Source organism: Paraburkholderia jirisanensis (assembly GCF_054782355.1).
In genome coordinates this window covers 791848-907190 of record NZ_BAAGSQ010000026.1, presented here as the reverse complement: position 1 = coordinate 907190, position 115343 = coordinate 791848, and the positions used below count along the sequence as shown (strand labels likewise).

The window sequence follows — 115343 nt, the reverse complement described above, 5'->3', positions numbered from 1 at the left end:
TTGGAGAACGCGCCAGCCTGGTTGCTGAACGCATACATGCCTTCAAACGAGAAGCCCGCGTACTTGTTGCTGGCGAATTTCACCGAGTTGCTGACGCGAATCGAGTTATCGGTATTGTCGTTGTCGTACACATGCGACAGCAGGCTGCCCGCCCAGTTGCCGTTGGCGGTAAGCGGCCCGAGCATATCGACCAGCGGATCGTATTGACGGCCGACCGTCAGCGTGCCGAACGTGGTGGATTGCACACCCACATAAGCCTGGCGCCCGAAGATGCGGCCACCGTTGTTCAGACTGCCGTTGTTCAGATTAAAACCGTTCTCGATCTGGAACACCGCCTTCAGGCCGCCGCCGAGATCTTCGGCGCCCTTCAAGCCCCAACGGTCTCCTGAATCCTGGCCGGACTCGAGCTCGATGTTGTGCTTGCCCTTCACGTTGCTGGTGTACTGGATGCCTTCGTCGATGGAGCCGTACAGCGTCACCGTGCTTTGTGCCAATGCGCCAAGCGGTGCTGCCGCCGCACCGGCGGTACCCAGCACAAACAGCGCGTGCTTCATGTTCCGCTTCATGTTGTGTTTCATATCGATCTACCCCTGTCGTTTAAAGATTTGCTAATCGGTGTTGAAGCGCCTTTAAAAGATTGCCCAGCGCATCAGGTCGGGCAAATGCTAAAGGCAACTAAATTCCGCAAATCTGAAATACAGAATTGATCGAAATCCGTTGTTTGCGACCCACGATTCACACAACCAGAACACGTCATTCGACGTACGCGCACACATCCCTCGACAAGGAATGCTGATCGATATGCTGTGTCCGCCTGTAAGGCAAACACAGCCCACGCAAGCTCACGGCCTAGACAGAGGCGATCAGTCCGCCATCGATGCGCATCACCGAGCCCGTCACATACGAAGCAGCGGCGCTAGCGAGAAACGCTACTGCGCTCGCGTACTCCGACGGTTCGCCATAACGGCCCACGGCAATGGCCGCTGTGCTTTCCGTCGAGACGGATTCGACACTTCGCCCTTCGCGCTTTGCCTTCGCTTCATCGAGAAAGCGGATGCGGTCCGTGCCGATGCGTCCCGGCACGACGACGTTCGCGGTAATGCCGTCGCGGCCTACTTCGCGCGCCAGCGTCTTCGACCAGCCGACCAGCGACATGCGCAGTGCGTTCGAAATCGCAAGGCCTGGAATCGGTGCAACCACGCCCGACGAAGCGCTCGTCACCACACGCCCCCAGCGTCGTTCTTTCATGCCGGGCAACACGCGGTCGGTCACCGCGATCACCGACAGCACCATGCTGCGGAAATGCTTCTCCCACAACTCGGCAGGCTGGCCGGATGCGGGCGTCGGCGGCGGTCCGCCGGTATTGTTGACAAGGATGTCAATGCCGCCCAGATGCTGTTCGATCTCGGCGATGCGCGCGTCGATCACGGACAGGTCGCCGAGATCCCATTGCAGCGCGAGCGTCTTCGCACCGGTGTCGCGCAACGCGGCCTGCGTGCTTTCCAGCGCACCGGCATCGATATCCGCAAGCGCCACGTTGCAGCCCTCGCGCGCGAGCGCCAACGCGATTGCCCGCCCCAGTCCCCCACCTGCGCCCATCACGAGCGCGGTCTTATTGGCTATGCCTAGATCCATCGATTCTGTCCTGAGTTGCCGGCCTTGCGCCGGATAGGTTGATAGAAGTGCATGCGCGGCTGCAATGTCAATGCACTGCAGCCCGCGCACCGCACCAAAACGAGTGATGTCGCGACTTCGAGCGCTGCCTGAAGCGCTGCGCCGCTTCAGGCGCTACCGACATCCGCATGCGCCACCTGCTGCGCATAGGCAACCGGTTTGAGCGGCACGCCACGCACCAGCGGTCTGTCGCGCCGGCAACAGGCCGCAGCGAAATCGACAAAGCGCCGCACGCGCGGCGTCATATAGCGATGCCCCGAATAAAGCATCCACAATGTGCGTTCGCTGTTCTCGAGTTCGCACGACTGCAACAGCGGCACCAGCGAACCGTCGCGCAATTGCGCATCGACCAGCGCATGGGGCAGCCGCGCGATGCCGATGCCCGCCTGGGCCGCCTGGATCAGCGCGACGAGGCTCGACGAACAGAGAATCGGCCGCAGCGGCACACGGTGCGAGCCGTATGCATCGCAGAACTCCCACGAACGCACCGTCACGTCGGAACACACCAGCACATCGTGATCCGACAGATCGGTCGGCACGCGCGGTGCACCGCGCCGTGCGAGATAGTCGGGCGACGCCACGATCACGTCGGGCAATTGCGCAAGCGGCCGGCACACCAGCGTCGAATCGCGCAGCCGCCGCTCGGCCGCAAAGCACACGTCGTAGTTGTGCACCGCCAGCTCCTGAGTCGATTCGAACACCGTCAGCTCGAAGCTCACGCGCGGCTCTTCGGCGCGGTATTGCGCGATCACCGTGCTCAGTCCTGCCGCCGCGAACGATTCATGCGCCGCCACTTTCAGCGAGCCGGCCGATTCACGCGTGGCCGAGCACACGCTCGCCTCGAGCGCATCGAGTTGCGCCAGCACTTCCTTGCAGCCTTGCCAGTATTCGAGCCCGGCATCGGTCAACAAGACTTTGCGCGTGGTGCGGTTCAGCAACTGCAGATTCAAATGCGCTTCAAGCGTCGCGACTCCGCGCGTCACCATCGCGGTGGACACGTGCAGATCCTTCGCGGCGCTCGCAAAGCTCAGCGATTCGGCGACCTTCGCGAACATGCGCATGGCAGACAGTTGGTTCATGACGAACTCGCAGCAGAGACTCGCAACAAAGAGCGGATAAAGGAAAAACGCAGACGGCTAGCCGGCCATCCAGCCACCATCGACCATCAGGTTGATGCCGGTGACGTAACTCGCGAGGCCACTGCCGAGAAACAGCGCGGCGCCCGCCACATCTTCCGGACGGCCCAGACGCGGCCACGGCGTGCGCCGGCGTGAATAATCGAGCGCATGCGGATCGTTGGCGGCACCCGGCTTGCCGGTGATGATCTTGCCCGGCGCAACCGCATTGCAGACGATCAGGTCCGGCGCATGATCGACCGCGATCTGTCGCGTCAGCTGCACGGTGCCGCCTTTGCTGACGCCGTACGGCACATCGCCGGGCGACGCGACCATGCCATGCTGCGACGAAATATTGACGATGCGCCCGCGCACTTCGTCGCTGGGTTCTTGCGTCAGCATCTGTTGCACCGCGCGCTTGCAGCCAAAGAACATGCCGGTCAGATTCACGCGCAGCACACGCTCCCACTGCGCTTCGGTCGATTCGAGCAGATTCGTGCTGGTATAGGTCGCGGCGTTGTTGACCATCACGTCGAGACGGCCGAAGCGTTCGACCGTGGCGCCAATCAACCGGTCGATGTCGGACCATTGGCCGACATCGGTGTCAAGAAAGAACGCGTCGCCGCCGGCCGCTTCGATCAATGCAAGCGTCGTCGCGCCGCCTTCGACTGGCTCGTCGCGCACGTCGGCCAACGCGACGCGCGCGCCTTCTGCTGCGTAACGCAGCGCGATCGCACGGCCAAGACCCGAACTCGCGCCGGTTACCACCGCCACCTTGTCGTCAAGCATGCCCATCTGCAAAATCTCCGATAACCTTGCCGGTCGGCGGGAATGCTGCCGACGGTTGTTGATCCCTATGCACAGGTTCGCCGCGCAAATACACTTCGGTCAGCCTGCCGCGCACCTGCATGCCGGCGAACGGCGTGTACGCTGCGCGCGAGAGCTGCCCGGCGTCGGTAAGCGACGTGTACTGCGCCGGGTCCAGCACCAGAATGTCCGCATCGCACCCAGGTGCGAGCGCGCCTTTACTGGCGCCGAGACCAAAACGCTGCGCCGGATTGGCCGCACACATGCGCACCAGGGCGGGCAAATCGATATCGCCGGTCTCGACGAAATGCAGCATCGTCGCGAGCAGCGTCTGCACGCCCGGCATGCCGCCCGGCACATCCGCAAATCGTTCGTATGACGCGGCTTTCTCAGCCTTCGTGTGCGGCGCGTGATCGGTCGCGACGATATCGATCAGCCCGTCGCGCAGCGCGGCAAGCAGCGCAACGCGATCGTGTTCCGCACGCATCGGTGGCGAGGCCTTCAGATTCGCGCCGTGCCGCGCGTAATCGTCGGCGGTGAACAGCAGGCATTGCGGCGTGGTTTCGATGCTGACGTCGGCCAGATCGCGCATGCGCCGCCACGTTGCGATGCCAAGCGCGGAGTTGGTCTGCCGCACATGCACGCGCGCTCCGGTTTCGGCTGCAGCCAGCACCGCACGCGCAATTCCGCTCGCCTCCGCAAGCGGCGGCCGGCTCGCGACAAAAGCCGCTACGTCGCGGCCAGCGGGTGCCGCATCGAGCAGCGACTGATCGCCCGGCGACACCCCAGCCAGCACGTCGAACTCGCGCAGCATGCGTAGCGCGCACACCAGTTCGCTTTGTTGCGCATGCAGGTAGTCGCCCGGCACGTCGGCGGTGAACACTTCGCACGACACCGTCCCGAGCGCCCGCATCGCCGCCAGTTCAGCGTGCTGCACCGCGCGCCGCAACGCAATCTGAAAACCGACGTCCACATGCAGACGCCCGGCTGCCAGTTGAATCTTGTCCGCGAGCGTGTCCGCACTGTCGGTCCACGGCTCGTCGGTGGGCATATCGAGCAGCGTGGTCACGCCACCCGCGGCCGCCGCACGCGTGCCGGATACGAAATCTTCCTTATGTGTAAGGCCCGGCTCACGCAAATGCACGTGCGCATCAACCAGCCCCGGCAGCAGAAAACAACCGTCGACGCGGCGCTCGACACGCGCGGCGGCTTCGGTTTGCGGCGCAAGCAGCGCCGCCACACGGCCGCCGCTCACACCGAGATCGGCGCGCAGCATACCGGTTGCGTTCACAACCGTCGCGCCACGCAGCAACAGATCGAACACTGACGTTCTCCCGTGAATAACGCGCCTACACCTGGCTCAAACCGGCCAGCCGCCCTTCCTCGTGCGTAACGACTTCGAGCAGCGCCGCGCGGCCGCCCTGCACCGTTGCGACGCAGCGTTGCAAGGCCGCACGCAATTGCGCCGGGTCTTCCACGCATTCGCCGTGACCGCCGAGCGCGCGCGCAATCGGCGCGTATTCGCCCGACATGCGGTTCGCACTGTATTTCGCGGTGGCAAGCGGCATGCTGGCCGCGTAGCCGCCAAGCACGTGATTGCGCATCACCACCGCGAGAATCGGCAGATCGCAGCGCACCGCCGTTTCGAAGTCGATACCGACCATGCCGAACGCGGCCTCGCCCATCATCGCGACCACCGTCGCATCGGGCCGCGCCAGCTTCGCGCCGAGCGCAAATCCGAGGCTGCTGCCGAGCTGCGTGGTCTTGCCCCAGCCGAGGTAGCCGCCTGGCTGCGTGACGTCGTAGAACGGGCTGAACTGATCGCGTGGATTGCCGGCATCATGCGTAACGATCGTGTGTTCGCGCTCGAGCGTCTGCATCATTTCCCACACCACGCGATACGGCGAAATCGGCGCGGTATTGGCATTGAGCAGCGGCATCCAGCGTTCGAGAAACGCCTGCCGCACCATCGCGATCTCGCTGACGAGGCCATCGCGCAGCGGCGCGCGGCGCGCCATCGCGACCGGCTCTTCGCGCACCCGTGCCAGCATCTGGCGCAGCACCGCGCGGCAATCGCCGATTACGCCAAGGCGAATCGGGTAGTCCTTGCCGAGGTCGCCTTCATCGATGCTCACTTGCAGCACCGTCTTGCCGGCGGGGATCGGCAGAATGTAGTACGAGCGCGTGAGACTGGTGCCGAGCGCGAGAATCACGTCGGCCTTCTCGATGAAGCGGTCCACGCTAGCCGGCCGCGAACGGCCCGCGGTACCCAGCGCAAATGGATGACGCTCGGAGAACGCGCTCTTCGCGTTGGGCGTGGTCATCACCGGGATGTTGACCAGTTCCGCGAACTCGGTCAGTTCGCGCGACGCACGCGCATTGAGCACGCCCTGGCCCGCGAGAATCACCGGATGCTCGGCAGCCAGCAGCGTCTCGACGATCTCGTCGATTTCGCGTGCATCGGCTTGCGGTTGCGAACGGCGTACCTCGTGAAAGCGCTGCAAGCCAGGCACGTGCGATTCGCCGAGCAGATCCACCGGCAGTTCGAGCAGCACCGGCGCAGGCGGACCATTGCGCACACGCGATATCGCGCTGTGCAGCAACTGCGGCAAATCCTCGATACGGCTGACCGATTCGCACCACTTGGTCACGTGCTGAAAATTGCGGCGCGCTTCGAAGTTCGGCGCCACCGCTTCCGAACCGCGCGGATAGCCGGTCGGCAGAAACAGGATCGGCGCGCGGTCGTTATACGCCTGCGCAATACCGCCGAACGCGCTCTCCGCGCCCGGCCCGTATTGCACGGTCACCACAGTCAGATCGTCGGGTGCGGCGCTGCGCGCGTACCCCTCGGCGAGATTCACGGCGACCCGCTGGGTACGGGCGATCACCGGCGGCACGTCGAGTTCCGCGGAAGCGTCGAACAACTCGCTGCTCGGAAACCCGATGATGTGCTTCATGCCCTGCTGTTTCAGGATTGACGCAACGGTCTGCGCACCCGTCATGGTGCGCTCCTCATATTTGACGACAGGATCGGCGTGCACTAGCTCAGATTCCCTTGCGAAAGGTTGCTTGCTGCGCGAGCCAATGCCGCGCGATATCTTCGCGGCGCATAAAGGCCGCGGCGCCGTTCGAGCGCTGTACATGGTCGAGCACGTCGCGCAAACCCGACGCCCGATTCGGCTGGCCGCTCCAGCGCGCATGAGCGGCGATCGTCAGCATCTTGCCGCCGGCTTCGTCGGCTTCGCCGATCACGTAGTCGATCGCCGCGCAGCAGTCCGCCGCGAAATCGCGCGGGTTCGAATAGCCCGGTGCGATCAGATAGCGGCTGTCGTTGAGCGTTTTCGAATACGGCACCACCAGCAGTTCGCCGCCGTCGTGCGCGACCGAATACGGAATGTCGTCGTTACACGGGTCGGAGTAGTACAGGAAGCCGCCCTCTTCGATAATCAGCTCGCGCGTATTCACGCTCGGAAACGAGCGGCAGTTCCAGCCGACTGGACGCGTGCCGAGCACTTGCTGATACAGCTCGATGGCTGCGTGCAGTTGCCGGCGCTCTTCCGCGCGGCTCATCTGCGGATAGTCGGTCCAACGCAGCCCGTGGCCGAGCAGATCGTGGCCGCGTTCGTTCATCCATGCGGCTACGTCAGGATTGCGCTGCAGCGCGACTGCACAGGCGGACACGGTAACCGGCACCTTATAGCGGTCGAACAACCGGGCAAGACGCCATACCCCCGCGCGGCTGCCGTATTCGAAATGCGTTTCGGTGCCGAGATCACGCACCGGCGCACTCGCCGGCAGGTTGTACTCACCCCAGTTATCGTTATGGCCGTCTTCAAGCCACGAATATTCGGAGCCTTCCTCGTAGACGAGCACGAGGTTGATCGCCACCTTCGCGCCGCCAGGCCACGTAACGAATGGCGGCGTACGGCCGTAGCCGATGAAATCCCGCGCGGGGCCCTGGGTCTCGCTGATATCGGTCATGAGTGTGTGCAGAAAGGTCAGATGCGGCCGGCCGCCAGCCAGTCCATGTAGTCGTGAAATGCAACGCTACCGGCGCGCGGGCGCCAGCCGGTATCGCGCTCGATCCGTGCGATGTCGTAGGCGCCCCACATGCCGGTGGCCAGATGCGGGTCTTGCACGACGTTCGCGTGCGCGGCGTCGCACACTTCGTAGCGCAGGTGCGGCTTCTTTTGCGCAGCCCAGCCGATGATGTCGCCGATGCTCACGGTCTCGCCGCTTGCGACGTTGTAGTGGCGATAGCGCAGTTGCGGCGCATCGACCAGCGCGAGAATGGCACGCGCCGCATCGACGGAATGCAGATAATCGCCGACAGGTGCGAGACTGTTCGGCCGGATCACGTCGCCGTCGAGCGCCATGCGCGCGACGCGGTGCGGCACGTGGCGGAAGTTGCGGCTCTCGGTGGCGCGGTCCATCGGGCCGTAAATCGACGACAACCGCACCGATACCGCCGACAGATTGAACAGATCGGCATAGCGGTTCACCACCATTTCGGCGGCAAACTTGGAGATGCCGTATAGCGTCAGCGGCGCGACGTAACCGTCTTCTGGCAACGGCTCGCGCGACCAGTCCGGGCCATGATGGCGATACACCGAGCCCGAACTCACGTAGATAAAACGCCGCACGCTGTCGCACTGCCGTGCCCATTCGAGCAATTGCACGGTGCCCATCAGGTTGACGTCGACGATCTTCGCCGGCATCAGTGCTTCCGGATGAACTTGTGCTTCTTCTTCGGCGCTGCCGCGTGCGATCGGCGTGACAGTCGCGCCGTGCACAACCGCGGTAATGCCAAGCCGATCCAGTTCGGCGGACCAGCCAGCCGGATCGCGCACATCGCCTTCGATAACCGTCAGGCGCTCGCGCACCGGTTCGAACCATGCACGCGCGGCGGCGTCGAGGCCGGCGCGGTCGAGAATCACTGCGCGTGCCTGCGGCTCGCGTTCGAGCCATTCACGCGCCACCACGCTCATTGCAAAGCCGGTTCCGCCGGTAATCAATAAGGTCATCGGGAGTTCCTGAAAAACGGTGAATTCAAGCTGCTTTCGTGCATCGTGCCGCTCATCTGGCTACTCACCTGGCTACATAGCCGCCATCGACCAGCAGATCCGTGCCGGTGACGAACGACGCATCGTCGCTAAGCAGAAACGCGGTGCTTGCCGCGATTTCATCGGGGCGGCCGATACGGTTGAGCAAATGTGCAGGCCCAAGTGCCGCGTCCGCCGCATCGAGCGACGGCCACGAGCGCAACAGCCGGCCGGTGCGCACCGCGCCCGGCGACAAGCTGTTCGCGCGAATGTGTGCATCCGCATGGTCGGCCGCCATCACGCGCGCCAGATGAATCAGCCCCGCCTTCGCCGCGCAATACGCCACCGAGCGCGCCGCGGCGACATGGCCAAACTGCGACGCGATCAACACGATCGAGCCGCCGCCGCTTGCGCGCATCAGTGGCACAGCGAACTTGCACATCAGGAAAGCACCGGTCAGCGACACGTCGACTTCCATGCGCCAGTGTTCAGGCGCCAGGTCCTCCACTGAACCTTCGTGCCACGGCGCCGCCGCGTTGTGCACGTAGCCGTCGAGCCTTCCGAAACGCGCCCGTACGAATTCGACCGTTGCGCGCGCAACTTCCACATCAGCGACGTCGCATCGCACTGCGCATGCCGCATCGCCAAGTTGCTGCGCGGTGCGCTCTGCGGCAGCGAGATCCAGATCAGCGCACACCACACGTGCGCCTTCCGCGATACAACGTGCCGCCATTGCCACGCCGATATCGCTCGCCGCGCCGCTGATCAGCACGACCTTGCCGTCAAGCCGCATCATCGGCGCGTTCATGCTTCGAGTACCGGCGGCAAGCCGCTTTGCTGGGGAAATGGCCGCGCGGCTGCGATAAAGCGCCCGCGACCCGGCGTCGAACGCACTTCGCCTTCGTGCCAGACGATCTCGCCGCGCGATACGGTCGTGACAGGCCAGCCGCGCACGGTCATGCCTTCGTATGGCGTGTGATCGGTCGCGTGATGCAGCATTGCGTTGGTGATCGTCACTTCACGTTGTGCGTCCCACAGCGCGAGATCGGCATCGGCGCCAATCGAAATCGCACCCTTCTGCGGATAGAGGCCATAAAGACGCGCCGGCGTCGTCGAGGTCAACTCGGCGAACTGCACCAGCGACATGCGCCCGCCGTTCACCGCCGCGGAAAACAGCAGCGGCAAACGCGTCTCGATGCCCGGCACGCCATTCGGAATGCGCGTGAACGGCGTATCCGGCCCTTCCGCGATCTTGTCCGTGTAGTGCCACGGCGAGTGATCCGACGAGAACACTTCGAGCGTGCCGTCGAGCAAACCACGCCACATCTCGGGCTGGTTTTCGCGCGGCCGCGGCGGCGGTGTGCACACGCACATCGCGCCGGTCAGATCGGGCGTATCGATATCTTCCGCGGAAAGGAACAGATACTGCGGACAGGTTTCCGCGTAGACCGGCAAACCGCGTCGCTTCGCGCGCCGGATTTCCTCGGTCGCACCAGCCGCAGAGACGTGGCAGATCAGGATCGGCGTCTCGATCACTTCGGCAAGACTGATCGCGCGAAACGTCGCTTCGCGGTCGCCGATCGCCGGATGCGCGAGCACGTGGTAGCGCAAATGCGTTTTGCGCGCCTTCAGGAAGTGCTCGGTCAGCCAGCGGATGCATGCGTCGTTCTCCGCATGCACCATCGTCAATGCGCCTTCGCGACGCGCGACGTTCAGCACTTCGAGCACTTCGTAGTCGTCGAGCTTCAGGCCTTCGTAGGTCAGATAGATCTTCACCGACGTGCAGCCTTCGGAAATCAGACGCGGCAGCTCTTCGTTCAGCAGCTGCGGCGTCGGATCGCCGACGATCAGGTGAAACGTGTAGTCGATATGCGCCTTCGGCCGCGCGCGCTCGTGATAATCGGCCACCACGTCGGCAAGCGACTGGCCGCGCATTTGCATCGCGAACGGAATCACCGTGGTGGTACCGCCGCACAATGCCGATAGCGTGCCGCTGCGGAAATCGTCGGCGGTGGCCTTGCCTTCCCATGGCTGCTGGTCCATATGGCAATGCGCATCGACGCCGCCCGGCAGCACGATGCGTTCGTGCGCGGACAGCTCTGCGCGGCCGCGCGGCAAGTTGGCCGCCAGCGCCACGATGCGTCCGTCGCGCACGCCGATGTCGATTTGCGCGGGGCCATCGGGCAGCACCACCGTACCGCCGCGCACGACCAGATCGAATGGCAGGTCGTTCATTCGCTGCGTGCTCCCGTCGTCTGAACTGAGTGGAACACCGGCCGCACCTTGCGCAGTTCGTCGAGGCTGATATGGCAGGCAATCTGATGAGTCGGCGACACCTCGCGCACCTGCGGCACGACGGTATCGCAGATGTCGCCGAGCTTGCGATGACAGCGCGATGCAAAGCGGCAGCCCGGCGGCACGTTGATCGGGCTCGGCGTTTCGCCGGTCAGTCGCACGCGTTCCTGCTTCACCGACGCATCCGGGCTATGCACCGCCGACAACAACGCTTCCGTATAGGGGTGATACGGCGGCGCGAAGATTTCCTCGGCGCGGCCTTTCTCCATCACACGGCCCAGATACATCACGACCACGTGGTCCGCGACGTGCCGCACCAGCGCCAGATCGTGGCTGATAAACAGCAGCGTGCTTTGCTGCTCTTTCTGGATCGACAGCAGCAGCGTGACGATGGCGGCCTGCACCGATACGTCGAGCGCGGAAACCGGTTCGTCGGCGACGATCAGCGAAGGATCGGTCGCGAAGGCGCGCGCAATTGCGATGCGCTGCTTCTGGCCGCCGGACAACTGCGCCGGCCGCCGCTGCGCGACTTCGGCAGGCAGGCGCACCAGTTGCAGCAATTCCTGCAGACGCTGTTCGATCTGCGCGCGGTCCTTGTAGCCGCCGAATTTCTTCAGCGCACGACGGATCGGCGAAGCCACCGCATGCGACGGATTGAGCGTGCTGTCCGGATTCTGGAACACCATCTGGATCGACTTCAGCATGTCGCGTGCGCGCTTCTTCGCGGGCATCTGCGCGAGCTCGGTGCCATCGAAGCGGATCGAGCCCGAGGTCGCCGCTTCGAGGCCCACCAGCATGCGCGCGAGGCTCGACTTGCCGCAGCCCGATTCGCCGACCAGCCCGACGATCTCGCCCTTGCCAACTTCGAACGACACTTGCTCGTTGGCTTGCACGACACGCTTCGAGCCGCCGAGCACGTATTGCTTCGACACCGAGTCGATTACCAGCGCCGCTTGCGATGCAACTGCCTGCGTTACGTCGCCGGCAGTGTCAGCACGTCCACCTTCGATGTCCTGCCAGCGCGCGCAGCGTACGTGATGCGTTTGCGCATCGGCCTGCAGCAGCGCGATCGAATGGGTGCCGCAAGTCTCGGCGCGAAAATGCGCGCAGCGCGGCCCGAACCAGCAACCTTGCGGACGCTCGTGAGGCAGCGGCAGATGGCCGGGAATCGGCGCGAGTGCGCGCGTGCCCTTTGCGCTGCCGATCGCCGGGATGCAGCCGAGCAGCCCTTGCGTGTACGGATGACGCGGCGCATTGAATAGCGTAGCCGTATCGGCCTCTTCGATCATCTCGCCCGAATACATGATGCCGACGCGGTCGCATGCGCTCGCAATCAGGCCGAGGTTGTGCGAGATGTACAGCAGGCTTGTGCCGTACTGCTTGCGCAGATCCGCGATCAGATCGAGGATCGCCGCTTCGACCGTTACGTCGAGCCCGGTGGTCGGTTCATCGAGCAACAGCAATGCGGGCCGCGCGAGCAGCGCCATCGCGATCACCACACGCTGCTGCTGGCCGCCCGACAACTGATGCGGATAACGCTTGAGCATCGCGAGCGGATCGGGCAGCCGCACGTTTTCGAGCATCGTCGCGCACATTTCGCGCGCTTCTGTACGCGATGCGTTCAGATGCCGGCGCGGCACTTCAGCGAGTTGCGCACCGATTGTCTTCACCGGGTTCAGCGCGCTCATCGGCTCCTGATAGACCATCGCCACGCGGCGGCCGCGAATTCCGCGCAACTGTGCGGCGCTCGCGCCGACCAGCTCCTCGCCTTCGAAGCGGATGCTGCCGCCGGTCACGCGGCCGGTGCCGCCCAGATAGCCCATCACCGCCATCGCGGTAGTGGTCTTGCCGCAACCCGATTCGCCGACGAGGCCATAGCTCTCGCCCGGCGCGATTTGCAGCGACACACCCGGCACCGCGACGACCGATTCGTCGCGGCCGCGGTATTCGATGCGCAGGTCGCGAATGTCCAGCAGCGGCGCGACGCCCTGCGCCTGTTGCGCAGCAGGCCTTCCCAGCAGGCCACTTTCGATGATTGCGTTCATGGCTTCCACGCCTCCCGCATGCCGTCGGCAAGCAGATTGAACCCGAGCACGAGGCTGACGATCGCGACCGACGGTGCGATCGACATCAGCGGCCATACGTTGATGACCGTCGTGGTCTCGCGCACCATGCCGCCCCAGTCGGGATTCGGCGGCGGTAGCCCGAGCCCGAGAAAACCGAGCACACCGATCGTGATGATCGTGTAGCCGATGCGCAGGCACGCATCCACCAGCAGCGGACCACGACAGTTCGGCAGCAGTTCGTACGCCATGATGTACAGCGTGCTTTCTGCGCGCAGCCGCGCGGCCGCCACATATTCCTGCTGCTTCAGATCGAGCACGAGGCCACGCACGATGCGGCCGATACCCGGCGCCGATGCAATGGTGGTGGCGATCACGATGTTGACCACCGAAGCGCCGACGTTCGCGATCAGGATCACGTACAGCACCAGCACCGGGAATGCGAGCACGAGGTCCGAAAAGCGATCGACCAGCGCTTCGACCCAGCCGCCGAAGTAGCCGGCCAGCATGCCGAGCGTGATGCCGGCCAGCATCGCGACGGCTACCGATAACGGCGCGACGAGCAGCACGGTACGCGCGCCGAAGATCAGCCGCGCGAGAATGTCGCGGCCAAGGATGTCGGTGCCGAGCCAGTGCACGGCCGAGGGCGTGGGATCGGCCATTGCCATCGCGTCCTGCGCGGTCGGCGAAGGCAACGGCAGAATCGGCGCGAGCACGGCCAGCACGATCCAGAACACGATCAGCGCAAGGCCGACCACAGCTGTGCGCGAACGGAACAGCCGGGTCCACGCGCGGCGTGGCGCGGCGGAGGTGCGTACCGCGAGCGGCACGACATTGGGGTCGACAGTCGACATGGATTTCACCTCACGCGGATGCGGGGGTTGAGCAGCATGTAGCCGAGGTCGCCGAGAAACTGCGTGACGACCGCGACGAACACGGTGATGAGCGTGGCGGCTTCGAGCGTCGCGATATCGCCGAACATGCTCGCGTCGAGCAACATGCGGCCGAAGCCCGGATACGCAAACACCATCTCGGTGACCACCACGCCGCCGATCAGATAATTCAGCTGCAGCAGCAGCACGGTGAACGGCGCGATCATCGCGTTGCGCAGCGCGTGGCCGAGCACCACCTGGCGTGGGCTCAGACCCTTCAGGATCGCGGTGCGGATATACGGCTTTTCCATCACGCCGATCATCGACACGCGGATCATGCGCGCGACATAGCCGAAGTCGTACAGCACCAGCACGGCAACCGGCAGCACCATCTGCGAAGCGATCGACCAGTGGCCGCCTTCGCTGCTGTCGAGCGGACTGGTGCCCGGAAACAGCGGCCACAGGATCACGAACAGCGTGACCAGAAACACCCCGGAGGCAAACTCCGGAATCGACGTGAAGGTGATGCAGACCACCGAGAGTATCCGGTCGAGCGCGCCGCCTTCTTTCAGCCCCGACAGGATGCCGAACAGCATCGACAGCGGCACGATCAACGCAAACGCAATGCCGGCGAGAATCGCGGTGTGGCCGAGGCGCGGCCACATCACGTCGTTCACGGGCAATTTGTAGAGCGTCGAATAGCCGAAATTGCCGAAGTATTGCGAGCCGCGCGGGTCGCTGAAATTCAGGCCGTTGGCGGGGTCTTCGAGCGGATCGGGCTGTACGCCGACCAGCACGCCGAGCCAATGTCCGTAGCGCGTCAGCAGCGGGTCGTTCGCATGCATGCGCTGCGCCAGCAGATCGACCTGCTGCTGCGTCGCGTAGGGCCCGAGCGTGCGACGTGCGACGCTGCCCGGCGTGAACTCGGACACCGCAAACACCACAAACGATGCCGCAAGCATCGTCACGATCATCAGGACCAGGCGTTTGGTGAGAAAGGAAGCCATCCTTGCTGCCTCCGGAGATGCAAGACTTCGAGGGAAGCGGCCGCCGCCTGCGCATCGGTTGTTGCGCGGCGGCTGCCGTACTGCGCGCGAGCGTCGTGCTGCGCGCGCCGCTGTTACACGCTGCTGTTACGCGGTGACCGCGTATTGATTGGCGAAGATGTACTGCGACGGGTGCACCGAAAAGCCCTTCACCTTCTTGTCCATCACGGTCGAGAAACTGCGCCAGAACGGCTGCACAATCGGGCCGTCTTCCTGCATCAGCGTTTCGATCTTCGCCATCACCACGCTGCGCTTTTTCGGATCGAGAATGCCGTTGGCCTGATCGAGCAGTGCGTCGAACTCGGGGTTCGCGTAGCCGGATTCGTTCCATGCAGCGTTCGAACGGTAGGCAAGCGCGAGCGTCATCACGCCGAGCGGGCGATGTCCCCAGCCGGTCAGGCTGAACGGCACCTTGGTCCACACTTCCCAGTACTGCGCGCTCGGCAGCGGCTTGATGTTGACCTTCACGCCGATGTCCTTGAACTGCTCGGCGAGCGCCTGCACCGTGTTCAGTTCCCAGATCGGATCGGGGCGCGTGACCATGTCGATTTCGAAGCCGTTCGGATAACCGGCCTGCGCGAGCAACTGCTTGGCCTGCGCGATATCGCGCCCGTATTTGGGCAGCGCCGCGTATTCCGGATGCACCGGCGCGACGTGATGATCTTCGGCCGGAATGCCTGCGCCGAGCAGCGACGTGGCGATAATCTTCTGCCGGTCGATCGCGAGCTTCATGGCCTTGCGCACGCGCTTGTCGCTGAGAATCTTGTGGTCGACGCGCATCCGCGCCACGCCCGTTTGCGAAGTCAGCACGCTGTACGGCTGCACGTGCGGCAGGCGCTTCATCGCATTGACCTGCACCGCGTCGGCTTCTGAGAGGCCATCGACCTGCTTCGACGCCATTGCCGAAATCGATGCGCCTGGGTTATCACCGAGATCGACGAACTCGAACGAGTCGAGATACGGCCCGGAGCCCCAGTAGTCCTTGCGCGCCTTGTACACCGCACCCTTGCCCACCGTGAACGCCGTCATCTCGAACGGACCGGTGCCGTTCGCGCCCGGGCCGAACACGCCCTTGTCGGCGGGATCGATGATGAACATCGCGTAGTGGAACAGATGCTCGGGCACGGCGATCTGCGGTGCGAAGCAATTCAGGCGTACCGTTTGATCGTCGACTTTCTCGATTGCCTTGTCCGACCATAGACGGCTTGCCATTTTCGGCTTGCCGTTCGCATCCTTCTGGCCGCTGTCGTATTCCTGCACGAGGTAGCCGGTGAACAGGCCGAGCATCGACGAACCCACCGCCGGATCGCACACGCGCTTCAGGTTCCACACCACATCGTCGGCATTCAGCGCGCGGCCGTTGTGCCACTTCACGCCCTTGCGGATATGCAGCGTCCAGGTCTTCAGATCTTCGCTGACTTCCCAGCGTTCCAGCAGATACGGACGCGTCAGGTTATCGTTGCCCGTGAAGGTCAGAAACTCGCATACCTGCCGGATCACATTCGAGCGCTCGGCGAAATCGGCCTGATGCGGGCTCTTGATTTCCATGCAGCGCATGCCGATGCGCAGGTGGCCGCCCTTGGGCATGGCGTCCGCCGCTTGCGCCTCTTCGATCAGCGGATTCGGCGCGCCGCTCAGCTTGTAGGCTGCGACAGCCGACAGGCCGAGCAGCGTCGCCGTGCGCAAAAACTGGCGGCGCGACACGGCGCCGCTTTTCAGGTCCTCGACGAGGGTCGGGATATACGGATGCTCGGAAGCTTGCGAATCCTTAGGCACTGCGTTTCTCCGTAAAATGTTCGGGCTGTCGATCAGCGTCACGTGAGAGATTAAGGCGGTTCAACTTTCAACCAAAAACACAAATGCGACATTTCAGCTACAAAAAGCGACATCGCAGATCGCAGCGGTTTTACCGTGCAAATACGCACGGCCGCACGCTTGCGTAAGAGAGAAAAAGGAATCTGTAAGTCAGCCGCGGCGCGCAGTGAGACCACCGAGCCGCACGTCGCGCGGCGTCATGCCGTAATGCGCGCGATAGATGCGTCCGAAGCGCGAAGACGACATGTAGCCGCAAATCTGCGCGACCTCGGGAATCGGCAGATCGGTTTGCAGGATCAGGTCGTGCGCGCGCGCCATACGCAGGCCCGCATAGAACGCGGAAGGCGTCTGGCCGAGATGCGCGACGAACAGCCGCTCGATCTGCCGCGTCGACAATTGCACGCGGCGCGCCAGTACCTGCAGATCGACCGGGTTCTGGATGCTCGACTCCATTTCCTTGACGATCTCGACCAACTTCGCATTGCGAATGCCAAAGCGCGTTTGCGCGGGCATACGTTGCGACGAATCGTGCTGACGAATCTCCGGATGATTGAACTGATCCGAGATCGCATCGGCGAGTTCGCGGCCTTTGCTTGCGGCGATCAGATACAGCATCATGTCTAGCGTGACGGTTCCGCCCGACGATGTAATGAATGGACCATCCACCGCGAAAATCGCATTGGTGCCGACGCTGCGCGGAAATTCTTCCTGAAACGCGGCGAGCAGTTCCCAATGCACCGCGCAGCGCCGGCCTTCGAGCAAACCGGCCTTGGCGAGCACGAACTGCCCCGCGCAAATGCCGCCCAGCACCACGCCGCGGCTGTGCATGTCGCGCAGCCAGCGGTACAGCGCGGGCTTGTACGCCTTGGTGTGGTTCAGGCCCGCTACGACGATCACCAGATCGCAGCGCGGCATATCGCTCACCGCGTGGTCGATCGGAATCGGCAAGCCGGCGCTCGAATGCACCGGCGCGCCGTCGATCGACAGAAAGCTCCATTTGTACAACGCACGGCCGGAAATCCGGTTGGCCTGCCGCAGCGGATCGAGCGCGGCGGCGAAGGTCATCATCGGAAAATCGGGTACGAGGTAGAAGGCAACCCGCAGCGGGTCCGACGAAGCCGCGATCTTTTCGAGCGCGGTGTGGGTATCTCTAAGCATCATGACGAATGCGGGCAATGTCGAACCGGGTGGCCGATAACGTAGCTGGCCGAAAATCGACTGTCCATGACTGCCCGCATAGACAGGCCCCATTACAGCGTAGTTAGTCCGAATTTGAGCGCAAGAGCCGGGGTGCCGGCGGGCCAGCGTGCTTATACACTGGCTTGCATGAAACGGGAGCGAATCATGAAAGCGGTCATTGCAGAACATCTTTCCGAAGCCGGCACAAGCGACGCATCGGGTACGCTTCACACACTGGCGGCCCGCATCGATTCGCTCGACTGGCAACGCGTGGCGAGCGAACTCGACAGCTTCGGGTGCGCCACCCTTTGCGGGCTCGTCACGCCGCAACAATGCGACGCCCTCGCCCGCCTCTATGCACGCGATGACATCTTTCGCTCGCGCGTGGTGATGGCGAGCCACGGTTTCGGCCGCGGCGAGTACAAGTATTTCGCGTACCCGTTGCCACCGCTGATCGAAGGCTTGCGCAGCGCGCTGTATCCGCATCTCGCGCCGGTGGCGAACCGCTGGAACGAGGCACTCAATCTCGACGTGCGTTTTCCGCGCCGGCATCGGGAGTTCATCGAACGCTGCCATGCTGCGGGCCAGACACGCGCGACGCCGCTGATCCTGCAATATGCGGCCGGCGACTACAACTGCCTGCATCAAGACCTGTATGGCGAACACGTGTTTCCGCTGCAGGTTGCGATCCTGCTGTCCGAGCCGGAACAGGACTTCACCGGCGGCGAGTTCGTGATGACCGAGCAGCGTCCGCGCATGCAATCGCGCGCGGAAGTGGTGCCGTTACACAAGGGCGATGCGGTCGTGTTCACCGTGAATACCCGGCCGGTGCAAGGGCAACGCGGTATCTACCGGGTGCATTTGCGGCATGGGGTGAGCCGCCTGCGCTCGGGGCGCAGACACACGCTTGGTCTGATCTTCCACGACGCGCAGTAGAACAGAGGGCTTGCAGGCGTCGCGCGATGCATTGCGTGCGCTATTGCACGATTGCACGGTGGCGGAAGGCATGGTTTGCGCAACGTGCAGAAATCCTTGGCTGCATGACGGCTGGTCACCTACTCTTTTCAAGGCACGGTGGCGCATCGATGCCGCTGAGGAAATCCATCCATGAGCAGCGAGTCAGGGCCGCCCGCCGGCCAACCCGCCGACCCCGCAGGCCGTAGCAACGACGACGCGCTCATTGAAGACCCGAGCGTGCGTCAGCATCCACGCTACCCGCAAATGTTTCCGGTGCTCAGCGAAGCCGAAATCGAGCGCGTGCGCCGCTTCGGCAGCCTGTCGCGCTACGCGACCGGCACCTTGCTTTATCGCGCAGGCAGCCAGTGCCCCGGCATGTTTCTGGTGCTGTCCGGCAAGGTGCGCATCGTCGGCCGCGATGGTCTGGGTCCTGAACGCATTCTTCACACGTATACGCAGCGCGGCGAATTCACGTCCGATGTCACGCAGTTGTCCAACAAGCCGGCAGTCGTCGACGCGCGCGTAATCGAAGATGTCGAGGCGGTACTGGTGCGGCCCGAAGGCTTGAGCCTGATGATGATCAGCGAGGCCGATCTCGGCGAGAAGATCATGCGCGCGCTGATCTTGCGACGCATGCTCGTGATCGAACGCGGCCACGGCGTGGTGCTGGTCGGCACGTCGGGCAATGCGCGGCTGCTCGCGCTGCAGAATTTCCTGCGCCGCAATGCGTTCCCGAACATGACGCTCGATGCCGCGCACGATGCCGAAGCGGTCGCGCTACTCGCGCGTCTGACGCCGCAGCCCGACGATTTTCCGCTGGTCGTGTGCCCCGACGGCACCGTGCTGCGCAATCCCGATGAAGGGCAACTCGCGTCCTGCCTCGGGCTGATCCCGGAGTTCGATCCGGCGCATGTGTATGACGTGGCGATCGTCGGCGCTGGGCCTGCAGGGCTCGCAACCGCGGTCTATGCGGCGTCTGAAGGCTTGTCGGTAGCTGCGCTCGATTGCCGCGCGCCTGGCGGCCAGGCGGGCACCAGCGCGCGCATCGAAAACTATCTCGGCTTTCCGACCGGCATCACCGGCCAGGCGCTTGCCGGCCGTGCGTTCGTGCAGGCGCAGAAGTTCGGTGCGCACATCGGCATTCCGTGCGAGGTCAAGGCCTTGTACTGCGACCGGCAGCCGCCTGCGGTCGAGCTGACCGATGGACGCCGCATCACCGCGCGCACCGTGGTGATCAGCAGCGGCGCGGAGTATCGCCGGCCCGAGGTCGCGGATCTCGCGCGTTTCGAACGTTGCGGTGTCTACTATTGGGCCACGCCGCTCGAAGCGCGGCTGTGCCGCAAGGAACCGGTGCTGCTGGTCGGCGGCGGCAATTCCGCGGGGCAAGCTGCGGTGTTTCTCGCGTCGCATGCCGAGCATGTGCACATGTTCATTCGCGGCGCGAACCTCGCGCACAGCATGTCGCACTATCTGACCGAGCGGGTCGCCGCGCTGCCGAACGTGACGGTGCATACGCGCGTCGAATTGACCGCGCTCGAGGGCGATGCGCGTCTTGAGCGGGTCTACTATCGCGGCGCGGGTGGCATCGAAGGAAGCATGACCACGCATCACCTGTTCGTGTTTATCGGCGCGGAACCGAATACGCAATGGCTGGACACGTGCAGCGTCGCATGTGACGCGAAAGGCTTTGTGCTGACGGGACCGGACGCGCCGCGCGCACAGGTCCAGCCGCTGCTGCTGCAGACGAGCGTCGATGGTGTGTTTGCAATCGGCGACGTGCGCTCGGGATCGACCAAGCGCGTCGCATCGGCAGTGGGCGAAGGGGCGGCGGTGGTGGCGGAGATTCACCGCTATCTGGGCGGGATGTGAAGCGCGGCTTGTGAAGCACGGCTTGTGAAGCACGGCTTCTGAGGCCTGGCTCCTGAATCGCAGCTTGCGGTACACAACCCGCGAAGCGTAGCGCTCTAAAACACCGCCGCTACTTCACCTTCTCCGCCGCACCCGGCAGCAAGCCCAGCACAGTCCACAGATTCTGCCCGTCCTGGCCGCTCGCCATCAGTTCCTTCAGCAACAGCGGCAGCGGCTTGGCACCCCATTCGAGCGCGCGCTGAATCATGTAAGGCACAGGGCTGTGCGGCTCGTAGCGCATCAGGTAATCGGCGATGGTCGCCAGTTGCCGGTACGCATCGTCGCGGCTTTGCGGCACGCCCGGCACCACGGGCACCGCCGGCACCATCGGCACGACCGGCAGCGCAACAGCCGCTCCCGGCGCCCCGCTGGCAGGCACGGCAGGGGCAACCGGCAACGGCGGAACATTCGGATGCATCGCGAGGCACTCCATCAGGACTAGTTCTGCATCGCCGATCGTTTTGACCAGCGTCGCGAAGCTCGGCGCTTCGTCGTCGAGCCGCGGCGTGCACCACGCATCGAGCCGCTCGATGCGCGCGCGGGCCGCGCTCAGCGCCGCGTATTGCAGTTGCATCTGCTCAGGCGAAGCAGCGCGCGCCGCTTCGTTCATCTTCGACGCGGCGCGCTCGGCGGCCTCGCGTTTCGCCGCGGGCACGTCCTGGCGCGCCCGCGCGGTCAATGCCTCGCGCTGCGCCGCACGCCATTGTGCCAACGTGCCGCGCATTTCGTCGCGGCCTTCGAACAGTTCGACACGCGCAGTCAGCAGATCCGCATAAGCATTGGCGAGCCACGCGAGCGGTGCGGCGCGATAGCCGTTGTCGCCGTCGCGCGGCAGCGGATGCAGATCGTCCCAGAAGCGCTCGCACAGTTCGGCCAGCAATTCGAAGCAGTACGGCAGCGCCTGCCAGCCATACAGATGCAGCCAGCTCTCGCCGAGCCACGCCGCCAGCGTCAGGTCCTTGCTGCGTTCGGCCAGCATGCGCCGGCAACCCGCTTCGACGACGCGCCAGTCCGCCACCTTCAGGTCGGTCTGCCAGATGCCGGTCGGCAGGCTTGCATCGTCCTCGCGGCGTGCGCTGCGAATCGTATCGAATTCGGCATCGTGCAACAGCGATACGCCGCCGCGCGCCGCACCGGGCACCGGCTGCAGCAATGCTTCGAGCGCGTAGTCCGGATTCATCCGCGCCCCACTACGCTTTGCGAAGTCGGCATCGGCCAGCTCCTGGTTCGGGTTCGGGTCGTGACGCCCGTGCCGTCGTCACGCGGTGCGGCCACCGGCAATTCGGGAATCGCCTGCGGCGTCTTCGCGGCGCCGACGAAGCCGACATGCAGATACATCCGCGCACTCTGGATCTCGCCGCTATGGTCGCGCACCGGCAGCGCGAGCATCAGGCGTGAAGGGATCGGCGGCGGGGCATTGGGCGACGGACTGGTCGAAGCGCTGACCAGTTCCGGGTCGCCCGGCATCTGGTGCGCACGCACGAGGCGCAGCAGCGACCACGCGTCGCCGGCGCTCCATGCCGCGACGTCCTGATCGCTCGACAGCGTCGGCTGCGCGGCATCGACCATCGGCCGCCACGGCGAATCCTTGGCCCAGCGCAGGCTCAGCGACACCGGCAAACCGGGTTTCCAGCGCAGCGGCGCCGTGCCCGACGCAGGATACGTCAGCTGATCGCCACCGCTGGCGAGCTTCCATTCGATCACCTGGTCAGCGCCGATCTCGTCCGCACGATCGGTGCGCCACTCGACGCTCACCTCGAAGCCCTGCAGCGTGCCGTCCGCGCCACGCGCGACCAGCGCATCGAGCCACGGCTTCGCGTGCGCGAGTTGCGCGAGAAATTGCGCGCTGTCGGGGCGGCCGCGCCCCACTGCCGCTGCCGCCGCGAAACCGCGCTGCGCATCGGTGAGCTGCTTGTCGAGCAGCGCGACGAACGCGGCGGTCTGACGCAGATCGGCAGCCGGCGCGCCGGCATCGGCGGCAAACGGAAAACGCCCGGCCAGATAACGCGCGAAGAAACTGCGGATCTGCTCGTAAGCTTGCATGCCGTCGCCCATCTGCAGCCGGAAGCACTGCTCGCGCGCCGACGACACCAGGCTCGCGCCGGCGCTCGACACAATATCGCCGGTCGACGGCACGTCGATTTGCGCGAGCGTCGCGCTACAGTTGTCGACATCGAGCTTGTCGAGCTGATCGGCGATGATCGACGGCACCGCGATCATCGCGCTGGCCGGGCTCTTCGCGCGGTATTGCGTGAGGTCCGCGCTGAGTGCGCGCCAGCGCGCCACCAGCCGCGCGTCGGCGGGCTCGAGCGGCTGCTTCTGCGCGACCAGCCAGTCGAGCGCGCTCGCCGCGGTGCTCGCAGTGTCGGCCACTGCTGCGGATTGCGCAGCCAGATAGCTTTGCAGCGCCTGTGGCGTGGCCGCGCCATAGGCGCGCAGCGAGCCGCCCGGGCTGCCGTTCCAGCCCGAAAAATCGCCGCCCACCGGACGGAACGGTGCGAGCGCCTGCAATTGCGCATCGGCGGCACGCAGCACGTCGAGCGCGGCATCGCTGACGTGCAGCGCCACACTCGTCGCCAGATCGTCGCGGCCAAGCGAATCGAACGCGGCGACCAGATCGAGTGCGCTCTTGCGCAGCGCGTCGAACTGCAAGGCCGCATCGGCGGTCGAGCCGGTGTCGCGCTGCACGCTCGGCGATTGCGGCACCGCGAGCGCCCGCACCATGCTGTGCACCGCATCGTTGCCGGCCGCTGCCAGCAGCGCCGGACGATAGATATCCGGTGCCTGCGCGAGCGGGCCGCCGACATATTGCCGGTAGGACGGCAACACCGCGAGCGCGCGTTGCACGCTGGCCGCGTCGACGCTGCGGATCGATGCGCTGCCGTCGCCCGAGGTCGCGACGAACGGTTGCGCGAGCAAGGTGCGCAGCGCATCGCGCAGTGGCGGCAAATCCGGCGCGAGCTGCAAGCCGCTCGTCGCCGACGCGCTCAGCACGCTCGGCAGATTGCCGTTGGCCAGCCAGCGCGCGGCAAACGCGTTCTGCTCGGCATCTTCGTGTGCGAGCACCGACTGCACCGGCGCCTCGCCGATCAGACGCAGATGCCGCGCGGTATCGAACAGGCCGCTCAGGCCCGGCACCAGTTCCTTGCCGCGCGAACCGGCCCAACCGTGATTGGCGGTGTCGACCTGGGTGCCAAGCGTATCGATGCGGGTGGCCAGATCGGCGAGCTCGGTATCCGCCGGCATCGCGCCAGGCGCGCGCAGATTGGTCAGCGTGGTCTGCACCTGCGCGGCGTTCAGCGTCAGCGTCGAATCCGCATAGACGCGGTCGAACCACGCATCGAACGTCTCTTCGAAGCAGGCGCTCGCCTGCTGCCGCGCCGCCAGCGCACTCTTGCCGGACAGCGAGATCACGCCGCGCACCGCCACGGTGTCGCCGATCGCATCGTTGATCTCGTCGCGGTCGCCTACATGCTCGGCGTCGAGCTGCACGCCGGCGGCCTCGCGCATCAATTGCGCGAGCAGCGCGACGTTGCCGCTGCCCGACTGCACCAGTTCGTTGAAGCGCGCGACCAGATGCTCCGCTTGCGCCGCATTGGAAACCAGCTGTGCACCCAGGATGTATTCCGGATAGTCCTGCGGCCGGGTCGAAGTCTGCTGGGCCGCAGCGGTTGCGGCATTCGTCGACGGCGTGCAGTCCATCTGCATCAGGCGCGCGGTGAAGCGATCGCGCAGCGGCGCGAACACCAGCCCGCTCAGCATGTGCCGCTCGGCATCGCGCAACTGCCGCTCGAGCATCAGATACGACAGCGGCATATACGGCGACGTGATGCGCCAGCGCGGCACCTTCATCAGCGTGTCGGCAACCGTGCCGAGCGCCTTCGCGGTGGCCGCATCGCCTTTGTCCGAATCGTGGTACGCGGTGCCGGCGACAGTCAGCGAATCGAACGCGGCGGCGAGTGCGCGCGCGTCGTTGCGCAGGTGCCACCACGACACGCCGAGCGCAACGCACCAGCATACGGCGAACACCGCCGCGACCACGGTTGCCACCCGATGCCGGCGCATGCGCAGCGCCAGCACGCGTGGAATCGGCGCGGCGAGCCCCTGGCCGGACAGCAGCACGTCATGCCACAGCCGTGCGGAAAACGCCGGTGCCGCACGCCGCCCGCGATCGGCCGCAAATCCAGTGGCCAGGTTGAAGTCGGCGCCGGCTTCCGCCGGCCGCGGCACCGGCATCGCGCCGACGCAATAGATGCCGCGCAACAGCGGTGCCGTGCCGTCGGCCGCGCCGCGCAAGGTCAGATCGATACGTTCGCGCAACGGCACACGCAGCCGGTCGAGCCGCTGCGGCAGCAGGAACAGCGCGGCATCGAGATTGCCGTCGACGGTGCCCAGTTCGGTAATCGTTTCGGCGAGCCCCGCGCGCATCGCGGCGAATGCCTCGTCGATCCACGCTTCTTCATAGAGACGCTTGGGCGCATACGGCGAAGCCCAGCCGAGTGGCGTGCTGCCCGCCGCGACGCGTTCGAGGCCGGCGGCGAGCGCGTCGAAACCATCTAGTGCATCGCAGCCGCTGATCACCACGTAAAGCGGCAGCATCAGGCCGAACTGCCGCTGCAGCGCGATCAGCTTGCGCGAAGTTTCGAGGGCCGCCGCGCTCATCTCGCGCGGCGCACCGGTTTCGTCGATCAGCGAGTCGACCGCGATCACCCACAGGATCGCGTCGAGCGGCCGGCCCGGACGGTTGCGCAACAGTGCGCGCAACAGCCGGCGCCAGGCGCCGAGTTGCCGGTCCGCAGGCGGCGCGGCCAGCGCGTCGTGCGGCTCGGCGATCATCAGCCCTTCGGCGTCGTTGTACAGCTTGCCGAACCAGCCCGGCTCGCCGACCGGCGTCAGACGCCAGCTACGCGACAGCGCGTCGAGTGCGGCCGGTTCGCCGGTGGCGAGCACGCGCGGGATCGAATAGGTGTCGCGCACGCCCATTGCGCTGTGCGCGGCGCGAATCGCCGCGCCGAATGTGCGCAGCGGCTTCTGGTCCTGATAGCGGCGGCGCCACTGGATGATTGCGAACGCAACCAGTCCGCACAGCAGCAGCGCGATCAGGCCGAGCAGAACCACGACTAGCGTCATCGCGTGCCTCCCTGAGCTGGTACCACCGTGCGCACCACCAGCGCGGCGTTGGCCGGCGCCTGTACGGTAGGCGCAGCGGGCGGGTTGGCCGGAGCGGGTTGCGGGTTGGATGGCGGAGCTGACCACGAGCCTGAGCGCGTGGTGGGCGCTGGCGCCGGTGCGGGTGTTGGAGCGATCGCCGGCGCGGGCGTGCGATCCGCCGCACCGGCACCGGCATCTCCTGCGCCCGGCGCTGCACCGGTCGTGGCGCTAGCCGCGGCCGGCGCGCGCGATGTCGCCGGCACCGGCATCACCGCGCCGGAGACGCTCGTATTGCCTGTAGACGGAGGCCGCAACTCGACGATCGCAACCGACTGAAACTGATCCAGCGCAGGGCGCACGCGCGCCACCGCAATTTCCCATAGCAGATGCGACAGGCCAAGCAGCACGCATACGCCCGCCACCAGCAGCAACACGAAACGCGCGACGTCGGGAAACATCTGCGTGAGCGGCACCACGCGGCGCGGCGCGAGCCCGCTGCGTTCAAGCGGCGCGGCAAGGCGTGCAGGCTCCGCATCGCGCTGCATCGCAAAGCCGAACAGTGCATGCCGCAACTGGTCGTGGCGCAGCGCGCCTTCTTCGCCGCGCAGACGCCCTTTGAAGCCGAGCGTCAGACACGCGAGGTACACGTTGGCGAGGTCGCGCTGCGCCGGATCGCGTTGCGCGAGCAGCGCTTCGATCGCATCGGGCAGCCGCTCGCCGGCCGCGCGCGTGCCGAAGATGCGGGTTTCCAGCGGCCGCGCATCCCACGCCGTGCTGCCGGGCCAATCGGAGAACAGCAGCAGTTCGTCCAGCAGCGCAACGAACGCATACTGTGCCGCCGCGATGTCCGCTTCGCCGGCCGCGCCGGTCCACGCCATCGCTTCGCGTGCCAGCCGGCGCGTCGCACTGGCCAGTTGCTCGGCCAGCGCATCCGCGTAAGCGGCCGGCTCGAGTGTTTCCGCGGCGCCGCGCTCGAGCGCGGCGCGCGCGTTGATCGCGTGCTCGAAAGCGCCGACGAACGCACGCATCAGCGGCGTGCGCTCGTCGCCCGGCAGCACGCTGTAGTCACTCATCGCGCGGGCGGCCGGGGTGCGCGGCGCCATCGTCGTCGCTGCTCGGCGTGAACAGCTGCACCGCCCACGGCGCGACGCCCGCCGTACCCGTGCGCACGTCGATTGCGAGCGGCTGGGTTGCGTCGAACCACGCATCTTCGAGCACCAGCGCGAACATCGCAGTGTCGTCGCCGGCGCTGTATGCGGCACGCTCTTCGCGCGCCAGACGCCGCCGCGCGAGACCGCGCATGCGCTGGCGCGCGAGCGTCGGCACATGCGCGCGCGATGCGATCACGGTCTGATCGAGCCAAACGCCGGCATCGCGCTCGCCGGCATCGGCCGGCATGCGCAGGCCGATCACCAGTTCCTGCTGCGGTGTGCCGTTGTCGAACGGCGGCCCGATCCAGAAGCCGCCCGCCTCTTCGGTAAAGTGGCGCACGCGATAGCCCTGGCGCACCGTCGACAACGCATCGTCGATCCAGTCCAGCAGCGGCTCGAACGACGCCAGCAACTCCATATAGTCGAACGGCGGGAAGCCCGGCACGCCGCGCTCAGGGCGCAGGCTCGCCAGCGAGCCCGCCATGCCGGCCAGCACCCGATGCAGATCCACCGGATGCACGGCGCGCGACATCAGCGCTGCTTCCACTTCCGGCAGGCGCATCCATAGTGCGCTCAGCTGCCGCTCGATCTGCGCCGCATCGTCGAGCTCGCCCGCGTGCCGCGCAGCGTCGAGCCGCCCAGCCAGAAACACGCACTTTTCGCGCGCGCGCAGCACCATGCGCATCACACGCTGGCCCAACGGCGCGTCCGGCCGGACTACCGGGCATGGCGCGACGTATTCGGTCAGCGCGACGCCGCCGCCTTGCTGCCTTAGACGCATCAGCGGCAAGCGGTCGTATTCGCGATCGCCGAGATCGGTCATCAGATGCAGGCGCGGCCGCCACGTCACGACGCTGGCCGGCTCGGCGCCCGCGGTCAGGTCCGGCACGTCGCTGCGCTCCTCCTGGCGGTAGCGCGTGCCGTGCTGATCGAGCTGGCCGCCGCGGTACAACGGCGGCACCGCCAGATAAACGGTGACGGTCTGCTCCGGCGAACTGAATACGTCGCGCACGTCGACCTCCAGCACCGGATCGTCGCCGCCATGGCGAATCGCGAGACCGTCGGCCAGCACCGCATCGAGCGCGGTGATGCGCACCAGCCCTTTGGCGAGACCGGCCTCTTCGTGTTCGAGCGCCAGCACGCCCCAGAAATGCTGCCGCGCCGCGCCGGCGAGCAACGCCGCATGGCCGGCCGCGTGCAGCGCCTGGGTCTGGAAATGTTGCGGCAGCAACGGCATGCCTTCGAACCAGCAGGTCGGATCAGGAAACAGGTTTCGCATATTAGTTATGCCGTTGGTCTGGCCGACTTCGCAGGGCCGCACCGCGGCCCGCCCTCGTTAGCGCCGCGCGCGTCATCGCTCGCTCTGCCGTGACATCAGTTGCAAATCCTGGTCGCCCAGTTGCAGCAACGCCTGCTGCGGCCCGCCGTCGAGCCGCACGCGGTGCGCACCGGGCGTCTGATAGCCGGCGAACACCAGCACGCCGGCCGCGCGCTGACCGTCGAACGCGAACTTGGTGTCGATGATCTGCTGGCCGGGCACCACTTCATACGACAGCACGTTCAGGTCTTTCGGATAGTCGCGCCGCAACTGGTCGCGCTGCGCGAACCACTTGGCCGAAGGCAGGCCGAGCAGCATGTCGAACAATTGAGGATTGCGCACCAGCACTGCATCAACCGGAATGGGGGTATCGAGGTTGGCCTGGGTGGCGACGCTGATCGACAGCGTATCGACGTTCACGCGCGGCAGCGACGCCGAGCAGGCGGCTAGCGCGCACAACGCGGCACACAGCGCAGTGCACCATGCCGTGCGCTGCAGCAACGGGCAACAGTGGGCCAGTGCCCCGGCACGCCGCAGGCCTGCGGATCGCAACGCGCTCATCACCTGGCTACCCCCTCTTACTGTGCGATACGATGCCGGTGGCTAGGCCGGCTTCTGTTCTATTCGTTTCTGGTTCTAATCATGGCGCGTGCGAATGTGCTAGCCGCCTATAGGTCTTGCGTCCTTGCAGCCGCGCGTAGTCTACAAGTACCGCTATGCACGACGCAATCACCGTTTGCGGCAAGCAGCCGCCAAAGGCGCTTAAGCAGCTTTGCACGCCGGCTCAAAGATGCCCTTCAAGACCCTCTAAACGCTCAAAGACCCCGGCAATACCTTTCAAAAGGAAGGGACTTGCGCGTCACATAAATTTTGTTTGAAATTCGCTGCAGACTATCGTAAAGTCTTTTCGTCAGATATTTATGCTGCCGGCGGAATTTTTCAAGTTTCTTTTTCAAATTCCTTTAACGGCAGCGCTTCCGGGGCAAACTTCGAGGTGCCGGGCAACGGGGTAACGGCTGCCCGCTCCACACCTCCACACGCGCCAACCGGTGCAGTGCCGCTGTACGACGTATATGCAATTGCAATAAACGGGCGGCTGCATGGTTGTGTGCTGCGTTCGCGCCGAGCAAGTCGGTCGCGCAAAGCCGCTGCGCAATGTCGCACTCCCGCGCAACAAAGAAAAACAGCAAAAAAAGGCGAAAGGCGCGCTAGTCGCGCATTCAAGGCAATAACAAGATTCCCGCTGAGGTGACCATGGCCGACAGTACCCAACACTGGTTCGAACGGAACCGCCCACCGCGCGTGCAGATCACGTATGACGTCGAAACCGGCAACGCCATCGAGAAGCGGGAACTGCCGCTGGTCGTCGGCATTCTGGCCGATCTGTCGGGCAACCCCGAGCAGCCGCTGCCGAAAATGACGGAGCGCCGCTTCGTCGACATCGACCGCGACAACTTCAACGAAGTGATGAAATCGATCGGCCCGCGCGCCACGCTGCAGGTCGACAACACGCTCGCGGCCGACGGCAGCAAGATCAATCTCGCGCTGAAGTTCGAGCACATCGACGACTTCGACCCGGTGAAGATCGTGCAGCAGATCGCACCGTTGAAGCAGCTGTACGACGCACGCCTGCGGCTGCGCGACCTGCTGACCAAGCTCGACGGCAACGACGAGCTAGACAAGCTGCTGCAGGAAGTGGTGCACAACACGGACGGGCTGACGGAAATCAAGGCTGCGCATCCGCAAGACAAGCCAGTGGCACAACTGCCGGCGCCGGAAGGCGAAGGCGGCGATGCACCGGCTGGCGACGCGCCTGCTGCGACCTGAAGGTCCACCTGAGCGTGCCGCGCGGCGCTAACCATGCGCCCGCTACGCTCGGCCTGCACTCCTGAACTCCGTTTAAGCTCCGCTTCCTGAGGAGACGTCCATGTCGGATATCCAAGCCGCGGCTGCGCCCGCGCAAACCGAAACCTTGAACCTGCTCGATCGCATCGTCCACGAAGGCCGCATGGCCCACGATGTCGAACAGGAACAGCACGCCCGCGAACTGCTCGCCGAATTCGCGCTACAGGTGCTCGACAAGAAAATGACGGTCAGCCGCGACACAGTCGCGATGATCAACAACTGCATCAAGAAGATCGACGAGATGATCGGCGAGCAGATGAACGCCGTGCTGCACCATCCCGATATGCAATCGCTCGAATCGTCGTGGCGCGGCCTGCACTACATGGTGCAGAACACCGAGACCAGTACGCGCCTGAAGCTGCGTCTGTTGAACGCATCGAAGAAAGACCTGCAAAACGACCTCGAAAAAGCGATCGATGTCGATACCAGCGCGCTCTTCAAGAAGATCTATGAAGAGGAATACGGCACGTTCGGCGGCTTTCCGTTCAGCCTGCTGATCGGCGATTACTACTTCACGCGCCAGAATCCGGACCTCGGCCTGCTCGAGAAACTTGCACAGGTGGCCGCGGCCGCGCACGCGCCGTTTATTTCGGCCGCCCATGCACAGCTGTTCGACATGGCCAGCTTCACCGAGCTCGGCGTGCCGCGCGACCTGTCGAAGGTATTCGAAACCATCGACATGCACCGCTGGCGCGAATTCCGCAAGAGCGAAGACTCGCGCTACGTCGCGCTCACATTGCCGCACGTGCTGATGCGCCGGCCGTACCATCCGGATAGCAACCCGGTGGAAGGCATGAACTTCGTCGAAAACGTCGACGGCACCGATCACTCGAAGTACCTGTGGGGCAATGCGGCCTACGCGCTCGGCCAGCGCATCACCAATGCGTTTGCGAAGTACAGCTGGTGCGCGGCGATTCGCGGCGTGGAAGGCGGCGGCGCAGTCGAGAAGCTGCCCGACCATATCTTCCAGACCGCAGCCGGCGACAAGGCGATGAAGTGCCCGACCGAAGTGTCGATCACCGACCGCCGCGAGAAAGAGCTGGACGCGCTCGGCTTTATCGCGCTGTGCCACAAGAAGAACGAAGGCGTTGCGGTGTTCTTCGGCGGCCAGACGGCCAACAAGCCGGTGGCCTACAACACCAACGAAGCGACCGCCAACGCACGCATCTCCGCGATGCTGCCGTACGTGCTGGCCGCGTCGCGTTTCGCGCATTACATCAAGGTGATCATGCGCGACAAGGTCGGCAGCTTCATGACGCGCGACAACGTGCGGGCGTATCTGAATACGTGGATCGCCGACTACGTGCTCGTCAACGACAACGCGCCGCAGGAAATCAAGGCGCAATACCCGCTGCGCGAAGCGCGCGTCGACGTAACGGAAGTGGCCGGCAAGCCGGGCGCCTATCGCGCCACGGTGTTCCTGCGGCCGCACTTCCAGCTCGAGGAACTGACTGCCTCGATCCGTCTCGTCGCGACGCTGCCGCCGCCGGCCGCTGCGTAAGTTCGATGCCGGCCCACGCCGGCATCGGCACCGATAACCAGAATCATGCGGTGCGGCCCGCCGGGCACGCACCGCTTTCACACGTTTCAGGAGCGCATCCATGGATTCGATCATTCTCGACCTCGGCAGCGACATCAAGGGCGAGTGCACGCTCGAGGGCTATACCGACAAGATCGAGTTGATGTCGTACAGCCATAACGTTGCGATGCAGGTCACCAACGACGTCAGCAATTCCGAACGTACGTCGGGCAAGCCGCATGTCGGCGAATTCACCGTCACGAAGTTCGTCGACGTGTCGACGCCGACGCTGAACGAATACTGCTGCGGCGGCAAGGCGATTGCGACCGCAACGGTAATCGTGGGCCGCAATGCGGCGGAAAGCGATGGCAAGATCATGCCGTTCATCACGTACACGCTGAGCAACGTGGTGCTGAGCAATGTCAGCGTATCGGGCGGCGCGGGTGGCAAGCCGGTCGAGACGCTGTCGCTGAACTTCACGAAGATCAAGTGGGAGCTGACCACGCAGAAGGACGACGGTTCGAAGGAAGGCACCGCCGCGTCGACGTGGGATATGGCTGCCAACAAGATGGTCAAGTAATCCCGCCGGACCCGACGCACGCCCATGCAGAACCCCGCGCCTCCCGTCGCGCCGATGCCGCTGTTCGAGCGGCTGGAGGACGACGCACCTTTTGTTTCGTACGAGCCGCAGGTGCGGCGCACGCTCACCGCCGACGAATTGCGCGGCTCGGTGCGCGCCGAACTGATGCGGCTTCTGAACACGCGGCGCGGCACGGCGCGCGATGGCCGGCCGCTCGACGTGCTGTATTACGGGCTGCCGGACTGGAGTGCCCGCTCCGCGGCGCGCAGCGCCGACCACGCAGCGCTCGCGCGCGATGTGGTCGAAGCGATCCGTGCGTTCGAACCGCGCCTGCAGCAGCCGCGCGCGCAGATCGAGGCCGACCCGCAGGCGCCGTGGCGTCTGCAGTTGCGCATCATGGGCAGCCTCGCCGACGGCAACGGTAACGGCACGACGCGGGTGGCCTACGTCGCACAGCTGGTGGATGGACAGCCGGTCGGAATCGTCGATGAACGACTCGCTTGACGATCTGCTGCTCGACTACTATCAGCGCGAGCTGAGCTATATGCGGCGCGCGAGCGACAGCTTCGCGCAGCGCTATCCTAAGATCGCGCGCCGGCTACAGCTGTCTGCCGGCGAATGCGCCGATCCGCACGTCGAACGCCTGCTGGAAAGTTTCGCGGTATTGACCGCGCGCATCCAGCGCACGCTCGACGACGAATACTCGGAACTCACCGACGGCCTGCTCGAACAGTTCTACCCGTATGTATCGCGGCCGCTGCCTTCGATGACGATCGTGCAGTTCGATGCCGACCCGACCCAGGGCAGCGTCGCCGAGGGTTACACGGTGCCGCGCGATACGCCGCTGCAGCATGTCACAGCCGGCGGCACGACACTGCGCTGGCGCACCTGCGCCGACGTGACGCTGTGGCCGATCGAGCTGCAGCGCGCGCATCTGCTAAGTGCCGAGGAAGCTCAGGCAGCCACCGGCGACCCGTCATTACAGGCAGCGTTGCGGCTGTCGTTGCGTTGCACCGGTCAACACACGTTCGGCGCGCTGCCGATCAAAAAGCTGCGCGTGCGGCTAGCCGGTTCGCCGGTAACGGCAGCAGCACTCTACGATCTGTTGTGCGCGCATGCATCGACGGTGTATCTGCAGGTGCCGGGCGACAAGACCCGCGCGTTGCCGGGCCGCCCCGAACCGGTCGGTTTCGGCGACACCGAAGCGATGCTGCCGCTCGAAGACGGCGTACACCCGGCTTGCCGGCTGCTGGTCGAATACTTCGCGTTCCCGGAGAAATTCTCCTTCTTCGATCTGCCGTTCGCACCGTCGCCCGACACCGGCAATCAGGTCGAGCTGCTGATCGGCCTGCGTGCCGCGCCGGGCGGCAAGCTGACGCTGCACACGCATGACTTTGCGCTCGGCTGCACCAGCGCAATCAACCTGTTTGCGCGCACCTCGGAGCCGCTGCGGCCCGACGGCACGCAGCGCGAAATGCGCCTGAGTCCTGACGCGCATCGTGAAGCAAGCAGTGAAATCTACGCGGTGCGCACCGTGCGCGCGGTGAGCGGGCGCGACGTGGTCGAAGTGCCGCCCTACTACGGCGTGCATCACGGCATGGGCTCGGCGCTGTACTGGCACGCGCGGCGTGTGACCGGCATGCATCCGTCGCGGCCGGGCAGCGACATCATGCTGACCTTCGTCGATGCGCGTTTCGATCCGGCCACGCCTGCCGCGCGCACGTTGACCGCCGAGCTGCTGTGCACCAACCGGCATCTCGCGCACGCGCTGGAACCCGGCACTGCGCTGTCGTTCGAGGCACCCGGACCGGTGGCAAACGTGCGTATCGCACACCGGCCGACACCGCAAATCGCCGCCTCGCTCGACGGCAGCTCACGCTGGCGGCTCGCGTCGCAATTCGTGTTGAACCACGCATCGCTGGTGAGCGGGCCGCAAGCGCTGCCCACGTTGCGCGAAATGCTGGAGCTGCACAATCTCGCGGCAAGCCCTTCTGCACAGCGGCAGATTGCCGGGCTGAGCGCGGTGGCCAGCGAGGCGATCGTCGCGCATGTCGGCACGGACGCATGGCGCGGCTGGCGCAACGGCCTAAAGGTCAGCGTCGAACTCGACCACGCGCATTTCGTCGGCACCAGCACGGTGATGTTTTCCGGCGTGCTCGCGCACTTCTTCTCGCTTTATGCGAGCGTCAACCGTTTCGTGCATACCGCGCTGACGCGCGATGGCAGGGAGATTCACGCATGGCGGCCGATCCAGGGCAGTCCGCTGGTTCTGTAGCGCAGCGCCTTTTCGACGCGCCGCATGCGTTCGAATTCGCGCAGGCCGTGCGTCTGTTCGAGCTGTTGCGCCGCGATGCGGTGCCGCTCGGCACCGGCCTCGATCCGCATGCCGAAGCGCTCGGCTTGAGCGGTGCACTTGCGCCGGTGTTCGCAGCCAGTGCGCTGGGGCCGCTGCGCCGCGCGCCGCGGCAGTCGCTCGCGCTCGATTTCGTGCCGCCACTCGACGACACGCCGCCTCAGCCGCAGCTGCAAGTGAACGGGTTTTCGCTCGGCGGCCCTGAGGGTCCGCTGCCCGATGCATACCAGGAGTGGCTGCAAGACCGCCTGCGCAACAAGGACACCGCGGCCGCTGCGTTTCTCGATCTGTTTCAGCACCGCCTGCTCGCGCTGCTGTATCGCGCGCAACGCAAATATCGCGTGGCCGATCCGTTCGCCGAGCCGGAGCATAGCCCCGCCGAGGTCATTTTGCGCGGCATCGCCGGGCTGCAACTGCGCGCGCGTCATCGAACCGAGCCTGAACCCGGCGTCGATGTGCGTGCGGTGCTGTCGCGCGCCGGGCTGTTCGCCAACCGGCGCCGCTCGCTGGCCGGCTTCGACGTGCTCGCCTGCCATCATTTCGGCATCCAGATCGGTACCACGCCGTTCGCGGGCGGCTGGCGCACCTTGCCTGAAGCGAGCCGCACGCGGGTCGGCAAGAACGGCCGCAATCATCTGCTGGGCGCGGGCGCGGTGGCCGGCCGGCGGATCTGGGACGAACACCGCGGCATCACGATCCGCATCGGTCCGCTGAAGCTGGCCGCATACGAAGCCTTTCTGCCAGGCGGCGCACGGCATCGCGAACTGCGCGCGCTGGCGTGCGCGTACTTCGGTGCGGATCTCTACCTGCATATCGAACTGCATCTGCTGCGCGGCGAGCAGCCGCCCGCGCGCCTGTCGAGCGCACAACCGCTGCGGCTGGGCTGGACCGCATGGTCCGGCGCGGATCCGACGCCGCCCGCGCGCGTCGCTCGCATGACGTTCGCGGGCGAGCGCGGAGCGCACGGATGACGCTCGACCTGAAGACGCTGGTCGGCAAGCTCGAACGCCCAGCGCGCGATGCGCTCGAACGGGCTGCGCAGGCCTGTTTGCGACAAACCCATTTCGACGTCGAAATCGAGCACCTGCTGCTCGAATTGCTGGATATCGAAGGCGGCGATCTCGCCGTCGTGCTGTCCCATTGCAGCCTCGAACGCGACACGCTGATCGCCGAAGCGCGTGCGGCGCTCGAGAAATTCAAGCGCGGCAATACGCGTACGCCGTCGTTTTCCGTGCACCTGGTCATGCTGCTGCAAGATGCGCTGCTGCAATCGACGGTCGTGATGCAGGATCCTGCCGTCAAGTCCGGCATGCTGCTGCTCGCACTGCTCGACAACGACACGTTGTGCGCGCAACTGTCGGCGAGCATGCCGTCGATGCTGCGCGTGTCGAGCGCGGCGTTGCGCACGCACTTCAGCACGTGGCTTGCCGCATCGTCGGAGCGCGCGGCGGCGGCCGCACCGCCTGCTTCGCGGGCGCGCCCGTCGTCCGGTGCCGCAACCGAGGTGCCGTCGGCACTCGACCAGTACACGCAGGACCTGAGCGCCGATGCGCGCACAGGCCGCATCGATCCGATCATCGGCCGCAACGCGGAAATTCGCCAGACCGTCGACATCCTGCTGCGGCGCCGGCAGAACAATCCGATTCTGGTCGGTGCGCCGGGCGTGGGTAAGACGGCGATCGTCGAAGGCCTCGCGCTGCGCATCGCGGCCGGCGACGTGCCACCGCCGCTTGCCAACGTCACGCTGCGCGTGCTCGATCTGGCCTTGCTGCAGGCAGGCGCCGGGGTCAAAGGCGAATTCGAGCAGCGCCTGAAAAGCGTGATCGACGAAGTGAAGCGCGCGCCGCAGCCGGTGATCCTGTTTATCGACGAAGCGCACACGATGATCGGCGCGGGCGGCGCCGAAGGTGGCAGCGACGTCGCAAACCTGCTGAAGCCGGCGCTCGCGCGCGGCGAACTGCGCACGATTGCCGCCACCACGTGGCTCGAATACAAGAAGTACTTCGAAAAAGACCCGGCACTGGCACGGCGCTTTCAGCTGGTGCAAGTCGAAGAGCCGGACGAACAGACCGCCGTCGCGATGCTGCGCGGCGTCGCGGCGAAGCTCGAACAGCATCACGGGGTGGCCGTGCTCGAAGCGGCGATCGTCGATGCCGTGAAGCTGTCGCACCGCTACATCTCGGGGCGCCAGCTGCCGGACAAGGCGATTGCGGTACTCGACACTGCATGCGCGCGCGTCGCACTCGCGCAGCACGACACGCCGCCGCAGCTCGAAGCCGCGCGGCATCGCGAGCATGCGGTGCGCGAAGAACTGGAGCGCCTGAAGCAGGAAATGGTGATGGGCGCCAATCATGCAGCGCGGGTCGCGACGCTCGCAGCCGAACATCAACGCAACGCGACGCTCGCGCGCGACCTCGACGCGCGCTGGCGCGACGAAGCCGCGACGGTGCGCGAGATTCTCGCGACGCGCGCCAAACTCGCCGCACTGGATCGGGCAGTGCAGAGCGCGCCCGACACCGCCCATGCACAGACCACCGACGACGGCGACGCACTCGAAGACCTCGCCGCGGAACTCGCGCGCCTCGAGAGCGGCCTCGAAGCGATTCGCGACGACGACCCGATGGTGCCCGTCTGCGTCGATTCGAAAGCTGTGGCGGCGGTGATCGCGAGCTGGACTGGCATTCCGGTCGGCAAGATGCTGGCTGACGAAGTGCACGCGGTACGTACCCTGAAGGCCCGGCTTGCGCAGCGCATCATCGGGCAGGATGCGGCGCTCGAACGGATCGTCAAGCGGATCCAGGCGTACCGTGCGGGCTTGACCGATCCGTTGAAACCGGTCGGCGTGTTTCTGCTGGTCGGACCGACCGGTGTCGGCAAGACCGAGACCGCGTATGCGCTCGCCGACGCGCTCTATGGCGGCGAGCGCAACCTGATCGCGATCAATCTCTCCGAGTATCAGGAAGCGCACAACGTGTCGCAGCTGAAAGGCGCGCCGCCGGGCTACGTCGGTTACGGCGTGGGTGGCATGCTGACCGAAGCGGTTCGGCGCCGGCCCTATAGCGTGGTGCTGCTCGACGAAATCGAAAAAGCGCATCCCGACGTGCTCGAAGCGTTCTACAACGTATTCGACAAAGGCATGATGGAAGACGGCACCGGCCTTACCGTCGATTTCCGCAACACGGTGATTCTCGCCACCAGCAATGTCGGCTCGGAACTGCTGCTGAACACGCCCGTTGCCGCGCTCGCCACGGATGCATTCGCAAAGCACCTGCGCGAAGTGCTGCTGGGCGCATTTCGCCCGGCCTTTCTCGCGCGCATGACGACGGTGCCGTACCGGATGCTCGACGATGCGATGCTGCGCGCGATCATCGAACAGAAGCTCGAACAACTTAGAACGCGCTACCACGAGTCCACCGGCAAGCAGTTCGCGTTCGACGCGCGCATCATCGATGCGGTGCTCGCGCGCTGCCGCGCGGCCGGCGCGCGCGAAATCGACAACGTGATGATGAACGAACTGGTCGGCACGCTTGCGCAATGGGCGCTCGAATGAGCCCGTGCATGAGTCTGCGCGTATGCCCCAACGCAGCCGGCGCGGCCGCGTTGGCCTGTGAATCCTGTTTTCCGCTGCGCTAGCTTTCATGTCCCGCCCGACTCCGACTGACGACACTACCCGTATCGCCCTCTCCGGCGGGCCGTTCGACGCGCTGTTTCCAGCAACATTCAGCGGCCGCGAGGCGCTCAGTTCACTTAGCGAAATCAGCTTGCGCGCGATCGGCGCTGCGCCGCCGGTCGCGCTCTCGGGTTTGACCGGCCAGCATGCAACGCTGTCGCTCGAATGGGCCAGCACGCCGCGCCTGCTCGACGCACTGTGCACGCGCGTGTCGCAATTGCCTTCGACGGTCGACGGCAGCCACTATGCGCTGGAACTGCGCCCGTGGCTGTGGCTGCTGACGCTGGCTGCGAACAACCGCATTTTCCAGGGCAAAACCACGCAGCAGATCGTCGAGGCGGTGTTCACCGGCCACAGCCAGACCGATTACTCGTTCAACCTGACGGGCAGTTACGAAACCCGCGACTACTGCGTGCAATACGCGGAAACCGATTTTGCCTTTGTCAGCCGGCTGTGCGAAGAAGAAGGCTGGTTTTACTTCTTCACGCACAGTGACGGCACGCACACGCTGACGATCGCTGACAACAACGACGCGTTCGCCACCCTCGCCGGCGCCGCCACGCTGCCCTACGCGCCCGGCCAGAGCGGTGCGCGGGAGTTGGCGCAAGTACTGTACTGCGAGATCGTCGCAGAGACGGTGACCGGCATCTTTGCGAATTCCGACTACGCGTATTTAACGCCCGCCTCGCAGCTCTACTCGCAAGCCGAGGCCGACAGCAGCGCGCCGACCGTCTATGAGTATCCGGGCCGCTATCAAACCAGTTCGGTGGGGTCGAGTGCGACCAAACGCCGTATCGACGCGTTGCGCACCGGAGCACGCCAACTGATCGGCGAAAGCAACTGCCGCGCGCTCGTGCCGGGCGGCCGTTTCACGCTGTCGGGGCACGAATCGAGCGATGCGAATATCGACTGGGTCGTGTCGAGCGTCGTGCACGATGCGAATCACGGCCAGTATCGCAACCGCTTCGAAGCCTTTCCCGCCGATACGGACTGGCGGCCGCCGCGCATCACGCCACGGCCGGCAATGCCGACGCAAACCGCGACCGTGGTCGGCAAGGCCGGCGAGGAATTGTGGACCGACCAGTATGGGCGCGTGAAAGTGCAGTTCCATTGGGACCGCGACGGCAAGAACGACGAACAAAGCTCGTGCTGGATTCGCGTGGCACAGCCTTGGGCCAGCAAGACCTTCGGCATGCAGTTCATGCCGCGCATCGGCGACGAAGTGGTGGTGACCTTTGTCGACGCAGACCCGGACCGGCCGCTGATTACCGGCAGCGTCTACAACGGCGCGAATCTGCCGCCGTATACGCTGCCCGACAACCAGACGCAGTCGGGCATCAAGACCAATTCGTCGAAAGGCGGCAACGGCTTCAACGAACTACGCTTCGAGGACAAGAAGGATAGCGAGGAAGTGTTCCTGCAGGCGCAGAAGGATCTGAACGCGAACGTGCTGAACGACACGACGTGGACCATCGGCCATGACGAAACCAGCACGATCGAGAATGCGCGCACGCACACGGTGAAAGCAGGCGACGATACGCTGGTGGTCGAGCAAGGCAATCGCAGTGCGACAGTCAAGACCGGCAACGAGACCGTCGACATCAAGGGCACGCGTACCGTGAAGGCCGGCGGCAACGAAACGCGCACGGTGGGCGGCAATCTCGACCAGACCATCACGGGCAACATGACGCTGACGGTGGACGGCAATCTGACCATCAAGGTCAGCGGCACGCTGACGCTGCAAAGCACCGGCAACCTGACCGCCAAAAGCGACGGCTCGATCACGAATCAGGCTGCCATGTCGCTGACCAATCAGGCGGGCACGTCGCTGACCAACAAGTCGGACGGCACGCTGTCGAACGAGGGGCAAAGCGTCACGAACAAAGGCGCGGTCGAGCAGACGGTGGACGGCGGCGGCATGCTGACCGTCAAGGGCGGCATCGTGAAGATCAACTGAAGTCGACGCCATGGCACAAGCGCAGCAGCAAAGAATGCAGAACGTCTCAGTCGTGCGCAGCGACGCGCGCGTCGACGGCACCACGCTCGACGGCGAATTGCACGGCACCACGCGCGTGCAGGCCGACGGCGTGGTGATCGCGGTGCTCAATTACGCGCGTGGCGTGCTGCACGGACCGGCCACGACGATGCATGCGGACGGCTCGCGCTCGGCGCAATTGAACTACGTGAACGGCAAGCTCGAGGGCAAGGCGATTTACTACTTGCCGGATGGGGCGGTGCAACGTGAAGCGCATTACGCACAGGGCTTGCTGCACGGCGAATGCAAAACATGGCTGCCGGATGGCACGTTGCTGGAACACGCGGTGTACCGGCAAGGCAAGTTGCAAGGCATGCAGCAGCGGTTTCACCCGAACCGCAAGCTGGCAGAGCGGCAAGTGTTCAATGCCGGCAAGCCGGTCGAGCCGGCGCACCGCTATGCGAGCGACGGGCGGCCGCTCGACAAGGATGGCAAGCCGATTTCGCGCTGGAAACAGTGGTGGCAGTCGGTGTCTGGGCAGGCGGATGCGGCGCCCAGTTGAAGCGGCCGGCCTTTTTAAGGCACTAGCGTGGTGACCTGCCCCGGCTGCACGACCTTGATCATGCCGCCCCACATGCACATCAACATGCCTTGCGCATCGAGAGCCGGCATCGAACCGATCAGCACGGTCGGCGCGCCGCCGGGAATCCATGGTGCGGTGGTGGCCGGCATGCAGGGCATCGGCGTGAGCACGCCGAGCGCGGCTGCCGTAGCGGAGATAACCGTGGGATTCGCCGGGCTTTGGCACATCCCGAACGGCGCGACGTTGACGATCGGGATCGAATCGGCAAGCGTTGCCGCGGGCACACCGCCAACCAGCGTGCGGTTGGTGGGCAAGACGTTCAGCGTTCCCGGTGCGGCGCCGAATGAACACTGCAGCATGGCGCCGGAGCAGACTTGTGGGCTTGACATCGAATCACGCGATCAATAGGGAAAGGGCGGACGATACGCGTACCACGTGCTCCAGGTCAGCTGCCCGGCCACATGCTCCGCTCTGCGCGATGCGATTGGCCCGGCATTGACCGGCAGGCAGCACATTATGCTGCGATTGCGCCGCGTTAGCCAGCAGCCTGCAGTCGCGACGGATCGGCCTGCAGAATCGAGTACTGACTGACCGCCGCCAAAGTCTGTCCGCCGCCCACGCCAGAAAGACTCGCATCGTTGAGCAGCCTCAGAAAATCCTTCGACCACGATCCGTTTTCCGACGTGTTGGTGTCCTTCACCAAAGCGCCCTGCTCGTATTCGCGCGTATGCGTCGACTGGCCCGCGGACTGCTGCAACGTTGCGCCGAGGAGCTTGCCGTCTTTAAAGGTGATATTTGCCACGCTCGATGCCGAATCGGCGATCTGCACGAAGTCGTAGTTCTGCGACTTCCTGTCGTTGGTGAGGGCCAAGCCCCCGCTGCCGGGAATCGCCTGGTGAAAACTCGCGTGCAACTGCGAATTCTGCTGCTGTTTGATCGATGCGCCAAGCGGACCGCCGCTGCTGATCTGGGTGCTCTGCGACACCTGATACGAAAACGCGTCGTACTCGTCCAGCCGATACGGATTGCTTTGCCTCGGCGTCTGCACGACGGAAGCCGTGAAGTCGGCGAGACCACTGAGCAGGCTGCGGTCGCTTCCGTTCATCAACGCCGCCGCGGTGCTCGCAGCGCCGGTTGCCGGCGTGATGCTGTAGTTGCTGTTCATCGCCGTAAAAGCATCGTCGAAGCTCGACATCAACGCAGTGTTGCCGTGGCCGCGTTGCTGCGCATTGTTGAACTGCTGCAGATAGCTCTTGATCGCAGCGTCCTGCTGCTGCGCCGAACCGCCGATGGTCGCCAACGTCGACATGTTGACGCTCAGGTTGATTGAGCCGTCCGGACCGCTCGACTTCAACAGGCGCTGTTGGCTGTCGGCGTGCAAATTCACCGTCTGCTTGCCGCTCGCACCCTGCACCACCGCATTGAAATCGATCGACGAAAAGTCTTTCGCATCGTATTGCAGCAGGCCGCTGATATTGAGCGTCGGCGTGTCGGACGTGAGGCCGTCGATCGCGGACTGAAACGACGTCGCAAGACCCTTCAGTGCATTGCGGTCTGCAGCGGTGAGCGTGCCGTTGGTCACGTTCACTTGCACACCCAGGCCGTCGGTGTCGCTATCCAGCGAGATTTCTACCGTGGCGCCCGATTTGGTGGTGACGTCGAGCGTGATCTGATTGGCCGCCGATTTGTGCAGTTGAGCCTGCGTGGAAGCGATGGCCGCTGCACTCTGGTTTCCGTCGGTGAGCAGCACCGATTGCGAAAAACCGGCGCCGGTGCTGCTGAGCTGTTTCAGCACAGCGGCGCCGAGTCCGTTGAACTGCTGCGCGCCGGTCAGCACCGCCATATTGCCCGCTATCCTCAGCGAGACCGGGTCGCTTGCGGTGTTCTCCCAAACCGGCTGATAGGCGGTATAGAGGGCGTACACCGGCGAAGATGCGCCGGCCGCCGCTTGCGCCAGCGTGACAGACGTGGCGGGCGTGGTCGGCGGCGCCGCCGGGCTTAGACTGGTTTTGGCGACTGGCGACGTCTTCGTCGTGTTCGTTTGATCGAGCGACGCCAACAGGTTCGCGGTATTCAGTGACGAAATGGAGGTCATCGTGGCAGTGGGCAGTGAGGAGGCACGGATTGCCGCCTTTCAGATCGACGTCTGCTCTATCGGCAGTTGTAAGCGAAACTTGAGCGCATCGCTGAAAACGCATCATCTGATGCCAGATCGGTGAAAATGATGCATCCCAGCCCCTGCCCGGAGCACTCTGCCGCCCATGGATATCGATCTCACCCGGACCTTTCTGCAGATTGTCCGCACCGGCAGCCTGGTCGCGGCTGCTTCGCAACTGAACGTCACGCAGACCGCTGTCACGGCCCGCATCAAGACCCTCGAAACACAGCTGAATTGCAGGCTATTCGTGCGCAGCAAGGCCGGCGCAACGCTGACTGCCGACGGCGAGAAATTCCTCGAATACGCGAATCGCATCATGCAATCGTGGGAAGCGGCACGACGCGAGCTGCCGGCGCTACAGCATCGGCAAATCTACCGGCTAGGCGCGGACACGAGTCTGTCGAACCCGTTGATGCTGCTGTGGAGCAATGCGCTGCGGCAGCGCCATCCGTCGTGCCCCGTGCGGGTCGAACTGGGCGACCGGGTTTCGGTGCAGCACAAGGTGCGCAGCGGCCTGCTCGATGCGGCGCTGGTGTTCGAACCCGAGTACGTCGCGGGCATGCAGATCGAGCAGGTCGTCGAGGAAAAGCTGATACATGTACGCACCGTCGATAGACCGGGCGAATATGTGTACGTGGACTGGGGTGCGGAATTCCGCAGGCAACACGATCTGGCCTTGCCCGAATATGTCGGCGCGCCGATGTACTTCGACTTCGGCCCGATCGCGCTGCAATACGTGTTGCTGTACGGCGGGCACGGCTATTTCAGGGCCCGCGTGATGAGTACCTATCTCGAGCAGCGCGTGCTGGAGCGCGTGCCCGATGCGCCTGAGTTCTCGTATCCGGTGTTCGCGGTCTACCCGCGCGCGTCGACACGGCCCGGTGTGCGGGAATCGCTCGACGCGCTGCGTCAACTCGCCACCAACGACGCCGACTGGTCGCAACGCTGGGGCTCGCACTTGCCGGCATCGAGGCCGCCGTCAGCCTGACCGGATACGCGACGCGGTCAATGCGCAGTTAAATACGCAACCGAGTACGCAGCTAAGCACGCAACCCGGCGCGCTTTAAACGAACACGCGCCACCGGGCCACGGACGACAACCAATCGATGCAGGTCCGCACGCCGAGATAAGCGACGAACACGTTCGTCACCGCGAACACGGCCGGCGCCAGGCTGACGCTTGCCGCCTCCCCCGCCAGCGCAAGCTTCAGGCACGTGACGCAGGCCGACACGATGCCGAAGCTGAAGGCCCACCACGCATAGCTGAACTTCTGCTCGGTGATCCAGCTGACGAGCCGGAAGCCGACCAGCATCTGGAACAGCGCGTAGCCGAGCAGCATCAGCAGCCATGGTTGTGGCGTCCCGGGCGCGATCACCAGCAATGCCGACGCAAGCACCACCGGCGGCGCGAACTGGATGCCGAGCGACGAGCGCTGCGCAACCGGCAACGAATCCCCATGCCACAGCCGGCCGATAATCAGCGGTTCGAGCGCGAGCCATGAAAACACGCCGATGCCGAGCAGCAGCCAGGCCCATCCGGTCGCACCGAGCGCGCCCAACGCCGCGGCACTGGTGAAGTTGCCGGCGACGGTCGGCAGATAAAGCGTCGGCACGCTATCGGTGCTCTGGCGGCCGCCTTGCCACAGCGTGCCGGTATGCCAGATCGAAAACAGCAGATGCCACGCGAGGCCAAATATTGCTATGGCCCACGCGAATGCGCGGGAATGCGGCAGCACGGCCTGGCAAATCAGCATCGTCGCGATGCCGACGAGTGCCGGCGTGCTGCCCGCTACCGGATGCCGGAATTCGTCGACCGTCTTGCCAGGTTCGCGCCACGCGTGCAGCGCATAGGACAGCAGCAAGCCGAGCCAGACCAGCAGCGCAACGCCGAGAATCGCTTCGCCAACCCACGCCGGGGTATCCCATAGCCGCGCAGCCACACGCCAGCTTTGCCCAAGACCGGAAAGGCCGAGCACGATACTGAACATCGAGGCGGGAATCCGGGCGGGAATCTCGACGGGGCGGGACATAGGCGGCTCCACTTGACGACTGGACGGCCGTCAGTGTTACATCCGCCGCTGGCGATGACCAATTCAATGTTTTGCGCAATAAGTGCAAAAATTTTGCTGCTACGATGAACGCCGTGATCCGCTAAAGCACGAGGGCCATCGCCATGTCCGATATCAGCCTTGCCGAAATCTACCGGGCCTATCTTGCCTGTCTGAACAAACAGAACTGGTCGACGCTGGATCAATTCGTCGATGCTCAGGTGAAGCACAATGGCCGCGTGCTTGGCGTTTCCGGCTACCGCGAGATGCTCGAACAGGACTTTCGCGCTATTCCGGATCTGCAGTTCAACGCGCAATTGCTGGTTTGCGAGCCACCGTTCCTCGCCAGCAGATTGCAGTTCGACTGCGCGCCGAAGGGTGACTTTCTGGGGCTTCGGGTTGACGGCAAACGGATCTCGTTTGCCGAGAACGTGTTTTATGAATTTCGCGGAGGGAAGATCTGCGAGGTGTGGTCGGTGATCGATAAGGCGGCGATCGAAGCGCAGTTGTGACGACGCCTCCGTTGCCTGACTGATCGCACTGACGCCGTGGAGTTACGCGGAAGAAATCAGCCAGGTCAGGACTATTTCTACAAGCTACCAAATAGTCTTAACGTGTGCGTAGGCCCGTATTTTTTCGTCCTTCGTCACGAGTGGAACGGCCAACTTGCGCGCGGTCGCCACAATCATGCGGTCGGCTGGGTCTTTGTGAAACTCACCTGGCAACTCAACGGACTTCACTGCGATTTCGGGATCGATCGGGACGAAGCGCACCCCCTCGATAGCCGACACCGTCGCGAGCCAACTCCCTACGTCCATCGACAGGACAAGTTTCTCACGTTCGACCAGCATTGCGATCTCCCACGCGGAGATGGCAGAAACCACCAATTCGCCGCCGGCAAGCTCGCGCTCGATAGCAGCTTTCGCTTTCTTGCTCAGCGTTGGATCGCCGGCCACCCACCACACAAGCGTGTGCGTATCCAGAACGATCACTGCGCCGCCTCCCACTCACCCTCTCCGACTGGTTCAGTCGGGTTCTCGTACCGCACTACCGAGCCGCGCAATACGTCTAGTGGATTGCGCTCGAGGCCCCGGTAAGGTCGCACTTCAAGCGCTGGCCTGCCATGATCCGTGACGATGACGCTTTCGCCTGATGCTTCGACTTGCCGGAAGAATTCAAGCGCTTTCGCCTTGAATTCGGACTTGGATACCTGGTTGCCGTGCATGATTTTGCCTATAGTCATTTGTCAATAGGCATAATTATAGCAAAAGTGAGCACCTGCACCAGTCATTTTCAGCGGAGGCCCGGGCAACCGGCCGGCGCCGCGAGAGCGGCACCGCGCCTTACGCAGGTTTCAACTGTTATTGTCCGCCTGCACGGGAATCCCCTCGATCGGACATTCCGCCGTGCCCGGCGCGCTGCGCGTGATCGCTTCTGCTTTCTTGCGCGCCGCTTCGGGGTCGTTGATCCACTCACGATAGAACCCGAACGGACAGTCCGCCACACCACGCATGCTTTCGCCGGAATTGATCGTTCCGGTATAGCCGCGATGCAGCAGCTTGTACAAATGGTTTTGCGACTGCATGTTGCGCCGCGCATCCCGTATCAGGCTCAGCGACAGTTCTGCGTATTGCACGCCCATTTCTTCTTCGCCGCATTCGCCGAGCGTGCGCCCGTCGAAACCGACAATCGCCGAATGCCCGAAATACGAATACACGCCGTCCCAACCCGTTGCGTTGGCCACCGCGACGTAGGTGTTGTTCATCCACGCCATCGTTTTCGACACCATCACCTGCTGCTCTTTGGCCGGGTACATATAGCCCTGGCAGCGCACGATCAGCTCGGCCCCCTGCATCGCGCAATCGCGCCAGATTTCCGGATAATTGCCGTCGTCGCAGATGATCAGGCTGATCTTCAGCCCCTTGGGCCCTTCCGACACATACGTGCGGTCACCCGGGTACCAGCCTTCGATCGGCGTCCACGGCATGATCTTGCGATACTTCTGCACGATCTCGCCGTGGTTGTTAATCAATATCAGCGTGTTGTACGGCACTTTGTGCGGATGTTCCTCGTGTCGCTCGCCGGTCAGCGAGAACACGCCCCACACGTTGGCCTTGCGGCACGCCGCGCTGAACACTTCGGTTTCCGCGCCCGGAATCACCGATGCGGTGTCGAACATTTCTTCGCGGTCGTACATGATGCCGTGCGTCGAATACTCCGGAAAAATCACCAGATCGAGGCCCGGCAGGCCCTGCTTCATGCCCGTCACCATGTCCGCAATCTTGCGGGCGTTGTCGAGCACTTCGGCTTTGGTATGCAGCCGCGGCATCTTGTAGTTGACCACCGCTACGCCAACGCCGTCCTTGCTGCTTGAAATGTCACCATGTCTCATTGCTGTTCCTCCAGTTTCGTTTCAGGCTGATCGATCGCCGTCCGCGCTGCACCGCGGACGGTGTCGACCTCAATGGCTGATCATCCATGGGCGCCGGCCACTCGACGGGTTCTTCAGCCCATTGGGCTGCGTGCCGCCGCTCGCACCGGCCAATGCAATGCGCGACGTGCTGCAGCAGCCGCAACCCGATGGATGGCCGCTGGTCTGGCGCGGCTCATGCGCGGCCCGTTCGTTGGTCGCATGAGCGATACGCTGCGTGCCCGCCATCAACGCAAGCGCCGGCGCACTGATCATCCGCGACACACTTGCGCCGCAGTCCGGGCAGTGCAGCGGAAGATCGCGTGCGGCAACGCTGCGCATCACGGCGAATGGCCCGCAGGCCGTGCATTCGAAGTCGTAAACCGGCATGAGTGGCTCCTTGCGTTGTCGGGCGTCGTGGTGTCTTGTCGTTGGCTAGCGATCAGGACAGCGCGAGGTCATACGAGATCGGCAAGTCCACTCCGCCGTTCACGTGTTTGATCGGACCATCGGCATTCGGGCGAATATCGAAATCGAAGATCTGCGTAGGCAGCCACAATGTCGCGCACGCATTCGGAATATCGACCACGCCGCTGATATGCCCCTGCACCGGCGCCGTACCCAGCAACGCATACGCCTGCGCGCCCGAATAGCCGAACTTCTTCAGGTACTCGATCGCGTTCAGACAGGCCTGCCGATACGCGATATGCACATCTAGGTAATGCTGCTTGCCGCTCTCGTCGACCGAAATACCCTCGAAAATCAGGTAGTCGTTGTAGTTCGGCGTGATCGGGCTCGGCTTGAACACCGGATTGCGGATGCCGTATTTCTCGACGCCGCCCTTGATCAGATTGACCCGCATATGCACCCAGCCGGCCATTTCGATCGCACCGCAGAAGGTAATTTCGCCGTCGCCCTGGCTGAAATGCAGGTCGCCGACCGACAGCCCCGCGCCATCCACGTACACCGGGAAGTACACCTTCGAGCCGCGCGACAGGTCCTTGATGTCGCAATTGCCGCCATGCTCGCGCGGCGGCACCGTGCGCGCGCCATGCGCAGCCGCTTGCGCCCTGGCGTCGCCGCTCAGCTTGCCCATATGCGCGGTAGCCGCGAACGGCGGGTTGGCGAGCGGCGGCACGCAGTCCGGCTCCGTGGCGATCAGCGCCGCTTCACGTTCGTTCCATGTTTCAAGCATCTTTGCGTCCGGCAGGCAACCGATCAGCCCCGGATGAATCAGCCCCGCGTAGTTCACGCCTGGCACGTGCCGCGAACTCGTATAAAGACCGTGGAAATCCCAGATCGATTTTTGCGCATGCGGAAAATGGTCGGTCAGAAAACCGCCGCCATTCGTCTTCGAGAAGAAGCCGTTGAAGCCCCATTGCGAATCCGGCCGCGCACCGACGTCGAGCAGATCGACCACCAGCAGGTCGCCCGGCTCCGCGCCTTTTACGCCGACCGGCCCGGACAGGAAGTGGACGATCGACAGATCGATGTCGCGCACGTCGTCGGCGCTGTTGTCATTCTTGATGAAGCCGCCGGTCCAGTCGTAGGTCTCCAGAATGAAATCGTCGCCCGGGTTGACCCAGCATGCCATCGGAATGTCCGGGTGCCAGCGGTTGTGGACGTTTTCGTTTTCGTAAGCCGACTGTTTCAGGTCGACTTTGATCAGGGTATCGGGCATCTCACTCGCTCCTCGTTTCACTCACTCGAACATGCGCGGCGACTCATGCCGCCGCACGCCACGGCCCGGCTTGCAGGCCGCTCATTGCCGCTCTTCATTGCAGCTCTTCACACCGACAGGTATTCGCGAATCCGCGCGCTGTCGCCTGCATCGCGCGTGCTCTGATGCACAAAACGCCCGCCTTCGATAACGAACAGCCGGTCGGCCACGTCGAGCGCAAAACTGAGCACCTGCTCCGAAACCAGAATCGCGATCTCACGTGTCTTGCGGATTTCGTTGAGTGCCTTCGCGATGTCCTTGATCACCGAAGGTTGAATGCCTTCAGTCGGCTCGTCGAGCAGCAGCACTTTCGGATTGGTCACCAGCGCACGCGCAATCGCCAGTTGTTGCTGCTGCCCGCCGGACAGGTTGCCGCCCTTGCGCTTGCGCATATCGAACAGCACCGGAAACAGCGCATAGATTTCGTCGGGCACCTGCTTGCTTTGCGCGTTCTCCAGCCCGGTCTGGATGTTTTCCTCGACGGTCAGCGTCGAGAAAATCTGCCGGCCCTGAGGCACGTAGCCGATGCCTTGCGCGACGCGGCGATAGCTTTCTTCGCCGGTGACGTCCACACCGCCCACTCTTACCGCCCCGCGCCGCGACGGCAAAATGCCGATCAGCGTCTTGAACAGCGTGGTCTTGCCCATGCCGTTGCGGCCCATTACGGCCACTGTTTCCTTGCTCGCCACCTTGAAGCCAATGCCGTGCAGCACTTCGCTTTGGCCATAGCTCACTACCAGATCGTCGACTTCCAGCATGTGCGCCTCCTCAATGGCCGAGATAAACGTCGATCACGCGTGGGTCGGCCTGGACTTGCGCCATCGGCCCTTCCGCGAGAATCTTGCCTTGATGCATCACGGTCACCTTGTGCGCGATGCGTTCGACGAAGGCCATGTCGTGCTCGATCACGATCATCGAGCGGTTCTGGCAGATACGGTCGAGCAGTTCCGCGGTCACCTCGCGTTCGCGCACACTCATGCCGGCAATCGGTTCGTCGAGCATCAGCAGTTCCGGCTCCTGCATCAGCAGCATGCCGATTTCGAGCCATTGCTTCTGCCCGTGCGACAACAGCCCCGCTTCGAGATCGAGCGACGCGGCAAGGCCGATTTCATCGGCGACCGTCTGCACGCGGTTCGCCACTTCCGAGTCCTGCCGGTACGCCAGTGCGCCAAACACGCTGCGTCCGCGCGGAAACGACACCTCGAGGTTCTGCGCGACGCTCAGGTTTTCGTAGATCGACGGCGTCTGGAACTTGCGGCCGATGCCTTTGCGCACGCGGCGAAATTCCGCGAGCTTCGTGATCTCCTCGTTACGAAACTTGATGCTACCGGCCGTCTCGCGCGTTTTTCCGCAGATCAGGTCGAGCAGCGTCGTCTTGCCTGCGCCGTTCGGGCCGATCACCACGCGCAGTTCGCCTCGTTCCAGATACAGGTTCAGCGAATCGATCGCCTTGAAGCCGTCGAACGACACGGTCAGGTCTTCGATCGCCAGCAAGAAATCGCTATTGCTCATCGCCCGCTCCTCCGTTATAGGCGGCGCCGCGCAGCACCCGCTGTACACGCGCGCGCACGTGCTGTTCGTAGAGTCCGGCGAGGCCATTCGGGAACGCCATCACGACGCCGATAAACATCGCGGCCATCAGGTACAGCCACAGGTTCGGAAAGCTTTCGGAGAACCACGTCTTGCCGAGATTCACCAGCACCGCGCCGTACACCGCGCCGACCAGCGACATGCGCCCGCCTACGGCTGCATAGATCACCATCTCGATCGACGGCACGATGCCGACAAACGACGGCGACATGAAGCCCACCTGCAACGTGAACATCGCGCCGCCGATTGCCGCAAGCAGCGCCGCGACGCAGAACGCAAACACCTTGAACATCGACACGTCATAGCCGGAAAAGCGCACCCGGTCTTCCTTGTCGCGCATCGCGAGCAGCAGCGTGCCGAGTTTGCTGCGCTGGATCCAGCGGCAGCCGAGCAGCGCCACCAGCAGCAGCACCGCATTGACGAAATACAGAATCAGCTTCGCCTCGTTGCTGCGGATGTCCCAGCCGAGCAGCGTGCGCAGGTCGGTCATGCCGTTCACGCCGCCGGTCAGACCTTGCTGGCCGATGATCAGCACCGACAGGATCAACGCGACCGCCTGCGTGATGATCGCGAAGTACACGCCGCCTACGCGCCGCTTGAACATCGGGTAACTGACGATCAACGCGACCACGGTCGGCACGACCAGCGCCGCCAGGATCGCGAATGGCAGCGAATGAAACGGCTTCCACCAGAACGGCAGCGACGTGATCTGGTTCCAGTCCATAAAGTCGGGAATGCCCGGCGTGGTCTGCGTTTTGGTCGCGATCGGATCGGATGCTTCGAGCTTCAGAAACATCGCCATTCCGTAGCCGCCGAGGCCAAAGAACACGCCCTGACCAAGGCTCAGCACACCGCCATAGCCCCATGCAATCACGAGGCCGATCGCGACGAACGCATAAGTCAGGTATTTGCCCATCAGGTTCAGGCGGAACGCGTCGAGCGCAAGCGGAAAGACAACGAGGATCACCAGCGCGAGCAGCACGATGCTGCCGTAGCCGGATGCCTCGATGCGCGCGACCAGTGCGCGCCAGCCGCCCGCTGCAGGTGCCGCCGGTGCATTCGCACGGGTTGCCGCCGGGGTCGCCGTGGGATTCAGGGGTTCCATGTCCAGCTCTCCGAACCGGTTGATCGAGCACATTCAAGGGGCGCCGCCAGCCGGCGCATCACGTGTTTCATACGCGCCGCACTTTCGAAGCGAAAAGTCCTTGCGGGCGCAGCATCAAGATGATCACGACTGTCAACAATGTCAGTACGCGTGCGGTGGAACCCGACAGGAAGAACTCGCTGATCGATTGCGTCTGCGCAATGCCGAACGCCGACGCGACCGTGCCGAGCAGACTCGCAGCGCCGCCGAAGGTCACCACCAGAAACGAATCGACGATATAGAGCGAGCCGCTGGTCGGCCCGGTCGAGCCGATTGCGGTGAACGCGGCGCCTGCGACACCGGCCACACCGCAGCCGATTGCGAAGGTCACGCGGTCGGTCAGCTTCGTATTGATGCCGGCGGCGTTGGCCATCGGCCGGTTCACCACCGTGGCCCGCACCCGCAAACCCCAGCGCGAGCGATACAGCGCGAGCAGCAAACCGCCGGTCATCAACAGTGCGAGGCCCATCACGAACATCCCGCTAACGGGGATATCGAGGCCCTGGGCCGGCTCCCACGAACCCATCAGCCAGTCGGGCAGCGCGGGGCTCACCTCCTTAGGGCCGAAGGTCGAGCGGAACACCTGCTGCATCCCGAGGCTCAGGCCCCACGTGGCCAGCAGCGTATCGAGCGGGCGCCGGTACAGATGCCGGATCAACGCCCATTCGGCAAGCCAGCCCGCTGCGAACGCAATGAAGAACGCCGCGATAATCGCGAAGAAAAAATACACCGGCGCGAATGCATGCCACACGTTCTGCACGAACAGCGAAAACAGGTACACCGTGTACGCGCCGATCGTCATGAATTCGCCGTGCGCCATATTGATCACGCCCATCTGGCCGAAGATCACGGCGAGCCCGAGCCCCATCAGCAGCAGCACGCTGAACAGGCTCAGGCCGGCAAACCCTTGCATCAGCGTAATGTTGAAAATATCGGTTGCCGACATCGAAGTTCTCCCAGGTTCGGCGGGTCGTTGCCCGCCGTTGCACGGCTCTCGCACGCGGCTTGAGGCCCCAGCGGGCTTACATGTAGCCCTTCGGGAACGGATCCGGCTTGATCGGAGCATCCGATTGCGCGACCACCTTGAACTGGCCGTCGGCCTGCCCTTCGCCGATCAGCGAACGGCTCCACAGGTGATGGTTCGCATCGACCTTCGCGTAGCCCTGCGGCGCGTTGTTCAGTTCGATGTTGGCCGACGCGGCCACCACCTTGTCGACGTCGAAGCTGCCCGCGCGCTCGCACGCGGCCTTCCAGATCCACGGCCCGAGATAGGCAGCCTGGGTGACGTCGCCGATCACCGCCTTCTGGCCGTACTTCGCCTTGAACGCCGCCACGAATTTCTTGTTGTTGTCGTTGGTCAGCGATTCGAAGTACTTCATCGACGAGAAGAAGCCCGCAAAATTCTCACCGCCGATGCCGAGCACTTCGTCTTCGGTCACCGACAGCGTCAGCAGGAACTGCTTCTGCGGCGTGATGCCGGCCGCCTTCAGCTGTTTGTAGAACGCGACATTCGAGCCGCCCACCACAGTGGCGAAGATGCAGTCCGGGCGCGCCAGCTTGATCTTGTTGGTCAGCGAGTTGAATTCGGTCGTGCCGAGCGGGTAGTACTCTTCGCCCACCACCTTCGCGTGCAGATGCTGCTCGATATGGCGGCGCGCGATCTTGTTCGAGGTGCGCGGCCAGATGTAATCGGAGCCGACCAGGAAGAAGGTCTTCGCCTTCTTCGTGTTCGACGCCCAGTCGAGTGCCCACAGAATCTGCTGGGTCGCTTCCTGGCCCGTGTAGAACACGTTCTTCGACTGTTCGAGCCCTTCGTAGAAGGTCGGGTAATACAACAGGCCGTTATCCTTTTCGAACACCGGCAGCACCGCCTTGCGCGAAGCAGAGGTCCAGCAGCCGAACACCGCGGCGACGTGATCGTTTTCCAGCAGCTTCTTCGACTTTTCGGCGAAGGTCGGCCAGTCGGATGCGCCGTCTTCCTGAATGATCTGGATCTTGCGGCCCAGCACGCCGCCCATCGCGTTGATCTGCTCGATCGCGAGACGCTCGGCCTGCAGCGAACCGGTTTCGGAAATCGCCATCGTGCCGGTAGCCGAATGCAGCTGGCCGACGGTCACGGTCGTATCGGTGACGGCGAGGCCCGTGGTGTTCACCTTCGCGGTCGGCGCGCCTTGCGCAAACGACACGCGCGGCAGGCCGAACGCCATCAGCGGCGCGGCAGCCAGGCCGCTCAACACACGCCGGCGCAGCGGCGAAGGTGCTTGCTGCGGGCTTGCGGTCTCGCTTGCAAGTTCGCCTGCGGCTGCGGCGGGGTCTTCGAATCGATCGTCTACGGCCATCGTTGTTCTCCTTGTCTGATCCGCGTCGCGGGAGGGAAGCGCCGCTCAGGTTCGGCGCTGCGTGGCCGCAATGTAGGAAGCCAAATTCGGTTTCGATATACGTCGATTGACGTATATCCGCCGAAAAAAATGGAACGTAACTTGCTCGATGCATCGACCTGCGCATTGACCTGCGCCTCGACCCGCGCATTGGCTGTGTTGTCGCGCACTAAACTGGCATCGAATATGGCCCAGATGCACCAGACCGCAGCGCCGCCTGCCACGACACAGCGCATCGTCAAGATCCGGCGCGATTACAACGCGTGGGTCGGCGACGAAACCCTCGAGGATTACGCGCTGCGTTTCACGCCGCGCTCGTTCAGGCGCTGGTCGGAGTTTCGCGTCGCCAACACCGCGATCGGTGCGGTGTCGTTTCTCGCGCTGGAGGCGATCGGCGGCGCGCTGGAAGTCAACTACGGCTTCACCAATGCGATCTGCGCGATCGCCGCGGTCTCGCTGCTGATCTTCCTGACCAGCCTGCCGATCAGCTATTACGCGGCGCGTTACGGCGTCGATATGGACCTGCTGACGCGCGGCGCGGGCTTCGGCTATATCGGCTCGACGCTGACGTCGCTGCTGTACGCGAGTTTCACGTTCATCTTTTTCGCGCTCGAGGCGGCGATCATGTCGCTCGCGCTGCAGCTGTACTTCCACATATCGATCGACATTGCGTATGTGATCAGTTCGCTGGCGGTGATTCCAGTGGTGATGTTCGGCATTACGCTGATCAACCGCCTGCAGAGCTGGACCCAGCCGCTGTGGCTGGTGCTGTTCGTGCTGCCGTACGCGGCGGTGCTGTGGCATAGCCCCGGCCTGCTCGTCGAGTGGACCACCTTCGCCGGCCTCGCGCCGGGCGGCCGCGAATTCAGCGTGATCGCTTTTGGGCAGGCATGCACCGTTGTGTTCGCGCTGATCGTGCAGGTCGGCGAGCAGGTCGACTATCTGCGCTTCTTGCCGCCGCTCGAAGCCCATAACCGGCGGCGCTGGTGGATCGCGCTGCTGACGGCCGGCCCTGGCTGGATCGTGCCGGGCGCACTGAAAATGCTCGGCGGCGCGTTTCTCGCGTTTGTCGCGATCCAGTACGAAATCGACGTCGGGCACGCGGCACAGCCCACGCAGATGTATCTGATCGCCTATCACCATCTGCTCGACCCGCTTGGGCTCGCCGCATGGGCGCTGCCGGCGATGACGCTGTTCGTGATCGTGTCGCAGCTGAAGATCAACGTGACCAACGCGTACGCCGGGTCGCTCGCGTGGTCGAATTTTTTCGCACGCCTCACGCACAGCCATCCTGGGCGCATCGTCTGGCTGGTGTTCAATGTGCTGATCGCGCTGCTGCTGGTCGAAATGGGCGTGTTCGAGGCGATCGGCAAGGTGCTGTCGCTGTACGCGAACATTGCGATTGCGTGGATCGGCGCGCTGTTTGCGGACCTCGTCGTCAACAAGCCGCTCGGTTATAGCCCGCGCCACATCGAGTTCAAGCGCGCGCACCTGTACGACGTGAATCCGGTCGGCGTCGGTTCGATGCTGATCGCCGCGGTGGTGGCCGCGTGCGCGCATCTCGGTATGCTCGGCGTGCTGGCGCAGGCGATGTCGTCGTATATCGCGTTCGGCGTTGCGTTCGTTTGCGCGCCGGCCATCGCGATTGCGACGCGCGGCCGCTTCTATCTGGCGCGCGAAGCGCAAGCGCCCGACGGCAACGAGACGCGCCGCTGCGTGATCTGCGAGAACGACTTCGAACCCGACGATACCGCGCATTGCCCCGCCTACGGCGGCACCATCTGCTCGCTGTGCTGCTCGCTCGACTCGCGCTGCAACGATCGCTGCAAGCCGCACGCGCGCTTCGGCTCGCAGCTTAGCGACGTCGTACAGCGGTTTTTCCCGGGCGCCACACCCGGTCCGGCCACGTTACGACTGGCACGCTATCTGAGCCTCGTCGCGGCGATGCTCGCGCTGCTCGGCCTCGTGCTTTATCTGGTGTGGTCGCAAAGTGCCCGCACGCTGGCGCCGCTCGATACGCCCGCATGGAACGAGCTCGCGCATAGCTACGTCACGATCTTTTTCGCGCTGTCGCTGATCGGCTGCATCGGTGCGTGGTGGCTGGTGCTCGAACGCGAGAACCGGCGCGTCACGCAGGAAGAATCGCAGCGCCAGGCCGAGTTGCTGATGTTCGAAATCGATGCGCACCAGAAAACCGATGCGGCGCTCAAGCGCGCCACCGAAGCGGCAAAATCGGCGAATCAGGCAAAGAGCCGCTACGTGACCGGCTTGAGCCACGAACTGCGTACGCCGCTGAACAGTATTCTCGGCTACGCGCATTTGCTGCTGCAGGCGCGCGACGAAATTCCGGCTGCGCGCCATCACGCGATCCAGACCATCCAGCGCAGCGGTGAGCATCTGCTCGCGCTGGTCGACGGGCTGCTCGACGTCGCGCGCATCGAAGCCGGCAAACTGCAGCTGAACGTGACGCGCGTGCTGCTGCCGGATTTCATCGCGCATCTCGCCGCGATGCTGCGCCCGCAAGCCGCCGAAAAAGCGCTGGCGTTCGACGTGCAGAGTATCGGGCGCCTGCCGCGCATCGTGCGCTCCGACGAGAAGTGCATGCGCCAGATCCTGATCAACCTGATCGGCAACGCGATCCGCTTCACGTCGACCGGTTCGGTGACGCTGCGCGTCAGCCACGCGTGGGACACCGTGACTTTCGAAATCATCGACACCGGCCCGGGCATCGCGGCTGCCGATATCGAGCGACTGTTCATGCCGTTCGAGCGCGGCCAGGCAGCGCGCGACTACGATCGCGGCGCGGGCCTCGGGCTGACGATCTGCCAGCTACTCACGCAGGCGTTGGGCGGCAGCCTCGAAGTAGACAGCGAGCCCGGCCGCGGCACGCGCTTCGTGGTCAAGCTGTTCGCGCCGGAGGTGCATGCGGTGGAAGACGCGCGCGTCACCACCGGCGGCATCAGCGGTTATCGCGGCGCGCGCCGTACGGTGCTGGTGGTCGACGATCTGCCCGATCAGCGCTCGATCGTTGCGCAGGTGCTCGCGCCGCTCGGCTTCACGATAGCCGAAGCCGGCAGTGGCCCCGACGCGCTGCGCTGGCTCGGCATCCATGCCGCCGACGCGATCATCATGGATATCTCGATGCCCGAGATGGACGGCTACGAAACCAGCCGGCTGATTCGCGACAGCCAGCTGAGCCGCGCGCCGATCATGCTGCTGTCCGCCAACGCATTCGCCGACGACCGCGAACGCGCCACCGCGATCGGCTGCGACGATTATCTGGTGAAGCCGCTGCAGGTCGCACTACTGCTCGAAAAGCTCGCGCGACTGCTGCAGATCGAATGGATCGTCACGCATGAAAGCGCCGCGGCGCCGATGCCGGCGCTCGCGCCACCAACCGTCGCGCGGGTGCGCTCCGTGCTGCCGCGCGCACTGCGCGATGCGCTCGGTGCACTGCTAGAAATGGGCTACGTACAAGGGATTGTCGAGCAGCTCGACAAGGCCGCGCTGCAGTGGCCGCAGCTAGCCGCTGAGCTGACCCACGAACTGGCATCGCTGCGCGCGCTCGCGCAGCGTTTCGAGCTGACCGAGTTTGCGCGTCAGCTCGCGTTACTTTCTGGCGACTCCGATGGCTGAAGACTACGTTGACCTCGCGGAAGACATCGCGCCCGACTTCGCCGGCCAGCGCAGCGTCGTGCTGATCGTCGACGACACGCCGGACAATCTCGCGCTGCTTTCCACCACGCTGCAGGCCGCCGATTATGCGGTGCTCGTCGCACTGAGTGGCGAAGCCGCGCTGAAGTGCCTCACGCGCGTGACGCCCGACGTGGTGCTGATGGATGCGATGATGCCCGGCATGGATGGCTTCGAAACCTGCCGGCGCCTGAAGCTCGACAGCCGTCATGCGCATCTGCCGGTCATCTTCATGACTGCGCTGACGCAGACCGAACACGTGGTGCAAGGGTTTCGCGTCGGCGGCATCGATTACGTGACCAAGCCGGTAAAGCCCAACGAGGTGTGCGCACGAATTGCCGCACATGTGCAACGCTCGAAAGCGCAGCGTTACGCCGATGCCGTGCTCGGTCTCGATGCGCGTGCAGCGCTGATTGCGGCAGCCGATGGCACGATCCGCTGGCAAAACCCGCTGGCGTCGCTGCGGCTACGGCATTACGCGAGCGCGGAGCAGCACGACGACATCGCGCAAGTGCCCGCTCATTTGCCGCCGCCGCTGCTGCAGTGGTTCACCGCCTGGCTCGCGCGCGGCGGCGACATGCAGGCCAGCTTCGAATGTACGACCCACGGCGTGCGCCGTACCGCCCGCGTATCCGGCACCCCGGCGCGTGGCGAATGGATGGTGATTCTCGAGGAATTCGACGACACCGCGCACGCCGCCACGCTCGCTGCGCAGTTCGGATTGACCACGCGCGAAGCGGAGGTGCTGCTGTGGCTGTCGCGCGGCAAGACCAACCGCGATATCGGCGAGATCCTGAGCATGGCGCCGCGCACGGTGAACAAGCACCTCGAACATCTGTTCCACAAGCTGCATGTGGAGACGCGCTCGGCCGCGGCGGCGCTGGCAGCGAAGGTCGGCAATCGGACTTGAAAAGCGGGCCTGAAAAGCGGACCCGGCCGCTTGCGTCAACTGCCGTCTGTTTCCGTCAATCGGCGTCGGTCAGTCCGGATTCGGCGCATACACCGGCGCGCGGTTGCGAAAGTAAATGCCGTGCGGCGAGCGCCCCACCGCGATCGTATCGACCAGTTTGCGCGCCGGCAGATCGATCACGCCGACGTGCCGCGAAAAACGGAACGTGACCCACAGTTGCTTGCGATCCGCCGACAGCTCCATATCGTCCGGGCCGGGCATCAGGCCGCTGATTTCGCCCACGTTCTGCAGCGTCGTGTAGTCGAGAATGCTGATCGTGTTCGCCACGCGGTTGGTCACGGCCACATGCTGGCCATCGTCCAGATTGCGGAAGTTGTGTGCGCCGCGGCCGGTATGAATACGCTTCACCACCTGGTGCGAATGCGGATCGACTACCACCACGTCGTCCTCGCCGGTCATGCCGACCAGCAGGCTGCGGTCACCCGGCGTCATCCACAGGCCGGCCGGGTCGCGGCCCACGTTGATCTTCCATACGACCTTTTGGGTCGCCAGATCGATTGCCGCCAGTTCGCCCGAGTCCTGCAACGTCACGTAGACGGTGCGCGCATCCGATGAAAACGTCATGTGGCTAGGCGTTTTCGCGAGCGGAATGCGCTGCGCAAGCGTCAGGTTGTGCCCGTCGTAGTGGTAGATATCGACGCGATCGAGCCGCAGCGCAGCCGTCACGAACCATTTATGGTCCGGCGAAAAACCGAGCTGGTACGGGTCTTCGATGTTCTGCAGCGTGTGCTGCACCGCTGCATTCGAAGGGTCGACGAAGGTCAGGCTGTTGGACACCGAGTTCGCGACGATCAGCGATTGCTGATCGGGCGTGATCATCAGATGGTGCGGCTCCTTGCCGGTGTCTTCGGTGGCGAGCACCTTGTGGGTCTGTTCGTCGATCGTGGTCAGCTGTGCTTCGCCCGAGTCGAGCACGATGACCTTGTCCGCATTGGCTTGCGGCATCGCATGCGCGACTCCCGCCAGCGCCGAAATCGCGAGAACCGCGCAGTGCCTTACAAATGTCTTCAATTTCAGTTCGATACGTAGTGAATCGCTGGACTATGCCAGCACAAAATCCGCCGCGCCATGCCGGTTGCGCAATGAAGCCTTGTGCGCGGCGGTCTTCTTCTGGTGCGCGCGACACATTAACGCGTGCGGCTTTCGGCAAGGTTGCGGTGCCGCACAGCGCCGCCGGTCGGGGCTCACGCGCCGTGTGGAAAAACCGCGGCGCACGCCTGTCATTTTTCCGCATCGGCGCCGACTCACTCATGCATCGTCCACTAATGGAGTCCGATCATGATTCGTCGCCTGCTTGCTTCGCTGACCCTGCTGATTGCGCTGCCCGTCGTCGCGGCGCCGGCGCGCCCCGTTGTGCTGGAACTGTTCACGTCCGAAGGCTGCTCGTCGTGCCCGCCGGCCGACGCGTACCTGTCCGAGTTGAGCCAGCGCAGCGACGTTCTGCCGCTCGCCTTTCACGTTACTTACTGGAACAACCTCGGCTGGAAAGACCCTTATTCGCTGGACCTCGCCACGCAGCGACAGGCCGCATATGGCCAGCGCTTCGGCGACGGGTCGTACACGCCGGAACTGGTGGTCGACGGTAAGAGCGGCGTGGTCGGTTCGGACCAGCAGTCGGCGGAAGCCGCGATCCGCAAGGCGGCCGCGGACAGCGGCGCGACAGCTGCAGCGGTCACCGCTGCGCGCAAGGGCAATGTCATCAATGTCACGGTTGGCGATGGCACGGGCAGCGCACGCGTGTTGCTGGTCGGTTACGACGCGCAGCATGTTACGCCAGTAGGCCGCGGTGAAAACAGTGGCCGCACGCTGAAGGAATCGAACATCGTGCGCTCGTTCGAGCCTATCGGACAGTGGTCGGGCAAGACCGCGGCATTCAATGCACCGGTGCCGGCCGGCGAGCAGCAGGCGGTGCTGCTCGAAGCGCCGGACGGGCATATCGTCGGCGCTGCGCGGGTGTCGAGCGAACCTTGAGCTTTGCAGCTTGACTGCCATAAGGTGCTGAATTTTTGTTCCGTGTAGCCCCTCGTTTTTTGCCTCAAGCGGCAAGGAGCCGGCAATGCCCAGGTTCGCTCGCATCGCAGCATTCTTCGCGTTCGCAGCTGTCGCGCTCGCGTCTTCGTTCAACGCGCATGCGGCGGCTTCAGCGTGGGCCGGCGACCAGCGTGCCCAGGTACGGCTTGTCGCTGCCGCCGATAGCGTCGCCGGCAATACGCTGCAGGCGGGCGTCGAATTCCACTATCCGCAGCGATGGCACGGCTACTGGCGCACGCCTGGCGATGCCGGCATTGCGCCGGTGTTCGACTGGTCCGCGTCGTCCAATGTGTCGGATGCTTCGGTGTCGTGGCCGGCGCCGTCCCGGCTCGTGATCGAAGGCCTGCAGAACAGCGTCTATACGGGCGACTTCGTGCTGCCCATCCAGCTGCGTGTGAAAGACCCGCACCAGCCGGCGCAACTCGCGCTTACGCTCGATTACGCCAGTTGCTCCAACGTGTGTGTGCCCGAACACGCGGAACTGAAGCTGACCTTGCCGGCCGGCAGCGGTGCGCCGTCGCCTGAAGCAACGGCTATTGCCGCGGCGCTGCGTGCGGTGCCGCAAGCGCCGGCTGCGGCTGGCATCGAAGTGGCGCATAGCCGCATCGAAAAGACCGCGTCAGGCAAGCGACTGCGCGTAGAACTGCGCAGCGTGAGCACGCCGTTCAACTCGCCGGATCTGTTCGTCGAAGGAGCGGGCGCCGGTCTGCCGCACGCGCCGCATGTGCAGCTGCTAGACCATGGTCGGCGCGCCATGCTGGAAGTCGATCTGCCGCCTGCAGCCGGTGAGGCCGCGCCGTTGCGCCTGACCGTGACAGACGGCACGCGTGCTGCGGAATTCGACGGGCCGCATGCGACACCGGCCGCCGACGCCGGGCACGGCATCGTGCTGGTTCTTGCGTTCGCGCTGCTCGGCGGCCTGATTCTGAACTTCATGCCGTGCGTGCTGCCGGTGCTGTCGATCAAGGTGTTTTCGCTCGTCAAGGCTGCTGCGGGCACGGAACGCAATGCTGCGCGACACGTTGCGCTCGCAACGGCCGGCGGCATCGTCACGTCGTTCCTGTTGCTCGCCGTGGTGCTGTCGGCGCTGAAGCTGGCCGGCGCCTCGCTCGGCTGGGGTATCCAGTTCCAGCAGCCATGGTTTCTGGCAGGGATGGCCGTTGTCACGACCTTGTTCGCGGCGAGCTTCTTCGACTGGTTGCAGATCGGGTTGCCGCGCGTGTTTGCCGACTTCGGCAACGCCACGCCATCGCGCGGGCCGCTGGTCGAAGCGTTCGTCGGCGGCATGCTGTCCACGCTGCTCGCGACGCCGTGCTCGGCGCCGTTCGTCGGTACTGCAGTGGGCTTTGCGCTGGCGCGCAGCCCACTCGAGATCGTTGCGGTGCTGGCTGCGCTGGGCGTCGGCATGGCGCTGCCGTTCCTGACGCTCGCGCTGGTTCCGTCGCTGGCTGCGCGGCTGCCGCGTCCCGGCCATTGGATGAACCATCTGCGCAAGGCGACCGGCGTGCTGCTGCTGGCCACTTCGGTGTGGTTGCTGGCGTCGCTGTGGACGGTTGCGGGTGCAACTGTCACATCGTTGGTAGCAGGCGTACTGATAGCGTTGCTCGGCGTGCGGGCGCTGGTTGCCGCGGCAGACCGGCCGGGTGTTACCCGTTGGTCTCGTTGGGCTCGTTGGGCTCATTGGCCTCGTTGGTCAGGCATCGCAACGGGCCTGCTGGGCGCAGCGGCGATCGGACTTGCGGTGGTGCCGCTGTCCGACGTGCAGCCGCACCGCGATGACGCAGCGGGATGGCAGGCGTTCGACCCACATGCAATCGACGTCGCGGTCGCAAGCGGAAAAACCGTGCTGGTCGACGTGACGGCGAGCTGGTGCCTGACCTGCAAGGTCAACGAACTCGCCGTGCTGGATACCGCGACTGTGCGCAAGCGCCTCGCCCGCGGCGATATCGTGCGCATGCGGGCCGACTGGAGCCGCTACAATCCCGCGATCGCCGGCTATGTGCAAAGCTTCGGGCGCTTCGGCATTCCGCTCGATGTCGTGTATGGGCCGCACAAGCCGCAAGGGCAGTTGCTGCCCGAAGTGTTGCAAAGCGCCACGCTACTGCATGTGCTCGATGACGTGCAGCAAAGGCAGCAGCGTGCGGAGAAAGCGGGCTCTTGAAGCAAGTACCACCCGAACCACTTGATCTACCTGATCTAGCTGATCTACCCGAACGACCCGAACCATCTGAACCTGAATGAACCAACCGAGCTCCGAACTGGCCGACGAAGTCCCCTACACATACGGCTATTGCGACGAACTGAACCCGCTGCGTGTTGCACTGCCGCTGCTGGCCAGCGGCTTCGAGCCGCCGACGATACGTCACGCGTGCGAACTCGGTTTCGGTCAGGGCGTGAGCCTGAATCTTCACGCCGCAGGGGCGCCGGTTCAGTGGCACGGCGTCGATGCGAATCCGGACCACCTCGAATTTGCGCAACAGCTCGCGACGCGCGCACAGACGCAGCTTCACCTGTCGTCGGAGCGTTTTGGCGAGTATTGTCGTCGCAGCGACCTGCCGGACTTCGAATTCATCGGGATGCACGGCGTATGGAGCTGGATCTCCGACAAGGACCGCGCCACGCTGGCCGACTTCATCTCCCGCAAGCTGAAACCAGGCGGCGTGCTTTACGTCAGCTATAACACGCTGCCCGGCTGGGCCACCATGCTGCCGGTGCGTGACCTGATGCACGCCCATCTGCTCGCCGGCGATGCAACAGGCACTGCAGGCGCGCCGTTGGCGCGCATCGGCGAGGCCATCGGTTTCGCGCAACAGGTGATTGCAGCGCAACCCGGCTATACGCTGGTGAATCCGTCGCTGCGCGAGCGGGTGCAGGCGCTATCGAATGAAGACCCGCGCTACATCGCGCACGAGTATTTCAGCGAGAACTGGAAGCCGACGTCGTTTTCCGACGTCGCCACCGCACTCGGGGCCGCGGGCCTCGTGTATGCAGGCTCTGCCGATTACCGCGATCACGTCGACAGCATCAATCTGACGCCGGCACAGCGCACATTGCTTGCCGGCATCGACGATGTGCGTCTGCGCGAAACCACGCGTGACCTGTGCATGAACCGCTCGCTACGCCGCGACTACTGGATCAAGCAGCCACGCATGCTCGACACCAACGCGCGGTTCGCCGCACTGCGCGAGCAGCGCGTGATACTGGCGATACCGGAAGCCTCGGTCGCGATGCAGGTGCGTGGCGCCTTGGGCGAAATAACGCTGCCGGAAGCGCTGTATCGGCCGCTGCTGCGCGCGCTGGCAAGCGGCCGTGCAACTACGCTGGGTGAGATCGAACAACGCCTGCAGCCGCCCGGTTTTACATTGCAGCAGATCGTCGAAGCGATCGAGTTGTTGATCGCCACGGGCCAGGTGTTCAATGCGCAGCACGAAGAGCCGATACGCGAAGCGCAAAGCGCGGCTGCACGCATAAATGGAACGCTCTGCGAGCGTGCGTACGACAGCAGCGCGCTGCCGTTTCTGGTCAGTCCGGTGACGGGGGCCGGCATAGCGGTGCCGCGCCTCGCGCAGTTGTTCCTGCTGGCGCAGCGGCGCGGCCTGACGCAGCCGCAGCAGTGGGCGGAATTTGCAGGCGCTGCGTTGAATCGCACAGGTGCCGATGCGCTTGCGCCGCAGGATGCCGCTACCGCATTGCAGCCAAACCTGTCGGACGCGCAGCTGCGAGACAAGGCCACGCAATTCGCCGAAGTTTATTTGCCGGTGCTGCGGACGCTGGGCGTCGTCGTTCAGCCGATCCCCAGCAGGTAATCGCGATCGGCCTGCGGCATCGACTCCAGCCATTGCGACTCGCCGCCCGGCTCAGGCAGCACCTTGCCGTACTCGACCATCTGCGCGGGCGGCAACTCGGTAATGTATGCCCACACAAAGCGTCGCTCGGTGTGCGCTGCCTTGACGACGACCTCAACGATGTCTTCGAGCAGCAGGCGTTTCTGTTCAGCGGTTCGGCCGGCACGAATGTGCCCGTACACGAAAATCTGATCGGATTTCAGCGGGTTGCCGCCGAGAAAATGGTCGCCCTGCGGAATCGCATTGAAAATGACCTGCGCAAAAAAGCCCTGCGCACCCGTCGCGCCGCTATGCGAGTGCGTGATGCCGCTGGCGATCTGCTGCTTCGTTTCACTGCTCAGACGGCCGGCCGCCGCCGATACGATATAGGTTGGCATCGCATTCTCCCGAATCACCGCGCCACTAAAACGATAATCGAGCTGCCAGTCTAACTCTGCGTCGCCACCTGTGCTTCCCCGCGCACCCGCATCACATTGCCCCGACCCGCGAGCGGCGTCGCCAGGCCGCGCCGTTTGCGGTCGCAGACGCGCGCGTCGACGTGGTGCTGAACGGGTAGTGTGTTTTCATGCGGTGCTCTAAAGAAAAATCCGGACAAGTCATCATGCATTCCGGCGCGCAGGGCATGGCCGGAGAGTAGTCAAACGCTTATCTTCGCCTCACTGGCGCCGAAACGTTGAGACGGACAACGACGGCATCCTTCCACTGAGAAGCGAGGATTGGGAAAATGACGAGCGTGACAGACGCGGCAATCGCGGCCGATCTCCAAACGGTAACGCTTCAGACAGCGCCGACGCTTTATGTGGACGGTGGCGGGATCCGATTCGCCTATCGTAGGCTTGGCCCGGAAAATGGCATTCCTCTTGTGCTATTGCAGCACTTCTCCGGCAACATCGATGCGTGGGATCCGGCCGTGGTCAATGGTCTCGCGAGCGATCGTCCCGTCATTGTGTTTGACAATGCAGGGGTCGGTCGGTCGAGCGGTCAGACACCGGACAATGTCGAGACGATGGCACGAGACGCCATCACCTTTATTACGTCTCTGGGATTCACCAGCGTGGATCTACTTGGCTTTTCGCTCGGTGGTTGCATTGCGCAACAGATCGCCGGCACGCACGGCCAGCTTGTCCGCAAACTGATCCTGGCAGCGACCTCTCCGCGCGGCGGAGAAGAACACCTGATGGCCGTTCTTCACGCTGCATTCGCCGACGCCAACGCACCAGACGCGCGCTTGCCCCTGTTTTTTACGCCGTCGGTGGAAAGTAAATCGGCGGGCCTCGCCTTTTTGCAGCGGACGAAAGTTCGGACCGAAGATCGCGACATCGAGAGTGGCGGCGCGGTTACCGGCCCACAGGCAAAAGCACTGATCACATGGTGCGCCACGCCCGATCCTGAGCACACCGTTCTTCGGTCGATTCGGCAAGCCACGCTTATCGTCAGCGGTAGTGCCGACACGATGCTGCCCGCCGATAACGCCCTCGCGATGTTCAGGGCCATGACGAACGCCCAGCTCGTTTTATATCCGGACTCCGGTCACGGCGCGATTTTCCAATACCCCGAAATTTTTGTTGGCCACGCACTGAGCTTTCTGCGGTCATAGATCTATTGTCCTTGCCCTCTGGTCTGCGCGTATTCCGTACCAGTCTGGGAAGCGGCGCCGTTGCAACGGCGCCGCATCACAACCCGCATGCGTACCGATCGCGTATTCAGGCAAGCTCGAAGCGGTCGAGGTTCATTACCTTGACCCATGCCGCGACAAAGTCGCGGATGAATTTCTCCTCACCATCCTCACTTGCGTAGACTTCGCCCAAGGCGCGCAGTTGAGCATGCGACCCAAAGACCAGATCGACGCGGGTACCCGTCCATTTCAACTCGCCCGTCTTGCGATCGCGGCCCTCGAACACGCCCTGTGCCGATGAGACAGGCTTCCACTCCGTGCGCATGTCGAGCAGGTTGCGAAAGAAGTCGTTGCTGAGCGTTTCAGCGCGGTCGGTGAAGACTCCGTGAGTATCCTCGCCAGACCGAACGTTCAGGACACGCAATCCGCCGACCAGCACCGTCATCTCGGGCGCAGTCAGCGTAAGCAATTGCGCCCTGTCGACCAATTGAGCCTCAGGCAGCACGGCGGCATGGCCCTTCATATAGTTTCGGAATCCGTCTGAAACTGGCTCGAGGGCGTCGAAAGACTGCACGTCGGTCTGCTCTTGAGTCGCGTCCGTACGGCCCGGTGTGAAAGGCACGGCCACGGCATGGCCGGCGCGATTCGCCGCCTGCTCGATACCGACACCCCCCGCCAGCACGATCAGGTCGGCAAGCGAGACCTTCTTGTTACCCGACTGCGCGCGGTTGAATTCGCCCTGAACGCCTTCGAGGACCTGTAAGACCTTCATCAATTGCCCGGGTTGGTTAACAGCCCAGTCTTTTTGCGGCGCAAGACGAAGGCGCGCACCATTGGCGCCGCCGCGCTTATCCGAGCCGCGGAACGTGGATGCCGATGCCCATGCGGTCGACACCAGTTGCGAGACCGTAAGCCCTGACGCCAGAATCTTCTGCTTGAGCGAGGCGACGTCCTGCTCATCGACCAGCGCGTGGTCGACTGCCGGAACGGGGTCTTGCCAGATCAGCTCTTCGACCGGAACCTCCGCACCGAGGTAGCGGGCACGCGGCCCCATATCGCGGTGGGTCAACTTGAACCATGCGCGGGCGAACGCATCGGCGAACTGGTCTGGATTTTCAAGGAAACGCCGCGAGATCTTCTCGTACGCTGGGTCAAAGCGCAGCGAGAGGTCGGTCGTGAGCATCGTCGGCAGCAGCTTCTTCGAAGCATCGTGAGCGTGCGGGATCGTTGCTTCAGCTTGTTTGGCGACCCACTGATGAGCGCCAGCTGGGCTTTTGGTCAGTTCCCATTCATGGTTGAACAGGTTTTCGAAGAAACCGTTGCCCCACTGGGTTGGTGTCGTGGTCCACGTCACTTCCAGACCGCTGGTGATCGTGTCGCCGCCCTTGCCGGAACCGAAGCTATTTTTCCAACCCAGTCCCTGATCTTCAAGGCCTGCACTTTGCGGCTCAGGACCGACGTGATCGGCAGGACCCGCGCCGTGCGTCTTGCCAAACGTGTGACCGCCGGCGATCAACGCGACCGTTTCCTCGTCGTTCATGGCCATGCGCGCGAAGGTCTCGCGGATATCGTGTGCTGCGGCGAGCGGATCAGGATTTCCATCCGGCCCCTCCGGGTTCACATAGATCAGGCCCATCTGCACCGCACCCAGCGGATTTTCCAGGTTCCGTGTGTTGCCGGTGCGGCTGGCTTCCTCGCCATGCTTTTCTTCATCGGCAACGATCACGCCTGCGTCGTCGTTATTGCCGGCCGCGCCCTTGCCATAGCGGAGATCGCCGCCCAGCCAGGTCTTTTCGTTGCCCCAGTAGATATCCTGGTCCGGCTCCCACGTATCCTCGCGGCCACCGGCAAAGCCGAAAGTCTTGAAGCCCATGGTCTCGAGCGCGACATTGCCGGTGAGGATCAACAGGTCGGCCCATGAAAGCTTTTGGCCATACTTCTGCTTGATCGGCCAGAGCAGGCGCCGCGCCTTGTCGAGGCTAACGTTGTCCGGCCAGCTATTTAGCGGCGCAAAGCGCTGCTGACCACGCCCGGCGCCGCCGCGTCCGTCGCCGGTGCGGTACGTTCCGGCGCTGTGCCATGCCATGCGAACGAATAGTGGACCGTAGTGGCCAAAATCTGCAGGCCACCAATCCTGCGAATCGGTCATCAGCGCGGCGAGATCCGCCTTCACCGCAGCAAGGTCAAGACTCTTGAAAGCCTCGGCATAGCTAAAGCCGTTACCGAACGGATTGGACTTTTCGGAGTGCTGGCTCAGCAAATCCAATCGCAACTGCCTGGGCCACCAGTCACGGTTCGTCGTGCCGCCGCCGGCGTGACTAAAAGGGCACTTTGCTTCGTTTGACACCTGCTATCTCCTTGAGAGAACGTACCTGACGTATTCTCCGCGACGTCCGGCGCTATCCTGCGTTGCTGTTACCCCGTCCTCCATGACTGGAGACACGGTAGCCGACGCGGCAGTTTTAACGGGGAGTGCGGGTTTGACGAGCGTATGGCATGCGACCCGTGCGGTATCTCCACTCATCGCAATACAGCGCTTGAGACTATAAAACACTATCCGCGCTCCCCCGTATCGAGACGTCCGGTTTGCATGATCCGTCGTCCCGGCAAGAGATTCTGCCGCCGACATTTCCGGGCAAATGCGAGAATAACGAGGCCGTCCCCGCACGGCCTTTCGTTTATCTCCACCCCACATCACATCACGCAAACAACAATGGAGACATCTGAATGCGTTCCGTCAGCATAGCGCTTACAATTCTCGCAGCAGCCAGCTTCACCGTTACCGCGCATGCACAAATGCCGCCCGCCCCCGGCGGCCAGACCGGCGCCTATGCCGAAGGCGATCTGCCGCTAGAAAGCGGTCAGACGATCAAAGACTTCTCGATCTCATACGAAACCTACGGCACGCTGAACGCCGACAAGTCCAATGCGATCCTGATGGTCACTGCAATCAGCGGCAACCATCACCGGCTCGACTATCTGATCGGCCCGGGCAAAGCGCTCGATACGAACCGCTATTTCATCATCACGACCGATGCAATCGGCAACGGCCTGACCACGTCGCCGTCCAACAGCACGAAGCAGCCGGGCATGGCCTTCCCCCACTTCCTGATTCGCGACATGGTCGAATCGCAATACAAGCTGGTGAAGGACAAGTTCGGCGTCAGCCATCTGTTCGCGGTGATCGGCGCGTCGATGGGCGGCATGCAGACGTTGCAATGGGGCGTCAGCCACCCGACGATGATGGACGCACTCGTGCCGATCGTGCCGCTTGGGCGCACGCCGCCGTGGACCAAAACCGTGCTCGAACTGACGCGCCAGGAAATCATGAGCGACCCGGCATGGGACCACGGCAACTATCGCAAGGAGCCGGAGCAAGGCATGCGCTTGTGGGCCGGCACATTGGCGTTGATCACGCGCACGCCTGAGTTGATGAAGAACACGCTGCCGCAGGACGGCGGTGATCCGGCTGCATGGCTGCGCACGACCCAGGACAACGCCTGGAAAAATTTCGACGCGCGCAATTGGGTCTATCAAACGTGGGCTTATGACGCGCACGATCTGGGCACGACGCCGGGCTTCAATGGCGACTACCATGAAGCGCTTCGTTCGATTCGAGCCCGTACGCTCGTGCTGGCAGGTGTAGGCGATCTGTTGAATCCGGAGCCCGAGGCGCTGGAGGCCGCGCGCTACATCAACGGCGCGCAGTATGAATCGATCGAACCGCGCTGGCCGTCCGGGCATTTTTCGGCGGCGGGTGTTACGCAACCCGAGGTCGATTTTCAGAACCGCGAGATCGGCACGTTCCTGACCAAGCTTGCCGACGAACGGCATCTGCAATAAGAAATAGAAACCAGTGGTAACGGGATGCGGAATGCTCCGCATCCTGCCGCCTTGCGAAGAAGATCCATCGACGCCTGGGATGCCCGCTGCACGCGAACGACGCGATCATGCTGGCGCACGGCAATACCGATTTAACCCACTCAGGCGCCCTCGATCCGATAAAACCCCGCCGCCGCATCATGAAACAGCCACGCCTTCTCGGTAGCAGATGCATGCGCGGCGACGCGCTTGAACGCATTCCACAGCACGCCATAAGCGACATTTCCTTTGTCCACCGGAAAATTGCTTTCAAACATGCAGCGCTGCGCGCCAAACGCCTCCACGCAAGTTTCAACATAAGGCTGGATGACCCCTGCGACTTCAACCGACGAAGGCGGATTCGGTTGCTTATAAAAGTCGAAACCAAACAGTGTCATGCCAAAGCCACCGAGCTTGACATGCACATTCGGATAGCGTGCCAGTTCCTGCATGGAAGCACGCCATTGGCGAAATACTTCATCGCGTTTGCCCCGGTACGGCCCGATGCCAAGCGGTCCACCAACATGATTGAGCACGATACGAGTGTCCGGAAAAGCGGCGGCCAGTGAGCCCAGCTCATCGAGCTGCGTATGAATGACCCATGCATCGAAGCCAAGCCCCAAGGGCGCAAGACAGCTCAACCCTTCACGAAAAGAAGCGCTCATCAATAGGTGCGGTGGCGGCGTAGCAACCGACGCGCGTACGCTCGGATCGGCATGCCATACCCCGATGTTTCGGATGCTCGCGACCCGCCCCGCAGACGATGAGATCAACCCTTCCAGCACAGGCGTGACGCGTGCGCCGAGCAGCAAGTCCGCATACCCGACCATCGCAGCGGCCACCCGCGTCGACGATCCCGCTGTACGAGCGGCATCGATCTCGCCAAGCACGAATTCAATCTCGCCAACAGATGCCATCTCAGCAGGACCGCTAACGCGATAACACGTCTGGCACTCGACAAAGACGGTCGCGCGGACGTTATGCCCCGACGCCAGATCATCGAGAAGATCTGCGCTGCGATACGTCTTTTCCGGAAACCGCCACAGATGATGATGCGGGTCGATGATCGGCAGCGCCGGCTCCAGCGCATCTTCCACATAGAGCGCGAGCCAGTCGGGACGAACCGGAATGTGGGGTGCTGCAGGAATATCCCGGCTCACGACATCTCCCTCCCCGTCATTGCGGTTTCAGAAACCATACCCGTAGCACGCGCGCCAATCGGCTTCCACGTGAGGAACCAGGTCGACATCGCGCCCACCAGAAAGATGATGCCGGCTGCGATAATCGCCGCCGCAAAGTGCCCGGTAGCCTGCACGATATAGCCGGTCACGATAGGCGCACAAAAGCCGCACACATTGCCGCCGATAAATTGCAGCGCAACCGCGCGACCGAGATCGCGACGCGTGCGCAACAGGTCTCCCAGCAGCGCCACGTTCAGCGCAATGCCGGTTGAGGCCGCACCGAGCGCCACCGTGATCAGTCCAAGCACGCCCCATACGTTGGAAATCAGCGGGATAAACACGATCACCGCCCCGGCACACATCACTGCCCCCACCAGCCGGCGGCGCCGCCCTCGTTCGATGCCGGCGGGATCGAGCGTCGCATCGCTCAGAAAGCCGAGCGCCATCGAGATCACGATCGAACCCAGATAAGGAACGGCCATCGCGGTGCCGCTACCCAGCAAGGTCATACCGCGTTCGGTTTGCAGATAGTTCGGCAGCCACGTGAGAAACAGGTACTGCGTATAGACGTTGCACCCTTGCGTCAGCATCTGCGCCCACATGGTCCGTTCACGCAACAGACCACCCAGCCCGATGGAAACCGTATCGGAGCCGGTCTGTTGAACGGTTTCGCGTTCACGCAGAATCGTGCGCCGTTCCAGCTGGCTGATCCAGCCGGTTTTCTCGGGGGAATTGAAAAAACACAGCCATGCAGCGATCCACAGAAAGCCGACGGCACCGCAGATCGCAAAGGACCAGCGCCAGCCGGCACTGGAAATCAGCCATGACAACGCGAGCGCGCCCAACGCCGGCCCGAAGTAAGCGCCGGAATTCAACGCCGTCATCGCGATGCCGCGTTCCCGGCTCGGTGCCCAGTCGCGAATGATGCGCGCTGCCGACGGATAGCAACTCGCTTCGCCCGCACCCATCACGATGCGCGTGACGAGCACGCCGGTCGCACTGGAAGCGGCGCCGGTCAGCATGGTCGCGAGCGACCAGACCGTCATGCTGATCGCGGTGACGTAACGTGAACCGAAGCGGTCGATCAGCAAACCGATCGGCAGCAGAAAGAGCGTATAGCCCCACAGGAACGACGAGAACAGATAACCGAGCTCGACCTTGCTTACGTGTAGCTCGGCCGCCAGCGGCCCCGCGCCGACCGACAGCACGACCCGGTCGAGATAGTTGATGGTGGCCAGCAGAAACAGCATCAGATAGACCCAGTATCGCGCCTTCCAGCGCGTGGGTTTTGTCGTCTCCAATGTGTATCCCCCGAGCGTCAGGACGTGACGGTCTGGTAGCTGATCTCGCGGCACTCGGCCGTTAGAACCCGAATCGGCGCGCCATCGATCCACGCGCGTATGTTCTCCACCGATTGCCCGTAGTAAAGCTCGTACGAGCCCTCCGTCACATACCCGACGTGAGACGTCGCAATGACGTTGTCCAGCGTGCGGAACGGGTGATCGGACGGCAGCGGCTCGATGCCGAATACGTCTAGCGCGGCGCCGGCAATCTGCTTCCGGCGCAGCGCGACGACCAGCGCGTCTTCATCGACGATCGGTCCGCGTGCGGTGTTCACGAGCAGCGCATGCGGCTGCATCAGCGACAGCTCGCGAGCGCCGACGATGCCTCGGGTACGTTCCGACAAACGCACATGAATGGACAGGATGTCGCTTTCCGCCATCAGTTCGTCTTTCGACACGTATTGAACCCCCAGTTTGGCGGCCGATTCAGCTGTCATGTTCTGGCTCCACGCGATGGTTCTCATGCCGAACGCTTGCGCGACCCGTGCCGTTACGCTGCCGGTGTAACCCAAGCCGAGCAAGCCGATCGTCTTGCCGTTCAGGTCGCTGCCGACCCCGACCTGCCAGCCGCCGTTTCGAAACGACTCGACTTCGCGTGGAATATGGCGTGCGGCCGCGAGAATCAATGCCCATGCATGCTCCGCCGCCGCGGTAAGCGACGATGCGGTGCCGCACACGGTAATGCCCAGTTCGTCGGTGGCCTCGATGTCGATCGCGGCATTCCACGGGCCGGTGCTTGCAAGCATCTTCAGGTTCTTGAGTCTCGCCAGAAGGCTCTTCGGAAACCACGTGCGCTCGCGCATCACACATAAAATGTCGTACGGATACAGACGTTCGACCAATGCGTCTTCGTCATCGATGTGATCGCTGAAGATCGTAATGTCCGCGTGCTTGCGCAAACCATCCCAGTTGCCGAACTTCAGCGAGGTGTTCTGGTAGTCGTCGAGAATGGCAATCTTGTGCATGAGTTCTGTTTTCTGTTGAGGCCGGCTGGCGCGATGCACCACCGGCCGGGCGTTCGAAAGAAGTGCGCGCAAGCACCGTTCGTCATGCCGATGCCTGTTCCGCCGATGACCTCGACACCGCGGTTTCGCGCGGCTTGAGTCCCACCAGCATGACGATGATGCCGAGCAGAAGCAGGGCTGTCATCGTATAGAGCCCGCTCACCAGCGTGCCCGTCAAAGTCTTCAGCCATCCGATGATGAACGGGCTGACAAAGCCGCTGAGCAAGCCAATGCAATTGATAAACGCGATGGTGCCGGCCGCGGCGGGCGAACCATGCAGATAGTCGGTGGCGATCGACCAGACCAGCACGTTGGTCGCCGCGATGCCGGTTGCGGCCACCGTCAGCAGCGCAACGGTTAGCCAGGGCTGATTGCCCGGGTGCGAAACGAGCACCAGCGCGGCCGCGCCAATCACGCCGGCGCAGGCCGCATGCCAGCGCCGCTCGAGCCTGCGGGCCGAACTGCGGCTGATCGCGACCATGCCGATCGCCGCCGCCCCATACGGAATGGCGGACAACCATCCGAGCTGGGCGAGATTGGAGATGCCCGACGTTTTCATGACGGTCGGCAGCCAGAAGGTCACCGAATAGGTTCCGCACACAAACGCGAAGTCGACAAAGGCGAGCATGTAGACCTTCGGGTCCGTTAGCGATTGCGCGAACGACCGGTGGCCGTTCAGGTTGCCCTTGCGTTGCGTTTCGGCGCGAAAGCCGTTGTACAACACCTCTTTTTCGGCGGCGCTCAGCCATTTGGCTTTGTCGATGCTGTCGTCCAGAAAGCACAGCGTAACGATGCCCAGCACGATCGCCGGCAACGCTTCGACGATATACAGCCACTGCCAGCCCGCCAGGTTCGCGACGTGCGCCAGTTGCGTCATCGCCCACCCGGACATCGGGCCGCCGACCACGCCGGCCACCGGGAAGCCCACCATGAAGCAGGCAATGATGACGCCACGCCGGGTTTCCGGAAACCACGAGCTCAAATAGAAAATCACACCGGGAAAGAACCCCGCTTCGAACACGCCGAGCAGCAGCCGCAGCATATAAAACTCGGTCACGTTCGTGACGAATGCCGTGCAGGTGCCGACGATGCCCCAGCAGATCATGATGCGCGCGATGGTCTTCTTCGCGCCCATGCGCTTGAGCAGCATCGCGCTCGGCACTTCGAGCAGGCAATACGAAAGGAAGAATATCCCTGCGCCGAGTCCATACACGGCATCGCTGAAGCCGAGCGCGTCCTGCATCTGCAGCTTCGCGTAACCGACATTGATGCGATCGAGAAACGCGACCACATAGCAGACGAACAGCAAGGGCACGATGCGCAGCGTGACGCGCCAGTACAGCGCGCGTTCTTCCGCACTGACGGCAGATTCAGGAACGGTCTGACTCAACGGATGTCTCCTCGTTGTCGCTCGTCGGCGAATGCATACGATCTGGTGCAACGGTTGAAACGTTTCCAAATTAAAGCGGCAACGCAGAAGCGTGTTTAATCAAGGCCTGCGGCACAAAATGAAACGTTTCCAATAATAGGTTGATGAGCGGCTTTGTCAAGGCAGTGAGTTCCCTGGCGCGGCGCGCTTTTTAGCGCTGTAGCAAACACCATCCTTGACAAAGCAGACGCGCCCGGCAAAATTGGGAACGTTTCAACCGCACCTCGATACACGCCGCGTACAACGCAGTCACTGCTGCGATCCGGCACAGGGCGACACTGGACTTTTGCCAACCGAATGAGCACCGAATCCAAAGGCAATACGACACGGCGCACGCCCGCAACGGACGACGTCGCGTCGCTCGACGACGAGCGCAAGCCCTCGATCCGCGAAGTGGCGCAGCTGGCGGACGTCAGTCTGGGAACCGTGTCGCGCGTGATCAACGCGCATCCGAACGTGCGTGAGGAAACGCGCAAGCGCGTGAAGGCTGCGATCGCCGAACTGGGATACGTGCCGGATATGGTCGCGCGCAGCATGCGCAGCAACCGCTCGATGACCTTTGCGTGCGTGATGCGCGACTTCACGGTGCCGGTGCTGAGCATGTTCGTCGACTCGATGCAAAAGGAGATCGACGCATTCGGCTTCTCGCTGATGGTCGCTTCGAGCTATCACGATCCGCGGCGCGAAGTGGAATTGCTGCGTGGGTTCCAGCAACGGCGTATCGACGGTCTGGTGATCGCGACGTCGTCGGAGGAAGACCCGGTGCTGCTCGCGATGTTGGCGGAAGCGCCGTTTCCGATCGTGTTGCTCGATCGTGAATTGCCTGCCGAACTCGACTCGGTGACGGTCAATCATGCGGCGGGCACGCGGCAGGCGGTACATCACCTCGCCGATCTCGGCCATCGCCGCATTGCGATGATTTCAGGCGAGCCCGGCGTACATCCGACGCAAAGCCGCCTGAAAGGATTCGGCGACGCGTGCCGCGAGCGTGGCCTGACACTCGAGCCGGACCTGATTCGTCAGGCCACGTTCGCGCGCGACGCCGGTTATACCGAAACGCGGCATCTGCTCGAACTCGCGAAGCCGCCGACAGCCATCGTCGCGGGCGGCACGTCGTTGCTGCCGGGCGTGCTGCAGGCCACGCGCGAACGCGGCCTTGCGATCCCGAACGACCTGTCGATCATTGCCGGCGCCGATAGCGATCTCGCGCTGCTGGCAACACCGGCATTCACCGTCGTGCGATGGAATCACGACCAGTTGGGCAAGGCGGCCGGACGCTTTCTGATGGAACGCCTCGACGACGCGAAGCTGCCGCGCCGAAGATTGACCGTCGATGCCGAACTGGTGATGAGAGGTTCCTGCGCAGCGCCGCGCCGGGCGGTTGCGCTGCGCGGCTGATCAGCGCCCGCCGCCCTGCTCGCCACGCGCGGCCAGCAGATCGAGCACGGCTTGCGCCGCCGCCGCTGCCGAAGCCGGGTTTTGCCCCGTCACCAGGTTGCCGTCCACCACCACATGCGAACTCCACGGCGCGCCCGCGTCGAAGCTCGCACCCGCTGCGCGAAGCCGGTCCTCCAGCAACCAGGGCGCGTTAGCCGCAAGCCCCACCTGGGTTTCTTCCGCGTTGGTGAAAGCAGTCATCCGGCGCCCGCGAAACGCCCATCCCGCTGCGTCGCCTGCGGCCAGGAAACTCGAAGACCCATGGCACACCGCCGCGACGACCTGCCGCGAATTCGCCAGTGCGCGGCTCAACAGTTGGCCGACGTTCGTGTCGACCGCAAGGTCCTGCATCGGACCATGGCCGCCAGGCACGAACACGGCATCGAAATCGGCGACGTCGATATCGTCGATGCGGCGCGGCGATGCAAGCAAAGCGGCGTGTCGTTCGAGCGCCGCCGCCAGCTCGCTGACTTTTGCTTCGTCGCCGTGGTTTGCCTGCGGCGTGAGGCTCACCGCATCGACGACCGCAGGCTTGCCCTGCGGCGTGACGATCGTGGTCCGCACCCCAGCCGACGCAAACGCTTCATAAGGCGCGACGAACTCCTCGGCCCAGAATCCCGTCGGACGTTGCGCGCCATCTTTCTGCGTCCACGCGGTGGCGCTGCTGAGAACCAGCAAAATCGAATACATATCGGTTTTTCGCCTTGAAGAAAAACCCGGTGCGGCCGGTGAACACAAATCGGGCGCCTCGCGCAGCGCATGCGAAACATGCAGCTGTCTGCGATACTCGGCGGCGTTCGAGGCCAGCACGCGAGCGAACTGTCGGATTGACGCAGCGCAGTGTCGCGTTGCGGCCGGTGCGAGTAAATGAACCCAAGGCGATTTCACAATTCCTGCGGCCGGAACCCCGCTCGCGGAGCAGCTCATGAATCGATTCGAAGCCTTACGTGTTTTCTGTGTCGCCGCCGAAAGCCTGAATTTCCGCGAGGCCGCCGTGCGGCTCGGTGTATCGCCACAGGTGATCACGCGGGTCATCCGGCAACTCGAGGAAGGGCTCGGCGAGCCGCTGTTTCATCGCAGCACGCGCGGCGTGCGTCTGACGCAGTTCGGCGAGAAACTCGCGCAGCGCAGCGCGGATGCGATCGCCGGTGTCGAGGACATCTTTGCCGTCGAAGCCGCCGGCACGCGCGACGATCTCACCGGCACCGTGCGCATTGCCGCACCTAGCGTGCTCGGACGTCGCTTCATCACGCGTGGGCTGGCGCCGGTGCTCAGTGCGCACCCGGGCCTCAGCGTCGATCTACGGCTCTCGGAAGTGCTGGCGGATGTGGTCGACGAGCAGATCGACATCGGCGTTCGGATCGGGCCGATGCGCGATAGCGGTTTCGTCGCGCGACCGGTATCGACCGCTTCGCTGTATATGGTCGCTGCGCCGCGGCTGCTCGAGCGTATCGGGCATCCCGCCAGCAAGGATGCGCTGATGCAGGCACCGCTGACGATCCTGATCGACCGCAATACCGGCCGCCCCTGGCCGTGGTCGTTCAGCGACGGCGACTCGTTGATGCCGGCGAGCCCCGTGTTCGTCACCGACGATCCTGAAACGGAATGCGAGGCCGTCGTGGCCGGCATCGGTATCGGACAACTGCCAGGCCATCTGACCGCGCCGTTGATACGCGATGGGCGGGTAATCCCGCTGCTCGATCACCTGCGCCCCGCGCCCACCACGACGTACGTGTACCGGCCTCATCGGACACCGGTGCCGACGCGCATCCGCCTGCTGTTCGACGCGCTGTGCGAAATCCTGTCGGATTGCGAGCAGCCTGCGGCCTAGTCCGCCCGGGTGCTGACGCGGCTTTTCGCAACCGCTTCGGCGCTCACCGGTTTGCCCCCGTTGTTCCAACCCTGGCGCACGAAGGTGAGGACGTCCGCGACGTCGCGATCGCTCAGCACGTCCCTGTACTTCGGCATCGGATACGGTGCGGGCACGCCTTGAATCACGAGATCTTTCGTACCGTTCAGCGTGACGTTGATCAGTGACGACGGATCGTTCTCCAGTACGTTCGGATTGCCGGCCAGCGGCGCGAGCAGCGGCGCAAAGCCGCGCCCATCCACACCGTGACACTGCATGCAGTAAGTCGTATAAACGCGTGCGCCAGCATCGTTGGCGGGGCGGCCCAACGACACCTTGGTCTTCTGCGGTTCATACGAATACGGTGGCGCGCCATTGCCGCCCTGCGCAGGTAGCGACTTCAGGTACGCGGCCATCGCGCCGATGTCGGTATCGGTCAACGTGTGCGTGCTGTTGTTGATCACGTCCGTCATCGAGCCGAACGCCGACGCATGCTGGTTCGCGCCGGTTTTCAGGAAGCCCGCGACTTCTGCCGCGCTCCAGCGCCCAAGACCGACGTTATGCTCGCTGGTCAGGTTCGATGCAAACCAGCCGTCGAGCGGGCTGCCGGCCAGAAACGCGCTGCCGCTTTCGTCGAGCGCCTTCTCCTGGAACGCGATGCCGCGCGGCGTGTGGCACGAGCCGCAGTGGCCGAGGCCCTGGATCAGATAGGCGCCGCGGTTCCACGCGACGTCCTTGCCCGTTTTATCCTGGTACACGGCCTTGTCGAGAAACACGATGTTCCACAGCGCGAGCGGCCAGCGCATGTTCATCGGCCACTTGATATCGGACGGGCGGTCGGCCTGCCTGACCGGCGCGACGCCATGCAGGAAGTACGCGTAAAGCGCCTGCATGTCGGCATCGTTGACTTTCGCATACGACGGATACGGCATCGCCGGATACAGGTTGTGGCCGTCCTTCGCCACGCCCTCGCGCACCGCGCGATTGAACTCCTGCTGCGAATACCGGCCGATGCCGGTGTCCGCGTCGGGCGTGATGTTGGTGGTGTAGATGCGGCCCATCGGCGTGGTCATCGGCAGGCCGCCGGCGAACGGCTTGCCGCGTGGCGCCGTGTGGCACGCCACGCAATCGCCGGCTCTTGCCAGATACTCGCCTCGTGCCACCAGTGCCTGATCGGCGGCGCCCGTGGTTTGTGCGTGGCTTGCTGTGGACGCCAGGCCCAACATAAGCGCGGCGCCAAGCGACGCACCGAAACCCTTCAGTGTGCTGTTCATCGCTAGCCTCCGCTTACGCGCTTTTTAGCTGATCGCCGACCGGCAGGCTACGCAGCCGCTTGCCGGTGGCCGCGAAGATCGCATTCGCAAGCGCCGGCTGCAACGCCGACGTACCCGGTTCGCCGATGCCGCCCGGCGCCTCGCTGCTCTGCACGATATGCACGTCGATATCCGGCGTTTCGTTGATGCGCAAGATCCGGTAATCGGTGAAGTTGCTCTGTTCGACGCGCCCGTTGCGAATCGTGATCTGGCTGTACAGCGCCGCAGTTACGCCGAAAATCGCGCCGCCCTGGATTTGCGCCTCGATCGTGTCCGGATTCACCGCCACGCCGCAATCGACCGCGCAGGTGATGTGGTCGACCCGCACTTCGCCGTTGGTCACGGTGACGTCGACCACCATCGCGAAGTAGCTGCCGAACGCATTGAGCACCGATACGCCGCGGCCCTTGCCGTTACCCGGCTGCTGCGCACCCGGCTGCCATTTGGCCGCCTGGGTGGCCACGTTCAGCACGTTCAGCGCGCGCGGCGATTTGCCGAGCAGGTCCTGACGATACTTGACCGGATCCACCTTGGCCTGCGTGGCGAGCTCATCGACAAAGCTTTCGACGACGAACGCCGCGCGCGTCGGGCCTACCCCGCGCCAGAATGCGGTGGGCACGTCGCGCGGTTCCTGGCGTACGTAATCGACCAGCTGGTTGGGCAGGTCGTACGGCAGATCGGCGGACACTTCGACCGCGTCGGGGTCGACACCGTTCTTGACGGCCGGCGGCGCGAAGCGCGACAGGATCGACGAACCGACGATGCGGTGCTGCCACGCGACCGGCTTGCCGTTTGCATCGAGGCCGGCGGAAATGCGGTCGTAGTAGTACGGCCGGTACATGTCGTGCTGGATGTCTTCTTCGCGCGTCCACACTACTTTGACCGGCACGTTCAGCTGTTTGGCGACCTTGGTCGCCTGGGTCACCATATCGATCTCGAGCCGCCTGCCGAAGCCGCCGCCGAGCAGATGGTTGTGCACGACGATTTTCTCGGGCGGCAGGCCGGTGACTTTCGCGGCCGCATCCACCACGCGCGTCGGCACCTGCGAGCCGATCCACACGTCGCAGCCGTCGGGCCGCACATGCAACGTGCAGTTAACCGGTTCCATGGTTGCGTGTGCAAGGAACGGTTGCTGGTAGACCGCATCGATGCGCGTCTTCGCGTCGCCGAACGCCTTGCCGACGTCGCCGTCCTTGCGCGCGACGGCGCCGTCGCGTTGCGACGCGTTGGCGAGATCGGTGATCAGCGTTTCCATTGAAACCTGGGCGCCCGCGCCTTCGTTCCACTCGATCTGCAGCGCCTGCAACCCGCGTTTCGCGGCCCACGTATGCGCGCCGATTACCGCGACACCGTTGTCAAACTTGATGACCTGCTGCACGCCGGGGATCTTTTTCGCGTGTGTGTCGTCGACGCTTGCGAGCGTGCCGCCGAATACCGGGCAGGTCGAGATTGCCGCATACACCATGTCGGGCAGGCGCACGTCGAGACCGAAGACCGCCACGCCGTCCACTTTCTCCGGCGAATCGAGCCGTTTTGCACGGGTGCCGATCAGCTTGAAGTCTTTCGGGTCTTTCAACTTCACGTCCTGCGGCGGCGGCAGTTTCGCGGCATCTTCGACCAGCTCGCCATAACCGACGCTGCGGCCGCTCGGCGCGTGCAGCACCTGGCCCGCCTGCGCGGTGCAGCTGGCCGGATCGACCTGCCAGCGCTGCGCGGCAGCCGCCACCAGCAGCATCCGCGTGCTGGCGCCGGCCTTGCGCATCGGCTCCCATGCGTAGCGGATCGACGTCGAGCCGCCGGTCAACTGGCCGCCCAGCAGCGGGTCCATAAAGAGCTTTTCGTTCGGCGGCGCGTGATCGAGCGTGACGCTTGCCAGCGGCACTTCGAGCTCTTCGGCGAGCAGCATCGGAATCGACGTATACACCCCCTGCCCCATCTCGACCTTCGGGATGATCAGCGTGACCTTGCCGGTGCGATCGATCTGGATAAACGCATTCGGCGCAAATACGCCGTCTTGCGGCGTCTCGACGCCGTCGCCGCCGATCACCGATGGGCGTGCCTCGCCCTGGCTGCGTGCCGGCACGCTGAAGCCGAACAGCAGACCGCCGCCGGCGGCTACGCCGACCGTCGCGGCTATCTTCAGGAATCCGCGGCGCGACAGTCCAGCGCCGTCCCGCACTTCGTTGTGCGCATCGAGCAGTCCGCGAGGCATGGTCATGCCTCCTTCGCGGCTTGCTTGACGGCAGCGCGGATGCGGTTATAGGTGCCGCAGCGGCAGATGTTGCCCGCCATCGCGGCATCGATATCGGCATCGGTCGGTGCAGGGTTGCTGGCAATCAGTGCTGCTGCCGACATCACCTGGCCCGACTGGCAGTAGCCGCACTGCACAACGTCGATCGCGCGCCATGCGTTTTGCACTTTTTTGCCGGCCGGTGTCGCGCCGACGCCTTCGATCGTCGTGATCTTGCGCGTGCCGACTGCCGCGACCGGCAGCACGCACGAGCGCACCGCGACACCATCGAGGTGCACGGTGCACGCACCGCACTGCGCGATACCACAGCCGAATTTGGTGCCCGTCAGACCGACCAGATCGCGGAGCGCCCACAGCAAGGGCATGTCCGCAGGGGCGTCGACGGTGTGTTGCTGGCCATTCACGTCTAGTGTCGTCATCGTAGTGGGGGCATTGAGTTGGAGGATTTTTAATCGATGCGCGCCGCAAACTAGCTCGGCTACTAACGGATGAAAGGTACTCTAGCAGAATAACGAAGAAAATTAATGTGGGAGCCGCGGCCGCCGTATGCGCTCAGGCTTTGCTGGAAAGGCAGCGGAGGTTTTTATGGAGGGGCCGCAGATGAGCGCGGCGAGTTTCAGTTTGTAATGCGCGAACGGAAGTACCGCCCAGATCGGGCACTGCCGCAGCCATGCTGCTGCTTCATACGTAGCGTCTTATTACCTCATGGAGACGGTCGCAGTGTCGGGCGAGGTTTCTCTCCGGTGAAGTTGCAATGCCCAACAGGAGTCCGGATCTCGCCGAGGCCGGCGACGTATACCACGGCGACAGCGCTGCAGGACCTAATCCGAACGCCAGCATCTCCCTCGCGATGGCGATGTCCGGAACGCCGTCAGGCAATCGCACGAGTACGGCGAGACCCGCGGTCATGGTCTCGAAAGCACGCTGCCCGAGGCATTCGAGCAACGCGTCGCGCTGAGCGGTATAGAGGCGCTTCATACGGCGAAGATGGCGCATGTAGTGTCCGTCGGACATGAATTGCGCTGCCGCGCGTTGCACCGACAGCCAAGGTGCGGGAGCGAGGCACGTTGCCACTTCTGCGAAGCGCGCAACCTGCGCAAAAGGGGCAACCACAAACCCCAGTCGCAATGCAGGGCTGATCGTTTTGCTGAACGACCCGATATGAATCACGCGCTGGCCGCGATCGAGCGACGCGAGTGCCGGCGCGGCACGCGCCGTCAGTTGCAGTTCGCTCAGGTAGTCGTCTTCGACAATCCAGACGCCTTCTTTCGCAGCCCATTCGAGCAGCCGCAGACGCCTCGCGAGCGTGAGCGTGGGACCGAGCGGCGCCTGCTGCCCTGGCGTGAGGACCACCAGATCGGGATTCGGCTCGTGCTGGAGGCCGTAATCGATATCGATCCCTTCTGCATCGACGGGGATCGGCGAAAGCGACATATTCGCGAGTTCCAACCCGTGCCGCGTGAACGGAAAGCCTGGGTTCTCCACCCAGGCCTTTCCGCCCTCGAGGCCCAGCACGCGTAACGCCAGTCCGAGGCCGCCGCTAAACCCGCTGGTGATGACGATCTGCGAAGGTGAGCACGAGATGCCGCGCGCAATGGCCAGATACGCGGCTATCTCGCGCCTGAGTTCCAGCTCGCCGCGAGGATCCGGATAAACGACCGAGGCGCTGGATTCCGCGCGCAACGCGAATGAACGAACCTTGGTGAAAAGTCTGGCAGGCAGTGTTCCCTGTGCGGGCACGCCCATCTGGAAAATGGCCGGGCCGGCGGTGAGTTCTCCGTACATCTCCATGAATGAACCCGGATCGGGCCGCTCTTCAGCCTGCACGACAGCGGGTGGCCGATCCGCCACCCGGGTTCCGGCCGCCCGGGAAGCGACGATGAGCTGCGCGTCGACCAGCCGATCGTATGCCAGGCGCACCGTACCTCGCGCCACGCCGAGTTGGGCGGCAAGATCCAGCCATGACGGTAGACGCGCTCCCGGCGTCAGCACCCCGCTCTCGATGGCGGTGCCGATTGCCTTGCGGATCTGCTCGGCCAGTGGCGTCTTGGCTGACCGGTCGAGTTGTATTTGCAGCGGCTCGGTCATGGTTCTCTGGTACATAAAAAATGTTCGTTTCTGGTGCTTTTATTGTGGCCCAGCGCAGAGCCACAATACAAGCACTCCAAGGAGAAACGACCTCATGAAGATTCGATCTGCCCTCGGTGCTGCCTGCGCAGCCGTTGCTTTCACCCTGTCGATGCCTGCCATCGCGCATGGAAATGGCGAGACAGTCACCCCCAACTTCCAGCATGTCATCCCCAACCTTCCCGGCAAGTCGTTGACCGCCGTGGTGGTCGACTATGCGCCCGGCGGAACGTCGCCGGCCCACGAGCATGCGAAGTCGGCTTTTATCTATGCCTACGTTGTCGCGGGCGCCATCGAGTCGCAAGTGAACGATGGCCCCAAGCGGGTCTATCACGCCGGGGAAAGTTTCTTCGAGGAGCCGGGCGCCGTGCACCGTGTGAGCCGCAATGCGAGCAAGACCCAGCCCGCGAAACTGCTTGCGGTGTTCGTGGTGGATACCGATGACCATGCGCTGACCACACCGCTCAAATGAATCAGGCGTTTCAAGGAGTCAAGCCATGAGCAAGCGTCTCGACTACAACCAGATTGCGCCTGCGGGCGCCAAAGCCCTGGGCGGTGTGTACGGTTACGTGATGCAGAGCAGCCTTTCACCGGTTCTCGTCGATCTGGTCTATCTGCGCGTGTCGCAGATCAACAATTGCGCTTACTGCCTCGACATGCACACGCGCGATCTTTTGAAGAAAGGCGTGAAGCTCGACAAGCTGGCGCTGGTGCAGGCATGGGCGGAAGCCGGCAAGGTGTTCGACGAACGCGAACGTGCCGCGCTTGCGTGGGCCGAATCGGTCACTCGCGTCGCGCAGACCGGCGTACCCGACGAGGCCTACGAAGCAGTCCGTGTTGCGTTCGATGAGCGGGAACTGGTAGATCTGACGATCGCAATCAGCCTGATGAACAGCTATAACCGTATGGCCATCAGCTTCAGGAATACGCCTCAGGCCGCGCTGGAGCAGTGAGATCGGGCGAGCGGCAAGTGTGATGCGACAGCGCGTTGCTCAGTGGCCGGCATACACCGCCGCGATCGCATGGGCCGCGGCGTCGAGATTGACCTTCACCTGCTGCGCAGCCAGCGCAGCACCATATGCGGCCACGTTGGCCTGCACCACGTCGAACGCAGCACGCACGCCGGTATGATCGAGCCGCACGATACGCGCTGCGACGTCGCCGAAACCAGGTGCAAGTTCGACGCCTCGACGCGCCGCATCCGCGATCAATTGCGCCGCGTCGACACCGTCCGGCACCGGCGCCGCGGTCACCAGTGCCGACGCCGCATCGTCGCGCACGATCCATGGCGTGATGCCAAGCGCTCGCAATCCCGCGCGGCTTGCGCGTGACGCGCATGCATGGCGCGCAAGCGCAGCGTCGAGCCCCTCGGCGTCGAGCCGGTCCAGCGCCGCTTCCAGCGCCCAGAATTCGAGCGGTGCCGGCATGCCCGGCAGCGCGCCGCGGCCGCGTTCGAGCCAGTTGCGCTGCAACTCGGCAAGCGACAGCGTCGATGGCGCGAAATCCGGCGTCTGCCCGATATGCGCCCAGGCGCGCTGGCTGACCGCTACCGCCGATACCCCCGCGGGTCCCGCTAGCGCCTTTTGCGCGCCGATCACGGCGATGTCGATGCCGAGCGTGTCGAGCTCGAGCCGATGTCCTCCGACTGAAGCGACCGCGTCGACCACGCACAGCGCGCCGCGCGAACGCGCAAGCGCAGCGATCTGTGCGAGCGGATTCAACGCACCGTTCGACGACTCGGCATGCACACAGGCGAGCACGTCGAGCGCGGGCAATGCGTCGATGTGTGCGCTCAGCGCGGCAAGATCCACGGGTTGCCCCGGCTGCGCACGATGCTCATGCACGCTCGCGCCGCCGCGCCGCAGCCAGTTGCCGAACCATGCACCGTAGGGGCTCGTGACGAGGTTGAGCGCGTTCACGCCGGGCCGTGCAATGCTCAGCGCCACCGCCTCCAGCGCGACGATCGCTTCGGCCTGAACGAACACGACGTCGGCGGCTGTCGCCAGCAATTGTCTTAAGCGGTCGGCCAGCGGTGCGAAACGGTCGGCCGGATAACGCGGCGGGTCGAGCAGCACGCGTGGGTCTAAATGTGGCATCGGCATGTTCCTTCGTTCAGATTGAAGCTAGTCTGCGGCACGCTGTGCCGAACGGTGCGCAGCGCGGTACAGCAGCGTCGCGACGATCAACATCAACAGGCCCAGCACGAACACCGCCGACGCAGCCGCATACACCGCCGGTGATGGCCCGTATTGCAAGCTGCCGTACAGATACACCGGCAGCGTGCCGGTCTGCGGCGTCGTCAGAAAGGCGGACACCACCAGATTGTCGAAGCCGAACGTATAGGCCATCACAGCCCCCGCCGCAACGGCCGGCGCCAGTTGTGGCAGCACGATAAAGAGCAGCGTACGCACACGCGTGCTGCCGAGATCAGCGGCCGCTTCCTCGAGGCTGCGATCGAGCGTCAGTACACGGGCTCGCACAACTAGCGCGACGACCGCGGTCGTCAAGGGCGTGATGCCGGCGATCAGCGTCGCCATGTCGAGCGCGATACCCACCACCGCATAGAACAGTAGCAGCGAAATGCCGATCACCGATTCGGGCACGATCAGCAGCAGATACATCAGCCATGTCAACGCAACGCGCACGCGCCGCGCCGGATGCCGCACGACGACGAAACCGAGCGCTGTGCCAAGCGCGACCGATAACAGCGCGCACCATGCCGCGACGACGATACTCGTAGTAACGCCGCCGAGCAGCGACTGATCGTGCCACGCGGCCGCGTACCACTGCAGTGTCCAGCCGGTGAAGGTGGCCGTTTGCTTGTTGTCGATACCGTGGTTGAACGAATAGACGATGCCTGCGGCAATCGGCAGGAACAGAAAGAGCACGACCGCGCCGTACCATATGCCCAGGCCAAAAGCCGCGCTACGCACGCCGCTTGCAGCGGCCGGCCGTGCGTTCATCGCCCGGGTTCCGCGAAGCCGCCGGTGACGCGCGCCAACGCGGCCACCAGCAGCGCGACCGCCAATAGCACGGCCACCGCCATCGCCGAACCGAGCGCATAGTTCTGCGCGTCGAGATATTGCGCGGAAATCGCCTGCCCCATCAGCACGCCGCGACCACCGCCGAGCAACGTGGGTATCACCATTTCGCCGAGCATCGGCACCGCGGTCAGCAGCAGCGCGGTGGCGATGCCGGGCCGGCTCAACGGCAGGATCACCGCGGTGAATCGGCGCCAGTGCGTGGCGCCGAGGTCCTCGCTGGCGTCGAGCAGATCGCGTGGAATGCGCTCGAGCACGACGGCGAGCGGCACGATCGCGATCGGCAGGTACGCGTACACCATGCCGATGAACACGGCCACAGGCGTATCGAGCACATCGAGGGCGCCCGTATGCAGATGAAGCGCGTCGAGCACATATTCCGCGAAGCCGTGCCGTGCCAGCACCATGCGCAACGACATCACGCGAATCAGAAAACTCGAAAAGTACGGCACCAGGATCAGCAGCAGCGCGAGCAGACGGCGTCGACGCACATGGAAAGCGATGAAATACGCGGCTGGATACGCAACGGCCACACACAGCAGCGCAGCTGTCACGGCAAACTGCACGGTTCTGAGAAACGCCGCGCCGTAGAACCCGCTTAGCGCGCTCACGTAGTTGTCGAGCGTGAAGCCCGGTTGCACGCTGCCAAAGCTCGCGTGACCGAATGAAAACACCACCGTGAAGCCGAGCGGCACCAGAAAAAATACCGTGAGCCAGCACGCCGGCAATGCGGCGAGCCAGTGATCGGCTGGCTCTACCAACGCAGGCGCCGTGGTATGTGGCACCCCGCGCAGTGCGTTGCTACCTTGCCGCAGTTCCGGTGGCGCATCCATCGCGGTCAGCCCGCCGCGGCGCGGATTTCCGTCTGCATCTGCAGATAGACGCCGATCGTCTCCGGATTGACGACGAACGATGTCAGCTTGCTGAAGTCGAGCCCCTTGCCGCCGAAGATCAGATCGGCATCGTGCACATCCGGGCCGAGCCGGTCGCGCAAACCCGCCAGCGCCGCAGGAAAACCGAGGTAACGCGTTTCCGCGACCTGCACGTCGGGGCGCAACTGATACGCGAGAAAGTCGTATGCGCGCTCGACGTCCGGCGCGCGCCTGACGATCGCATAGTTGTCGACCCACAGTTCGCTGAGCGGCAGCGGCACAGTCCACTTGAGACGCGGATTCAACGCGATCGCAGCACGCGCTGCCGCCTGATGCGTTTGCGCGAGCACGATCGAGCCTTGCGCCACCGCGTCCGGTTCGAGTGTCGCGAAGGTCTTGACGTGCTTTGCAAAGCGCTTGACCGGCTCGGCCGCCGCACGGATTTGCGCGGCGCTCGCCTTGTTCCAGTCCTTGCCCTGCAGCCACAATTCCGGGCCGATCGTCTCCCAGCCCGACACCGACAGGCGCACGCGCCCCGACACGCCGGGCTTTTCACCGGCCTTGAAAAAGTCTTCCCACGTGACGATTTCGCCGGTGACCTGCGGATCGTAGAGCACACCGAGCAGCCCCCAGTCCTTCGGCACCGAATAACGGTTGCCGGGGTCGTATTCGCGGTTCAGTAGTTTCGGATCGAGTGCGGTGAGATTGAGCCGCTGGTGGTCGAGCTCCTGCAGCAGCCCGTGCTGCGCGAATTGCGCAATCCAGCTCGATGATGGAATCACGATGTCGAAGCCTGCGCCTGCCGGACTATTCAGCTTCGCAAACAGCGTCTCGTTCGAATTGAACGTGGCGATCGACGGCGTCACACCGCTGTGCTGTGCATACGCGCGCAGATCGTCCGCGGAAAAGTAGTCGGGCCAGCTGTAGATGTTCAACTGGTTGCTGAGTGCCGCCTGCGCGCGAGTCGCGGCGAATGGCGATAGAGCGCTCAGCATCGGCAGCGCGGGCACTGCACCGAGCCACCGCAACATCGCGCGTCGGCGCCGCGCGACGCCGGCGTGGCTCAAATCCGCTGTTACTTTTGACATGGACTGACTCTCGACTTGCATATGCACAGGAATTGCCGCATGCGATGGAAATCGCGTGCTGTTGCAATAAATCTTCGCATGCACATGAGCCTCTATGTGGGCCGCGCGCGAACAACGGACCAAACACTTCGCGCAGAGAGTCGGAGCTTCCGATTCCAGCCACTACGCATTCGTGCTGGTCTCCGGGTGATGCAGAAAAGCCGCCACTTACTCAATCCGACCCCCCAGCAGGCCCGGTCGTTTCACGCCGCACCAGTTGAATGGGCAGTACATCGTGGACCGGCGCCCCCATTCCCCCCACGCGAATGCGCTCGACGAGACGCCGCGCGGCGGTCCTCGCCATCGATTCGACCGGTTGACGAATCGACGTAAGCGCCACCAGCGGCGAACCCGCCAAGGGCATATCGTCGAAGCCGATGATCGAGAGCTGCTCAGGCACCTGGATGCCCAGGCGCTTGGCCGCCTCCAGCACGCCGAGCGCAATGGTGTCGTTTCCCGCGACGATCGCCGTCACTCGCGTCGGCTCACTAAGCATCGAAACCGCGCTCGAATACCCTGCTTCGGTGGTGTAGTCGCAGCACACGACGGATATCGCATCCGTGGCCAACCCTGCCGCGTTGAACCAGCTCAACACGCCCTGTGCGCGGTCCCGGCTCGTCGACGTGTTGCGTGGCCCCATCACGAGCCCGATTCTTCGGTGGCCCAACTGATACAGATGCTCGGCCGCCACGGCGCCTGCATGAACGTTATCGATCTCTACGGTATCGGCCTTGACGTCATCGACGGATCGGACAACCAGCACCAATGGAATGCCGCGCCGTTGCATCTCGGCAACCACCGGCGAATCGAGCGTTGCCGTGGCGAATATCAGCCCATCCAGATAGCCATCGATCAGAGGCCGGAATGCCAGCAGATTCTGTGAATCGTTCATCGAATCGATCACGAGCGTGATCTGATAGCCGAGTTCCTGAAGCGCATCGTGCAGATGCGTCAGCAACAGCGTCATGAAGCGGTTGTGAAGCGCACCGACTACGACGCCGATCAGTTTGGTCGACGGCTTTTTGGCGCGACGCCCCTGGGTGGGTATCCGGTAACCGAGCTCTGCGGCGACCGCCTGCACGGCGCCGCGCGTCTCGGCACTGATGGCCGGATGACCGGCCAATGAACGCGAAACCGTGGATACCGAAATACCCAGCCGGTCGGCCACATCCTCCAGCCTCACTTTCGTTGAGCGCTTGCGGCCCGCCCCATTTGCATTTTTTTGCATGACTCGGCTTCGGATAAAAGCGCACGATGCGCCTCCTGCGAGCCTTATTCAATAGGGCTTTCAGGTGAATCCAGGGAAAGTGTCTAGCATTTGCAGACTTTTTGCATAAAGAGTTTGCGCTAAATTTGCGGCCAATGTTGCACGCGTCTTCTGATCTGCAAGGCGCCCATCCAGTCTTCCATCTTCAACAGGAAACACGACACATGGCCATCCAATATCTGAAGCACGGCCGTAGCGCCGAACAGTCATTGCAGGATGCCGACAAGGTGCGCGATACCGTCACGGGCATTCTTGCCGACGTTGCAAAGCTGGGTGACGAAGCTGTCGCCAGGCTTTCGAAAAAGTTCGACGAGTGGTCGCCGGAAAGCTTTCGCCTGACCGAAGATGAAATTGCTGCGTGCGTGCGCGCTCTCTCCCCCGGACAGCTCGAAGACGTCAAATTCGCTCAGGCGCAGGTGCGCAACTTCGCGCGGGCACAGCGCGAATCGATCCGCGACATCGAAGTCGAGACGCTACCGGGCGTGGTTCTCGGTCATAAGAACATGCCGGTGGATAGCGTGGCCTGCTACGTGCCCGGCGGTAAATTTCCGCTCGTCGCGTCGGCTCATATGAGCGTCGTGACGGCAGACGTCGCAGGCGTGCCTCGTATTATCGCGGCATCGCCACCCGTTCAGGGCAGGCCCAACCCGGCTATCGTGACGGCCATGCATCTCGGCGGCGCGGATGAGATCTATACGTTCGGCGGTGTTCAGGCAATCGCTGCGATGGCCTTGGGAACGCAAACGATCCAGCCTGTATCGATGGTCGTCGGGCCGGGCAACGCGTACGTGGCCGAGGCAAAACGGCAGTTGTTCGGGCGAATCGGCATCGACCTGATCGCGGGCCCATCCGAGACGCTCATTATTGCGGACGACAGCGTCGACGCCGAGATGTGCGCGACCGATCTGCTGGGCCAGGCCGAACACGGCTTCAATACGCCCGCCATCCTGTTGACCAATTCGATGAAGCTGGCGCACGACACGATCGCCGAAGTCGAACGCATCCTGAAGATTCTTCCCACCGCGAATACCGCGGGTGTGTCGTGGCGCGACTTCGGCGCAGTCATCGTCACCGACACGCTCGACGAGATGGTCGAGGAAGCCGACCGGATCGCATCGGAGCACGTGCAGGTCATGACGCGCGACCCGGATTACTTCCTCAACCGCATGAAGAATTACGGCGCGCTGTTCCTTGGTCCGCGCACCAATGTTGCGTTCGGCGACAAGGTGATCGGAACGAATCACACGCTGCCGACGGGCAAGGCAGCCCGCTATACCGGTGGCCTGTGGGTCGGCAAGTTCATCAAGACCTGTACCTACCAGAAGGTACTGACGGATGAAGCCAGTGCGATGATCGGCTCCTATTGCTCGCGGCTTTGCGCGCTCGAAGGGATGATCGCCCATGGCGAGCAGGCCAATCTGCGTGTGCGTCGTTACGGAAACCGCGACGTGCCTTATGGCACTGCGGTGCCCGCCTGAGCCAGCCGCCGCGCGTGATCAGAGATAGGTTGCCCACTCTTCCAGGCTTGCGTCTGGACGGAAAAACCGCGAAGGGGTCACGTCGAAGATTGCGCCGGACCGCAGCCTGAGCGCGTATTTCGGGCGAGCCCGCCCCACCACAAAGGAGACAACAGTGATGGAAACCGCAACTGTGGTTCCTACGCTGAACGTAACGGGCCTGCAAAAATCATATGGGCCGACCATCGCGCTGGGCGGCGTGAGCTTCACGATTCTGCCGGGCGAAGTGCACGCGCTGCTTGGCGAAAACGGGGCCGGCAAATCGACGCTCGTAAAGATTCTAAGCGGCGTCGTGCAGCCCGATGCCGGTTCCGCCGAACTGCTTGGCCGGACGTATACGCCAGAGTCGATTCTTGCGGCACGCGAACAGGGCGTCGCCACGGCATTCCAGGAATTGAGCCTGCTGCCCAACCTGAGCGTTGCGGAAAATCTCGCACTACCCGCGCTGAAGAAAGGAACACTGCGCCTGATTTCGCGGCGCGATAACGAGGATCAGGCCGTACAGATCCTCGCGCGATATGGGCTCGATCTCGCCCCTCGCACGCCGGTTTCGCAACTGACACTGGCCGATCGCCAGCGGCTCGAAATCGTGCGCGCCATCAGCAAGCATCCGAAGCTGCTGATTCTCGACGAACCCACAGCGGTATTGTCGTCGACCGACTGGCTGTTTGCTTTGATACGTGCGGAGACCGCGCGCGGCACCGCGGTGCTCTACATCTCGCACCGGCTCAATGAAATTCGCGAGCTCTGCGCACGTGGCACCGTGCTGCGCAGCGGCCGCAGCATTGCGACCACCGAACTCGGCAAGACCGACGATGCGGCCATCTTCGAGATGATGGTGGGGACCAGTCTCGCGTCCTTCACGCGCGATCGCTCCGTGTTGCAACAGACGGGGCAAGCGCGTCTGAGCGTGACGGACCTGCACGCCGGAGACATCAAGGGTGCCTCCTTTAGCGTACCTGTCGGCGGTATCGTCGGTGTCGCCGGACTCGATGGCCAGGGCCAGGGCGATCTGTTCCATGCGTTATTCGGACTGACACCGGTCAGGTCCGGCGACATTCGCGTCGACGGCAAGTCCGTTCGGGTGCGTTCGCCCGCTCATGCGCTCAGAGCCGGTATCGAGGTGTCGCTACTGCCCGAAGAACGCAAGACGCAAGGCATTTTCCCGACACTGTCGGTGCAGCACAACGTCACACTCGGCGCGATGAGCAAGGTGTCGCGGCTCGGCGTGGTACGTCGTGCCCGCGGGCTAAAGCTGATGCGGGACGTGGCCAGCCGTGTCGACCTCGCGGATCGCTATTTCAACTTTCAGATCGGCGAGCTTTCCGGCGGTAACCAGCAAAAGGCATTGCTGGCCAGAGTGCTCAGCACCGGAGCCCGTACGCTCCTTCTGTTCGATCCGACACGAGGTGTCGACGTCGGAACGAAGCAGGCCATCTACGAAGCTATCCAGAACTACGCCGCTGACGGCGGCGCCGTTCTGCTCTACTCGTCGGAGCTTTCCGAAATCGTTCAGCTATGTGACCAGTGCCTCGTCGTGTACGACGGTCGAATCGTCACTCAACTCGAAGGTAGCGAGATCGAAGAACGTCGCATCGTGGCGGCTGCGACCGGACACGTCGAGGGCAGCGCAATCAGGAGCGCAGCATGAGCACGCGCGCGCGTCCCGATTTCTCATTCGCTCGCGGCATATTGACCAATGGCGTCACGATGGTGATCGCGCTGTACGTCATCCTGTACGCGGTGTATTCGCATATCGAGGCTGGCGCATTGTCCGTCTCCGCGTTTAGCGATCTGGTCAACAACACGATCCCGCTCGCGATTGCGGCGGCCGGTGCGACATTTGTCATTCTTCTCGGCGGATTCGATCTTTCCGTCGCGGGCGTGTTGTCGCTCGTCAATGTCGTACTGGCAACGCATCCGCTCGACGGCGCGAGCGGCGCACTGATAAGCCTGCTTATTGCAGTCGGCATCGGCGCCGCAGTGGGCCTTTGCAATGGCATTCTGGTTGCGTATGGCGGCCTGCAATCGATCGCGGTCACACTCGCGATGATGATTGTCACGCGCGGTCTTGCGCTCGTCGTGCTCGACGCACCGGGTGGCGGCGTGTCCGACTGGATCAGCGACACGCTCACCAACAATCTATGGGGCATCGTACCTGCGTCAGGTCTCGTAGCAATAGGTGTCGCACTACTCTGGGCCGTGTTCCGTCGAACCGATACCGGCGTTGCGCTGTATGCGGTCGGCAAGGACCAGACGGCCGCGGCGCTTTCGGGGATCGACGTCAAGCGGACCCGGTGCATCGCGTTTGTGCTGGCGGGTGCGCTTTATGGCGTGGCGGGCTTCATGCTCTCGGCACAGACTGCGTCCGGCGATCCGAACGCAGGCGCGCCGCTGATGCTGCTGGTCTTCGCGTCGGTCGCCCTCGGCGGCACGGCATTCTCGGGCGGGCAAGGCAGTCTCTACGGCAGCATGATCGGCGCTGCCACGCTGATGCTGCTTCAGAAAGTGTTGTTCTCCTCGGGTGTCCAGTCTTTCTATATCGGACTGTTTCAAGGCTTCGTCATGGTGGTGGCGGTGATCTTCGTCAATCTGATCACATACCTTGCACGCAGGAGCCGCCGTCATGCTTGACTCGAAAGCGAGTGGCACGAACACCAATGCTCAGCCCGGCGGCCCGGCGGCTGACACTCTGGTTCGGGGTGAAGACAAGCGTGGCGCCGTGAAATGGCAACGCGAAACGGTCAGTGCTGCGGGCGTGTTCGTGGTTTGTATCGCCGCATTGCTGCTCTCGCGCCTGATCAATCCGGAGTTCGGCAGCCTTCATCAACTCCTGACCATTGTCACGCTCGCTTCATTTCTGATCGTGGTCTCGTATGGCCAGGGGCTGACCGTGCTGATCGGAGGTCTCGACCTGTCGATCCCGTCAGTGATCACGCTTGGCGGCGTGTTGACCGCAGCATGGATGAGCACGCTCTCCGCGAGCGGCGCATGGTGGCAGATTCCTGCGATTCTCGCGGTGTGCGCTGCTGTCGGTGTGATCAACGGGCTGGGTATCACGCTATTGCGGATTCCCGCGTTCATCATGACGCTGGCATCGGGGATCATCGTCTACAGCCTATGCCTTGGCGTCACGGGCGGCACACCGGGCGGCGCAGCGCCCGCTTCGCTCGTCACGCTGATGTCAGGACGCATCGCTGGGCTTCCCCTTGTGAACCTGTTCGTCGTCGTGTTCTGCGTGATCGCTGCGTTCGTCCAGTCGCGCACCTCGTTTGGCCAGCGACTGTACGCAATGGGCAGCAACGCGGTAGCAGCGAGGATCGCCGGGATTCGCATCAATGTCATGACGGTATCGACCTACGCGCTATCTGCCGCGTTCGCCGGATTCACCGGGATGATGCTGGTCGGTTACTCGAACGGCGCGACGCTGCGTATGGGCGACCCTTATCTGCTGCCGTCGATCGCCGCCGTCGTCATCGGCGGGTCATCCATTCTCGGTGGGCGCGGAACCTTCGTTGGAACGATCGGCGGCGCGATCCTGCTGACGATCTTCGACATGATCATCACCTCCCTCGGGCTCGCGCAGGGTTGGCGAACCATGATTTCCGGCGGGCTGATTCTCGCGGCCATCCTGCTGCAACACGAATGCGCGCTGGATTGGGTGCGCTCCATGGCAAGGCGCCGCCGCTCGAAGGCGATCCGGATCTGAAGCTGCAGGTGTATTCGAAGCGTTGCAAGAAAGGTGGTGGCTGACAAGTCACCACACATTAGACAGGCATTTCTGCCAAGGAGACATGTGATGAAAACCTTGAAACGCGTACAGCGCTGGATCGCTGCCGGCGCATTGCTGGGCGCCGTGGCGCTTGCTGCGAATTACGGCATTGGCGCGGCCAATGCGCAGGCCAAGCCTAAGAAAGACAAGTATCTGATCTATCTCAGCCTGAGCTATAGCGGCAACGCGTGGCAGTCGGAAGCGGCGAACGTGGTCAAGGCGCTGGCAAAAACGCCGCCTTACGACAAACTCGTCGAACTGCGAGAAGTCATCTCCGGCACCGATGTGCAAGCGCAGATTTCAGCGTACGAGAGCATGATCGCCGCCAACGCGGACGGCGTGATCAGCTTCCCGATCTCGCCGACCGCACTGAACCGTACCGTGAAGCGCGGCTGCGAGAAAGGCACGCTGTTCTTCATGTACGACGGGACCGTAACCGAGCCGTGCGCCTATAACGTGAGCTACATCACGGCGGGATTCGGCGAAAACACCGCGCAGCAACTGGTCAACGCGCTGCACGGTAAGGGCAACATCTTCCTGAGCCGCGGCGTGCCGGGCAACTCGGTCGACAAGCGCCACACGGACGGCGCAATGAGTGTCTTCAAGCAATATCCGGACATTCATGTCGTCGCCGAATATTACGGCTATTGGGACGACCGCACCACGCAGCAGGAAACCGCCAAGGCACTCGCCGCGCATCCCGATGTCGACGGTATCTGGGCACAGGCTGGCGAGAATGGCGCCATCAAGGCACTGCAGGCTGCGGGTAAGAAACTGGTCCCGGTTACCGGCGAAAATTCGAATGGCTTCCGCCTCGCACTGGCGAACCCCGAGATGCGTGCCAATGGCCTGCAAGGCGTTTCGTCAGGTTCGCCTCCCGCAACCGCGGCTTTCGCCTTCAAGCTGATGATGGAAGTGCTGCAAGGAAAGCGGAAGCTCGATACGCACAACATCGAATATCCGCTTCCTTGGGTACCGGGAAATCAGGTCAAGGTATGCGCCGGCGATAAACCGGAAAACGGCTGCAATACCTTCCCCGCAGGGAAGGTGCCTGATTCGTTCGTGACGGAAGTGTTCAATTCCCGGCTGCTGCCCGAACTGTCTCTGCAGTCCGCGCTCAAAGGTGAGGCGACGCCGGGTCAAACGATCCAGCCGTTGCCTGCGGATGCCGTTATCGCCGCGCCTGATCAGCCGGGGATCAACTGCCAGAAGTGCTCGCAGCGCGCCGATGCCTACAAGCTGACCAAGGTGTCGGCCGCAGTCAAGTAACACGGTCAAGTCATACAGCGAATTTCCTGCCGCCGGAAACGGACGGGGCACTCGAGTGATCGGGCGCCCCGCCGCCCCACTCAGAAAGGAGGAAGACAACTGTGGTCCTCACATCTACACACCAGCAAGAACTGGAGAAGCCGCTCGTTCATCTCACGGGCTGCGATGCACTGGACGTTCCGCCGGAAGACACCGATCCACTCAGCGATATCTCCGCCACTCAGGACGAGCTGATTGCGTATGCACTAGCGGTGCGCCCACTCTACGACGGCCTTGGACGTCTGATCGGCCAGCTCGCCGGACTGTGTCTGCTGGCTCAAATACGCGGCCGCTTCGATCCCGACTTTGAAGCCGTAACGACACCGCTGGAACGCGCCCGCGAGTGTTCGGACATGATCCGCTCGATCAACCCGCCGGACGGCGCTGCGCGTCGCCACTGGGCGCTGTGTCGCGCAATGTCCATCGTCGGCGAAGTGACGGACCAGTTCTCGAACCCGAAGTCGGGAGCGGCGCAGGTCCGTGAGCAGGTATCGACATGGACCGACCGGCTCAAACGTGCAAACGCATTGGTGCGCTGGGCCTCGGATGCGTCACTCGGTTTGAATCCCGTGGACTTCAACCAGGCGTGCTGTTGTTGCAACGGCTAAACCAGCCCGTGCAAGCGCAGTAAACGATCAAGATAACCAAACAGGAGATGAACGTGGGTGCAGATTATTCAGTCTGGGTGCTCGAGTACAGCTATGTCACGAAGTATCACAAGAGTGGGGTGATCTATGGCGCGCACAATCAGGGATACGTAAAACTGCCGTATTGCTATGTGCTGATCAAGGGCAACGGCCACGTTGCCATGGTTGACGTCGGATACAACAACAAGGAATACGGCGCCACGCTTGGCAACCGTTTTGGCGTCGAGAACTGGCATTCGCCCAAAGACGTTCTGGCTGAATGCGGCGTCAAGCCCGAAGAGGTCGATACCGTGTTCATCACGCACGCGCATTTCGACCATCTCGGCAACATCGAAGATTTTCCAAACGCCACCTTCTATATCCAGGAGCGCGAGCTGTCGAAGTGGATCTGGGCCATGTCCTTGCCCGACCGGATGCGCTGGTTGATGGGCGCGGTCGATCCTGCGGACATCCTGCGCATAGTCGACCTCGCACGACAGGGACGCCTCGTAGCCGTCGACGGCGATCGCGAGAACGTGCTGCCCGGCATCGACCTGCACGCGGCATTCGATAGCCATACGTATGGCAGCCAGTGGGTGCACGTTCGCAATGACGGCCAGCAACCTTCGAAAGATAGCTGGGTACTGGCAGGCGACCTTGTCTACGTGTTCGAGAACATGGAATTCGATGGCTCGGCCGTTGGCATCGAAAAGATGTACAACCCGGTCGGTCTTGCGGTGGGGAGCCAGCAGAATCTTCTGTTCGCAACCGAAGCCATGATGAAGTCGGTCCAGTACGAAATGCGACGTGTGATTCCTGTTCACGAGGAGCGTCTGCGCGATACCTTCCCTTCGCGAATCACACAGAATGAACTTCGGATCAGCGAGATATGCGTCGCCGCCGGACATCAATCGATGGTGAAGTGAAGCATGGGGTAGCGATGTAACGGGCCCGCTTGCCTTTGCTTCTGGCGAGGCGGCGGGCTCCCGGCGGCAGCTCCCTGAGACGCGTCTTACATTGGCGGCGCGACGCCCTTCCCTACGGCGACAAGCCTTGCCAGGTTGCCCGGTTGAGTCCAGACCACGACGGCCGACCCCACTGAAATCGTCGACCGGCTGGAAGGAACAAACCGGACCACAGGCGCGGCAGATGAAACCAGAATGTTGACGGGTTTATCGCCAACCAGATTCACCGTCAGCGTACGGCCCACTGCGCCGTCGTGGCCGGCAACGACCGTGCCGTTAGTCATGGTCGTGTTCGTAAGCGCGGGCGCGGCCGTCGATCCAGCTGAAACCACACCGTTGGTCATCGTCGTATCCGTTACACCCGAGCTCTGGATGCCGGACGTGTCCGGTAGTGGATCCCACGCGTAATAGCCGATGCGGCCGGCTTGCATCTTCTGCGGCACCAACGCGATTTCGACCGCAATCAGGTGATCCCGCGATCCTTTCACGGCTGAGCCGATGTAGTCATTCGCCTTGATCTCATCGAGGCTCGACGGCACGATATCGGCGTATGCCGTGCCCGCTCCGGTTCCGAGTCTGAACGTGCGGCCGTCCCGCTCGTCGAGCGTGATCCCGCTTTCATCGATTGCGGTGATCGTGCCGCGCAACCGTGCCGGCAGCGAACTGGCAAGCGCAGGTGTAGTAGCGAGCAACGCGGCAACGCTTGTGGCCGCAGCTAGCAAGCGAAACGAAAACATAGGGATGACCTCTCTATTGCATGGGGACGAGTTTCAGTGGGCTCCAATGCTGCCTGAATTCCTTCCACCTCGCCCGGACTCGCTCACGCGGAAATCAGGCACGCGCCAATTCGGCACACTTTTTGCAGGGAACAGCGCTCTGCACTATCAATACGGAAACAATCATGCAGCTAATAGAGGGCGGGGCGTCCCACGCAACCCATATCGAAGGCGTGTCAGAACGAATCTCGACCGGCGTGGCCGGGCTGGACTATGTGCTGAACGGCGGTCTGATCGGCAATCGGGTCTATCTGGTCGAGGGCGTACCCGGGGCGGGAAAAACTACGCTCGGCCTGCATTTTCTACTCGAAGGCCTGCGGCGCGGCGAGCCGGGGCTATACATCACGCTGTCGGAGACGGCAGCCGAACTGCGGGCGGTCGCAGCATCCCATAACTGGTCGCTGGATGGCCTCGCGATCCACGAGCTCATTAGCGAAGAAGGGCTCAACGAGGACGCCGGGCAGTCCATCCTGCATCCATCCGAAGTCGAACTCGGCGAAACCGTCGACGAGGTGCGGCGCAAGGTGCTGGATCTCAATCCACGCCGCGTCGTGTTCGACAGCCTGTCGGAGTTGCGATTGCTCGCGCAGGATGCGCTGAAGTATCGCCGGCAGGTTCTGGCGTTAAAGCAGTTCTTCTCGACCAGAGGCTGCACCGTATGGCTGCTGGACGACAAGACTTCGCAGTTAGGCGATCTGCAGCTGCATAGCATTACGCACGGCGTGATCGAGCTTGACCAGACGGTGCAGGAATATGGCACCGAACAACGCCGGTTGCGTGTCGTCAAAATGCGCGGCATCAAGTTTGTCGGGGGCAAACATGACTTCACGCTCGATACCGGTGGCATTACGGTGTTTCCGCGCCTGGTTGCGGCCGCACACCGCCGGGAATTCGTGAACGTTGCGCAGTCAACCGGAGTGCCGGAGCTCGATGCGCTACTCGGCGGCGGGCTCGTTCCTGGCACCAGCACGCTGCTGATCGGACCCTCGGGCGCCGGCAAGACCACCACCGCGGTGCGCTGCGTTCTGAGCGCGCTGGAGCGTGGCGAAAGCGTCAAATACCTGTTGTTCGACGAAACGCTGGGAACCCTGATGACGAGGTCGAGGCAGCTCGACATGGCGTTGGACAGCTACATCGAAAGTGGCCAACTGCTGCTGCAGCAGATCGACCCCGCGGAAATGTCCCCCGGGCAGTTTGCGACGCTCGTGCGCGAGGCAGTCGAACAGGCCGGTGCGTCAATGGTCGTGATCGATAGTCTGAACGCGTATATGCAGGCGATGCCGGGACATCGCTACCTGCTTCTGCAGATGCATGAGCTGCTGAGCTACCTGAACCAGCAGGGCATCACTACGCTGATGGTGCTAGGCCAGCACGGGTTGATCGGCAACGTGGCATCGGATATCGATCTCAGCTATCTGAGCGATGCGCTGTTGCTGTTCAGATTCTTTGAAAGCGCCGGCGAAGTGCTGTCGGCTCTGTCGGTCGTCAAGAGCCGCACGAGCGAGCATGAACGCACGATACGCGAGTTTCGCATTCAGCCCGGTGGCCTGCGTGTCGGGCGACCGTTGAAAGACTTTGAAGGCGTACTCGCCGGGTTGCCATCGTATCGCGGTGGTGAGGCCCTGCTCAGTGAACGGTCAGACGGCTGAGGAGCGGCGCTTTGGAAGAGCGGATATTGATTGTCGCGCCGCGTGGCCGGGATGCCGAGGTGGTAGCGCATGTGCTTTCCGGTAAGGCGATGGAATGCGTCGTGTGCGCTGATATCGGCCGTCTGGTGACATTGTTGAACGAAGGGGCTGCGTGCGCGTTGATCGCCGATGAAGCGCTGGATTCGCGCGCTCTGCACTTGCTCAGTGCGTGGCTGGGCGCACAGCCTCCCTGGTCTGATTTCCCCTTTGTGTTGCTGGTTGGCAATGGCAAGAAGGGCGTGCTGACCGCGGAAGGTCGCCGCCTCGAGGTGCTGGGAAACGTGATGCTGATCGAACGGCCCGTGAGCGGCGAGGCACTCGTCAGCGCAGCGCGCAGTGCACTCAGGGCGAGACGGCGACAATACCAGGCGCGCGAGATGATTGCGGAACGGGCCGCCACGAATGCGCAGCTGCTGAGTGCCGCACGTCAGAAGGACGAGTTTCTCGCGATGCTCGCACACGAGTTGCGCAATCCGCTCGCGCCGATTCGCAATGCTGCGGAAGCCATCCGCATCGCGGATGGCGTGCTGCCTCCGCGCGTGCGGTGGGCGCGTGAAATTATCGAACGCCAGAGCCGGCATCTGGCGAATCTGCTGGAGGATCTGCTGGACGTATCGCGTATCACGACCGGCAAGGTCAGCCTGAAACGCGACACGATCGAACTGGGATCGATCCTCACCGCTGCGATTGACGTGGCGAAACTCTCTATCGATGCGCGCCAGCATGAGCTCGTCGTGAAGCTGCCAGATCGCCCCGTTTACCTGAATGCCGACCCGACGCGGATGGCGCAGGTGTTCGGAAACCTGCTGGATAACGCGGCCAAATACACACCCGATGGCGGCCGGATCGAAATTCACGCCGCGCCCGATGCGCATCGCGTTGTCGTGTCCGTCGAGGATAACGGCACGGGTATTTCGGCCGACGAACTCCCTGAAGTCTTCGAGCTGTTTTCGCAATCCGACCGGGCCCTGGATCGCGCCCAGGGCGGTCTTGGGATTGGCCTTTCGGTAGTCCGATCTCTGGTCCATATGCATGGCGGTACCGTCGAGGCACGAAGCGGCGGACTCGGGATGGGTACGCGCATCTCGGTCACGCTGCCTGTGGTGCAGGCACCGGCACATGCGAACACTCTCCCGACGCGCACCGCGCGGTTGCAGCCGCACCGCTTGCACATCGTCGTGGTCGACGACAATGACGATGCGGCCAGTTCACTTGCGACCCTGCTGGAATTGAGCGGCCATCATGTACGCACCGCGCCTGACGGGCCGCGCGCGCTGGACGAATGTCGAACCCAGCAGCCTGATGTCGTATTGCTGGATATCGGACTGCCCGGGATGGACGGCTATGAGGTTGCGCGCCGGTTAAAAGAAATGCCGGCGATGGCGGACGCTATTCTGATCGCCATCACGGGATACGGCCAGCCGGACGACGTGGCGCGCTCGAGGAATGCGGGCTTCGATCATCATCTGGTCAAACCGATCGAGCCTGGAAATCTGATGGCGCTGTTCGGTGAGCCGGCGACGTCGCGGCGCAGTGGGACAGCATAGGAGCGATGACCCGAGTCGGCGCTTCATCTAACGCAGAAAAGCGCAGTTCGAGTCGTCGCCCCTCCACACCAGCGAGGTATCGCTAACTGGACTCCGTGCAAGGGTCGACAGTCTGCCCGATCGGGGCCGGATTTTCGCTGTTGACGGTTTGCCACGCAATCTGCTGCAACTGTGCCGCTATAGTCGCGGGAATTCCGAGTTGCGAGGCAGCAACCTCGCTTGACCCAAGCACGCGTACGTCAGTGCCGGTGATCTGCTCAAATAGCACCAGCCCGCTCAGATAAGCGCCAAAAACGCTCGGATGGCTAAAGTCCGGCGCGGTGATAGCGGGATCATTGACGGCGTTGATGCCGTACCAGAGCAGCGGCAACGTAGACGAAGCAAACGGGTCTGAGTTTGCGATTCCATCGGCCCAGGCCGTCTGCCACGCTTCGCCGGCAGGGGCTACTGCCTTGATAGCGCCATCGTGAGCGGCGGCGCTGTAATAGGCATTGTGATTGGCGTTGGCGAGCGTTTCGAGGTTGGATTCGTATCGATCGTGAAAGCCAGTCGTTCCCGGTGTGCCGCTTAACGATTGCGCCAGGTCTGCACGGGCCCACGGCTCGTAAAGGTAGACGCTTGCGGACGGTGCTGCGCCATGCACGCCTTTTTCAATCGTGGCGACGCTTGAGCAAAACCCCGCAGGATCGCTAACGGTGCTGCCCGTAAGGGACGACGGAAGCGGCTTCGTGCTCAGCTCCTGAAGAACGACCGCGTTCCATTTGGGCTGATCGATCACGTCTGATGCGGCGGCGAAATTTTTGGCAAGGCTGGTTTCCGAAATGGCTTCGATATGCACATCGAAAGCAAGGTGGCTTTCGACTGCGAGTTCGGCAAAGATGCCGGGGATACCTCCCCAAGGTCCCGATTCCAGCTCGGCCCGGCTGCCAGTCTGTCCAAAATTTTCGTCGACGACCAGCGCAGACCCGGATGTAGTCTGGATGCCTCCGGAATTGTATTGCCTTACGGGAGCGTATCTCCCGTGCGTAAAGCTGTCGCCGACAAACAGAATGTGTTGCAGCGACGCGGTCGGCATGGCTGCAGATGCCGGACCCGATGAACCAGCGCCGCCACCGCAACCTGCGATGACTGCCGCGAATGCGCACAATGACAACCGTGGTCGCAGCGATCGCGTGCCGATGCCTGCCGGAGATAGACGACTGCTTCTGGAAAGTATTGTCATCGAAGGGTTCTAATTTTGTAAGCGTATCGAAGCATTGATACCGGTTTAGTGTTCAGTTATCGATAGTAGTTTGCCTCAGCTCGCCGGTTGGCACATAGCCGGGAAGTTTCATAAATCGATGATCTTCATAAGTTCGTAGATTTAATCAGTTCAACCTGACATGGCGATCATTGCTGGGCCAGATGTCTGATGTGCGCAGGCGCCAGGCATGGCTATTGCGCCCACGCCTTCACGGCCTGGCGACGCAGGCTCCAGGGACGTCGACGAGATCGAGTGCCGGTATTGGCCTTGGGAGACGATATGAAATCGGTCAAGAAAATCGCCGTTTTGGGATTGGGAGTCGCCATTGGCACGGTCTTGCTGGCGTCGTGCGCGGCAATTTCAGGCGGCGTGTCGGGAAACGATCGGGTCCCCGAGCCGGTCAAGCCGGTCGATCTGGATAGGTACCTTGGCAAGTGGTACGAGTTCGCGCGCTATGAGAACCGCTTCGAACGAGGTTGCGAGGCGGTGACCGCCGAATATGGCAAACGGCCGGATGGCTTGATATCGGTGTTGAATACGTGCCAGCAGGGACGGGTGGGCGGCGAACAGCGAAGCTCAAAGGGACGCGCGAAGGTCACGCCCGGAAGCAACGATGCCAGGTTGCGCGTGTCTTTCTTTGGACCATTCTGGGGTGACTACTGGGTGCTTGATCATGCGGACGACTACAGCTGGTCGATCGTCGGCGAACCCTCCGGGAGGTACCTGTGGATCTTGACCCGAGAGCCCAAACCAGCCGGGCCGCTCGCTCAGATGCTGTTCGATCGCGCGCGCTCTTTGGGCTATGACACGACGATGCTGAGATTGACGCAGCATTAGAACACCCGCCGCGAGCGCGACTGCATTCGCACCTGCAACATGACGCGGAGGTAGATGGCGAGCAGTTCAGGAAGTCACGGCTCAGCCCGCCGCCATCGAGAATTTCTCGCGCTTGATCACCTGCCCATCCAGCTTGCCGTCGACTGCCTGTTCGATCACCGCATGTTCACGGTAACGGGAAACCGCCTCGTTGCTCTGGCCGCCAGCAGGCCGCCGATCGCCCCACCGAGGTGGCTCTGCCAGGATACGCCTGGCGTGATGGGCAGCGCGCCGACGAACAGACTCAGTCCATATGCGCCGAGGACAAACAAGGCAACGAGCACCGAAAGAACCTCGCGTGTGTACCAGCCTCGAGCAATCAGATAGGCGGCATAGCCAAATACCAAACCGCTCGCGCCAATGTGAACCGAGTATGGAGCACCCAGTAGCCATGCACAGATGCCGGCGCCAAGCATTGCGCCAATCGTGGCAACCCAGAAATTTGAAAGTCGCGGCCAGGTACACAACCACCCGAGAATCAGCAGACCGCCCGTGTTCGCCAGAATGTGCCGGAGATTTGCGTGCAACCAGGGCGCGAAAAGTATCCCCTGTAATCCGCTAAACGTACGAGGCACGACGCCATGGTCGGTTAGACGCAGCCATGGAAAAGCAGCCGACACAAAGAACACCGCCCACATGGAGCCAACGAACAATGCCAGCAAGGTGACGCGAGCCTTCAGCTGATTGCCGAGGAGGCGGATTCTGTTACTCATCAGGAGAGCCGGGAAAGGTTGGGCAACCCTGCGGATCATATAAGCAAAAGGCGCGCAGATCACTGCGCGCCTCGAATTTGTCCGCCTGACGACTCAGGCTGCTACGGCCATTTTACGAACCGAAATACACTGGCTTCATTCCGTCGTTCGCGTCCGGGCGGATCGATGCCTTCACCTTGTGGCCCAGATTCGCGACTGCGTGGTCGAACGAACGCAGTGGGTGGTGGGTGCCAGACGCCGACGTGCCATCTGCGACGCCGCCAACGGCATTAACCGCACCGCTTTCAGCGCTCACCCGCGCTTCGGCTGCCTGGATATCGCGGGGATATTGCGTGCGATCGCCAGCACCCGGCTGATAACCAGCCTTTTCGAGCTGGACCAGTTGCGCCTTCACTTCGGCGCGGGTAACAGGCTGGTTGGATTGAGCGAACGACGACACGGCAGGGATGGCAAGAACAGCGGCAACAACGAGCGATTGAACGAGCTTCATGATCACTACCTCCAGACTTTGTTTTTTCCGCAAACACCCGTTTGCGTTTCAGTGCATACAGTCTAGGGCCAGACCTCGCTCTCAATAAGCCCCACCAAAACAAATGAATGTTGTCTTTTCTCGCAACAACCGGACCGCGAACGTCGTGGATTTCCTCGCGCTTGAGGGCCCACTAGCGCGACTCAATCGGCAACGGTAACGCCGACCCGTTCGCTTACGGCTTCTGGCAAGAAAATCGCGGCGCGCTGCATCCGGTCGGGCGTGTTCACCGTATGTACAGTGAAGACGCAAGCTTCGCCTTCCAGGACAGGTCTGTGTCTCGTTCGCGCACCCAATCGGCGTGCGCGTGTCGCCCAACATGCGAAACGTACGATCGAGTCCTTTTGTATGAAAACCCCGCGAAAATTCAGTCTGTCTGAGCGCCGCGTGGCGCAAACGATTTACCACGTTGAGCTCAGCCGTGGTTCGTCAATCATTGCCAGCACCCTCTCGCGCGAAACTGGAGAAACAGCCTTGCGCGAAATCCTGTCGACATTCATGGGAGCGCATGGTCCGGGAGATATCAAATTGTTTACCGAGTTGCTTCAGGAAAGGCTCAACCAAAGAGGAAGGCCGGACCTGGCAAGCGAGCTCTTTCAGCCGCGTGAGCTCACCACCGCCGATCTGCCCCAAAAATCTGAGGCCAGATTGGTCCAGCATAAAGCCGCATCCACGCGGAGCGCGTCATGAAGCACCACTCAGAACCGATGCCGTAACGAAGCCTTCACAGCCACCTGTGTCGCGGTCGAGGACTGCCCGAGCGTGCTGATCGCGGCCACCGCCCGGTGCCCGGTCGAATCGACGCCGCACGCGTGCTGCCAGATTCCAACCAGATTCAGATCGGTGCGTTTCGACAACGCATAGTTCGGTCCGAAGTCCACCTGCACATAGTGTGCGTCTCGCACCTTCGTGTAGTCGGCCGATGCGCCGATCATGAAAGCCGGCGTGACGAAGTACCGACCATTCACCTCGTAGCTGTTGAACACCGCCGTACCCGTATTCGGCGTCGATGCCGTGCGCAAGATATCCTGGAAGCGCGTGTTCGTATAAACGAACGCAACGCTACCCTGCCCTACCTTGTACGACACCGCGGCGCCAAAAATTTGCCACACGTTCGCCGACGCATACCCGCTATATTCCGGGCTGCGCGCTGGCGTCGTGTATCCCGCCTGCCCCGGCGAAAGCGCGCTGTCGAGCGTGGACACCGACGGGTTGTTGACGTTGTCGTAAGCGAGCGCAGCGGTCAGCGGCCCATTCACATACGAAAGCCCGAACGTATAGATCCGGCTCGACGCAAAGTTGCCGGCCACGCCGCCCGGCGCAAAGATGCCGCTCGCCTGCAATCCGTAAAAGCGCGGCGTCTCATACCTGATCGCGTTATTGACGCGGAACGTCGAGTTCAGATTGTCGAAGTCGCCCGGATGCGTGCCGACCCATGCCCACATCGAAGTCGCGGCGATCGCGCCAATCAGCTCGGTCATCGGATCGTACTGGCGACCGAGCGTCAGTGTGCCGAAGCGCTTGCTGGCAACGCCGACGAACGCCTGCCGGCCGAACTCGCGGCCGCCTTGCAGCAGTTTTCCATTCGATGTATCGAAGCCGTTTTCGAGTGTGAAAACTGCCTGCAGGCCATTGCCGAGATCCTCGGCGCCGCGCAGCCCCCAGCGGCTGCCGCTCGTCTGGCCGGTGATCGACTCGATGTTCGCGTGACCGGACTGATTGTTCACGTAGACGAGGCCCGCGTCGACGAAGCCATACAGCGTGACGGAACTTTGCGCGTGCGCGATCCCCGCGAGCGTCATCAGGCTCGCAGCTGCTATCAAGTGCTTTTTCATGGTCTCTTTTGACAAGACGAATCCCTGCCTTCCCGTCTCTCGCAACGGGAAAGCAACCGGTATCGCCAGAATGATTGTTAGTAGTAGCTAGACAGGTGGAGCGTGGTACTGCAAATCAACGCTGCCGGCCGCCGCGTTGCCCTATTGCGTGGAATGCGCGTGCGCCGCGCGTGCGTTGCGTGTGCCGTAGATGCGGCCCATCGCCAGCACACCGGCTCCCGCCACCAGCACCGGCAACGCCGAGAAGCGGAAGATCTCGGCAGGCGTCCAATGCGCGGAATACAGCATGCCGGCAATCAGCGGGCCCGCGATGCCGCCGAGCCGCCCGATGCCGAGTGCCCAGCCCACGCCGGTCGAACGCAGGTTCAGCGGGTAATACACAGCAGCCAATGCAATCACGCTCTTCTGCCCGCCGCTGATGCAAAAGCCCGCACAGAACACGGTGACCATCAGCCACGCCACGCTGCCCGCAAACGCACCGCCGACCAGCCACATAAACACGGCGCCCGCGATGTACATCGCAGTGAGTGTCACGTACGGGCCCACACGGTCCATCGCAAGACCTAGCGGCACCGCGGAAAGCACGCCGGCAATCGTCGGCAGCGCGGTGATCCAGACCACCGTGGATGGCGCGTATTGCAGCCCGGTCAGCATGGTCGGCAACCAGCTCTGGATGAAATAGAACTCGGCAAGGTTCAGAAAGAAAATCAGCCACAGCAGCAGCGTGCCGAGCGACGTGTGCCCTTTGACCAGCGCCGCCACGCTGGCGCGCGATTGCTGCTGGTCTTCGAGTACGAACACACTGCCGGGTGGCGCGGAAAAGCGCGGGAACAGTTGCATGAATACCGCGCGCATCCGTTCGCTGCCATCCGCGCGCCGCTGCAAAAACGCCAGCGATTCGGGTAGCAGCCATGCCAGCGCAGCCATCAGCGCAAGCGGTGCGACCGCGCCTACTACCATCAGCGATTTCCAGCCGTACACCGGCATCAGCGAGCCGGCCGCTAGCCCCGCGACCACAAAGCCAAGCGAAAAGCCGCAATAGACGAGCAGCACAAACGTAGAGCGCAACCGCTTCGGCGCGAATTCGCAGGTCAGCGCGACTGCGCTCGGCGCAGCAGCGCCCAGCCCGATGCCGGTCAGAAAGCGCAGGCCGATCAGTTCGGTGACATTGGTCGCACACACGGTGAGCATCGTGAACACGGCGAACAGCAGCGTGCTTGCGAGCATCATCCGCTTGTGGCCGAAGCGCGCGGACAGCGGCGCGATTGCCAGATAGCCGATCATCAGGCCGACCAGCGCCGCGGAAAAAATCGAGCCGAGGATCTCGCGCGGCAGATGCCAGTCGCGCGACAACGCGGGAACGATATAGCTGATGGCCTGCGTGTCGAATCCGTCGAGGAACATCAGCAACGCGCACAGCAGCACGACGAGCCACTGTCCTTTGCCGACCCTCTGGCGTTCGATGACGTCGGCGACGTCGATGGGAGGTGCTGCCACGATGTTTGTCTCCTTTGTAATTTGCGTATTGTCGGGAATGAAACGGTGTGCCGGGCGCTAGACGCTGATATCGGTGTGTACGAACGCGTCGCTGAAGAAGTCCGCTTCGGGCAAACCGGCTTGTGTGAAACTGTCGCGGGCCGCGCTCGTCATCGCCGGATTGCCGCATGCGTAGACTTCATGGCCGGCAAGCGCGGGAAAATCTTCCAGCACCGCTTCGTGCACGAGGCCGCGCCGGCCGCTCCACGTTGCATCGGCTTCGGATAGCACCGGCACGAAACGCAGCTTGCCGCTGTCATGCCACTTCTGCGCGAGCCCGGCCAGATACAGATCCGCGGTACGGCGCGCCCCCCAATACAGGTAAAGCGGCCGCGCCAGCTTGCGTTTGATGGCGTCTTCGACAATCGACTTCAACGGTGCAAAGCCTGTGCCGGTGGCCAGCAGAATCGCCGGTTTGACGGAGTCCGCGCGCAGCGTGAATTCGCCGAACGGCAATTCGATGCGCAGCTTGTGGCCCTTGTCGATGCCGCGCAGCACGCCCTCTGAAAATTTGCCGCCGGGCACGTGGCGCACGTGCAATTGCACGTTGTCGCTTTCATGCGGCGGATTGGCCATCGAATAGTTACGACGCGTGCCGTCTTCGAGTTCGATCTGTAGATATTGGCCGGCGCTGAATCTCGCACGCACTCCCGTCGGCAAGCGCAGTTGCAGCACGCTGACGTCGGCCGCCGGCTGCGTGACGCGGTATACGGACGCGTCGAGCGTCTTGCGCTGCACGGGTTCGCGCTTTTCGATCTTGCGCGGCTCGATCGTCATATCCGATGACGGACGCAGGCAACACAGCAACACGCGCTCTGCGGGGCCTGCGACGTCGCCTTGCACCGGCGAACGGCCCGCACCCGTCAGCACGCCGCCCTCGCAGGTTGCGCACACGCCTTTGCGGCACGAATACGGCACTGCGTAACCCGCGCGTTCGGCGGCGTCGAGCAGCGTCTCGCCGGCCGCGCACGGAAATGCGATATCGCTTTGCGCGATGGAAATCCGATAATCCAACATATGACCTCGATGTTCTGTCTGTGCGTGCTCAGTGGTGCTCGCCTGCGGCCGGCACGGGTACGGTGCCGGTCGACACGAGCCGCACTGCGCCGAGCAATGGCGCAGGGTCGGCCCGCAACTGGCCGGCTATGTCGAAGCCGCTGCCATGGCCCACACTCGAAAAAATCACGCCGGCACCGATCGACAGTGCCGCCGAATGACGACCCGCGCGCAGCTTCACCGGAATGTGCCCCTGGTCGTGATACATCGCGACGTGCACGTCGACGTCCTGATTGGTCAGCAGCAGATCCGCGCCTTGCGGCCCAAGCACCGCCATACCGTCGTCACGCAACGCGCGCGCGGCGGGCTCGGTGACCTCGATGTCCTCGCGGCCGAATAGTCCACCCTCGCCCGCATGCGGGTTGATGCCCATCAGCCCGACCACCGGCTGCGCGATGCCCATTCGTTGCAGCGCCGCTACTGCGGCACGCGCCGCGCGTTCGATCAGCGGGCGATCGAGTCGTGCAAGCGCGCCGGCGATACCTTCGTGCAGCGTCGCATGCACGATGCGCAGCCCCCCGCCAACCAGCAGCAGGAATACTTCGTCTTCGGCCATGCCCATTTGCTGCGCGACGAAGCCCGGATAGCCGGCAAAGCGCACGCCCGATGCATTGATCGCCGTCTCCGAATGCGGGCAGGCGATGACCGCATCCGCGTATCCGGCCCGCGCGGCCTGCAACGCGGCGGCCACGTAAGCGAGCGTCGCGGTGCCAGCCGCTGCGGCGATCTGGCCTGGCGCGAACGAGGCCTTGCTGAGCGAGACGACGTCCACCACGTCGAGCAGATTTGCATCGACTTCAGGCAACGCGCCGGCTCGCACTTCGCGCACCGCAAGATCAGGCGCACAACGCTGCGCATACCAGCGAACCACATGGCTGTCGCCGAACAGCACCAGGCGCGGCTGCACACCCGGCGTACGCGAGTTCGCAATAGCGGCCTTCACCGCAAGCTCAGGGCCGATACCGTTCGGATCGCCGATCGCAAGCGCGATCGTCATTGCAGTTGCAGCCGTCATAGCGGCAGCGCCAGCAGCGTGTCGATGCGCGAGCTGTCGCATACGACGATGCGCTCACGCAACTTCACTTCATGCGCCTCGTGCGTATTGCGCACGTACACGTCGCAATAGCGCCCCGTCGCAAACAGATCGGTGCTGCCGTCGCGCATGATGCGCGCGACCATGAACGAGGTTTCGCTGCGGGCCTCGTTGCCGTCGTCGCTGAGCACAAACGGCTGCCCAAGCACATGCCGGTAGCTATGCCGTTCGTAGATGTTCGCGTCGCGCAACGACGCGACGCGATCGATCAACATGCCGCGCGAGGCCGCATAGATCATCGCGCCAGCGAGGCCGCGCCGATAGTTGTCCGCCGTGGTGACCTTGTACACGCAAGCCGGCGTGAAAAAGTCAGGCCACTCTGCGAGATCGCCGTCGTCGATGCAGCGCACGTATTGCGCCTGCGCACGGGCGATCAGTTGCTGAACGTCTTGCGTCATGCTCAATACCCCATGGCGTTGCGATAAGCCTTCCAGAAGCCGCGAATCGAAGCTTCGGTCACGCGGCTCGCGCTGCTTTGCGCGCTGTCGCCACCCATTTCGAGCACCGAATTCGCGTCGCCCGCTGCGTCGATGCCACGCTGCACGAAACCTCCCACGCAGCCGTCTTCCATCGACACATAGCCCGCCGGCCCCACCAGATTCGCTTGCCGCAGACGCATTTCGCGCAGTTCCGGCGTATCGTCGTCGAAGCCGAGATAGGTCCAGTTCAGCTCGGTTTGCCGTGCGCCGCGCGGCAGAATCTGACGCACGGCAATCGCGTTCTGGATCTGCTGCAGCACGAAGCCTGGGAACACTGAAAGAATCTGCAACGTGACGCCATCGCCGAACTCATCGATACCGGTCAGCACCGACGTGTCCTCGAGACGATGCTCGCTTTCCGAGCGGATGTTCTGCTGCGCATAGCCACTGGCGGGCTCCTGTGCTTTGGCCGTCGCGGCGTGGTCGACCGCCGAGTAGCTGACGTGATGGCCACCGCCCTCATCGACGATGATGCCGCCGCGCTGCGACAGGCGGTTCAGCTGAAAGGTCGTGAAGAACAGATGCAGGATGCTCGCGTGATACGAGTCTTTTACGTTCTCGAAGTACAGCTTCCAGTTATTCGGCAGCATCTGCGTGAAGCGTCCGAGCACTACCGGCGTGCGGCCTTCGAGCACACGCGCGATGCGTTCGACGATTTCATCGCCGAGGTATTCGTCGAGCGGCGGCACGTCGTCGGAAAAACTGCCGAATACGAGACCATGCAGCGTGGCGACGCGCAGCTTGCGCAGACCGTGATCGCCCGGGCAGAAGTCCGGCTTCATGCCGCCTTTGCCGTCGATGCCATCCTTGAACGCCACGCCGACCAGATCGCCCTGCAGGTTGTAGGTCCACGCGTGATACACGCAGCTGAAGTCTTTGGCGTTGCCTTCGTCTTCGAGACACACCAGCGCACCGCGATGCGCGCAGCGGTTCTCGAATGCGTAGAGCTCGCCGTCGGCGTCGCGCGTGACCACCACCGGCGCATCGCCGACGAAGGTGCTGCGAAAGTCGCCTGCATCCGGCAGCTCCGCTTCGAGGCACAGATAGCTCCAGTTCGGTCCGCGAAAGATCGCCTGTTGCTCGTCCGCGTAGACGTCTTCGTCCTGGAACAGCGTGTACGGCACGCGCGTCAGCCCTTCGGCCGGCCACGCAACGCTGGCGCGCGGCGCCGGCTTGATGGGGATGATGTTCAAGTTGTTCGCTCCATGTATTGCGGAAATTCGTCGGCCATACGGACCGCGAGCGATGTTGCGTGGCCCGCGCGAATCCGTTGACGGCTTCGATTGAATGTGTTCGAATACCGTACATTGTTCGATATTTGATTCAATATGGCATCCAGCGAAAAATCTGTCAACGTGCAGAAGGGCAAACCCTCGTCTGCAGAATATGGCGAATCCGGCACCGAATCGGGCACGCAAGGAAGTGCCGACGTAGGCACCGAAGCCGCCACCGGAGCGCGCGTCAAGGAAGGCATGGCGGGCCTTGCAAAAGGGCTCGCCATCATCGAGGCGTTCAGCGCAACCACCACGCGCATGACGGTATCGGACGCTGCGCACCTGACCGACTTGAGCCGTCCCGCGGCACGCCGCTGTCTGCTCACGCTGGTCGATCTCGGCTATCTGACGCACGACGGCAAGTTCTTTACGCCGTTGCCGCGCATGCTGCGCCTGGGTGGCGCTTACCTCAGCACGTCGTCGTTGCCGCAGATCGCGCAGCCGCTGCTCGCGAGCGCGCGCGATACGCTGCACGAGTCGATTTCGCTCGCGGTGCTCGACGAGGGCTATTCGGTGTTTATCGCGCGAGCCGAAGCAGTCCGCATCGTGTCGACCGGTGTGAAGATCGGTGGCCGTCTGCCCGCGTATTGCTCGGCAACCGGGCGCGTGCTGCTATCCGGCCTGCCCGAAGAGACCGTGCGCGCACATCTGGAAAGCGTTCCGATGAAGCGGCTGACCGACCGCACACTCGCCAATGTGACTGCCGTGCTCAAGGCAGTACGCCGCGCAGCGGAAGAAGGCTATGCGATCAGCAACGAGGAACTGGAGATCGGCATGTCCGCGATGGCAGTGCCGGTGAGAAATCGCAGCGGCGAGATCGAGGCGGCGATCAGCGTCAGCGTGTTTTCGGGGCGCATCAGCGTAGCGACGCTCGAAGAGAAATTTTTGCCCGTGCTGCGCGCGAGTGCGCAGCGTTTGCAGCGCTCACTGTAGATGCGGATTCATGCATGACATCCTCCTTTTTCCAGGATGTCCAGTCAATCGCGTCAGGCAGGCAACTTCGAGGCGCGCAGTGATCTGCGCGCCTTTTGCTTTCAAACAGATTCTCCTTCAGCAGCCCAATGAACCGCTGGATTGTCCAGGGCGATACCTGGGCTTTTTGCATTCATGCGCTCGCATCGAATGTCGCAGCGGGAAACTTCAAGGCCTAACTACCTCCGCTGATGCCTCAGGTAAGGCTGAGACCACCGACTGGCACCTGAATGCCGGATACCCGGAATAAACGAAGCGCCCCCGCGGTCTTGCTTCGTGACCCGGGTATGCAGACCCTCAGATACGCCGGCGACCTCATTCCTATCGCGACCCACGAGGACACCATGTCATCAGATTCCCCATTCGATCCCACACGCCGCCGCGCTTTGAAATGCCTCGCTTTCGGCGGTGCTGGAACGCTTTTCGTCATGGCCGGTGGTGTGCTCACACCCATCGACGTCGCGCAGGCTGCCAGCAACAAGGATCGCGCCGTCACGCATGGAACGCCCCTGTTCCTGCAAATCAGCGACACCCACATCGGCTTTAACAAGGAAGCCAATCCCGATGTCGCGGCGACGCTCTCGCAGACCATCGACTATGTGAATGCGATGGCCGCCAAGCCGGCGCTGACGATTCATACGGGCGACATCACTCACCTCTCCAAGGCGCAGCAATTCGACGATGCATCACAGTTGCTGTCGCGACTGCGCACCACCGAATTGCACACGGTCCCAGGCGAACACGACGTGACCGACGGGACCGGCACGGAGTACTTCAACCGCTTCGGCCAGGCTTCCGGTAACAAGGGCTATTACAGCTTCGATCACAACGGCGTTCACTTCGTCGCCCTCAACAAC

Annotated in this window: 98 protein-coding genes (2 of these 98 only partly in view); 38 read left to right on the top strand and 60 right to left on the bottom strand. The window is 63.4% G+C overall.

Features of this window, described 5'->3' with window-relative positions; genetic code table 11:
- From ACYVNQ_RS20370 to ACYVNQ_RS20300, 15 genes are all read right to left on the bottom strand, one after another.
- Positions 1-566 carry the 5' end (the start) of a porin gene (locus ACYVNQ_RS20370; RefSeq protein WP_460904375.1) on the bottom strand. The gene continues 598 nt to the left of window position 1, outside the view, so the window shows 566 of its 1164 coding nt (coding positions 1-566); its start codon is at positions 564-566; the stop codon falls past the left edge of the window.
- Positions 567-849: 283 nt separating this feature from the next.
- Complete coding sequence (locus ACYVNQ_RS20365) at positions 850-1635, bottom strand: SDR family oxidoreductase (protein WP_460904374.1); 786 nt, start codon at positions 1633-1635, stop codon at positions 850-852.
- A gap of 146 nt (positions 1636-1781) precedes the next feature.
- Complete coding sequence (locus tag ACYVNQ_RS20360; RefSeq protein ID WP_460904372.1) at positions 1782-2753, bottom strand: LysR family transcriptional regulator; 972 nt, start codon at positions 2751-2753, stop codon at positions 1782-1784.
- A 57-nt stretch (positions 2754-2810) separates the two neighbouring features.
- Positions 2811-3584, bottom strand: a complete 774-nt coding sequence (locus tag ACYVNQ_RS20355; RefSeq protein WP_460904371.1) for an SDR family NAD(P)-dependent oxidoreductase — start codon at positions 3582-3584, stop codon at positions 2811-2813.
- Positions 3571-4920, bottom strand: a complete 1350-nt coding sequence (locus tag ACYVNQ_RS20350) for a dihydroorotase (RefSeq protein WP_460904370.1) — start codon at positions 4918-4920, stop codon at positions 3571-3573. Before ACYVNQ_RS20350 ends, ACYVNQ_RS20355 begins: the two co-directional genes overlap by 14 nt.
- 25 nt (positions 4921-4945) lie before the next feature.
- The gene (locus ACYVNQ_RS20345; protein ID WP_460904369.1) at positions 4946-6739 is read right to left on the bottom strand and encodes a thiamine pyrophosphate-requiring protein; all 1794 of its coding nucleotides are present in this window, start codon (positions 6737-6739) and stop codon (positions 4946-4948) included.
- Positions 6642-7577 carry a polysaccharide deacetylase family protein gene (locus ACYVNQ_RS20340; protein ID WP_460904368.1) on the bottom strand — a complete coding sequence of 312 codons (936 nt, stop codon included), beginning with the start codon at positions 7575-7577 and terminating at the stop codon, positions 6642-6644. The genes ACYVNQ_RS20345 and ACYVNQ_RS20340 overlap by 98 nt, the downstream gene beginning before the upstream one ends.
- Before the next feature lie 17 nt (positions 7578-7594).
- Positions 7595-8620, bottom strand: a complete 1026-nt coding sequence (locus ACYVNQ_RS20335; protein ID WP_460904367.1) for an NAD-dependent epimerase/dehydratase family protein — start codon at positions 8618-8620, stop codon at positions 7595-7597.
- Positions 8621-8684: 64 nt separating this feature from the next.
- Entirely contained in the window at positions 8685-9434 is a 750-nt protein-coding gene (locus ACYVNQ_RS20330) for an SDR family NAD(P)-dependent oxidoreductase (protein ID WP_460904366.1), read from the bottom strand.
- 8 nt (positions 9435-9442) lie between these two features.
- Positions 9443-10873, bottom strand: a complete 1431-nt coding sequence (hydA, locus tag ACYVNQ_RS20325; RefSeq protein WP_460904365.1) for a dihydropyrimidinase — start codon at positions 10871-10873, stop codon at positions 9443-9445.
- Entirely contained in the window at positions 10870-12978 is a 2109-nt protein-coding gene (locus tag ACYVNQ_RS20320) for a dipeptide ABC transporter ATP-binding protein (protein WP_460904364.1), read from the bottom strand. Before ACYVNQ_RS20320 ends, hydA begins: the two co-directional genes overlap by 4 nt.
- A complete protein-coding gene (locus ACYVNQ_RS20315) occupies positions 12975-13850 on the bottom strand; it encodes an ABC transporter permease (RefSeq protein WP_460904363.1) in 876 nt (291 codons plus the stop codon). Before ACYVNQ_RS20315 ends, ACYVNQ_RS20320 begins: the two co-directional genes overlap by 4 nt.
- 5 nt (positions 13851-13855) lie before the next feature.
- Positions 13856-14875, bottom strand: a complete 1020-nt coding sequence (locus tag ACYVNQ_RS20310) for an ABC transporter permease (protein WP_460904362.1) — start codon at positions 14873-14875, stop codon at positions 13856-13858.
- A gap of 126 nt (positions 14876-15001) precedes the next feature.
- The gene (locus ACYVNQ_RS20305; RefSeq protein WP_460904361.1) at positions 15002-16690 is read right to left on the bottom strand and encodes an ABC transporter substrate-binding protein; all 1689 of its coding nucleotides are present in this window, start codon (positions 16688-16690) and stop codon (positions 15002-15004) included.
- A gap of 189 nt (positions 16691-16879) precedes the next feature.
- Entirely contained in the window at positions 16880-17890 is a 1011-nt protein-coding gene (locus ACYVNQ_RS20300; RefSeq protein WP_460904360.1) for a GlxA family transcriptional regulator, read from the bottom strand.
- 183 nt (positions 17891-18073) lie between these two features.
- Between ACYVNQ_RS20300 and ACYVNQ_RS20295 the strand changes: the two genes are divergently transcribed.
- A complete protein-coding gene (locus tag ACYVNQ_RS20295; protein WP_460904358.1) occupies positions 18074-18844 on the top strand; it encodes a 2OG-Fe(II) oxygenase in 771 nt (256 codons plus the stop codon).
- Positions 18845-19015: 171 nt separating this feature from the next.
- Positions 19016-20734: an FAD-dependent oxidoreductase gene (locus ACYVNQ_RS20290; RefSeq protein WP_460904357.1), complete on the top strand. Its 1719-nt coding sequence runs from the start codon at positions 19016-19018 to the stop codon at positions 20732-20734.
- Between the two features lie 109 nt (positions 20735-20843).
- Here ACYVNQ_RS20290 and tssA read toward each other — a convergent pair whose 3' ends face one another.
- The 5 genes from tssA to ACYVNQ_RS20265 all read right to left on the bottom strand — a co-directional run bounded on the left by tssA (position 20844) and on the right by ACYVNQ_RS20265 (position 28954).
- The gene (gene tssA / locus ACYVNQ_RS20285) at positions 20844-21953 is read right to left on the bottom strand and encodes a type VI secretion system protein TssA (protein WP_460904356.1); all 1110 of its coding nucleotides are present in this window, start codon (positions 21951-21953) and stop codon (positions 20844-20846) included.
- The gene (locus tag ACYVNQ_RS20280; RefSeq protein WP_460904355.1) at positions 21950-25903 is read right to left on the bottom strand and encodes a type VI secretion system protein; all 3954 of its coding nucleotides are present in this window, start codon (positions 25901-25903) and stop codon (positions 21950-21952) included. The genes tssA and ACYVNQ_RS20280 overlap by 4 nt, the downstream gene beginning before the upstream one ends.
- Positions 25900-26997 (bottom strand): DotU family type IV/VI secretion system protein, encoded by a 1098-nt coding sequence (locus ACYVNQ_RS20275; protein ID WP_460904354.1) that lies wholly within the window; start codon positions 26995-26997, stop codon positions 25900-25902. The genes ACYVNQ_RS20280 and ACYVNQ_RS20275 overlap by 4 nt, the downstream gene beginning before the upstream one ends.
- Positions 26990-28354 carry a type VI secretion system baseplate subunit TssK gene (tssK, locus tag ACYVNQ_RS20270; RefSeq protein WP_460904353.1) on the bottom strand — a complete coding sequence of 455 codons (1365 nt, stop codon included), beginning with the start codon at positions 28352-28354 and terminating at the stop codon, positions 26990-26992. The genes ACYVNQ_RS20275 and tssK overlap by 8 nt, the downstream gene beginning before the upstream one ends.
- Positions 28355-28426: 72 nt before the next feature.
- Entirely contained in the window at positions 28427-28954 is a 528-nt protein-coding gene (locus tag ACYVNQ_RS20265) for a hypothetical protein (protein WP_460904352.1), read from the bottom strand.
- 313 nt (positions 28955-29267) lie between these two features.
- Here ACYVNQ_RS20265 and ACYVNQ_RS20260 point away from each other — a divergent pair, with 313 nt between their 5' ends.
- The 10 genes from ACYVNQ_RS20260 to ACYVNQ_RS20215 all read left to right on the top strand — a co-directional run bounded on the left by ACYVNQ_RS20260 (position 29268) and on the right by ACYVNQ_RS20215 (position 40957).
- Positions 29268-29645 carry a hypothetical protein gene (locus ACYVNQ_RS20260; RefSeq protein ID WP_460904351.1) on the top strand — a complete coding sequence of 126 codons (378 nt, stop codon included), beginning with the start codon at positions 29268-29270 and terminating at the stop codon, positions 29643-29645.
- A 2-nt stretch (positions 29646-29647) separates the two neighbouring features.
- Positions 29648-30220, top strand: a complete 573-nt coding sequence (gene tssB, locus ACYVNQ_RS20255; protein ID WP_460904350.1) for a type VI secretion system contractile sheath small subunit — start codon at positions 29648-29650, stop codon at positions 30218-30220.
- Positions 30221-30320: 100 nt separating this feature from the next.
- On the top strand, positions 30321-31799 hold the full coding sequence (gene tssC, locus ACYVNQ_RS20250; RefSeq protein ID WP_460904349.1) for a type VI secretion system contractile sheath large subunit: 1479 nt from the start codon (positions 30321-30323) through the stop codon (positions 31797-31799).
- A 100-nt stretch (positions 31800-31899) separates the two neighbouring features.
- Entirely contained in the window at positions 31900-32397 is a 498-nt protein-coding gene (locus ACYVNQ_RS20245) for an Hcp family type VI secretion system effector (protein WP_460904348.1), read from the top strand.
- 24 nt (positions 32398-32421) lie between these two features.
- A complete protein-coding gene (tssE, locus tag ACYVNQ_RS20240; RefSeq protein ID WP_460904347.1) occupies positions 32422-32901 on the top strand; it encodes a type VI secretion system baseplate subunit TssE in 480 nt (159 codons plus the stop codon).
- The gene (tssF, locus tag ACYVNQ_RS20235; protein ID WP_460904346.1) at positions 32885-34672 is read left to right on the top strand and encodes a type VI secretion system baseplate subunit TssF; all 1788 of its coding nucleotides are present in this window, start codon (positions 32885-32887) and stop codon (positions 34670-34672) included. The genes tssE and tssF overlap by 17 nt, the downstream gene beginning before the upstream one ends.
- The gene (gene tssG / locus ACYVNQ_RS20230; protein ID WP_460904345.1) at positions 34636-35721 is read left to right on the top strand and encodes a type VI secretion system baseplate subunit TssG; all 1086 of its coding nucleotides are present in this window, start codon (positions 34636-34638) and stop codon (positions 35719-35721) included. The genes tssF and tssG overlap by 37 nt, the downstream gene beginning before the upstream one ends.
- Complete coding sequence (tssH, locus tag ACYVNQ_RS20225; RefSeq protein ID WP_460904344.1) at positions 35718-38300, top strand: type VI secretion system ATPase TssH; 2583 nt, start codon at positions 35718-35720, stop codon at positions 38298-38300. The genes tssG and tssH overlap by 4 nt, the downstream gene beginning before the upstream one ends.
- A gap of 88 nt (positions 38301-38388) precedes the next feature.
- Complete coding sequence (locus ACYVNQ_RS20220; RefSeq protein ID WP_460904343.1) at positions 38389-40377, top strand: type VI secretion system Vgr family protein; 1989 nt, start codon at positions 38389-38391, stop codon at positions 40375-40377.
- Positions 40378-40411: 34 nt separating this feature from the next.
- Positions 40412-40957, top strand: a complete 546-nt coding sequence (locus ACYVNQ_RS20215) for a toxin-antitoxin system YwqK family antitoxin (protein WP_460904342.1) — start codon at positions 40412-40414, stop codon at positions 40955-40957.
- 14 nt (positions 40958-40971) lie between these two features.
- On the opposite strand, the gene ACYVNQ_RS20210 is transcribed toward ACYVNQ_RS20215, so the two are convergent.
- Positions 40972-41367 carry a DUF4280 domain-containing protein gene (locus tag ACYVNQ_RS20210; protein ID WP_460904341.1) on the bottom strand — a complete coding sequence of 132 codons (396 nt, stop codon included), beginning with the start codon at positions 41365-41367 and terminating at the stop codon, positions 40972-40974.
- A 146-nt stretch (positions 41368-41513) separates the two neighbouring features.
- Complete coding sequence (locus ACYVNQ_RS20205) at positions 41514-43073, bottom strand: hypothetical protein (protein ID WP_460904340.1); 1560 nt, start codon at positions 43071-43073, stop codon at positions 41514-41516.
- A 166-nt stretch (positions 43074-43239) separates the two neighbouring features.
- On the opposite strand from ACYVNQ_RS20205, the gene ACYVNQ_RS20200 reads away from it, so the two are divergent.
- Positions 43240-44124, top strand: coding sequence for a LysR family transcriptional regulator (locus ACYVNQ_RS20200; RefSeq protein WP_460904339.1), 885 nt, complete (start codon positions 43240-43242; stop codon positions 44122-44124).
- 75 nt (positions 44125-44199) lie between these two features.
- Here ACYVNQ_RS20200 and ACYVNQ_RS20195 read toward each other — a convergent pair whose 3' ends face one another.
- Positions 44200-45165, bottom strand: coding sequence for an SLAC1 family transporter (locus ACYVNQ_RS20195; protein ID WP_460904338.1), 966 nt, complete (start codon positions 45163-45165; stop codon positions 44200-44202).
- Between the two features lie 143 nt (positions 45166-45308).
- Between ACYVNQ_RS20195 and ACYVNQ_RS20190 the strand changes: the two genes are divergently transcribed.
- Positions 45309-45695, top strand: a complete 387-nt coding sequence (locus tag ACYVNQ_RS20190; RefSeq protein ID WP_460904337.1) for an ester cyclase — start codon at positions 45309-45311, stop codon at positions 45693-45695.
- Positions 45696-45779: 84 nt separating this feature from the next.
- Here the strand turns inward: ACYVNQ_RS20190 and ACYVNQ_RS20185 are convergent, their stop codons facing one another.
- From ACYVNQ_RS20185 to urtA, 10 genes are all read right to left on the bottom strand, one after another.
- Entirely contained in the window at positions 45780-46175 is a 396-nt protein-coding gene (locus tag ACYVNQ_RS20185; protein ID WP_460904336.1) for a type II toxin-antitoxin system VapC family toxin, read from the bottom strand.
- Positions 46172-46408, bottom strand: coding sequence for a type II toxin-antitoxin system Phd/YefM family antitoxin (locus ACYVNQ_RS20180; RefSeq protein WP_460904969.1), 237 nt, complete (start codon positions 46406-46408; stop codon positions 46172-46174). Before ACYVNQ_RS20180 ends, ACYVNQ_RS20185 begins: the two co-directional genes overlap by 4 nt.
- A 129-nt stretch (positions 46409-46537) precedes the next feature.
- The gene (locus ACYVNQ_RS20175) at positions 46538-47575 is read right to left on the bottom strand and encodes an aliphatic amidase (protein WP_460904335.1); all 1038 of its coding nucleotides are present in this window, start codon (positions 47573-47575) and stop codon (positions 46538-46540) included.
- A gap of 69 nt (positions 47576-47644) precedes the next feature.
- Complete coding sequence (locus ACYVNQ_RS20170) at positions 47645-47983, bottom strand: FmdB family zinc ribbon protein (RefSeq protein ID WP_460904334.1); 339 nt, start codon at positions 47981-47983, stop codon at positions 47645-47647.
- A 52-nt stretch (positions 47984-48035) separates the two neighbouring features.
- Positions 48036-49274, bottom strand: coding sequence for a formamidase (gene fmdA, locus ACYVNQ_RS20165; protein WP_460904333.1), 1239 nt, complete (start codon positions 49272-49274; stop codon positions 48036-48038).
- A 107-nt stretch (positions 49275-49381) separates the two neighbouring features.
- Complete coding sequence (gene urtE / locus ACYVNQ_RS20160; protein ID WP_460904332.1) at positions 49382-50071, bottom strand: urea ABC transporter ATP-binding subunit UrtE; 690 nt, start codon at positions 50069-50071, stop codon at positions 49382-49384.
- Positions 50072-50081: 10 nt separating this feature from the next.
- Positions 50082-50825 carry an urea ABC transporter ATP-binding protein UrtD gene (gene urtD, locus ACYVNQ_RS20155; RefSeq protein WP_460904331.1) on the bottom strand — a complete coding sequence of 248 codons (744 nt, stop codon included), beginning with the start codon at positions 50823-50825 and terminating at the stop codon, positions 50082-50084.
- Positions 50815-52008 (bottom strand): urea ABC transporter permease subunit UrtC, encoded by a 1194-nt coding sequence (urtC, locus tag ACYVNQ_RS20150; RefSeq protein ID WP_460904330.1) that lies wholly within the window; start codon positions 52006-52008, stop codon positions 50815-50817. Before urtC ends, urtD begins: the two co-directional genes overlap by 11 nt.
- A 67-nt stretch (positions 52009-52075) precedes the next feature.
- Positions 52076-52993: an urea ABC transporter permease subunit UrtB gene (urtB, locus tag ACYVNQ_RS20145; protein WP_460904329.1), complete on the bottom strand. Its 918-nt coding sequence runs from the start codon at positions 52991-52993 to the stop codon at positions 52076-52078.
- A gap of 76 nt (positions 52994-53069) precedes the next feature.
- Positions 53070-54386, bottom strand: a complete 1317-nt coding sequence (gene urtA / locus ACYVNQ_RS20140) for an urea ABC transporter substrate-binding protein (RefSeq protein ID WP_460904328.1) — start codon at positions 54384-54386, stop codon at positions 53070-53072.
- A 225-nt stretch (positions 54387-54611) separates the two neighbouring features.
- Here urtA and ACYVNQ_RS20135 point away from each other — a divergent pair, with 225 nt between their 5' ends.
- Positions 54612-58061: a hybrid sensor histidine kinase/response regulator gene (locus ACYVNQ_RS20135; RefSeq protein WP_460904327.1), complete on the top strand. Its 3450-nt coding sequence runs from the start codon at positions 54612-54614 to the stop codon at positions 58059-58061.
- Positions 58054-59028, top strand: a complete 975-nt coding sequence (locus tag ACYVNQ_RS20130; protein ID WP_460904326.1) for a response regulator — start codon at positions 58054-58056, stop codon at positions 59026-59028. Before ACYVNQ_RS20135 ends, ACYVNQ_RS20130 begins: the two co-directional genes overlap by 8 nt.
- A gap of 69 nt (positions 59029-59097) precedes the next feature.
- Here ACYVNQ_RS20130 and ACYVNQ_RS20125 read toward each other — a convergent pair whose 3' ends face one another.
- Positions 59098-60063: a YVTN family beta-propeller repeat protein gene (locus tag ACYVNQ_RS20125; protein WP_460904968.1), complete on the bottom strand. Its 966-nt coding sequence runs from the start codon at positions 60061-60063 to the stop codon at positions 59098-59100.
- Positions 60064-60366: 303 nt separating this feature from the next.
- Between ACYVNQ_RS20125 and ACYVNQ_RS20120 the strand changes: the two genes are divergently transcribed.
- The 3 genes from ACYVNQ_RS20120 to ACYVNQ_RS20110 all read left to right on the top strand — a co-directional run bounded on the left by ACYVNQ_RS20120 (position 60367) and on the right by ACYVNQ_RS20110 (position 64925).
- The gene (locus tag ACYVNQ_RS20120) at positions 60367-61059 is read left to right on the top strand and encodes a DUF1223 domain-containing protein (RefSeq protein WP_460904325.1); all 693 of its coding nucleotides are present in this window, start codon (positions 60367-60369) and stop codon (positions 61057-61059) included.
- 85 nt (positions 61060-61144) lie between these two features.
- A complete protein-coding gene (locus ACYVNQ_RS20115) occupies positions 61145-63280 on the top strand; it encodes a protein-disulfide reductase DsbD family protein (RefSeq protein ID WP_460904323.1) in 2136 nt (711 codons plus the stop codon).
- Positions 63281-63356: 76 nt separating this feature from the next.
- The gene (locus tag ACYVNQ_RS20110) at positions 63357-64925 is read left to right on the top strand and encodes a methyltransferase regulatory domain-containing protein (RefSeq protein WP_460904322.1); all 1569 of its coding nucleotides are present in this window, start codon (positions 63357-63359) and stop codon (positions 64923-64925) included.
- On the opposite strand, the gene ACYVNQ_RS20105 is transcribed toward ACYVNQ_RS20110, so the two are convergent.
- Positions 64904-65341, bottom strand: coding sequence for a tautomerase family protein (locus tag ACYVNQ_RS20105; protein WP_460904321.1), 438 nt, complete (start codon positions 65339-65341; stop codon positions 64904-64906). The two genes, ACYVNQ_RS20110 and ACYVNQ_RS20105, sit on opposite strands and share 22 nt — an antisense overlap.
- A gap of 347 nt (positions 65342-65688) precedes the next feature.
- On the opposite strand from ACYVNQ_RS20105, the gene ACYVNQ_RS20100 reads away from it, so the two are divergent.
- Positions 65689-66561, top strand: a complete 873-nt coding sequence (locus ACYVNQ_RS20100) for an alpha/beta fold hydrolase (RefSeq protein WP_460904320.1) — start codon at positions 65689-65691, stop codon at positions 66559-66561.
- Positions 66562-66667: 106 nt separating this feature from the next.
- On the opposite strand, the gene katG is transcribed toward ACYVNQ_RS20100, so the two are convergent.
- On the bottom strand, positions 66668-68926 hold the full coding sequence (gene katG, locus ACYVNQ_RS20095; protein ID WP_460904318.1) for a catalase/peroxidase HPI: 2259 nt from the start codon (positions 68924-68926) through the stop codon (positions 66668-66670).
- Positions 68927-69306: 380 nt separating this feature from the next.
- On the opposite strand from katG, the gene ACYVNQ_RS20090 reads away from it, so the two are divergent.
- A complete protein-coding gene (locus ACYVNQ_RS20090; protein WP_460904317.1) occupies positions 69307-70422 on the top strand; it encodes an alpha/beta fold hydrolase in 1116 nt (371 codons plus the stop codon).
- Between the two features lie 140 nt (positions 70423-70562).
- Here the strand turns inward: ACYVNQ_RS20090 and ACYVNQ_RS20085 are convergent, their stop codons facing one another.
- From ACYVNQ_RS20085 to ACYVNQ_RS20070, 4 genes are all read right to left on the bottom strand, one after another.
- Positions 70563-71600, bottom strand: coding sequence for an amidohydrolase family protein (locus ACYVNQ_RS20085; protein ID WP_460904316.1), 1038 nt, complete (start codon positions 71598-71600; stop codon positions 70563-70565).
- The gene (locus ACYVNQ_RS20080) at positions 71597-72922 is read right to left on the bottom strand and encodes an MFS transporter (RefSeq protein WP_460904315.1); all 1326 of its coding nucleotides are present in this window, start codon (positions 72920-72922) and stop codon (positions 71597-71599) included. The genes ACYVNQ_RS20085 and ACYVNQ_RS20080 overlap by 4 nt, the downstream gene beginning before the upstream one ends.
- Positions 72923-72939: 17 nt before the next feature.
- Positions 72940-73929, bottom strand: a complete 990-nt coding sequence (locus tag ACYVNQ_RS20075; RefSeq protein WP_460904314.1) for a D-2-hydroxyacid dehydrogenase family protein — start codon at positions 73927-73929, stop codon at positions 72940-72942.
- A gap of 82 nt (positions 73930-74011) precedes the next feature.
- A complete protein-coding gene (locus tag ACYVNQ_RS20070) occupies positions 74012-75358 on the bottom strand; it encodes an MFS transporter (protein WP_460904313.1) in 1347 nt (448 codons plus the stop codon).
- 336 nt (positions 75359-75694) lie between these two features.
- Here ACYVNQ_RS20070 and ACYVNQ_RS20065 point away from each other — a divergent pair, with 336 nt between their 5' ends.
- Entirely contained in the window at positions 75695-76795 is a 1101-nt protein-coding gene (locus ACYVNQ_RS20065) for a LacI family DNA-binding transcriptional regulator (RefSeq protein WP_460904312.1), read from the top strand.
- On the opposite strand, the gene ACYVNQ_RS20060 is transcribed toward ACYVNQ_RS20065, so the two are convergent.
- Complete coding sequence (locus ACYVNQ_RS20060; RefSeq protein ID WP_460904311.1) at positions 76796-77524, bottom strand: type 1 glutamine amidotransferase domain-containing protein; 729 nt, start codon at positions 77522-77524, stop codon at positions 76796-76798.
- Positions 77525-77759: 235 nt separating this feature from the next.
- On the opposite strand from ACYVNQ_RS20060, the gene ACYVNQ_RS20055 reads away from it, so the two are divergent.
- Positions 77760-78665, top strand: coding sequence for a LysR family transcriptional regulator (locus ACYVNQ_RS20055; protein WP_460904310.1), 906 nt, complete (start codon positions 77760-77762; stop codon positions 78663-78665).
- Here the strand turns inward: ACYVNQ_RS20055 and ACYVNQ_RS20050 are convergent.
- From ACYVNQ_RS20050 to pdxR, 4 genes are all read right to left on the bottom strand, one after another.
- The gene (locus ACYVNQ_RS20050) at positions 78662-79957 is read right to left on the bottom strand and encodes a c-type cytochrome (protein WP_460904309.1); all 1296 of its coding nucleotides are present in this window, start codon (positions 79955-79957) and stop codon (positions 78662-78664) included. The genes ACYVNQ_RS20055 and ACYVNQ_RS20050 overlap by 4 nt on opposite strands.
- Positions 79958-79970: 13 nt before the next feature.
- Positions 79971-82208, bottom strand: coding sequence for a xanthine dehydrogenase family protein molybdopterin-binding subunit (locus ACYVNQ_RS20045; protein ID WP_460904308.1), 2238 nt, complete (start codon positions 82206-82208; stop codon positions 79971-79973).
- Positions 82209-82210: 2 nt separating this feature from the next.
- Entirely contained in the window at positions 82211-82666 is a 456-nt protein-coding gene (locus tag ACYVNQ_RS20040) for a (2Fe-2S)-binding protein (RefSeq protein WP_460904307.1), read from the bottom strand.
- A 262-nt stretch (positions 82667-82928) separates the two neighbouring features.
- Entirely contained in the window at positions 82929-84335 is a 1407-nt protein-coding gene (pdxR, locus tag ACYVNQ_RS20035) for a MocR-like pyridoxine biosynthesis transcription factor PdxR (RefSeq protein ID WP_460904306.1), read from the bottom strand.
- A 94-nt stretch (positions 84336-84429) separates the two neighbouring features.
- Between pdxR and ACYVNQ_RS20030 the strand changes: the two genes are divergently transcribed.
- Together ACYVNQ_RS20030 and ACYVNQ_RS20025 are read left to right on the top strand one after the other, a co-directional pair.
- Entirely contained in the window at positions 84430-84846 is a 417-nt protein-coding gene (locus ACYVNQ_RS20030) for a cupin domain-containing protein (protein WP_460904305.1), read from the top strand.
- Between the two features lie 25 nt (positions 84847-84871).
- On the top strand, positions 84872-85327 hold the full coding sequence (locus ACYVNQ_RS20025; protein WP_460904304.1) for a carboxymuconolactone decarboxylase family protein: 456 nt from the start codon (positions 84872-84874) through the stop codon (positions 85325-85327).
- 39 nt (positions 85328-85366) lie between these two features.
- Here the strand turns inward: ACYVNQ_RS20025 and ACYVNQ_RS20020 are convergent, their stop codons facing one another.
- From ACYVNQ_RS20020 to ACYVNQ_RS20000, 5 genes are all read right to left on the bottom strand, one after another.
- Positions 85367-86470, bottom strand: coding sequence for a pyridoxal-phosphate-dependent aminotransferase family protein (locus tag ACYVNQ_RS20020; protein ID WP_460904303.1), 1104 nt, complete (start codon positions 86468-86470; stop codon positions 85367-85369).
- Between the two features lie 27 nt (positions 86471-86497).
- The gene (locus tag ACYVNQ_RS20015; RefSeq protein WP_460904302.1) at positions 86498-87337 is read right to left on the bottom strand and encodes an ABC transporter permease; all 840 of its coding nucleotides are present in this window, start codon (positions 87335-87337) and stop codon (positions 86498-86500) included.
- The gene (locus tag ACYVNQ_RS20010) at positions 87334-88176 is read right to left on the bottom strand and encodes an ABC transporter permease (protein ID WP_460904301.1); all 843 of its coding nucleotides are present in this window, start codon (positions 88174-88176) and stop codon (positions 87334-87336) included. The genes ACYVNQ_RS20015 and ACYVNQ_RS20010 overlap by 4 nt, the downstream gene beginning before the upstream one ends.
- A gap of 77 nt (positions 88177-88253) precedes the next feature.
- Positions 88254-89375 (bottom strand): ABC transporter substrate-binding protein, encoded by a 1122-nt coding sequence (locus tag ACYVNQ_RS20005; protein ID WP_460904300.1) that lies wholly within the window; start codon positions 89373-89375, stop codon positions 88254-88256.
- 211 nt (positions 89376-89586) lie between these two features.
- Positions 89587-90582 (bottom strand): LacI family DNA-binding transcriptional regulator, encoded by a 996-nt coding sequence (locus tag ACYVNQ_RS20000; RefSeq protein WP_460904299.1) that lies wholly within the window; start codon positions 90580-90582, stop codon positions 89587-89589.
- Positions 90583-90845: 263 nt separating this feature from the next.
- Here ACYVNQ_RS20000 and hisD point away from each other — a divergent pair, with 263 nt between their 5' ends.
- The 7 genes from hisD (at position 90846) to ACYVNQ_RS19965 (ending at position 98830) form a co-directional block, all read left to right on the top strand.
- Positions 90846-92159 carry a histidinol dehydrogenase gene (gene hisD / locus ACYVNQ_RS19995; protein WP_460904298.1) on the top strand — a complete coding sequence of 438 codons (1314 nt, stop codon included), beginning with the start codon at positions 90846-90848 and terminating at the stop codon, positions 92157-92159.
- Positions 92160-92316: 157 nt separating this feature from the next.
- Complete coding sequence (locus ACYVNQ_RS19990) at positions 92317-93849, top strand: sugar ABC transporter ATP-binding protein (RefSeq protein ID WP_460904297.1); 1533 nt, start codon at positions 92317-92319, stop codon at positions 93847-93849.
- A complete protein-coding gene (locus ACYVNQ_RS19985; RefSeq protein ID WP_460904296.1) occupies positions 93846-94832 on the top strand; it encodes an ABC transporter permease in 987 nt (328 codons plus the stop codon). Before ACYVNQ_RS19990 ends, ACYVNQ_RS19985 begins: the two co-directional genes overlap by 4 nt.
- Positions 94825-95907: an ABC transporter permease gene (locus ACYVNQ_RS19980; RefSeq protein ID WP_460904295.1), complete on the top strand. Its 1083-nt coding sequence runs from the start codon at positions 94825-94827 to the stop codon at positions 95905-95907. The genes ACYVNQ_RS19985 and ACYVNQ_RS19980 overlap by 8 nt, the downstream gene beginning before the upstream one ends.
- 90 nt (positions 95908-95997) lie before the next feature.
- A complete protein-coding gene (locus ACYVNQ_RS19975) occupies positions 95998-97239 on the top strand; it encodes a sugar ABC transporter substrate-binding protein (protein WP_460904294.1) in 1242 nt (413 codons plus the stop codon).
- A 101-nt stretch (positions 97240-97340) separates the two neighbouring features.
- Positions 97341-97886, top strand: coding sequence for a hypothetical protein (locus ACYVNQ_RS19970; RefSeq protein ID WP_460904293.1), 546 nt, complete (start codon positions 97341-97343; stop codon positions 97884-97886).
- 53 nt (positions 97887-97939) lie between these two features.
- On the top strand, positions 97940-98830 hold the full coding sequence (locus ACYVNQ_RS19965; protein ID WP_460904292.1) for an N-acyl homoserine lactonase family protein: 891 nt from the start codon (positions 97940-97942) through the stop codon (positions 98828-98830).
- Positions 98831-98916: 86 nt separating this feature from the next.
- Here ACYVNQ_RS19965 and ACYVNQ_RS19960 read toward each other — a convergent pair whose 3' ends face one another.
- Entirely contained in the window at positions 98917-99516 is a 600-nt protein-coding gene (locus ACYVNQ_RS19960) for a hypothetical protein (RefSeq protein WP_460904290.1), read from the bottom strand.
- A gap of 254 nt (positions 99517-99770) precedes the next feature.
- Between ACYVNQ_RS19960 and ACYVNQ_RS19955 the strand changes: the two genes are divergently transcribed.
- Positions 99771-101294, top strand: coding sequence for an ATPase domain-containing protein (locus ACYVNQ_RS19955; protein WP_460904967.1), 1524 nt, complete (start codon positions 99771-99773; stop codon positions 101292-101294).
- Between the two features lie 11 nt (positions 101295-101305).
- Complete coding sequence (locus ACYVNQ_RS19950) at positions 101306-102880, top strand: hybrid sensor histidine kinase/response regulator (RefSeq protein ID WP_460904289.1); 1575 nt, start codon at positions 101306-101308, stop codon at positions 102878-102880.
- A gap of 82 nt (positions 102881-102962) precedes the next feature.
- Here the strand turns inward: ACYVNQ_RS19950 and ACYVNQ_RS19945 are convergent, their stop codons facing one another.
- Complete coding sequence (locus tag ACYVNQ_RS19945; RefSeq protein WP_460904288.1) at positions 102963-103955, bottom strand: hypothetical protein; 993 nt, start codon at positions 103953-103955, stop codon at positions 102963-102965.
- 447 nt (positions 103956-104402) lie between these two features.
- Here ACYVNQ_RS19945 and ACYVNQ_RS19940 point away from each other — a divergent pair, with 447 nt between their 5' ends.
- On the top strand, positions 104403-104960 hold the full coding sequence (locus ACYVNQ_RS19940) for a lipocalin family protein (protein WP_460904287.1): 558 nt from the start codon (positions 104403-104405) through the stop codon (positions 104958-104960).
- A 155-nt stretch (positions 104961-105115) separates the two neighbouring features.
- Here ACYVNQ_RS19940 and ACYVNQ_RS19935 read toward each other — a convergent pair whose 3' ends face one another.
- Positions 105116-105712, bottom strand: coding sequence for a rhomboid family intramembrane serine protease (locus tag ACYVNQ_RS19935; RefSeq protein WP_460904286.1), 597 nt, complete (start codon positions 105710-105712; stop codon positions 105116-105118).
- Positions 105713-105824: 112 nt separating this feature from the next.
- Positions 105825-106202 carry a DUF4148 domain-containing protein gene (locus ACYVNQ_RS19930; RefSeq protein ID WP_460904285.1) on the bottom strand — a complete coding sequence of 126 codons (378 nt, stop codon included), beginning with the start codon at positions 106200-106202 and terminating at the stop codon, positions 105825-105827.
- A 387-nt stretch (positions 106203-106589) separates the two neighbouring features.
- Between ACYVNQ_RS19930 and ACYVNQ_RS19925 the strand changes: the two genes are divergently transcribed.
- A complete protein-coding gene (locus tag ACYVNQ_RS19925) occupies positions 106590-106931 on the top strand; it encodes a hypothetical protein (RefSeq protein ID WP_460904284.1) in 342 nt (113 codons plus the stop codon).
- Between the two features lie 8 nt (positions 106932-106939).
- Here the strand turns inward: ACYVNQ_RS19925 and ACYVNQ_RS19920 are convergent, their stop codons facing one another.
- The 6 genes from ACYVNQ_RS19920 to ACYVNQ_RS19895 all read right to left on the bottom strand — a co-directional run bounded on the left by ACYVNQ_RS19920 (position 106940) and on the right by ACYVNQ_RS19895 (position 113433).
- Positions 106940-108076, bottom strand: a complete 1137-nt coding sequence (locus tag ACYVNQ_RS19920) for a porin (protein WP_460904283.1) — start codon at positions 108074-108076, stop codon at positions 106940-106942.
- Positions 108077-108217: 141 nt separating this feature from the next.
- Positions 108218-109573 (bottom strand): MFS transporter, encoded by a 1356-nt coding sequence (locus tag ACYVNQ_RS19915; protein ID WP_460904282.1) that lies wholly within the window; start codon positions 109571-109573, stop codon positions 108218-108220.
- A gap of 57 nt (positions 109574-109630) precedes the next feature.
- Positions 109631-110629: a 2Fe-2S iron-sulfur cluster-binding protein gene (locus ACYVNQ_RS19910; protein ID WP_460904281.1), complete on the bottom strand. Its 999-nt coding sequence runs from the start codon at positions 110627-110629 to the stop codon at positions 109631-109633.
- Positions 110630-110657: 28 nt separating this feature from the next.
- Positions 110658-111683, bottom strand: a complete 1026-nt coding sequence (locus ACYVNQ_RS19905; protein ID WP_460904280.1) for a PdxA family dehydrogenase — start codon at positions 111681-111683, stop codon at positions 110658-110660.
- Positions 111680-112159 carry an aromatic-ring-hydroxylating dioxygenase subunit beta gene (locus ACYVNQ_RS19900; protein ID WP_460904279.1) on the bottom strand — a complete coding sequence of 160 codons (480 nt, stop codon included), beginning with the start codon at positions 112157-112159 and terminating at the stop codon, positions 111680-111682. Before ACYVNQ_RS19900 ends, ACYVNQ_RS19905 begins: the two co-directional genes overlap by 4 nt.
- Positions 112160-112161: 2 nt before the next feature.
- Complete coding sequence (locus tag ACYVNQ_RS19895) at positions 112162-113433, bottom strand: Rieske 2Fe-2S domain-containing protein (RefSeq protein WP_460904278.1); 1272 nt, start codon at positions 113431-113433, stop codon at positions 112162-112164.
- A 135-nt stretch (positions 113434-113568) separates the two neighbouring features.
- On the opposite strand from ACYVNQ_RS19895, the gene ACYVNQ_RS19890 reads away from it, so the two are divergent.
- Together ACYVNQ_RS19890 and ACYVNQ_RS19885 are read left to right on the top strand one after the other, a co-directional pair.
- Entirely contained in the window at positions 113569-114447 is an 879-nt protein-coding gene (locus ACYVNQ_RS19890) for an IclR family transcriptional regulator domain-containing protein (RefSeq protein ID WP_460904277.1), read from the top strand.
- 383 nt (positions 114448-114830) lie between these two features.
- On the top strand, positions 114831-115343 hold the 5' portion of the coding sequence (locus ACYVNQ_RS19885; RefSeq protein ID WP_460904276.1) for a metallophosphoesterase family protein. It continues 432 nt past the right edge of the window; the window shows 513 of its 945 coding nt (coding positions 1-513); it begins with the start codon at positions 114831-114833; the stop codon falls past the right edge of the window.

What these genes read in the sequence shown, in the direction of transcription:
- ACYVNQ_RS19985 (WP_460904296.1), top strand. Translation starts at nt 93,846, where the DNA reads ATGAGCACGCGCGCGCGTCCCGATTTCTCATTCGCTCGCGGCATATTG.
- ACYVNQ_RS20170 (WP_460904334.1), bottom strand. Translation starts at nt 47,983, where the DNA reads ATGCCGGTTTACGACTTCGAATGCACGGCCTGCGGGCCATTCGCCGTG.
- ACYVNQ_RS20115 (WP_460904323.1), top strand. Translation starts at nt 61,145, where the DNA reads ATGCCCAGGTTCGCTCGCATCGCAGCATTCTTCGCGTTCGCAGCTGTC.
- ACYVNQ_RS19945 (WP_460904288.1), bottom strand. Translation starts at nt 103,955, where the DNA reads ATGCCGACCGCGTCGCTGCAACACATTCTGTTTGTCGGCGACAGCTTT.
- ACYVNQ_RS20275 (WP_460904354.1), bottom strand. Translation starts at nt 26,997, where the DNA reads ATGAGTGACTACAGCGTGCTGCCGGGCGACGAGCGCACGCCGCTGATG.
- hydA (WP_460904365.1), bottom strand. Translation starts at nt 10,873, where the DNA reads ATGAACGACCTGCCATTCGATCTGGTCGTGCGCGGCGGTACGGTGGTG.
- pdxR (WP_460904306.1), bottom strand. Translation starts at nt 84,335, where the DNA reads ATGACCGAGCCGCTGCAAATACAACTCGACCGGTCAGCCAAGACGCCA.
- ACYVNQ_RS20295 (WP_460904358.1), top strand. Translation starts at nt 18,074, where the DNA reads ATGAAAGCGGTCATTGCAGAACATCTTTCCGAAGCCGGCACAAGCGAC.
- ACYVNQ_RS20190 (WP_460904337.1), top strand. Translation starts at nt 45,309, where the DNA reads ATGTCCGATATCAGCCTTGCCGAAATCTACCGGGCCTATCTTGCCTGT.
- ACYVNQ_RS20290 (WP_460904357.1), top strand. Translation starts at nt 19,016, where the DNA reads ATGAGCAGCGAGTCAGGGCCGCCCGCCGGCCAACCCGCCGACCCCGCA.
- ACYVNQ_RS20340 (WP_460904368.1), bottom strand. Translation starts at nt 7,577, where the DNA reads ATGACCGATATCAGCGAGACCCAGGGCCCCGCGCGGGATTTCATCGGC.
- ACYVNQ_RS20065 (WP_460904312.1), top strand. Translation starts at nt 75,695, where the DNA reads ATGAGCACCGAATCCAAAGGCAATACGACACGGCGCACGCCCGCAACG.
- urtE (WP_460904332.1), bottom strand. Translation starts at nt 50,071, where the DNA reads ATGCTGGAAGTCGACGATCTGGTAGTGAGCTATGGCCAAAGCGAAGTG.
- ACYVNQ_RS20175 (WP_460904335.1), bottom strand. Translation starts at nt 47,575, where the DNA reads ATGAGACATGGTGACATTTCAAGCAGCAAGGACGGCGTTGGCGTAGCG.
- tssF (WP_460904346.1), top strand. Translation starts at nt 32,885, where the DNA reads ATGAACGACTCGCTTGACGATCTGCTGCTCGACTACTATCAGCGCGAG.
- ACYVNQ_RS19925 (WP_460904284.1), top strand. Translation starts at nt 106,590, where the DNA reads ATGAAAACCCCGCGAAAATTCAGTCTGTCTGAGCGCCGCGTGGCGCAA.
- ACYVNQ_RS19990 (WP_460904297.1), top strand. Translation starts at nt 92,317, where the DNA reads ATGGAAACCGCAACTGTGGTTCCTACGCTGAACGTAACGGGCCTGCAA.
- ACYVNQ_RS20335 (WP_460904367.1), bottom strand. Translation starts at nt 8,620, where the DNA reads ATGACCTTATTGATTACCGGCGGAACCGGCTTTGCAATGAGCGTGGTG.
- ACYVNQ_RS20005 (WP_460904300.1), bottom strand. Translation starts at nt 89,375, where the DNA reads ATGTCAAAAGTAACAGCGGATTTGAGCCACGCCGGCGTCGCGCGGCGC.
- ACYVNQ_RS19900 (WP_460904279.1), bottom strand. Translation starts at nt 112,159, where the DNA reads ATGACGCAAGACGTTCAGCAACTGATCGCCCGTGCGCAGGCGCAATAC.
- urtC (WP_460904330.1), bottom strand. Translation starts at nt 52,008, where the DNA reads ATGGAACCCCTGAATCCCACGGCGACCCCGGCGGCAACCCGTGCGAAT.
- urtB (WP_460904329.1), bottom strand. Translation starts at nt 52,993, where the DNA reads ATGTCGGCAACCGATATTTTCAACATTACGCTGATGCAAGGGTTTGCC.
- ACYVNQ_RS19910 (WP_460904281.1), bottom strand. Translation starts at nt 110,629, where the DNA reads ATGTTGGATTATCGGATTTCCATCGCGCAAAGCGATATCGCATTTCCG.
- ACYVNQ_RS19955 (WP_460904967.1), top strand. Translation starts at nt 99,771, where the DNA reads ATGCAGCTAATAGAGGGCGGGGCGTCCCACGCAACCCATATCGAAGGC.
- ACYVNQ_RS19980 (WP_460904295.1), top strand. Translation starts at nt 94,825, where the DNA reads ATGCTTGACTCGAAAGCGAGTGGCACGAACACCAATGCTCAGCCCGGC.
- tssG (WP_460904345.1), top strand. Translation starts at nt 34,636, where the DNA reads ATGGCGGCCGATCCAGGGCAGTCCGCTGGTTCTGTAGCGCAGCGCCTT.
- urtA (WP_460904328.1), bottom strand. Translation starts at nt 54,386, where the DNA reads ATGGCCGTAGACGATCGATTCGAAGACCCCGCCGCAGCCGCAGGCGAA.
- ACYVNQ_RS20360 (WP_460904372.1), bottom strand. Translation starts at nt 2,753, where the DNA reads ATGAACCAACTGTCTGCCATGCGCATGTTCGCGAAGGTCGCCGAATCG.
- ACYVNQ_RS20245 (WP_460904348.1), top strand. Translation starts at nt 31,900, where the DNA reads ATGGATTCGATCATTCTCGACCTCGGCAGCGACATCAAGGGCGAGTGC.
- ACYVNQ_RS20050 (WP_460904309.1), bottom strand. Translation starts at nt 79,957, where the DNA reads ATGAACAGCACACTGAAGGGTTTCGGTGCGTCGCTTGGCGCCGCGCTT.
- ACYVNQ_RS20180 (WP_460904969.1), bottom strand. Translation starts at nt 46,408, where the DNA reads ATGCACGGCAACCAGGTATCCAAGTCCGAATTCAAGGCGAAAGCGCTT.
- ACYVNQ_RS20015 (WP_460904302.1), bottom strand. Translation starts at nt 87,337, where the DNA reads ATGAACGCACGGCCGGCCGCTGCAAGCGGCGTGCGTAGCGCGGCTTTT.
- tssB (WP_460904350.1), top strand. Translation starts at nt 29,648, where the DNA reads ATGGCCGACAGTACCCAACACTGGTTCGAACGGAACCGCCCACCGCGC.
- ACYVNQ_RS20365 (WP_460904374.1), bottom strand. Translation starts at nt 1,635, where the DNA reads ATGGATCTAGGCATAGCCAATAAGACCGCGCTCGTGATGGGCGCAGGT.
- ACYVNQ_RS20135 (WP_460904327.1), top strand. Translation starts at nt 54,612, where the DNA reads ATGGCCCAGATGCACCAGACCGCAGCGCCGCCTGCCACGACACAGCGC.
- ACYVNQ_RS20220 (WP_460904343.1), top strand. Translation starts at nt 38,389, where the DNA reads ATGTCCCGCCCGACTCCGACTGACGACACTACCCGTATCGCCCTCTCC.
- fmdA (WP_460904333.1), bottom strand. Translation starts at nt 49,274, where the DNA reads ATGCCCGATACCCTGATCAAAGTCGACCTGAAACAGTCGGCTTACGAA.
- ACYVNQ_RS20265 (WP_460904352.1), bottom strand. Translation starts at nt 28,954, where the DNA reads ATGAGCGCGTTGCGATCCGCAGGCCTGCGGCGTGCCGGGGCACTGGCC.
- hisD (WP_460904298.1), top strand. Translation starts at nt 90,846, where the DNA reads ATGGCCATCCAATATCTGAAGCACGGCCGTAGCGCCGAACAGTCATTG.
- ACYVNQ_RS20020 (WP_460904303.1), bottom strand. Translation starts at nt 86,470, where the DNA reads ATGCCACATTTAGACCCACGCGTGCTGCTCGACCCGCCGCGTTATCCG.
- urtD (WP_460904331.1), bottom strand. Translation starts at nt 50,825, where the DNA reads ATGAGCAATAGCGATTTCTTGCTGGCGATCGAAGACCTGACCGTGTCG.
- ACYVNQ_RS20045 (WP_460904308.1), bottom strand. Translation starts at nt 82,208, where the DNA reads ATGCCTCGCGGACTGCTCGATGCGCACAACGAAGTGCGGGACGGCGCT.
- tssH (WP_460904344.1), top strand. Translation starts at nt 35,718, where the DNA reads ATGACGCTCGACCTGAAGACGCTGGTCGGCAAGCTCGAACGCCCAGCG.
- ACYVNQ_RS20120 (WP_460904325.1), top strand. Translation starts at nt 60,367, where the DNA reads ATGATTCGTCGCCTGCTTGCTTCGCTGACCCTGCTGATTGCGCTGCCC.
- ACYVNQ_RS20030 (WP_460904305.1), top strand. Translation starts at nt 84,430, where the DNA reads ATGAAGATTCGATCTGCCCTCGGTGCTGCCTGCGCAGCCGTTGCTTTC.
- ACYVNQ_RS20320 (WP_460904364.1), bottom strand. Translation starts at nt 12,978, where the DNA reads ATGAACGCAATCATCGAAAGTGGCCTGCTGGGAAGGCCTGCTGCGCAA.
- ACYVNQ_RS20075 (WP_460904314.1), bottom strand. Translation starts at nt 73,929, where the DNA reads ATGCACAAGATTGCCATTCTCGACGACTACCAGAACACCTCGCTGAAG.
- ACYVNQ_RS20300 (WP_460904360.1), bottom strand. Translation starts at nt 17,890, where the DNA reads ATGATGCTTAGAGATACCCACACCGCGCTCGAAAAGATCGCGGCTTCG.
- ACYVNQ_RS20110 (WP_460904322.1), top strand. Translation starts at nt 63,357, where the DNA reads ATGAACCAACCGAGCTCCGAACTGGCCGACGAAGTCCCCTACACATAC.
- ACYVNQ_RS20200 (WP_460904339.1), top strand. Translation starts at nt 43,240, where the DNA reads ATGGATATCGATCTCACCCGGACCTTTCTGCAGATTGTCCGCACCGGC.
- ACYVNQ_RS20025 (WP_460904304.1), top strand. Translation starts at nt 84,872, where the DNA reads ATGAGCAAGCGTCTCGACTACAACCAGATTGCGCCTGCGGGCGCCAAA.
- ACYVNQ_RS20215 (WP_460904342.1), top strand. Translation starts at nt 40,412, where the DNA reads ATGCAGAACGTCTCAGTCGTGCGCAGCGACGCGCGCGTCGACGGCACC.
- tssE (WP_460904347.1), top strand. Translation starts at nt 32,422, where the DNA reads ATGCAGAACCCCGCGCCTCCCGTCGCGCCGATGCCGCTGTTCGAGCGG.
- ACYVNQ_RS19940 (WP_460904287.1), top strand. Translation starts at nt 104,403, where the DNA reads ATGAAATCGGTCAAGAAAATCGCCGTTTTGGGATTGGGAGTCGCCATT.
- ACYVNQ_RS20310 (WP_460904362.1), bottom strand. Translation starts at nt 14,875, where the DNA reads ATGGCTTCCTTTCTCACCAAACGCCTGGTCCTGATGATCGTGACGATG.
- ACYVNQ_RS19930 (WP_460904285.1), bottom strand. Translation starts at nt 106,202, where the DNA reads ATGAAGCTCGTTCAATCGCTCGTTGTTGCCGCTGTTCTTGCCATCCCT.
- ACYVNQ_RS20105 (WP_460904321.1), bottom strand. Translation starts at nt 65,341, where the DNA reads ATGCCAACCTATATCGTATCGGCGGCGGCCGGCCGTCTGAGCAGTGAA.
- ACYVNQ_RS20090 (WP_460904317.1), top strand. Translation starts at nt 69,307, where the DNA reads ATGCGTTCCGTCAGCATAGCGCTTACAATTCTCGCAGCAGCCAGCTTC.
- ACYVNQ_RS19935 (WP_460904286.1), bottom strand. Translation starts at nt 105,712, where the DNA reads ATGAGTAACAGAATCCGCCTCCTCGGCAATCAGCTGAAGGCTCGCGTC.
- ACYVNQ_RS20280 (WP_460904355.1), bottom strand. Translation starts at nt 25,903, where the DNA reads ATGACGCTAGTCGTGGTTCTGCTCGGCCTGATCGCGCTGCTGCTGTGC.
- ACYVNQ_RS19890 (WP_460904277.1), top strand. Translation starts at nt 113,569, where the DNA reads ATGGCATCCAGCGAAAAATCTGTCAACGTGCAGAAGGGCAAACCCTCG.
- ACYVNQ_RS20345 (WP_460904369.1), bottom strand. Translation starts at nt 6,739, where the DNA reads ATGTACAGCGCTCGAACGGCGCCGCGGCCTTTATGCGCCGCGAAGATA.
- ACYVNQ_RS20130 (WP_460904326.1), top strand. Translation starts at nt 58,054, where the DNA reads ATGGCTGAAGACTACGTTGACCTCGCGGAAGACATCGCGCCCGACTTC.
- tssA (WP_460904356.1), bottom strand. Translation starts at nt 21,953, where the DNA reads ATGAATCCGGACTACGCGCTCGAAGCATTGCTGCAGCCGGTGCCCGGT.
- tssK (WP_460904353.1), bottom strand. Translation starts at nt 28,354, where the DNA reads ATGCGAAACCTGTTTCCTGATCCGACCTGCTGGTTCGAAGGCATGCCG.
- ACYVNQ_RS20355 (WP_460904371.1), bottom strand. Translation starts at nt 3,584, where the DNA reads ATGGGCATGCTTGACGACAAGGTGGCGGTGGTAACCGGCGCGAGTTCG.
- ACYVNQ_RS20330 (WP_460904366.1), bottom strand. Translation starts at nt 9,434, where the DNA reads ATGATGCGGCTTGACGGCAAGGTCGTGCTGATCAGCGGCGCGGCGAGC.
- ACYVNQ_RS20205 (WP_460904340.1), bottom strand. Translation starts at nt 43,073, where the DNA reads ATGACCTCCATTTCGTCACTGAATACCGCGAACCTGTTGGCGTCGCTC.
- ACYVNQ_RS20060 (WP_460904311.1), bottom strand. Translation starts at nt 77,524, where the DNA reads ATGTATTCGATTTTGCTGGTTCTCAGCAGCGCCACCGCGTGGACGCAG.
- ACYVNQ_RS20315 (WP_460904363.1), bottom strand. Translation starts at nt 13,850, where the DNA reads ATGTCGACTGTCGACCCCAATGTCGTGCCGCTCGCGGTACGCACCTCC.
- ACYVNQ_RS20195 (WP_460904338.1), bottom strand. Translation starts at nt 45,165, where the DNA reads ATGTCCCGCCCCGTCGAGATTCCCGCCCGGATTCCCGCCTCGATGTTC.
- ACYVNQ_RS19920 (WP_460904283.1), bottom strand. Translation starts at nt 108,076, where the DNA reads ATGAAAAAGCACTTGATAGCAGCTGCGAGCCTGATGACGCTCGCGGGG.
- ACYVNQ_RS20040 (WP_460904307.1), bottom strand. Translation starts at nt 82,666, where the DNA reads ATGACGACACTAGACGTGAATGGCCAGCAACACACCGTCGACGCCCCT.
- ACYVNQ_RS19975 (WP_460904294.1), top strand. Translation starts at nt 95,998, where the DNA reads ATGAAAACCTTGAAACGCGTACAGCGCTGGATCGCTGCCGGCGCATTG.
- ACYVNQ_RS20100 (WP_460904320.1), top strand. Translation starts at nt 65,689, where the DNA reads ATGACGAGCGTGACAGACGCGGCAATCGCGGCCGATCTCCAAACGGTA.
- tssC (WP_460904349.1), top strand. Translation starts at nt 30,321, where the DNA reads ATGTCGGATATCCAAGCCGCGGCTGCGCCCGCGCAAACCGAAACCTTG.
- ACYVNQ_RS20210 (WP_460904341.1), bottom strand. Translation starts at nt 41,367, where the DNA reads ATGTCAAGCCCACAAGTCTGCTCCGGCGCCATGCTGCAGTGTTCATTC.
- ACYVNQ_RS20055 (WP_460904310.1), top strand. Translation starts at nt 77,760, where the DNA reads ATGAATCGATTCGAAGCCTTACGTGTTTTCTGTGTCGCCGCCGAAAGC.
- ACYVNQ_RS19905 (WP_460904280.1), bottom strand. Translation starts at nt 111,683, where the DNA reads ATGACGGCTGCAACTGCAATGACGATCGCGCTTGCGATCGGCGATCCG.